Genomic DNA, 115,343 nt, shown 5'->3' on the forward strand with positions numbered 1-115,343 from the left:
ACGTCTCCGACGCTCAGCCGAACAAACGTCTCCGACGCTCAGCCGAACAAACGTCTCCGACGCAGTGCGGCGTGGCCGGCGATGTATCCACTCGCACCGGTCACCCCGCCACCGGGATGTGTCGACGCACCTGCCAGGAGGAGACCGTCGGCACCGGGGACACGGTGGCCCGCCAGGTCCGGGGTCGGACGCCACATGAACATCTGGTCGATCGACATCTCCACGTGCATGATGTTGCCGCCGATCAGGCCCAGTTCGGATTCGAGGTCCTCCGGGGTCTGCACATGACGATGGGCGATCGACTCCGCGAAACCCGGTGCGTGACGGTCCACCTCGGCGCAGACCGCCGCTGCGGCCTGCGCGCCCAGTGTCGACCAGTCGCCCTCGGCGAGCCGATACGGATGCCACTGCGCCCACAGGTTGATCGCGTGCCGACCCTCCGGGGCGAGGGTGGGATCGATCGCCGAGAAGCTCATCGCAACGACGGCGGGCCGCGGCGGCAGTGCGCCGACCGCCGCTGCCGCATGCGCGCCGACCAGGTGCGCGCGATCGGTGACCAGCAGCCCGAGGGCCGAGTGGACGCCGTGCGCGGGCAGGTCGTCGGGGAGGTCGCGATAGGCGGGCAGTGCCGTCGTACCGAGGCGCACCGCCATCCCGATCCCGCTGCCGACCACGATGTCCCGTCGCCAGCGGTCGAGGGTCCCGGCGTCGAAACCGCCCGCGGCCAACATGTCCAGGGTCGTCAGCACGTGGCAGGCGTTGATCACCGTCGGCGCGCACCGACGTTCGCCGGATGCGATCTGCACCCGCCAGTGGTTCCCGCACCGGGTGATCGAGACGGCCGGGTCCCCGCACGCGATCCGCCCACCGTCGGCCTCGATGCGGTGGACGAGCGCGTCGGTCAACGCGCCGCTGCCACCGATCGCCCGGCCGGGCGGGATGCGGTGCATCAGCGCGGCGAACCCGACCATCGGAGCGCTACCGGGTGCATTCATCGGCGGTCCCGACTGGGCGCCGAACCAGGCGAGTCCCGCCTTGAGCTGTTCGGAGTCGAAATAGCGGTCGAGGAGTGAGTCGCCCGAGGCCATGAGCTCGGCGGTCAGGTTCATCATCGCGCCGCTGCGGCGTCCGATGAGGCCGGTGCGTTCGGTGCTGGCGGTCGAACCGAGACCTCTGAACGCCCGGCCGAACTGCCGCATGGTCGCCGGCCGGTAGAACGCGTCCATGACGGCCGCCGACCGCGGCGTCCACGTCTCGACGAACTGTCGGTACGCCGCGGCATCCTTCGCGCCACAGGCCCGTTCGATGGAGGCGCAGGTGGCCTCCAGGTCGGTGCGGAAGACGATCGCCGGTGCGGTCGCGGTCGCCGGGACGAAAGCCCAGGGGTCGCAGTCGACGTAGCGCAGTCCGTGCGCGGCGAGGTCGAGGTCGTCGAGGACGGGGGAGTGCCGGATCATCAGGTGCGCCGAGGAACCGCGATCGATCCGATGACCGGGGAAGCGCTCGACGGTCGACACGGCGCCGCCGGGGATCTCGTCGCGTTCGAGCACCTCGACGTCCCGTCCGGCCTGCGCGAGATACGCCGCGGCGATCAGGCCGTTGTGACCGGCGCCGACGATCACCGCGTCGCGCCGCTCGCCGTGCCCGCTCATGCGGGCCCTGTGCCGTGCGCGATCGTTTCCGGGTGTGCCATGTCCTTTATCCTGCGGGTCGTGCTGGACCAGCCGACGGCGGTTGGAGTTCCAGGGGGAGCGGACGGCCCAGGAATGCGAACGGCCGCGGGTCGCCGGTGAACGTGAAATGCCGGAGCACGTCGGAGAACCCCATCCGCCGGTACAGCGACCACGCGCGGTTCTGCTCGGCCGGGATCTCCGGGGTCGACAGCAGGACGTGGCGTTCGGGCCGGTCGGCGAGTAGGCGTGCGAGCAGCAACTGGCCGATGCCGCGTCCCTGTGCGGTCGGGTGTACGTGCAGTTCGGTCAGCTCGAAGTAGTCGCGGGCGATCATCTCGATCTCCGCGGGCGAGCGCCCGGTCTGCCGCAGCCCGAGCCGGAGTTGCTGATTCCACCACTGGCCGGTCGCCCCCGTGTACCCGTAGGCGATGCCCACGAGAACGTCGTCGGGACCTGAGCCGACGGGCGTTCCGACCCGACGCCGGGCGGTCGACATCGCCTGCGCCTCGTGCGGGGGCAGCGAGGCGATCGCGCCGATCGCGCGCCAGCCCGGCCGGGCGATGTGCTCGCGCCAGAGGGCGGCTCGGTGCACCTCGGTCCCACGGGGATATCCCATCGCGGTCACGTAGACGTCGAGCGCGGGCTCCAGCCACACGCGGGAGTCCTGACCACTGAGGTTCACCAGGCGGACGGTCACCGGCGGGTCGTCTTCCGGCTCGCCGTGCGGGCCCGCACCGACCCGGCCAAGCGTTCTCCGACCATCTGGTGTGACTGTCCTCTCGGTGCGGCGGACTCGGCGGAATCGGGTCGCGGGACGCGGTGTTGTAGAAGGGTGCGGGTCGCGGACCCACGCCTTGAAGAGACGCGTGCCGCTAGCTATATTGAACGTGTCGAACGGGTGTTCGATGAATGTGCCTCCGCAAGCTGTTCGCGTTCATCCCGACGACATGACGGTCCGGTGGCGGACGAGGGAAGCGTCTGCCACCGGCCACCGTCGTCCGCGAGTGAGGAGGATGCCATGCCCGGTCGGCCCACATCCCGCCGGTCCGCCCCCGTCGACCCGGTGATGGTCGGCCGCGCGCGCGACCTCCTCCAGCGCGCACATCTCCTACTCGACAACGCCGACGGGGTCGAGGACAACGCCGAGCGATTTCGTCAGTTCTATCTTGCCGCGCTCCGTGCCGCCGGAGCCGCGCTCGCGATCGGTGAACCGATCGGTCCCGCTCGCCGTAAGACGTCGAACGCCTGGACCCGGATAGGTGTGGTCGCCCCTGAACTCGCGCCGCTGGCGGCGCGCTTCGCCGCGCTGTCGCCCGTGCGGATGAAGATCGAGTCGGGGATCATCCGAACGCTCGACCCCGACAGTGTCGCCGGCATGCGACTCCTCGTCCTCGACTTCCTTCGTCGGGTCGAAACCCTGGTCATCGCTTACGAGCAAGGCAAATTCGGGACAGAGGACCCCCAAATCGGGCGAACAGCGTGAGGCCGGACACACTTTCGGCGTTCCGTTGTCGTACCGGTATGTGCATCCGGCGCTGCAACAGCGAGTAATGGTGGTCGCGGCAGATTTCACCTCGTATCATGGGAGAATAAGGCGCAGACGCCTCACTGGTCGTGGTTGACCGTCGTCGGCGTCGCGGATCAGGGAGAAGGAGGGTCGGTGCCACTTTCGGAGCACGAGCAACGCATGCTCGAACAGATCGAGAGCGCTCTGTACGCGGAAGACCCCAAGTTTGCGTCCAGTGTCAAGCGTCGTCGGCTGGGCAAGTCGAGTGGCCGTCGTCGCCTACAGGCGGTGGCGATCTTCGTCGTCGGCCTCGTGATGCTCGTCGGCGGTCTCATCGTCAAGATCGACATCGGAGGATTTCCGATCGTCAGCCTCCTGGGTTTCCTGGTGATGTTCGGTGCCGGACTCTTCGCCCTCTGGGGTGACGACCTCGGCGACTCCGCGACGTCCTCGCCACGCGGGGGAGGCAAGAAACAGTCCGGGTCATCGGGCTCCAAGCGCAAGCTGTCGGAGCGGATGGAAGAACGATTCAACCGTCGGTTCGAGCAGGAGTAGGTTTCCGCCGGCCTGACGGGAACAACTCGTAGAAGAGCCGCGCACCCCACGGGGTGCGCGGCTCTTTTGTCTGTCCTCCCCTCGGCTCTCCCCGCCGTGACCCACTCCCGGCCCTTCCTCCAACCGGGGTTCCCCACCTTCCCCCACAGGGAGGCCCCACTTTCCCCCACCCGGGCACCCCACCTTGCCCCACCGGCGCGGAGACGCAGGTCGCACGGGTATCTGGCGCCTCATCCAACGCGTCTGTCACACGCCTGACCGACGTCCAGCGGACGGGGATCGCCGTGGACACGCAGGTAGCTCCAAATATTTAGCGTGCCTGAACTGCGAATTTGCTGATCGTGGGCGCTGGTGTGGGCCTCTGGGGTGGAAAGTGGAGGAAAGTGGGGTACTGTGGCATCACTGGGTGAGGCGATCCGGAGCGTGGAACCCAGGGGCAGGAGGTGTCGACATGTCCGTGCGATTTGTCGGCACCTACACGCCGAAATTGGACGACAAGGGGCGACTCACGTTGCCCGCCAAGTTCCGCGACGCACTGGCAGGAGGGGTAGTGGTCACCAAAGGCCAAGACCACAGCTTGTCGGTGTACCGGACCGAAGAGTTCGACGCGATCGCGGCGAGGATCGTCGAGGCGTCACGCAACGACCCTGACCTGCGTGCGTTTCAGCGGACGTTCTTCGCCGGTTCGGAAGAACAGCGACCGGACGGCCAGGGCAGGATCAGCCTGTCCTCCGACCATCGCGTCTACGCGGGACTGTCCAAGGAATGCGTGGTGTTCGGCAGCTTCGATCACCTCGAGATCTGGGATTCGGCCGCATGGGACGAGTACCAGTCGCAGCACGAGGAGAACTTCTCGGCGGCGAACTCGGCCGCGCTGAACGCGGTCTTGTAGCCGAGAGGGGACGAGGCGGAAGCGGTGCACGGGCTTCGGGTGGCACGAGGCCCCGATCCGGTCCGACCCTGGCGTACTTCCCCAACGCCAGGTGCGTGATCGGGTCGGGACCTCGCTCCATCCGGGCGCGGCACGAGGCGAGAGTCCACCGTCCGCGACACGACACTCCTCCGACAAGTCCTTTCGCACCGAAACGCCGACTCTGCCGACCGACATGGCCGACACGCCGATGGGGGCCCTCCGTGGATGACACTGGTGACGACACTCGCCGCTCCGGCGAGTTCGGCCACATCCCGGTCATGGGCCGGCGGATCGTCGAATTGCTCACCCCGGCACTGGAATCCGAAGACCGACGCGTGTTCCTCGATGCGACGCTCGGTGCCGGCGGACACAGCGAACTCATCCTGAACACGTTCCCGAACGTGCACCTCGTCGGCATCGACCGCGACGCCTCGGCCCTGGAGATCGCGCGACGCAGGCTCGAACCACACGCGGACCGGATCTCGCTGCACCAGGCCACCTTCCACGAGATCGCCGATGTCCTAGCCGATGCCGGTGAGGAATCCATCGACGCCGCCCTGTTCGACCTCGGTGTCTCGTCGATGCAACTCGACCAGGCCGGCCGGGGATTCGCCTACTCGGTGGACGCCCCGCTGGACATGCGGATGAACCCCGACGACCCGCTCACCGCAGCGGACGTGCTCAACACTTACAGCCACGGCGAATTGGCCCGGGTCCTCTCCGAATACGGGGAGGAGCGCTTCGCCGGCAAGATCGCCTCGGCGGTGCTGCGCGAGCGGGAGAAGGAACCGTTCACCACCAGCGCACGCCTCGTCGAACTGCTCTACGCCACCATCCCGGCGGCGACGCGGCGCACGGGTGGTCACCCGGCGAAGCGGACCTTCCAGGCGTTGCGCATCGAGGTCAACCACGAGCTCGACGTCCTCCGCGAGGCGTTGCCGACGGCACTCTCCGTGCTCACGGTCGGCGGACGCGTCGCGGTGATGAGCTACCAGTCGCTCGAGGACCGAATCGTCAAGCGGGAGTTCGCCGCTCGCACGACCTCGACCTCGCCGCCTGGTCTGCCCGTCGAGCTGCCGGGAACCGCCGCGGAGTTCCGCCACCTGACCCGCGGCGCCGAGCGTCCCGACGACGAAGAACTGACCACCAATCCGCGATCGGCACCGGTGCGAGTCCGGGCGGTCGAAAGAGTCGAGAAGAAGGGCTGATCATGACGATCCTGCACGAGGCCCCCAATCGTCCCGGCTCCGGACGTTCCGGCGGCAGGCGTTCCGACACCGGACGTTCCGAGGAGGAACGCGACACCCGGCGGTCGCGGAGGGCGCGCATCGAATCCGAGCGGGCGACGCGCTCGCGGGCGGCCCAGCGCGCGCTGGATCGCCGTCACAAGCGTATGGCGGCCGGGACGAGCGCGCCCCGCGCGGTCCGTGGTGGCCTGTCGATGTCCGGCGTCTCGTTCCGGGAACGGTTGCAGCACACACCTTTCGTGGTCCCGGTGATCGCGTTGCTCGTCCTGGGTCTCGGTCTGAGCCTGTGGCTGTCCACCAAGTCGGCCCAGGACTCCTACAAGCTCGGCATCGAGCGGACGGAGAACCAGTCGCTCATCGATCAGCGGGATGCGCTGAAGCGAAGCTACGAATCCGGCAACTCTGCTCCCGAACTGTCCCGGGAGGCAACGCGTCTCGGCATGATCCCGGCGGACAATCCGGCGCGGATGATCGTCGACGATCCGCGACGGCCCCGTATAGTCGGGAAGCCGGCACCGGCATCGGGGAAGCCGATGGCCGATCTCAACCCCGAGCCGAAGCCCGACCCCACCGAGACCATCGATCCGCGCAAGGTGGACGACTCGATCGGGCTCGGCGGTGGTGCCGCCGGCACACCCAACCCGCCTGCGCAGCAGAGCCCGACGCAACCGAGCCCGACGCAACCCGATCCGGCCCAACCGAATCCATCGGCGACACCTGGTCAGGGAGAGGGTCCGTCGACGCCGACCGACCCGGGGACAACACCTCAGCCGTCGCCCTCGACACCGGTCCCGGCACCGAATGTCGTGCCCCGTACGTGAGGTGCTCGCCGGCCGTGGGGGCCGTCACAGTGCTCCCATCGATCTGCAACCCGCCGATGCCAAATCCCTGTCACGACCTTGAAGCGGTGAACAATTGACGACCATGACACGTGCGACCTTCGAGCGACTCGGCCACGGGCCGTCTCGCCCGGGACGTCGTCCGGGCCACGGGCCGTCTGGCCCGGGACCTCGTCCGGGCCATGGGCCGTCTGGCCCGGGACTTCGTCCGGGCCGGGGATCGAGCGCCGCCGGCGGCCCGCGTGGCCGCGGGCCGGGCAAGGGCGGCCCGCGCAAGGGCGGGGGGCTGCACAGCTTCGGTTTCCGGACGCGGGTGGCCGGTGTCGTCGTGCTGCTCGTGGTCCTCGCGGTGGCGGCCAAGATGATCGTCGTCCACACCGTCCAGGCCGGGTCCATCTCGGCCGAGGCCGCCCAGCAACGCGAGTACACCCAGGTCCTCACGGCCAAGCGGGGTTCCATCCTCGATCGCAACGGACGTCCGCTGGCCTACACGGACGAGGCCCGGTCACTGACGTTCCTGCCCAAGGCGGTTCGCAAGTCGATCGAGGAGGAACACCGCAAGAACGCCGAACTGCCCGGTGTCGACGAGCGGCTCAAAGAGATCGCCAAGGGCGTGTCGGTCGCACTCGGCGGTTCGATCAGCGAAGAGGACCTACTCGGGAAGGTGACCGGCGACGAGCCCTTCGTGTACCTGGCGCGGGCGGTCAGCCCGGACGTCGCCAAGCGCATCACCGAGGAGTTCCCGGAGGTCGGCGCCGACCCGGAGAGCATTCGGCTCTACCCCGGAGGCTCCCTGGCGGCCAACGTCATCGGCGATGTCAACTACGACGGCAACGGCCTCATCGGTCTCGAGGCCTCACTCGACGCGATCCTCTCCGGCAGCGACGGTTCCCGTACCTATGACCGCGGATCGGACGGCGCGATCATCCCGGGCAGCACGCGCAACGTGCACCCGGCGATCAACGGTTCCACCGTTCGTCTGACCCTGGACTCCGACACCCAGTGGTTCGTCCAGAGCCAGGTCATCAAGGCCAAACAGGCATCCGGTGCACGCGCCGCCTCGGCGGTGGTGCTCGACGCCGAGACCGGCGAGGTGCTGGCGATGGCCAACGACGGCACGTTCAACGCCTCGCTGCCGCTGTCGGATCAGCCGAAGGCCGAACTCGGCAACCCGTCGGTCACCTCCCCGTTCGAGCCCGGCTCGGTCAACAAGCTCGTCGCGGCCTCGGCCGCAATCGAGTACGGCCTCACCCGGCCGGACACCGTCCACCAGGTGCCCGGCAGCATCCAGATGTCCGGTGTCACCGTCCGGGACGCCTGGCCGCACGGTGTCGAGCCGTACACGACCACCGGCATCTTCGGGAAGTCGTCGAACGTGGGCACGCTGATGCTCGCGAAGCGGATCGGCGAGGAACGTTTCGCCGACATGCTCAAGCGATTCGGACTCGGCCAGCGCACCGGTGTCGGACTCCCGGCGGAGAGTGCCGGAGAGGTTCCCGCCCTGAGTCAGTGGTCGGGCGGTTCGTTCGCGAATCTGCCCATCGGCCAGGGGCTTTCGATGACGCTGCTGCAGATGACCGCGATGTACCAGGCGATCGCCAACGACGGTCTGCGTGTCCCGCCGCGCATCCTCGTCTCCGAGGAGCGCGATGGCAGTACCCGGGAGGGGCGTGCCCGTCCGGAGCCGGTGCGGGTCGTCAGCGAGCAGACCGCGCGGACCGTTCGCGACATGTTCCGTTCGGTGGTGCAGGACGATCCGATGGGCGTGCAGATGGGTACCGGTACCAAGGCCGCCGTCAGCGGTTATCAGGTCTCCGGCAAGACCGGCACCGCCCAGCAGGTCGATCCGTCCTGTGGCTGCTACTCGAACTCGCGGTACAACATCACGTTCGCCGGGATCGCCCCGGCCGACGCCCCCCGCTACGTCATCGGGATCATGCTCGACAACCCGCGGCGCAGCTCCGACGGCTCCGGGGGACAGTCCGCCGGTCCGCTCTTCTCGACCATCGCGTCGTGGATGCTGCAACGCGCCCAGGTCCCGCTCTCCGCGCCGGCGCCGAGGCTGACCCTCACCGCCAACTGATCACGACCGCCATGGTCGGCGCACCGCGTCCCGATCGCCGATCCCCGGTCGGTATCGTGAGTGCAATTCTGCGCCGATCACGACCACCGACCGACAGACTGCACGTACACCGACAGGAAGAACCGAGGAGGCGAACTCATGACGTCTCGTGGTTCCACGGGCAAGGGGTCGGCCGGTAGGCGCAAGGGCAAGAAGCTCCCCGGTCGTCCGCGTGAGGTCGCACCGACATCGACGACCGTCCTGTCGACGGCCACCGGCGCCCGGCTCGACCTCGTCGGCGGCGCCGACCGCGACACCAGCGTGCAGGGCGTGACCCTGCGCGCCCAGGACGTGCAGCCGGGCGACCTGTTCGCGGCACTGCCCGGAGCGGCCACCCACGGTGCGCGTTTCGCCGACCAGGCGGTCGCCGCGGGTGCGACCGCGATCCTCACCGACCCGGCCGGCCGGGTCGAACTCAGCCGCGTCCTGCCGCCCGAGACCGCCGTCGCGGTGCTCATCCACCCGGCCCCGCGGACCGTGCTCGGCACCGTGAGCGCCCGCGTGTACGGCAATCCCTCGCAGCGGCTCAAGCTGATCGGGATCACCGGAACGTCGGGCAAGACCACCACGTCGTATCTCGTCGAGGCGGCCCTGCTCGCCGCCGGTCATTCGGTGGGACTCATCGGGACCGTCGAGACCCGCGTGAACGGCGTCGCCCAGCCCAGCTCGCTGACGACCCCCGAGGCGCCCACCCTGCAGGCCCTGCTGGCGGCGATGCTCGAGGACGGCGTCGACGTCGTCGTCATGGAGGTGTCCAGCCACGCACTGTCGCTCGGACGCGTCGACGGCGCCCACTTCGCGATCGGGGCGTTCACCAATCTCTCGCAGGATCATCTGGACTTCCACGGGACGATGCGCGCCTACTTCGACGCCAAGGCTCAGCTGTTCGTGCCGTCGTCGCCCACCCATGCGGTGCGCGCCGTGGTGTGCGTCGACGACGAGTGGGGTCGGCGGATGGCCGATCTCGCGCGTCGGCCGGGGGAGGCGGCGCACCTGCAGCCGGTGACGGTGTCGACCGGTGCGACGCCCGCACACTGGCATGCCGGCCCGTCGGATCTCGTCGGCGACGGCACCTCGCACACCCCCTTCACCGAACCCGACGGCGACCACGTTCTCGTCATCCCGCTGCCGGGCCGCTACAACGTGGCGAACGGCCTGCTGGCCGTCGCCGTGGCGCATGCCGCGGGGGTGCCGATCTCCACCGCCCTCGACGCGGTCGCGTCGGTGAGTGTCCCGGGACGCCTGCAGCGCGTCGATCGTGGACAGCCGTTCCTCGCGCTGGTCGACTACGCCCACAAACCCGGCGCCGTCGAGGCCGTCCTGGCGACCCTGCGGGGTCAGCTCGGCGAGGGACCCGGTCGCGTGGCCATCGTGATCGGTGCCGGCGGAGACCGCGACGCGGGCAAGCGCCCGCTGATGGGGGAGGCCGCGGCACGCGGTGCCGAACTCGTCATCGTCACCGACGACAATCCGAGGTCGGAGGAGCCGGCCGCCATCCGGTCCGAGGTTCTCGCGGGCGCGCGTGCGGTCGACGCCGCCGAACGTCCGGTGGCTGCCGAACCGATACGCGAGGTCGCCGACCGCGCGGCCGCGATCGCCGAGGCGATCGCCTGGGCGGGTCCCGGCGACATCGTGCTCGTCGCGGGCAAGGGACACGAGGCAGGGCAGGAGATCAACGGCGTGAAGCATCCGTTCGACGACCGCGACGTCGTCGCCCGAGCGCTGGAATCGTCGACCCCGCAGAGCGCACCCGCCGGCTCGGTGGCCGCGGAGGGTGATCGATGACCGGACCGTTCGTCACGGTGATCCGCGGGGATACGCCGGTGACGGTCGACGACGCACGTCTGCTCATCCGTCGGCTCGCCGAGCACGCCGGTGCGATGCGCGGCAGCAGCTCGGTGGAGATCCGCGGCGACGCCGCGGGGGATCGGCCGCGCACCTGGGCGATCATCGCCGAGGTCGCCACCCCCGAGGGGAGCGCGGAGAATCAGCGTGTCGTCGAACACGATCTCCTCGGACGTCTGGCCGTCCGGTTGGCCGTCGACAAGACTCTCTGCGTGGGCGACTCCCGATCGGTGCGCGCCCTGCACCAGGGCGCCGTCATGGAGGGTTCCTGGGGTGACGAGGCGCGCATCGTCGAATCGGTCGAGGACGCCGCGGCGCTCGTCGACACCGACCCGGATTGGCGTCCCGCCGCCGGTGATGTCATCCTCCTCGCGGCCGCGAGCGCCGACCTGGACTCGGTGATCACCGCCTGGGGTACGAGCTGCGGATGGCAGATTCGCGAGGAGACGAGCGGCGGTCCCGCGGACGAAGGGACCGCACCATGAGGGCGCGCGACAGGGCGTGCCGGCCGAGAACATCGAACAGAGTCGGAGAGAAGAGCGTGGCCCGGAACGGACGAGCGAACACGAGGGCAACACGGTGACCCAGATCCTTCTCGCGGGTGCGATCGCGATCGCGGTGTCGATCCTGCTGACCCCCGTGCTCATCAAGGTGTTCTCCCGTCAGGGATTCGGCCAGGAGATCCGGGTCGAGGGTCCCCAGAGCCATCAGACCAAGCGCGGCACACCGTCGATGGGCGGCGTCGCGATCCTGGCCGCGCTGTGGGCGGGTTACTTCGGTTCGCACCTGGTCGGCCTGTTCACCGATGCCGGCAACGGCCCCACGGCGTCGGGTCTGCTCGTGCTGGGACTGGCGACCGCGCTGGGCATCGTCGGCTTCCTCGACGACATCATCAAGATCCGCAAGCACCGCAACCTGGGACTGAACAAGACCGCCAAGTCGATCGGGCAGTTCATCGCCGCGATCCTGTTCGGCATCCTCGTGCTGCAGTTCCGCAACGACTACGGCCTCACCCCGGCCAGCACCCACCTCAGCTATGTGCGCGACATCAACGCCATCGGCCTCGGCTCGGTGGTCTTCGTGATCTTCTGCTGGCTGGTGGTCGCCGCCTGGTCCAACGCGGTGAACTTCACCGACGGACTCGACGGCCTGGCCGCCGGTTCGATGGCGATGGTCCTCGGGTCCTATGTCCTCGTGACGTTCTTCCAGTTCGTCAACGCCTGCGCCGGCGGCGCCAAGCCGCCCAGCGACATCCCGACCGGGTGCTACCAGGTCCGCGACCCACTCGACCTCGCGATCATCGCGGTCGCCGGCGGCGGTGCGTGCCTCGGCTTCCTGTGGTGGAACGCCGCACCGGCCAAGATCTTCATGGGTGACACCGGTTCGCTGGCGCTCGGCGGCATGCTCGCCGGTCTGTCCATCACGACCCGCACCGAACTCCTCGCGGTCGTCATCGGCGCGCTGTTCGTGGCGGAGATCATGTCGGTGGTCATCCAGATCGCCTTCTTCCGCACCACCGGCCGCCGGGTCTTTCGAATGGCGCCCTTCCACCACCACTTCGAACTGGGCGGATGGGCCGAGACCACGGTGATCATCAGGTTCTGGCTGCTCACGGCCATCGCCTGTGCGCTGGGACTGTCCCTGTTCTACGGAGAGTTCCTGACCACCAATGGCTGATCCGCTCACCGCCGAGAACCCCACGCCGGGCAGCGACCCGCTGGGGCTGACCGGCCGGACCGTGGTGATCGGCGGGGCGGGTACCGCCGGCATGTCCGCGGCCCGGTACCTGGTGACCCGCGACGTCCACATCGTGCTCGCCGACGACCGGTTCGCCTCGCGGAACGCCGAGGCCGCCGCCCGGGAAGCGGCCGTGCGTGCGGTGGCGGGGGTCGCGGATCTGCTCTCGCAGGGTGCGGAGGCGGTCGCGATCGCCGATCTGCTCGCGGACCCGTCGTGGACCGCTGACGCCGCGGTCGTGATCGTGTCACCGGGGTTCGCACCCACGCACGACCTCGTCGGTCAGGCCGCGGCGGGCGGCATACCGGTGTGGGGTGAGGTCGAACTGGCCTGGCGTGTCGACGCCGCGGGACTGCTCGGCGAGCCCCGCACCTGGCTGGTCGTCACCGGCACCAACGGAAAGACCACGACCACCTCGATGCTCGCCGACATCGTCGAGCGTTCCGGCCGCGCCGGCGCGGCATGCGGCAACATCGGCCTGCCGGTCCTCGACGCCATGCGGGCGACGCCCCGCGTCGACGTGCTGTGCGCCGAGTTGTCGTCGTTCCAGCTGCACTGGGCGCCGTCGGTCCGCCCGGCCGCGGGGGTGGTGCTCAACGTCGCCGAGGACCACCTCGACTGGCACGGCACCTTCGACGCCTACGCGATCGCCAAGGCCGGCGCGCTGCGCGGCGACATCGCGGTCGTGGGTCTCGACGACCCGGTCGCGTCGGGCCTGCCGGGCGCGGGACGCCGTGTCGGCTTCACTCTCGGCCCGCCGCAGGACGGTCAGCTGGGGGTCGAGGACGGCCATCTCGTCGACCGTGCCTTCGGTGCCGGTCGCCTGCTGCCCGCCGACGCCGTGCATCCGGCCGGTCCATCAGGTGTGTCCGATGCCCTCGCCGCCTCCGCACTCGCCCTCGCGATCGGTGTCGGGCGCGACGCCGTCGAGGCGGCGCTGACCGACTTCCGGCCGGCCGCCCACCGCGGCGAGGTCGTGGCGACCCGCGACGGCGTCCTCTTCGTCGACGACTCGAAGGCCACCAACCCCCATGCCGCCCAGGCGGCGGTCGCCGCCTACGACCGCGTGGTGCTGATCGCCGGCGGCCTGCTCAAGGGTGCGTCGATGGACGGGATGCTCACCGCGGTCGGCGATCGGCTCGCCGGGGTGGTCGCCATCGGGCGGGATCGTGACCTGGTCGTCGAAGCGATCGTGCGACACGCCCCAGAAGTCCCAACAGTCACAGTATTCACAGGGGACGATGGCACGGTGAACGTGCATCGCCAGGGTCAGACCGAACCCGTCCTCTCGTCGACACCATTCTCGTCGTCGGCAGAAGCCTCGGAGTCAGACAGCGCCGTCGCCGTGATGGACCGGGCGGTCGCCGAGGCATGGGAGCTCGCCGCAGCGAGTGACCCGACGCCCGACGCGGTGCTCCTCGCACCCGCCGCGGCCTCGCTGGACATGTTCGCCGGTTACGGCCGGCGCGGTGACGCGTTCGCGCACGCCGCCCGGGACATCGCCGGCACCTCCTCGTCCTCGCGGTGAGTCGCGTGAGCAGCGACAAGACCGCGGTCGACGCCGCGGCGGTGGACGACGGCGACCTCGACGATGCGACGGACGACGTGACCGACGGCGAGAACCCGTCCGGTGCGGCGCGGAACACGGCGTCGGAGCGCGCGTCGGCACGGTCGAGGCCGGGCGCGGACGTCTCGGCGGCGGCCTCGACCGCCGCCTCCGTCACCGCCTCGCTGCCGGCGCTGATCATCGACGCCGTCCGGAGCCTCCTGGCCCGACCGCTGGCCTCATATCAGCTGGTCCTCACGATGGCGTTCATGCTGACGGCCTTCGGTCTGGTGATGGTGCTGTCGGCGTCGTCGGTCGAGGGGTACTCGCAAGAGGGATCGTCCTACGGGCTCTTCACGACGCAGGTCATCTTCGCCGGGCTGGGTCTCATCGTCTTCTATCTGATGCTGCGGGTCCCCGTCCGACTGCTCCGGCGCTTCGCCGCGCCGTCGATGGCCATCGCGATCCTGCTGCTCGGGCTGGTGCTCATTCCCGGTGTCGGCACGCTCAGCCAGGGCGCGCGGCGCTGGTTCGTCATCTCCGGCGTGTCGGTGCAGCCCTCGGAGCTGGTCAAGGTGGCGCTGTGTATCTGGGGTGCGCACCTGCTGGCGTCGCGGCGACGTGACAACGCGTCGATCAAGGAACTCCTGATCCCGCTGGTTCCGGTCGCGATGCTGGTCTGCGTGCTGATCATCCTCGAGCCGAACCTCTCGACGACGATCACCATCGCGATCATCGTCGGCGCGATGCTCTGGTTCGCCGGTCTGCCGATCAAGGTCTTCTCGGCGTTCGCCGTGTCCGGTGTGATCCTCGCGGTGATCCTCGCCCTCGCCGAGGGATACCGGTCGCAGCGCGTGATGAGCTTCCTCGGCGGCATCGACGATCCTCAGGGTGCCGGCTACCAGGCGCGCCAGGCGACCTATGCCCTGGCCAACGGCGGAGTGTTCGGTGTGGGCCTCGGTCAGTCGAGCGCCAAGTGGAACTATCTGCCCAACGCGCACAACGACTTCATCTTCGCCATCATCGGCGAGGAACTCGGCCTCCTCGGCGGGCTGCTGGTGGTGTTCCTCTTCGTCCTGCTGGGTTACATCGGGTTCCGTATCGCGCACCGCTCCACCGATCCGTTCCTGCGCCTGATGACGGCGACCATCACCGTGCTGATCCTCGCGCAGGCGTTCATCAACATCGGCTACGTGATCGGCCTGCTGCCGGTCACCGGTATCCAGCTGCCGCTCATCTCGGCCGGCGGTACCTCGACCCTGACCGTGCTCGCAATGCTCGGTCTCCTGGCCAACGCCGCACGACACGAGCCGGAGGCAGTCGCGGCGCTCACCGCCGGAACACCGGGCCGGCTGGCCCGTGTACTGCGGCTCCCGACACCGGTGGGCTACCGGCAGTCGCGAGCGGAGACCCTGCGCGATCGTCTCGACCAGCGCCGGTCGTCGGGCGGCCGGACGCCCGGACATCCGGGTGCGTCGGGACGGCCTCGGGCGACCGGACGAACCGGGGCGCCGAACCGTCGCGGACGACCGGCCGAGCCGGCTCCGAGCCGGGGTCGTTTCACGATGCCGTGGAACCGGGCGAAGTCCGCCGAACCGGCACCCGCACGCGGTGCGTCGACGCGGCGCCCTGCCACGGGTGGCCGCACCCGACCTGCGCCGTCGACACGAGCGGGCGTCGACTACCGTGGCGGGTATCCCGGCGCCGGCAGTGCACGTCGCTCGGCGTCACCGGGATGGCGGGCGGGCGCGCATCAGCCGCGTACGCCGCGGTCCGCCGATCCCGGGCGCGATCGGCCGACACACGGCCGTGTGGGACGCCGCTGATCCGGTGTTCGCGGTACGGATCTCGCTGCGCGGGACAGACGTGCACAGTGGCTGGAGATGGAGTGACAACGCCGGTGAATTCGGGTGCAGCACAATCTGATACGACGGGAGGCCCGGGTGGCCGGCCGTTGTCGGTGGTCGTTGCCGGCGGCGGGACCGCCGGCCACATCGAACCCGCGCTCGCCGTGGCCGATGCGATCACCCGTATCGACCCCACGGCCCGCGTCACCGCGCTCGGGACCAACCGCGGACTCGAGGTCGACCTGGTGCCCGAGCGGGGATACGACCTCCGGTTGATCCCGCCGGTCCCGTTGCCGCGCAAGCCCGGGATGGATCTCGCCAAGACCCCCGGCCGGCTCGTGTCCTCGGTCGCCGCGACCCGGAGGGTGCTCGCCGACGTGGACGCCGACGTCGTCATCGGCTTCGGCGGGTACGTGTCGGTCCCGGCCTACCTCGCCGCGCAGATGCACCTGCGGCGACGCAACCGCATCCCGATCGTCATCCACGAGGCGAACGCCTCGGCGGGCATCGCCAACAAGTTGGGCGCCCGGTTCGCCGACCGCGTCCTGGCCGCCGTCGACGGCTCGGGACTCGATGCGACCGTCGTCGGCATGCCCGTCCGCGGTGTCCTCACCGAACTCGACCGCCCGGCCCTGCGTGCCAAGGCCCGGCACTACTTCGGCCTCGACGAGGACGCCCCGACCCTGCTCGTCTTCGGTGGATCCCAAGGCGCGCAACGTCTCAACGATGCGGTGTCGGGGGCGGCCGAGGCTCTTGGTGAAGCGGGCGTCGGAGTCCTGCACGCGTACGGACCCAAGAACTCGATCGATCCGGTGATCGTCGACGGCGCGCCGCCGTACCGCGGTGTCGGCTATCTCAAGCGGATGGATCTCGCCTACGCCGCAGCCGATCTGGTGATGTGCCGGTCCGGGGCGATGACCGTCGCGGAGGTCTCGGCGACCGGTCTGCCCGCGATCTACGTGCCGCTGCCGCACGGCAACGGCGAACAGCGGCTCAATGCGCTACCCGGCGTCGAGGCCGGCGGTGGACTCATCATCGAGGACTCGGCGGTGAACCCGGAGTGGGTGGCACGTGAGGTGCCGGCACTGCTGCACGACGCGGAGCGGCTGCGGAAGATGTCGGCGGCCGCCGCGGGTACGGGTCATCGCGATGCCGCCGCGGCCGTGGCCGACGCCGCTCTCGAACTCGCCCGCGGGTTCCGTGCGGCCCGGAGGCCGTCGCGCCGGGCGTTTCGATCCCACCGATCGGCCGTCGAACAGTGACAATCGGACGGGACGGTGCGGGAGGTGACGACATGAGCGAGGGGACGACCGTGGGAACCGGAGGACTGCCGCCGCAGCTGGCCCGCGTGCACATGGTCGGCATCGGCGGCGCCGGGATGTCCGGGCTCGCGCGAATCCTGCTGGCCCGCGGTGGTCAGGTGTCGGGCTCCGATGCCAAGAACAGCCGCGGAATCCTCGAACTCCGCACCCGTGGAGCCCGCGTCCAGGTGGGGCACGATCCGTCCGCACTCGACCAGATCCCGGGCGGGCCGTCGGTGGTGGTGACCACGCATGCCGCGATTCCCAAGACCAACCCCGAGCTGGTGGCCGCCCGGTCGCGGGGCATCCCGATCCTGTTGCGCCCCCGCGTGCTGGCCCAGCTCATGGAGGGCGACCGGACACTGCTGCTCGCCGGGACCCACGGCAAGACCTCGACCACCTCGATGGCTGTCGTCGCGCTCCAGCACGCCGGCAGCGACCCGTCGTTCGCCATCGGCGGGGAGCTCAACGAGTCCGGCACCAACGCCCATCACGGTGGCGACCCCGTCTTCGTGGCCGAGGCCGACGAGAGCGACGGTTCGTTGCTCGAATACACCCCCGACGTCGTCGTCGTCACCAACATCGACGCCGACCATCTCGACTTCTTCGGGTCGATCGAGGCCTATGTGGAGGTGTTCGACAAGTTCACCGAACGTATCCGGACCGGCGGCACCCTCGTGGTGTGCCTCGACGACCCCGGATCGGCCGCACTGGCCGGACGTGTCTCCGACGCCCTGGCCGCGCGCGGGGTCACGACCGTCGGCTACGGCCGCGGGACCCACGCCGGGCTGGCGCCGGTGGTGCCCAACGTGGCGACGCTGCTGTCCTGGGAGCCGCGCGGCACCGGGGGAGCGGCACGGGTCCGGTTCACGACGCCGGTGACCGGCCCCGCCGACGAGGCCGGCACGGTCGTCGACCGTGAACTCGTGCTCCCGCTTCCCGGAGAACACATGGCGCTCAACGCCATCGCCGCGGTGATCGGCGCCGTCCGGATGAACGGTGCCGACACCGGCACCGACTTGGTCGGGGCCCTCGACCGAGTCCTCGCGGGGATCGGCGCATTCGGCGGCGTCCATCGCCGTTTCGAGTTCCGCGGACGCCGGGGCGGCGTCGAGGTCATCGACGACTACGCCCACCATCCGACCGAGGTGCGGTCGGTGCTCTCTGCGGCCCAGGCGATGATGGCCGCACGGGTCGGACCCGACGCGCCGCGCGGCCGTGTCATCGCGGTCTTCCAACCCCACCTGTACTCCCGCACTCTCGAATTCGCCGACGAGTTCGCCGCCGCTCTCGACCTCGCCGACACCGTGGTCGTCGCCGACGTCTACGGCGCCCGCGAGGCGCCGATCCCGGGTGTGAGCGGGCGGACGATCGCGGACCAGCTCACCTCGCCGTCGGTGTTCGCACCGGATCTGTCGCGTCTGGCCGGTCAGGTCGCCGAACTCGCCCGGCCCGGCGACATCGTGCTGACCCTGGGCGCCGGCGACATCACCATGCAGGGACCCGAGATCCTCGCCGCCCTCGGCGGGAACACCGGGAACGACGCCGTGCACGAGAACGGTGAGGGCTCCGGAAACGGGGACCTCACGGGAGTGCCGTGATCCGCTGGCCGACCCGCCGCCGGTCGCGCCTGATCCTCGGCACCCTCATGGTCGTCGCCGCCGGGGTCGGGCTGGTCCTGATCGCCTATCTGACCCCGCTGATGTCGGTGCGCAACACCGACATCCGGGACAACGGTTCGGTCCCGGCCGACGAGATACTCCGCGCCGCCGCCGTCGCACCGGGCACCCCGCTGCTCCAGGTGGACACCCGAGCCGTCGCGCAGCGGGTCGCCACCATCCCGTCGGTCGAATCGGTCCGTGTGCAGCGGTCCTACCCGTCGTCGCTGACGATCACCGTCGTCGAGCGGATGCCGGTGGTGATCGTGACGAGCGGGGACGAGGTCCACGTCCTCGATCGTTCGGGGGTGTCCTTCCTCCACTATGTCCGCGCCCAGGGCGTGCCGCCCGAGGTGCTCAAGCTCCCCGTGCTCGAGACCCCGAATCCCGGCCCGGCCGATCCCACCACCCGGGAGGCGATCACCGCGGTCGCCGGACTCCCGGAATCGCTGGCGCGGCAGGTCATCCGGGTGACGGCGACCTCGCCAGTCGACATCGAGTTCATCCTCACCGAGAGCCGGCGGGTCGTGTGGGGGGACAGCGACCGGGGAGCGGAGAAGGCGCGAACCCTCACGTACCTGTTGAGCCGCGACGCCAAGATGTACAACGTGTCGAGTCCCGAATTCCCGGCGTACAAATGATCCCGGCGGTCTCCGTCGGCCGGAGCGGCGCCAGATTCGTTGACGATCGGCCGGATTCACCGAAATTCGGGTGCGACTTCCCGACACGCCGGGCGCTGTTGTGGATACCGGGGCCCGCGATGCCTAGCGTCATCTCCACAACGAACTACTTGACATAACTCTAAATCTATGGTTCAGGTTTAGGGTTTTGCCAGCACCTGGCGCTGAGAAATCAGCACCCGAAACACAGAGCACGATCCATTACGAGGAAGGCGAGCGCATGACGCCACCGCACAACTACCTGGCCGTCATCAAGGTCGTCGGCATCGGCGGCGGCGGCGTGAATGCCGTCAACCGCATGATCGAGCAGGGGCTCAAGGGAGTCGAGTTCATCGCGATCAACACCGACGCGCAGGCCCTGCTGATGAGCGACGCCGACGTCAAGCTCGACGTCGGTCGCGACTCCACCCGTGGCCTGGGTGCCGGCGCCGACCCGGAGGTCGGCCGACGCGCCGCCGAGGACGCCCGCGACGAGATCGAGGAACTCCTCAAGGGTGCGGACATGGTCTTCGTGACCGCGGGTGAGGGTGGCGGCACCGGTACCGGCGGTGCTCCGGTCGTCGCGCAGATCGCCCGCAAACTCGGCGCGCTCACCGTCGGTGTGGTCACCCGCCCGTTCTCCTTCGAGGGCAAGCGTCGCGGGGGACAGGCCGAGGCGGGCATCACCGCCCTGCGTGAATCCTGCGACACACTCATCGTCATCCCGAACGACCGCCTGCTGCAGCTCGGCGACGCCCAGGTGAGCCTCATGGACGCGTTCCGCAGCGCCGACGAGGTGCTCCTCAACGGTGTCCAGGGCATCACCGATCTCATCACCACCCCGGGTCTGATCAACGTCGACTTCGCCGACGTGAAGGGCGTCATGAGTGACGCCGGCAGCGCGCTGATGGGTATCGGTTCCGCCCGCGGCGAGGACCGCGCCAAGAAGGCGGCGGAGTCGGCCATCAACTCGCCGCTGCTCGAGGCGTCGATGGAAGGCGCCCGGGGCGTGCTGATCTCGATCGCCGGCGGAAGCGACCTCGGACTGTTCGAGATCCACAACGCGGCGACCCAGGTCCAGGAGGCGGCCCACGAGGACGCCAACATCATCTTCGGCACCGTGATCGACGACAACCTCGGCGACGAGGTCCGCGTCACCGTCATCGCCGCCGGATTCGACGGCGGCACCCCGAAGAAGCGTTCCGACGTCCCGGCCGCGTCCGGTCGCACGGCCGTCGGCCAGGGACAGGCCGGTGCGGTCTCGGCGCCGCCGAAGAACGACCCGCTCTTCGGCGACATGCCGAAGGGCTCGGGTGACCCCTTCGGTGGCGAGCGTGAGCCGGAGCCCCCGCGTCGCAACACCGTGCACCTCGACGACGACGACGTCGACGTGCCGTCCTTCATGAAGCGCTGACCCGCATGCGGGTTCGTCGTGTGGTCACCACGCGTGCCGGCGGCGTCTCGGTGGCACCGTATGACTCGTTCAATCTCGGTGACCACGTCGGAGACGACCCGGCGGCGGTGGCCGCCAACCGGAATCGTCTGGCCGAGCAGATCGGGTTGCCCGCATCGTCGGTCGTCTGGATGGAACAGATCCACAGCCGGAATGTGACCGTGGTCGAGGGACCCGTCGACGAGCCGGTCCCCGCGACCGACGCGCTCGTGACCACCACGCCGGGTCTCGCGCTCGCGGTGCTGTCGGCCGACTGCGTGCCGGTGCTCCTCAGCGACGACGAGGCCGGGGTGATCGCCGGCGTCCACGCCGGCCGCATGGGCGCTCGCGTCGGCATCGTGCGCGAGACCCTGAAGGTGATGGTCGAACTCGGTGCGCGCGTCGAGTCGATCGGTGCGTTCCTCGGGCCGGCGGCCTCCGGTGAGCAGTACGAGGTGCCTCCGGCGATGCAGGCCGACGTCGAGAAGCATCTGCCCGGAAGCGCCAGTCGCACCAAGAAGGGCACCGCCGGTCTCGACCTCCGAGCGGGCCTGCGCCGCCAGCTCCTCGAGGCCGGGGTCGCCGGGGTCGCGGTGGACCCGCGCTGCACGATCTCGGACACGAGCCTCTTCAGCCACCGGCGTGGCGCGCCGACCGGCCGCCTGGCATCGGTGATCTGGATGGACGAGAGTGCGCCGGACGGGGAGTAGACCCCCGGTGCTCCACGCGGAGAATGATGGGGGACATGAACGACTCTTTCGATGACGCACGCACCGCCGAGCTGTCCGGGCGTCTCGACGCGGTGCGCGAGCGACTCGACGCAGCCATCGCATCCGCGGGCCGTCCGGCGGGTTCGTGTGCGCTCATGGTCGTCACCAAGTACTTCCCGGCCGACGACGTCCGGCGGTTGCTGAGGCTGGGGGTCCGATTGTTCGGCGAGTCCCGTGAACCCGAGGCCGGACGGAAGGTCGCCGAGGTGCTCGCCGACTGGAGTCCGGCCGATGTGGCCGACGTACCGGTGTTCGACATGATCGGCACGGTCCAGTCGAAAAAGGCCCGTAGTATCGCGCGCTGGGCGCGTGCGGTGCACTCGGTGGACCGTCCGAAGGTGGTCGACGCCCTGGGGCGGGCCGCGCGCGCCGCGCTCGACGAAGGGGAGCGGGCCGAGCCTCTCGGCGTGCTGCTCCAGGTGAGTCTCGACGGAGACCCGCAGCGTGGTGGAGTCGTCGAGGTCGATCTTCCGGCACTCGCCGAACAGGTGTCGAACGACGATGCGCTGACGCTGCGCGGCCTCATGGTCATCGCTCCGCTCAGTGGCGAGCGGAAGCACTGGATGGCCGAATCCGCCCGTATCCACAACGCTTTTCGCGAGCAGTACGCCGACGCCGTCGAACTGTCTGCGGGAATGTCCGGTGACATGGAAGAGGCGGTTGAAGCCGGGTCGACATGCGTGCGTGTCGGAACCGCGATCATGGGCGAGCGGCCGCTACTCTCTCAGTAATCACATTGGTAACACCAGAACCAAGTGACACAGACATCTCAACAAGCTCAGTGACATCAGATGCACCATCCGGCGGGGTTGCACACACCGGCGTCGCACGACAGAGAGGCCGACAATGACCACGATGCAGAAGTTCAAGGCGTATTTCGGCATGGTGCCGCCCAGCGAGTACGAGGACGACTACCTCGAGGAGTCGGGCTCGGCGCTGCGTGTCCCGTCGCGTGAGCGCGCCTACCGTGACGACTACTACGGCGACTCCTCCTACGACCCCGGCTACGAGCCGTCGCTCCGCGATGTCGGTTTCCGCGACGCCGGCTACCGCGACGAGATGGCCTACGACGACCGTCGTTTCGACGGCGGATACGAACTCGCCGGCGACTTCGCCCCCGAATTCGCCTACGCCGGACCGCGGCCCGCCCCCGAGGCGCCGATGCGTTCGGCAGCTCGCCTCGAGCCGCTGCAGCGTTCGTCGAGTGCCGGCCTGCGTGCCGCCTCGTCGCGACCGATGAGTGCCGAGCACCGGGAACTCGAGCGCGTCTTCGCCGACGGCCCGCTGCAGAAGATCACCACCCTGCGCCCCTCGGACTACGGCGAGGCCCGCACGATCGGTGAGCGCTTCCGCGACGGCAACCCGGTCATCATGGACCTCGTCGACATGACCAACGACGACGCCAAGCGTCTCGTCGACTTCGCCGCGGGCCTGGCCTTCGCGCTCCGCGGTTCCTTCGACAAGGTCGCGACCAAGGTCTTCCTGCTGTCGCCGGCCGACGTCGACGTGTCGCCCGAGGATCGGCGCAAGATCGCCGAGACCGGCTTCTACAACCACGCCTGATGCTGGTGGGCACCCTCGGTTCGCATCGTTCGGTGCTCTTCAGGCAATCTTGACGCGTGGCTGCGATTCTGTTGGGCGTCCTGTATTACGTCCTGTTGGTCTTCTGGTTGCTTCTCCTGGGCCGGCTCGTCGTCGAGTTGGTGCGGACGTTCGCCCGTGAGTGGCGACCCACCGGGGTGGCGGTGGTGATCATCGAGACGGTGTTCACCCTGACCGACCCGCCGATCAAGGCGTTGCGCCGCATCCTGCCGCCGATCCCGCTGGGGCCGATCCGCCTGGATCTGTCGCTCATGATCGTCATGCTCGTCGTCATCATCGCCATGAATGTCGTCAACGGTCTCCGCGCCGACGCGGTCGCCGAGTCGCTGGCCACCGCACTGGTTCTCACCCGCTCCTAGTCCGCCCGCGGCTCGGCCCCCGGCGCCCCTCCGACCCGAGTACCTTGAGGTACGGCGATGAACTACCGTTGGTGGTCGTCTTCAGATGTCCCTGCCGAATCGGACAGTTTCGATCCGGCCGAACATCAAGGGTGCAACCTACGGTTCGCATGTGACAGGATTGGACGCCAGTTACTATTTTTGACTGGTATGAATAGTTAGTGACAACCTGTATTGGTCGAACGACTCACGTCGCGCGACCCGGGTTGGACGGCACGCCAACTGAACACAAGCTCCACCACAGACACGAGGGGAACCGACATGCGGCTGACTCCAGCTGATGTGCACAACGTCGCGTTCAGCAAACCGCCTATCGGTAAGCGCGGCTACAACGAGGATGAGGTCGATCAGTTCCTCGATTTCGTCGAGGCCGAGCTCGCCCGGCTGATCGAAGAGAACACCGACCTGAAGCAGCGCGTCGAGGAGCTCGAGGGTGAGCTCGCCGACGCCCGGTCGGGAGCCGGCGCCGCCCCCGCCGAGGAGCGGACCCAGATGTTCGCCAAGCCGCCGGTGCAGGAGCAGCCCGCTCCCGTCCAGCAGCCCGCCGCGCCTGTCGCCAACGACGACGCCAACGTCCGCGCCGCCCGCGTCCTCGCGCTGGCGCAGGACACCGCGGATCGCCTGACCGGCAGCGCACGCGCCGATGCCGACGCGATGCTGGCAGATGCGCAGACCCGCGCCGACACGATGGTTTCGGAGGCGCAGAGCAAGTCCGATGCCATGCTCGCCGACGCGCGTCAGCGTTCGGAGGCAATCCTGGCCGACGCGCAGACCCGTTCCGAGGCGCAGCTGCGGCAGGCGCAGGAGCGTGCGGACGCACTCCAGAGCGATGCCGAGCGCAAGCACAGCGAGATCATGGGCACGATCAACCAGCAGCGTGGTGTGCTCGAGGGTCGGATCGAGCAGCTCAAGACGTTCGAGCGTGAGTATCGCACCCGCCTGAAGACCTACCTCGAATCGCAGCTCGAGGAGCTGCAGCAGCGCGGCAGCGCGGCACCGGTCGAGGGTGGTCGTCCCGATCAGTCGTTCTCGAACGACCCGGGCAGCGGCGGTTTCAGCAGCTACTCGCCGAGCTGACCGCGCGCCGGTCATGCACCCTAGGCTGGTGATGTGCTGAGCTTGGCCCTGGGCGCGACCCTCATCGGGTTCGTGCTGCTCATCCTCGGTCTCATCACCGGGACCGTGTGGCTTGCCGTTGCCTGCATCGTCATCTGTCTCCTCGGCCTGGCCTTCCTGCTCGTCGATGTGTTCTCGGGTCGTAACCGGGACGCCGCGCGATCTCTGGAGGACATGGTCCCGGGAGCCGGACGCGAGGACGAGACCGACGACAACGCCGATCGCGAGACGGCTGCCTACGAGCCTCCGTCCTTCGAACCCGGGATGGCCGAACCGTCGGGACCGTCGGCTCCTCGGCCGTCACCCGAGAGTCGTCCGGCGCCGGAACGTCGAGAGGGCAACCTCGAGGACTACCTGCGGTCGGTCGGCGAGCCCGTCGGCCCCGCAGCCGACTCCGGTCCGCCGCCGTCATCGGGTCCGACGCCGGGTGGACAGCCGGCCGCTGGCCGGGCGCCATCGGGGCCGCCGCCGCGTGCGCCCCATCGGACGGCGGGTCCGCAGCAGTCCGGTGGCCGGCCACCCCAGGCTCCCCGGTCGCCGCAGTCCGGTCCGTCCCAGCCCGGTCCACGCGCTCCGCAGTACGGGGCGCCGCCTTCGGGTCCCCAGCCGCAGTACGGGCAGGGGCCTTCCGGACAATTGCCGGGGTGGGGGCAGGACTCCCCGCGATCCGATCCGGCACAGGCCGGCGAACGGCCGCCGGGGGAACAGACCGAATCCCCTGAACCGAGGCCGGGACGGCGACGCGCGCCGGACTTCGATCCGCTCGACCCGAACTGGCGTCCGCCGATCGATTGATCTTGTTCATACGAGGACCTGGTTCTCACCACGATGCACCGCCCGGACGGCGATAGGCGATTCGCCCGTTCGGGCGGTGCGTCGTTACACTGGTTGACGCGTTGATCCGGCCATCACCGGGGAGCACCCGGAAGAACGGCACCGTGAGGCGCTCAGTAGAACCGGGCGGGCGTGGCCCGTCATAGCCACAGGACCGTACGGGGTGACCCGCGCGATCCGATGAGTGGCGCCGGGGTTCCGGCGCAAGCGGGGTGGTACCGCGCAGACCTGACGGTGTGCGTCCCCGTGCCGAGGAGCGACATCATCAGGCACGAGGAGACGAGCCGTGACCAACGCCAACGAGACGGGCGCGAATGCGACCGGGCGTGTGTACCCCAAAGTTGACATGACGGGTGGGACGGGGCGAAGCGCCCCCGATTTCCCGTCCGTGGAGCAGAACGTCCTGAAATACTGGGACGCCGACTCGACCTTCGCCGCCTCCATCGACAACCGTGCCGACGCCGAGGAGTTCGTCTTCTACGACGGCCCGCCCTTCGCCAACGGCCTGCCGCACTACGGCCATCTCCTGACCGGCTACGTCAAGGATGTGGTACCGCGGTACCAGACCATGCGTGGCAAGAAGGTCGATCGCCGATTCGGTTGGGACACACACGGTCTGCCCGCCGAACTCGAGGCCGAGCGGCAGCTCGGGATCACCGACAAGTCGGAGATCGAGAAGATGGGCATGGCGAAGTTCAACGAGTACTGCCGTGACTCGGTTCTCCGCTACACCGGCGAGTGGCGCGACTATGTCACCCGCCAGGCGCGCTGGGTGGACTTCGACAACGACTACAAGACGCTTGACCTCGACTTCATGGAGTCGGTCATGTGGGCGTTCAAGGCGCTCTACGACAAGGGCCTGATCTACCAGGGCTACCGCGTGCTGCCCTACAGCTGGTACGAGCAGACGCCGTTGTCGAACCAGGAATCCAAGCTCGACGACGCCTACCGGATGCGTCAGGACCCGGCGGTGACCGTTCTGATGCCGCTGTCGGTGCCCGAGGGTCCGCTGGCCTCGCTCGACGGTGTCAACGCACTGATCTGGACCACGACGCCCTGGACGCTGCCCTCGAACCTCGCGATCGCGGTCAACCCCGAGGTCACCTACGTCCACGTCAAGGCCGCCGACGGTCGGCAGTACCTGCTGGCCGAGGCGTTGCTGGGCGCGTACGCCAAGGAGATCGCCGAACCCGAGGTGGTCGGCACCCATCTGGGCAAGGATCTCGAGAACCTCTCCTACACACCGCCCTTCGACTTCTTCGTCGGACACCCGAACGCGCACCGGGTGTTGCTCGGCGACTACGTGACCACCGAGAGCGGCACCGGCGTCGTGCACCTCGCGCCCGCCTTCGGTGAAGAGGACATGGAGCTCGCGACCGCCAACGGCATCGAGGTCGTGCAGCCGCTCGACCCGGGCGGCCGTTTCACCTCGCAGGTTCCGCCGTACGAGGGCCAGATGGTCTTCGACGCCAACCCGGTCATCATCAAGGACCTCAAGGCGGCCGGCCGCATCCTGCGACACGAGACCATCGAGCACTCCTACCCGCACTCGTGGCGGTCGGGACAGCCGCTGATCTACATGGCGGTGCCGTCGTGGTTCGTGGCCGTCACCCAGTTCCGCGACCGCATGGTGGAGCTGAACAAGCAGATCACCTGGGTGCCCGAACACATCCGTGACGGCCAGTTCGGCAAGTGGCTCGAGGGTGCGCGCGACTGGAACATCAGCCGCAACCGCTACTGGGGTGCGCCGCTGCCGGTGTGGATCTCCGACAACCCGGAGTACCCGCGCACCGACGTCTACGGTTCGCTCGACGAACTCGAGCGCGACTTCGGCGTGCGCCCGGACAACCTGCACCGGCCTCACATCGACGAGCTGACCCGGCCGAACCCGGACGATCCGACCGGGCAGTCGACCATGCGCCGTGTGCCCGAGGTGCTCGACTGCTGGTTCGAGTCCGGTTCGATGCCGTATGCCCAGGTGCACTACCCGTTCGAGAACCGCGACTGGTTCGACGGTGGGGACTCGGCAGGCGCCCCGCCGCACAACCCGGGCGACTTCATCGTCGAATACAACGGACAGACGCGCGGCTGGTTCTACACCATGCACGTGCTGGCGACGGCCCTCTTCGACCGCCCGGCATTCAAAACCGTTGCCGCGCACGGCATCGTGCTGGGCGACGACGGCCAGAAGATGTCCAAGTCCAAGCGCAACTACCCGGATGTCAACGAGGTCTTCGACCGCGACGGCTCCGACGCCATGCGCTGGTTCCTGATGGCGTCGCCGATCCTTCGCGGTGGCAACCTGGTGGTGACCGAGCGCGGCATCCGGGAGGGTGTGCGTCAGGCGCTGCTGCCGTTGTGGAACGCCTACAGCTTCCTGCAGCTGTACGCGGAGCGTCCGGCGACGTGGCGGACCGACTCCCGGCACGTCCTCGACCGGTACATCCTGGCGAAGCTCGCGACCACGCGGGACGCGATGACCGAGGCGCTCGACGTCTACGACATCGCGGGTGCATGCGACGCCTTCCGCGAGTTCGTCGAGGCGCTGACCAACTGGTACGTGCGTCGTTCGCGGGCACGGTTCTGGGCCGGTCAGGACGAGGACACCGATGCCTTCGACACCCTGTACACGGTGCTCGAAGTGGCCGCCCGCCTCGCGTCGCCCCTGCTGCCGCTGGCGACCGAGGCCATCTGGCGCGGACTCACCGGCGAACGGTCGGTCCACCTGACGGACTGGCCGACCGCCGACGAGCTGCCCGCTGATGCGGACCTGGTGGCCGCGATGGACGAGGTGCAGGCGGTCTGTTCGGTCGCGTCGAGCGTGCGCAAGGCCAACAAGCTGCGTGTGCGTCTCCCGCTGCCCGGTCTGACCGTCGCGTCGCCGACCGCCGCCGCGCTCGAGCCCTACGTCGACCTGGTCAAGGACGAGATGAACGTCAAGGCGGTCACGCTCGCCACCGACGCCAGCGAGTACGGGCGCTATGAGATCGCGGTCAACGCCCGCGCGGCCGGGCCGCGTCTGGGCAAGGACGTGCAGCGCGCCATCAAGGCGGTCAAGTCGGGCAACTGGTCGGTGCAGGCCGGGGCCGACGGTTCCGAGGTCGTCGTCGCCGACGGCATCGAGCTGCACGACGGCGAGTTCACCAGGAAGCTCGTGGCCGTCGAACCCGATTCCACCGCGGAGCTGCCCGGTGGCCGGGGACTGGTCGTCCTCGACACCGCGGTGACCCCCGAGCTGGAGGCCGAGGGCTGGGCGAAGGACCGTGTGCGCGAGCTGCAGGACGCGCGCCGCAACCTCGACCTCGACGTCTCCGATCGCATCACGGTGCGCCTCGTCGTCCCGGCCGAGCGTCTCGAGTGGGCGCAGACCCACGCCGGCCTCATCGCCGGTGAGGTTCTCGCCGTGGAGTTCGACGTCACCGCGGAGGGCGCGCCGGGGTCCCTCGAGCTCGGTGACGGGGTCACCGCCGATGTCGCGAAGGCCGGCTGACCACCGGTTTCGCGGTAGCTGTCACATTTCTGCCGCCGTCGGTGTCTCGAGGATGACCACCTCGAACACCGACGGAAGGCAGAACCATGAACACCACCGACACCACGCAGGAAATCCAGGTAGTCGCACGGACGCACGTGGTCGTCCTCGGCGCGGGCTATGCCGGCGCGATGGCGGCCAACCGGCTCCGGCGCAACCCCGCCGTCGCCGTCACGGTCGTGAACCCGCAACCGTTCTTCGTGCAGCGCATCCGGTTGCACCAGTTCGTCTCGGGAACCGGTGATCCGCTGGTCGGCTTCGACGATGTGCTGGCCGACGACATCCGCGTCGTCGTCGACACCGCCACGCGTATCGACGCCGGTGCGCGCCGTGTGCATCTCGCGTCGGGCGCGCACCTCGACTACGACCACCTGATCTATGCGATCGGTACCCGGCACCGAACCCCGGAGATCCCCGGGGCGGAGCATGCCCTGTTCATCGCCGATTGGGCGAGCGCACAACGGATTCGCGAACGCGTGGAAGGTCTCGGCGCACACGAGATGATCACCGTCGTCGGTGGGGGACTCACCGGGATCGAGGTCGCCGCCGAACTCGCCGAACGTGGGCACGACGTGCGTCTGGTGGGCGGCCGGGGGATCGCGTCATCGGTGGGGGAGCGGGCCCGGAGCGCCACGGAGAAGCAGTTGATCCGACTCGGCGTCGACGTCGTGGACACGGGCCGCGTGGTCGAGATCGGCGAGCGGACCGTCACCGTCGACATCGACGGCGAACGAAACGTACTGCCGAGCGCGGCAACGATTCTCGCCACCGGCTTCGAGGCCCCGGAACTGGCGGCCGACAGCGGCCTGGCGACCGACGAGATCGGCCGCCTGCGCACGGACGCGACCCTGGCCGGCATCGACGACGATCGGATCGTCGGCGCCGGTGACGCGGTCGCGGTCGAGGGCATGCCCCTGAGGATGAGCTGCCAGGCCGCCGAGCCGCTGGGTGCTCAGGCGGCCGAAGCGGTGCTCGCCCGGATCGCCGGTGAACAGCCGAATCCCGTCGACCAGGGTTTCGTCGCGCAGTGCGCCAGCATCGGCCGCCGCTCGGCCACCCTGCAGTTCACGCGTCGCGACGATTCGCCGGCGCGTGCAGTGGTGACCGGTCGTCTCGCGGCCTGGACCAAGGAGCTGGTGTGCCGCGGTACGGTGTGGAACATCCGTCATGAGGCCACCCACCCCGGTGCATTCCGGTGGTTCCGCGGCGGCGACCTGACCACGACGACCGAACCGGCCCTCCGATGAGGAGCACGATGGTGAACAGCAGCGAATCCGACCGTCGAGCAACACGTTTCGCGGAACTTCGGCCGCTGCTGTTCACGGTCGCCTACGAGATCGTCGGGTCCGCGGCCGACGCGGACGACGTCCTGCAGGAGAGCTACCTGAGGTGGGCCGAGGTCGACGACGCCGATGTCACCGACCCGAAGGCCTACCTCGCGAAGATCGTCACGCGCCAGGCACTCAACGCCCTGCGTTCCCGCTCGCGGCGTCGGGAGGAGTACGTCGGCCCGTGGCTTCCGGAGCCGATCCTGCTCGACGACCGCGATCTCGCCGACGACGTCGTACTGGCCGAGTCGGTGTCCACGGCGATGCTGGTGGTGTTGGAGTCCCTGAGCCCCGACGAGCGTGCGGTGTTCGTCCTGCGCGAGGTGTTCGGTTTCTCCTTCACCGAGATCGGGACGATGGTCTCGAAGTCCTCGGCCGCGGTTCGCCAGATCGCGCATCGGGCACGCTCGCATGTCGAGTCGCGGCGGCCCCGTTTCGAACCGGTCGATGCGCAACGTGCCGGCGCGGTCGTCCAGGAGTTCCTCGCCGCCGCGCAGTCGGGGGAGGTCGAGTCCCTCATGACGCTGCTGTCTCCCGACGTCGTGTTCACGGCCGACAGCGACGGCAAGGCCACCGCGGTCAAACGGCCGGTCCGGGGCGCCCTGCCGGTGGCGCGCCTGCTCACCGGATTCGCGCGACTCGGGGCGACGATCGACGACTACCGGGCCGAGGTCGCCGTGTTCAATCACGAGCCGGGCATGTTGGTGTACTTCGACGGGAAACTACAGGGCGCCTTCACGTTCCACATCGTCGACGGTGTGATCGAGCAGATCTACGCGATGCGCAATCCCGACAAGCTCGCCGGGGTGGAGGAGCCGCGGACGATCGCGCGGTGACTGCTCGGCCGGCGTGATGACGTCAATCCGGGTCGGCGAACAACATCGACAGCGTCAGTTCGATCTGTGACCGGAACAGCTCTGCGGGGTGGGCGAAGGTGTCCTTGCCGTACTGGCCGAAGGTCTCCAGGCTGATGGCGCCGACCAGGACCGCCCACAGGGTGGTCGACGCCGCCAGCACGCGGACCGGGGTGTCGATGCCGAACTCGTCGCGGATGGCGGCCATGTCATCGGTGACTTCGATTGCGGGAGTAGGTAGGTCGTCCCGGATGAGACCCTCGGAGTAGGCGGCCGCGCACTCGCGCAGGAGCAGGGCGGGGATGCGCGTACCCGGCTCGATGGTCTGGTCGCCGGGTGCGGTGTAGCCCGGGACCGGACTGCCGTAGAGCAGTGCCCAGCGGGCGGGGTCGGCGAGTGCCCAGTCCCGGGCGGCCTCGGCCGCGGCGAGCAGTCGCTCCCGGCGGCGGGTGGGGTCGACCGTCTCGACCGCCGCGTCGATCGCATCGCCGACGTCGTTGTAGGCCTCGACGAGCAGCATCGTCAGCAGGTCGTCGCGACTGGGGACGTATCGGTAGACCGCCGACGACACGACACCCATCTCGCGGGCGATCGCCCGCAGTGACAGACCCGCTGCGCCGTGGGTGGCGAGATGCTCGCGTCCGAGTCTGCGGATCTCGTCGGTCATCATCGCGCGGTTCTCCGCGCGGCTTCGTCCGGTCGCCATGCGACGATCCTTCCACAATTCGAGAGCAGTGCTCTTGATTTCTACCGCGTCCGGGTGCACACTTGAAACGAGAGCGGTGCTCTCGAATTCTTCCGGCCACCATGAAAGGCGTCGACACCATGACCTCGACCACCCACTACCGCGCCCCCGAGGGCTTCGACAACGTCGTCAACCGCACCGTCCGCTGGCTCGCCGACCACGGCGTCAACCTGGCCGGTGCCCAGAACCTCACCGTCGTCGGTCGCCGCAGCGGTGATCCGCAGCGCGTCCCGGTGAACGTCCTGCGATTCGACGGCGGCGAGTACCTCGTCTCGCCGCGCGGCAACACCCAGTGGGTTCGCAACGTGCGCGCCGCCGGAACGGCCGAACTCAGCCGGGGCCGCCGGCGGACCGTCGTCGCCCTGACCGAGGTCGACGCGGACCGGCGTCCGCCGATCATCGGCGAGTATCTGCGCAAGTGGGGCTGGGAGGTCGGCCGGTTCCTGCCCGAGGGGCTCGGCACCAAGCCGTCCGACGACGACCTCGCGCGCCATGCAGGTTCGATCCCCGTCTTCGTCATCCGTCCTGCTCACTAGACTCGGACGAGTGGTGCGCCCGGATCCCGACTCGACGATCGCCGACGGTTCATCGGTTCCCGAGCGGTGGATGTCCGGCGGGCAGTCGGGTGCCGCGCCGGCGGGCGACGACTCCGAGCGCGGGGCCCGTTGGGTGATGCATCTCGACATGGATGCGTTCTTCGCCTCGGTCGAACAGCTCACCCGGCCCACTTTGCGTGGCCGCCCGGTCCTCGTGGGCGGTTCCGGTGGCCGGGGAGTGGTGGCCGGGGCGAGCTACGAAGCACGGGTGTTCGGAGCCAGGTCGGCGATGCCGATGCATCAGGCCCGACGCCTCATCGGCCCGACCGGCGTCGTCGTACCCCCGCGCGGCGCGGTCTACGGCAAGGTCAGCAAGCGGGTGTTCCGCATTGTTCGCGAAGCGGTTCCGGTGATCGAAACGCTCTCTTTCGACGAGGCGTTCGCGGAACCGGCCGAACTCGCCGGGGCGACGGTCGCGCATGCGCGGGAGTTCGCGGAGATGTTGCGTACCCGCATCCGCACCGAATGCGGACTCGCCGCCTCGGTCGGGCTCGGCAGCGGAAAGCAACTCGCCAAGATCGCGTCGGGAATGGCGAAACCCGATGGCGTGATGGTGATCCCGCCGTCTGGGGAGATCGATTTCCTGCACGAACTGCCGGTGCGCAAACTGTGGGGGATCGGTCCGGTCTCGGGGGATCGCCTCGCACGTCTGGGAATCGACACCATCGGCGACCTCGCCGCGATGTCGCCGATCGAGGTCGCCTCGGTACTCGGCGCCACGGTCGGACCGGCACTGCACCGTCTCGCCCAGGGGGTCGACGACCGACCGGTGGCCGAGCGTGCCTCGGCCAAACAGATCAGCGCCGAGTCGACCTTCGCCACCGACATCGTCGACCTCGACGAACTGCGCAAGGCGATACGAAAAGCCGCCGCCGACGCGCATCGTCGGCTGCTCAAGGACGGGCGCGGCGCGCGCACGGTGGTGTTGAAGCTCAAACGTTCCGACATGTCGATCCTCACCCGGTCGGCGACCACCGCCGCGGCCACGACCGATCTCGACGACCTCGAGCGCACCGCCCAGCGCCTCGCTCTCGACCCGCGGACGGTCGGGTCGATACGGCTTGTGGGCGTGGGCTTCTCGGGTCTCACGGCGGTGCAGCAGTACGCACTGTTCGACGACCTCGACACCTCGCCCGACGAGACGACGCACCACGACACCGCGTCGGCGGGATCCGCCCCGGGATCGTCACCGGAATCCGGTGACGTCGTCGAGGTGTCGGAGACGGTTCACGATCCCACCGCCGACACCGAATCACCCGAACCCGTGCGATTCGCTCCCGGCGGCAATCCGCTGAGCCGGGCGCCGTTCGCTCCCGGCGCCGATGTGGAACACCCCGAGTTCGGTCACGGGTGGGTGCAGGGGAGTGGGCACGGCGTCGTCACCGTCCGCTTCGAGACACGGACCACCGGGCCCGGACGGACGCGCACCTTCGGCGTCGACGACCCCGACCTACGCCTCGCCGACCCGCTCGACAGCCTCGAATGGGATCTCGCCGGCGACGAGGAGTGATCGCCGCGCCGGCCACTCGTGCGGCGTCACGTCCCGGACGCGGAGAAGAACTCGGCGATGGCCTCGGGGCTCGAGCGTGCCGTCAGCAGCGCGATCAGCGCCATCCGGGCCTGCGGCGCACGCAGCCACGGTGACACGATCGCGCCCGCACGATGCAGGTCGACGGCGCCGCCCCCACCGCCGTAGGTCGCCGACACCTCGCCGTACGGCACCCGACTCGTCACCACGACGGTCACCCCGTGCGCGACCGCGAGCACGACCTCGGCGGTGATGTCCGGATGGGTGTTGCCCGAACCCGTCGCGGCGAGCACGATGCCGGCGGCGTTCTGCGCGACCGCGGCCGCGATCAGCCCGGGCGACACGCCGGGATACAGCGCGAAGGTGTCGACTCGCGCGGTCCGGCCGATGGGGATCTCGTCGGTCAGCACCGGACGCGGCAGGTCGGTGCGCACCGAATCGAAGGCGGCGGTGTCGGTCGTCGACACCTTGAACAGCCCGCGGGCCGGCAGGACGCGGCCGCCGGCGACCACGAGGACGCCGCGACCGCGCGACTCCGGGTCGCGGACCGCCGCCAGGGCCGCGCCGAGGTTCCGGGGACCGTCCGCGTGGGGGTGGTCGGCCGGCAACTGCGCGCCGGTGAAGACGACCGGCCGCTCGTCGAGGCAGTAGAGATCCGCCAGGAAGGCCGTCTCCTCCATCGTGTCGGTGCCGTGGGTCACCACCACGCCGTCGACCTCGGGGTCGGCGAGCGCCTCGGCGATGGACCGCACCACCGCGAACTGGTCGGCGACGGTCATCGCCGAACTGTCCACCGACATCAGGTCGACGCTGCGAACGGTGCCCGCGCCGGTGTCCCCGGTCGCCGACAACAGGTCGTCGGCACCGAGCGCGGGCACGGCACCGTCGGCGGTGGTCTGGGCGGCGATGGTGCCACCGGTGGTGAGCAGCACGGTCGACCGGGCGGGCGGCGGATTAGCGGTCATGGACGTCAAGCCTCACGGCACGTCGCCGGGCCGTCAAGCACCGTGACCGCGTCGAGCCCGCTGGCATCTCCAGGAGCCGTCGAGCGTCGTCGCCCACGGCGTGGAACCCGGATGTCGCGGCTGCGTTTGGCATAGTGGTGTGGGCTGTCGCCGGGCTCGCCCGGCAGACCCCATCGGCGAACCACGGGAAAGCGCCCCGGCGCGCCCACGTCCACAGACATAGTGAGGGAGATCGTTGAAGTATCGGAAGTTTCTTGGCGCGACCATGATCGCGGCCGCATTGATGACCGGCGTCGCCGCCTGCGGTGGTGACGACAGCGACGCACCGCCCGCCCCGACCCTGACCAGCACCGCCGACGCCGCCGCCGGCGGTGACACCGGCTCCGCGATCACCAACGGCAGCAAGCCGCCGTCGATCGCCGCCCTCAACGAGCTCGTCGCCACCGCCGTGGACCCGAAGGTCCCCCGTGACGAGAAGATCGTCCTCGTCCAGGGTTCGGAGAAGGATCCGGCCATCTTCGACGAGCTGGTCAAGGCCCGTGCGGAGAACTCGGACGTGGACTGGGTCCTGGTGAACCCGGTCATCAGCTCCGGCCCGAAGAAGGCCCGCGTCAAGGTCCGCATCGAGACCGCAGGCAACCCGCCGACCAACGCCGAGTCGACCATCGTCTACGACGACGGCCGCTGGAAGCTGTCCAACGAGACCGTGTGCAACCTGCTCGGCCTGTACCAGGTCCAGAGCGCCATGTGCAAGCCTGCGAGCTAGGCAGGCGGCCTCTCGGCTGACCCCGGGGAAACCGGGTTGTCCCTCACCGCCAGGTGACGGTCAACCCGGTTTTCTGTACCAGGGGACGCGACGGGTCCGCCCCGACGAGTTCGCGCGCACCGGTGTAGGTCAGCTCGCCGCCGACCGGGAGCCCGCGCGTGAGGTCGACTTCCACGGTTCCACCGCCTTCGGAACTGAACCGGCTGATCGTGAGCGTGTCGTTGCCGCCCGGGATGGCGAACACCGAGTTGACCGGGGTCTCCTCCGCGGAGAACTGGATGGTGAGACGGTTGCCGTCCCAGGCCGAGAGTCGTGCGTCGATCGTCTGCGTGACCGTCGCGGCCGCCGAGATGACGCGTTCGGTGCGCCACCTGGCGCCCACCGCGATCGGTTCGGTCGGCAGTGCGATCGAGGTGTTCAGCGCCGTCACCAGGGACTGTTCGACCGCCAGGCGCGCTTCCTCGCCCGCCTGCTCCGGCGGGGCGAGACGCAACGCGACGGGTGCGAGCCCGGGACCCGTCGTCAGTCCGGCCTTCGTCCCGGCCATCGCCGGCAGTTGTCCGTTGAGGGACGCATCCGGCGAGGTCACGGTGCCCAGCTCGAGTTCCACCTCCGACCTGTCGGTGCAGGAGAACCGCGCGGTCAGCGGTGTCTCGACGGTCTCGGCGTCCGCCGACCCCGGCGAGGCGACCTCGGAGGTCGTCACCAAGGTCACCGACTGTGTGGAGGAGGTGTCAGGAGCGGGGGAGGCGACCCGGCGCTCGCCTTCACCTGCGTCGACCAGCGTGACCGTGGCCGGCGAGATCGGCACCGGCGCCGCTCCGGCTGCCCGGGAGGGTGATTCGTTCACACAGCCGGCCGAGGTCGCCGAACCTGTGCCGGTGTCGTCGTCGGAGTCCGACGAGCACCCCGCGACCAGCACGGACACCGCCGTGACGACTGCGCACGCGGAGACAACGGACCGGAACAAACGACGATGCGAGGACACGGGTAGCCAGCGTATTCGACCGGTCGTGGACAATGAGGCTGTGGATGACCAACCCCTGACGGATTCCGGCAACGCGGATCCGCGCGGCGCCCGCTCTCCGGACGCCGACCGCGATCAGGTCCGATCGGACGACGCGACCCCCGGACGACGCTTCTCCAAGGTGACCGCAGCGCTCCTCGGCGTCGCGCTCGTCGTCATCGGGCTCGATCTGCTGACCAAGACCATCGCCGTCGCCACCCTCGATCCGCAGCGCCCGATCGAGATCATCGGCGACGTCGTCACGCTGCGACTCGTGCGCAACAGCGGCGCCGCCTTCTCGCTGGCCTCGGGATACACCTGGGTCCTGACCGTCATCGCACTGATCGTCGTGGCCGTCATCATCCGCTACAGCAGTCGACTGAACTCGTGGGGATGGGCGATCGGTCTCGCGCTCGTGCTCGGCGGCGCGATCGGCAACCTCATCGACCGCATCTTCCGCGCACCGGAGCCGCTTCAGGGCCACGTCGTCGACTTCGTCTCGGTGGGCTGGTGGCCGGTCTTCAACGTGGCCGACTCCGCCGTGGTCTGCGGGGCGATCCTGCTGGTGGCCCTGTCGGCCCTGGGCTTCGACTACGACGGCAGCCGCACCGGGTGGGCGGCCCGGCGTGACCGGCATCCCGACGACACCGGCAGCACCGACAAGACCGACGGCAACGAGGACGGGGGCAGTACCCATGCGTGAATCACGCGTCGTACCGGTACCCGACGGACTCGACGGCATGCGCGTCGACGCGGGCGTCTCCCGCATGCTGGGACTGTCGCGCAACGTCGTGGCCACCCTGGCCGAGGACGGCGACGTCCTCGTCGACGGGATCGTCGTCGGCAAGTCACACAAGCTCGCCGCGGGCACCCTGCTGCACGTCACGCTGCCCGAACCCGAGGAACCGCTGCGGGTCGAGCCGACGCCGGTGGAGGACCTCGAGGTGATCTACCACGATTCCGACATCGTGGTCGTCGACAAGCCGGTCGGAGTGGCCGCGCATCCATCGCTCGGCTGGAGTGGTCCCACCGTGATCGGCGCGCTGGCCGCCGCCGGGTTCCGGATCTCGACCTCCGGCGCGCACGAGCGGCAGGGGATCGTCCACCGCCTCGACGTCGGAACCTCCGGCGTCATGGTGGTCGCCGTCTCCGAACGCGCCTACACGCTGCTCAAGCGGGCGTTCAAGCAGCGGACCGTTTACAAGGGCTACCACGCCCTCGTCCAAGGACATCTCGACCCGCCGTCGGGCACCATCGACGCGCCGATCGGCCGGCATCGGGGCAACGACTGGAAGTTCGCCGTGACCGCGAACGGCAAGCCGAGCATCACCCACTACGACACCCTCGAGATGTTCGCGGCGGCGTCGTTGCTCGACGTCCACCTCGAAACCGGCCGTACGCATCAGATCCGCGTCCACTTCGCGGCGCTGCACCATCCGTGCTGCGGCGACCCGACCTACGGTGCGGACCCGGTCCTGGCCCGCAGGCTCGGTCTCGAACGACAGTGGCTGCATGCGCGGACGCTGCGTTTCGCGCATCCCGCGGACGGTCGCACGGTCGAGTTCACCTCGGACTATCCAGAGGACCTCCAGCACGCACTCGACGTCCTGCGCGCCACCTGAGCATCGGGTCGGGCCTCGCCGGAGGCGTTGCATTCGTTCGGCCGTCAACCGGCGACATCGTCGGTGAACTCGCCTAGATTGAGAGAGTGTTCGAGCCTGGAACGGTGATCGCCGGGTACCGCGTCGAGCGACTCCTCGGCAGCGGCGGCATGGGCGCTGTCTTCCTCGCCCGGCACCCGGAGCTCCCCAGGTATGACGCACTGAAGGTGCTGAAGGACTCGGCAGGCTTGACCGACAACAACTTCCGGCGCCGATTCCTCCGCGAGGCCGAGGTCGCGGCCACCCTGGACCACCCGAACATCGTGACCGTCTTCAATCGCGGCCGGGCGACGGTCCCCACCGCGTCCGAGACCGGTCGGTCGGATGTGCTGTGGATCGCGATGCAGTACGTGCCGGGCACCGACTGTGCCCGTGAGCTCGCCGACATCGGGAGATTCACACCGTCGCGGGTCGCGCACATCGCGTCGCAGGTCGCCCGCGGCATCGACCACGCCAACCGCCGGGGTCTCACCCACCGCGACGTCAAACCCGGGAACATCCTGCTCGCCGAGGTCGACGAGGACTCGACGGTCGAGGAACAGCGGGTGTTGCTCACCGACTTCGGCGTCGCCAAGATCTCCGACGAGACCGAGGCCCTCACCTCGGTCGGCACCGTGCTGGCCACCCTGTCCTACGCCTCACCGGAACAGCTGATGGGACGGACGCTGGACGGTCGTAGCGATCAGTACTCGCTGGCGGCCTCGACCTTCCACCTGCTCACCGGCCGGGTGCCGTTCGACGACCGCGACACCGGCGCGGTCATCGGCGCACACCTCAAGGACCCGGTGCCGCGGGCATCCGAACTCGTCGCCGGGTTGCCCACCGGGGTCGACGCGGTGATCACCAGGGCGATGGCGAAGACACCCGAGGAGCGGTTCGCGAACTGCCGCGAGTTCGCCGACGCACTGACGGCGAGTCTCCGGCACGTGCCTCGACCGTCGGTTCCCGACGCCGAGGCCGTCACCGTGCGCGGACTCTCGCCGCGCCCGGCCGGCGGGAACCATCAGGCCTCGCGAAACCAACCCGGGCCGATGCCGGCCACACGTCGCGCGGTTCCGCCGCCGGCGCCGGGACGTCCGTACCGCGGCGGACCTCCGCCCGCCCCGCCCGGCGGGGAGGCGACGCGGCGGGCCGCACCCCGGCCGAACCCGGATCGGCGTGCCGGTGAACGCCCGTCCGGGGACAGGCAGCCGCGAGACCGGCCGGCACCACCGCGTCCGGCCACCGGAGCCGATCCCGCCGTGTGGCAGCACCCACCGTCCGGTCCGCACCGCCAGACCAACGACCATCTCCGCGCCGCGGGGTCGGGACCGATGGGACGGCCGCCGGGTGGTGCACCGTTCCCAGGCGGGCCGATGTCGTCCGGCGGTCCGCGTCCGTCGTCGAGCCCGAACCGCCTGCCCCTGGTGCTGGCAGGGGTGGCGGCCGTGCTGCTGATCCTGATCGTCGTCGTGTTTCTCGTTGCGCTGTAGCCCGACGTGGATCGGGGTGTGCGCGAGGCGGCCATGCTGTCACAGCTGTCCCATTCGTCACCGCCCGGAGTGCCTCCCAGGAGGTGTCGGTGGGCGCGCCTAGAGTAGACCCGGACTCGGCGACCGGCGGCACGAGATCAGCGTGCGCATGATCCCCGCGAGACAGCAACCAGCGAGCACAGAAGAGGCACAGTGACGGACTCGTTTGTTCACCTGCACAACCACACCGAGTACTCGATGCTCGACGGTGCGGCCAAGGTGTCACCGTTGTTCGCCGAGGCCAAGCGGCTGGGCATGACCGCCATCGGCATGACCGACCACGGAAACATGTTCGGCGCCAGCGAGTTCTACAACACCGCGATCAAGAACGACATCAAGCCGATCATCGGCATCGAGGCCTACATCGCGCCGGGTTCGAGGTTCGACACCAAACGCGTCCAGTGGGGCACGCGTGAGCAGAAGAGCGACGACGTCTCCGGTTCGGGCGCGTACACGCACATGACGATGGTCGCGGAGAACGCGACCGGCCTGCGCAACCTGTTCAAGCTGTCCTCGCTCGCCTCCATCGAGGGTCAGCTCGGCAAGTGGGCGCGTATGGACGCCGACGTGATCGCCCAGTACGCCGAGGGCATCATCGCGACCACCGGCTGCCCGTCCGGTGAGGTGCAGACCCGTCTGCGTCTGGGGCATGACCGTGAAGCCCTCGAAGCCGCGGCGAAGTGGCAGGAGATCTTCGGCAAGGAGAACTTCTATCTCGAGCTGATGGAGCACGGACTCGAGATCGAGCGCCGCGTGCGCGACGGTCTCCTCGACATCGGCCGCAAGCTCGGCATCAAGCCGATCGTCACCAACGACTGCCACTACGTCACCAAGGAACACGCCGCCGCCCACGAGGCGCTGCTGTGCGTGCAGACCGGCAAGACGCTGTCCGACCCGACCCGCTTCAAGTTCGACGGCGACGGCTACTACCTGAAGTCGGCCGCGGAGATGCGCGAGCAGTGGGACTCGGTGGTCCCGGGCGCCTGCGACAACACGCTCGAGATCGGTGAGCGCGTCGAGTCCTACAAAGATGTCTTCACCCACCGCGACCGCATGCCGGTCTTCCCGGTGCCCGACGGCGAGACCCAGCAGACCTTCTTGCGCAAGGAGGTCGCGAAGGGACTCCAGGAGCGTCGTTTCGCCGGTACCGAGGTGCCGCAGGAATACCTCGACCGGGCCAACTACGAGCTCGACGTCATCATCCAGATGGGCTTCCCCGCCTACTTCCTCGTGGTCGGCGACCTGATCCGCCACGCCCTCGAGGTCGGCATCCGAGTCGGCCCGGGCCGCGGTTCGGCGGCCGGCTCGCTGGTCGCCTGGGCGCTGGGTATCACCAACATCGACCCGATCCCGCACGGACTGCTGTTCGAGCGATTCCTCAACCCCGAACGCGTGTCGATGCCCGATATCGACATCGACTTCGACGACCGTCGTCGAGGCGAGATGGTGCGCTACGCGACGGAGCGATGGGGAAGCGACAAGGTCGCCCAGGTCATCACCTTCGGAACGATCAAGACGAAGGCCGCGATCAAGGACTCCGCGCGAGTCCAGTTCGGCCAGCCGGGGTTCGCGATCGCCGACCGCATCACCAAGGCGCTGCCGCCGCCCATCATGGCCAAGGACATCCCGGTCTGGGGCATCACCAACCCCGAACACGAGCGCTACGGCGAGGCCGCCGAGGTCCGCACGCTCATCGAGACCGACCCGGACGTCAAGAAGATCTACGACACCGCGCTCGGCCTCGAGGGCCTGATCCGCAATGCGGGCGTGCACGCCTGTGCGGTGATCATGTCCTCGGAGCCGCTGACCGACGCGATCCCGGTGTGGAAGCGCGCCCAGGACGGCGCGATCATCACCGGCTGGGACTACCCGTCGTGTGAGGCCATCGGACTGCTGAAGATGGACTTCCTGGGTCTGCGCAACCTCACCGTCATCGGTGACGCCCTGGAGAACATCAAACTCAACCGCGGGATCGACCTCGACCTCGACTCGTTGCCGCTCGAGGACGAGAAGACCTACGAACTGCTCGCCCGCGGTGACACGCTCGGCGTGTTCCAGCTCGACGGCGCGGCCATGCGCGAACTCCTGAAGATGATGCAGCCGACCGGGTTCGAGGACATCGTGGCCGTCCTCGCGCTGTACCGGCCCGGTCCGATGGGTGTGAACGCACACACCGACTACGCCAAGCGCAAGAACGGTCTCCAGGAGATCCGGCCGATCCACCCGGAGCTCGAGGAACCGCTCAAGGAGATCCTCTCCGAGACCTACGGTCTGATCGTCTACCAAGAGCAGATCATGCAGATCGCGCAGAAGGTCGCCGGCTACTCGCTCGGACAGGCAGACCTGCTCCGTCGCGCGATGGGCAAGAAGAAGAAGGAGATCCTCGACGAGGCCTACGACGGCTTCGCGGAGGGCATGCGCAACAACGGATTCTCGCAGGCGGCGATCACCGCGCTGTGGGACACGGTGTTGCCGTTCGCCGGTTACGCGTTCAACAAGTCGCACGCCGCCGGCTACGGCCTCGTCTCGTTCTGGACCGCCTACCTCAAGGCGAACTATCCCGCCGAGTACATGGCCGGTCTGCTCACCTCCGTCGGCGACGACAAGGACAAGGCGGCCATCTACCTCGCCGACTGCCGCAAGCTGGGCATCACGGTTCTGCCGCCGGACGTCAACGAGTCGCAGCGCAACTTCGCGGCCGTCGGCGCCGACATCCGCTTCGGTCTCGCCGCGATCCGCAACGTCGGTTCGGGCGTGGTCGGCTCGATCATCAACGCCCGTGAGGAGAAGGGGAAGTTCACCAGCTTCTCCGACTACCTCGGCAAGATCGACGTCACCGCCTGCAACAAGAAGGTGACGGAATCGCTGATCAAGGCCGGCGCGTTCGACTCGCTCGGCCACCCGCGCAAGGGGCTGTTCCTCGTGCACGCCGAGGCCGTCGAATCGGTCATCGGCACCAAGAAGGCCGAGGCGATCGGTCAGTTCGACCTGTTCGGCGGAGGGGACGACGCCGCGGATCCCGGACTGGCCGAGGTCTTCGCGGTCAAGGTGCCCGAGGAGGAGTGGGACACCAAGCACAAGCTCGCGATCGAGCGGGAGATGCTGGGTCTCTACGTCTCCGGGCACCCGCTGGCCGGCGTCGAACACGCCATCGCCGCGCACACCGACACCTCGATCACGTCGCTGCTGGAAGGCAATATCTCCGACGGTGCCCAGATCACCATCGGCGGCATCATCTCGTCGGTGACGCGCCGGGTGAACAAGAAGGGGGAGCCGTGGGCCGCGGTCACCCTCGAGGACATGGTCGGTGGCGTCGAGGTCTACTTCTTCCCCCGCGCGTACGTGGCGTACGGGATGGACATCGTGGCCGACAACATCGTGCTGATCAAGGCCCGGGTCAACCTGCGCGAGGACAGCATGATGATCAGCGCCAACGACCTGGCCGTTCCCGATCTGGAGACCGCGGGAGCCACCAAACCGGTCGCACTGACACTGTCCGCCCGACTCTGCACCCCTGATCGGGTTCAGGCGCTCAAGCAGGTACTCACGCGCCATCCGGGGATGGCGGACGTGCATGTGACGCTCGTCAGCGACAAACGCCAGACGCAGCTCAAGCTGACCGAGTCCCTACGTGTGGCGCCGAGTTCGGCCTTGATGGGCGACCTGAAAGCGCTGCTGGGACCGAGCTGCCTGGGCTGACTTCCTGCTGGTGGTGGGTTTCGACGCGACGCCTCGCTTCGCTCGGTGTCGGCTCAACCGGCGTGGGCTGACTTCCTGCTGGTTGAGCCGGTAGCGAGCGAAGCGAGCCACCGCGTCGAAACCTCGTGTGTTGGCTGGTTGAGTCGGTGGGGTGGCGCGTTGGGTGGGTTTCGACGCGACGCCTCGCTTCGCTCGGTGTCGGCTCAACCGGCGTGGGGTGTTCCTGCTGGTTGAGCCGGTAGCGAGCGTCGAAACCCCGGTGTTCCTGCTGGTTGAGTCGGTGGGGTGGCGCGTTGGGTGGGTTTCGACGCGACGCCTCGCTTCACTCGGTGTCGGCTCAACCTGCGTGGGGTGTTCCTGCTGGTTGAGCCGGTAGCGAGCGGAGCGAGCCACCGCGTCGAAACCGCCCGATCAGAACACCGACAGGGTCCCCGTCACCAGGTTTTCGGTCCACCGAACATTTCTCTTCGCTATGGCGCTATACTCGACGCCACGTCCAGTAGCGCCCGGCCGCAGAGGGGAGTGTTCGCAGATGACCACGATGATCGGCATCAACGTGCACCGTCCGCACCGGCGCGCGCCGCGCACGATCGACGTCTTCGGCGTCGAGTGGCCCGCCCACAAGGCTCACGCCGTACTCGCCGGCATCGCCACCGCCGTCGTGGCCCTGCTGATCCTCGGATCGTTACAGGCCACTGCGTGGGTGACGGCGGTGGCCGTCCTCGCGGTGTGGTGGGGCGAGCGCTACCTGGCGGGGAATGCGGCGGTCGCGCCCCGATCGAATCCGCCCGGGATCTCGTAGATCCGTCCGTCGAATCCGGCCCGGTACAGGCGCCCGGCGGAGAACCCGCGGTCGCCGCGACCGTACGAGAGAACGCTCGAGGTCGACAGGCCGGTCGCCAGCACGCAGTAACGACCGGGAGAGGTGATCCGGACGATCTCGCCGGTCGCGTTGAACGGCACGACCGGCCGGTCCCGGGAATCGAGGGTCAGCCCATCGGGAGTCGACAGTGTACCGACGCCGAGCAGACTCTGCACGTTCCGCGGATCGGCGGTGGAGATCCGGCTGACGCCCGGGTTCACGAATGTCCGCGAAACGTAGAGCCAACGGTCGTCGCGGCTCAGGACCGCGCCGTTGGCGCTCGGCAGGGCACCCCACGCGGCGTTCACGGCACCGCCGGGTGAGACGCGTCCGATGAGGTTGCCGAAATCATTGGTGGCGTAGACGTTTCCACGCGCGGACACATCCATCCCGTTCGCCGCGGACAGGCCGGTCACCCACGGACGGAATGCGCGGGTGTTGACGTCCAGACGGCCGATGGACGCGTGCCGAAGCGCATCGCCGACGAACACGCGGGGATCGGAGCCGTACCCGACGAGCAGGGTTCCGTCGGGTGTCCAGGCGAGTGCACCCGCCCCGCTCCCACCGGGCACCCGGGCGATCGGCACCGCCGGTGCACCCGGCCCGGACAGCCGATACACGCGCCCCGAGACGAGATCGGTGGTGTAGAGGCGTCCACCGGCGTCGACCGTCAGGCCTTCGAGCGCGGCACCCGGCACGACGCCGACGAGCCGTGCGGGAGCGGCTCCCGGACAGAGCGGCGCGGCCGAGGCGGGGGCGGGGCCGACGGCGGTGGCGAGACCGAGCGCCACGGCGGCCGCCGACGCGCCGGCGGCGATCCGGGTGAGGCGAGACGTGCGCCGGCGACGGCGCCGGGATGGGTGGCGAGATGTCATGATTGCTCCCTGGTCAGGTGGCGGGTCGTGCTGCTGCCGTGATCTCGCCCGGTCTTGCGCAGAGGTGCGGGGCGACGAGTGGCTTCGCGGGTATACCCACCCGTCCGTCAGGGCAACCCCGGCACACACTCGCCGTGTCGGAATCGGTGCACCCGGACGGTCCGAACGATCCCGCGCAGTGAGAACATGGCAGTCGTGAGTACGCACCACGTCCCCGTTCACCAGCACGGTCCGGCACTGACCCTCGACGCCATCGAGTCGGCGTCGACGCGAATCGCCGACGCGGTGGCGCGTACCCCGCTCGAGGCCTGCCCGCGACTGTCGACGTCGGGCGCGCAGATCTACCTCAAGCGCGAGGACCTTCAGACCGTCCGTTCCTACAAGATCCGCGGCGCCTACAACGTGATGGCGCAGCTCTCGGCCGACGAACTGTCCCGAGGTGTGGTCGCGGCCAGTGCCGGAAACCACGCGCAGGGAGTCGCATTCGCGTGCCGGAGTATGAAGGTGCCGGGACGGATCTACGTCCCGACCACCACCCCGAAACAGAAGCGCGACCGGATCGCCTGGCACGGCGGGGAATTCGTCGAGCTGAAAGCGATCGGGGACACCTATGATGCGGCCGCTGCCGCTGCACAGGCCGATGTGATGCGCACCGGGTCCGCGTGGATCCATGCCTTCGACGACCCGCGGACCGCGGCCGGTCAGGGAACCATCGCACGCGAGATCGTCGAGCAGCTGGGCCGGATGCCCGACGTCGTCGTCGCACCGGTCGGCGGCGGCGGCTGCCTGGCCGGCATGGCGACCTACCTGCGTGGGCTCTCCGACGAGGTGGCGATCGTCGGCGTCGAACCGACCGGCGCCGTGTCACTGAGCGCGGCGCTGGTCAACGGCGGGCCGGTCACCCTCGACGACATCGACCCCTTCGTCGACGGCGCGGCGGTGAAGCGGATCGGCACCATCGGACACCGGGTGATGTCCGAGCTCGGCGCGAGCGTCAGCGATCACCCGATCCTGGCGAGCATCTCGGCGAACCCGGCCGCCCGGGTCATCCCCGACGGCCCGGTGTCGCCGACCCCGGGCTCCGCCCACATCACACATGTGGACGAGGGTGCCATCTGCTCGGCGATGCTGGAGCTGTACCAGAACGAGGGCATCATCGCCGAGCCCGCGGGAGCGCTGGCGGTCGCTGCACTCGACAAGCTGCGGCTTCCCGCCGACGCGGTCGTCGTATGTCTGGTGTCCGGCGGCAACAACGACGTGTCCCGCTACGGCGAGATCATCGAACGCTCGCTGGTGCACCGGGGCCTCAAGCACTACTTCCTGGTCGACTTCCCGCAGGAGCCGGGTGCACTGCGCCGTTTCCTCGACGAGGTCCTGGGACCGGATGACGACATCACGCTGTTCGAGTACGTCAAGCGCAACAACCGCGAGACCGGTGCCGCACTGGTCGGTGTCGAACTCGGCACCCCGGATGACCTGGGCGATCTGATGGACCGGATGTCGCGCTCCCGCCTGCATTGCGAGCGCCTCGAGCCGGGGTCGCCGGCCTATGAGTACCTGACCTGATCGTTTTATGTCCCGCACCTGCGCCCGGCGCGGCTTCGGGCTATGAATCGCGTCGTACGCCGACGATCACGTTGTGTCCGGGTGACACTCCGTCGTCCGGTTGCTCCCAGGCCAGCCGGACGTCGAGCGGCCAGGGGAGTGTCACGGGCGCGTCGCCGGGGACGCACACCACCGACCAGTCGCCGCGATGCATCGCGAACCACCCTGCCGCCTCGTCGAATTCGGCGTCGACCGAGGCGAATGCCGGATCATGGAGGGCCGGTTCGGCTTTCCGCAGTGCGATCAGTGACCGGTAGAAGTCGAGCACCCGCACGTGGTCGGTACGGGTGAGCTCCGACCAGTCCAATTTCGACCGTTCGAAGGTCTCCGGGTCCTGCGGGTCGGGCACGTCCTCACTGTCCCACCCGTGTTCGGCGAACTCCGCCTTCCGGCCCTGCGCGGTCGCCCGGCCCAGCTCCGGTTCGGGGTGCGAGGTGAAGAACTGGAAAGGCGTTGCCGCGCCCCATTCCTCGCCCATGAACAGCATCGGGGTGTAGGGGGACAACAGGACCAGGGCGGCCTTGATGGCGAGTTGCCCGCCGTCCAGGTAGGCACTCGGCCGGTCACCGATCGCCCGGTTGCCCACCTGGTCGTGGGTGCACGTGTAGGCCAGCAACGACGACGCGGGCACGAGGTCGGTCGGGATCGGCCGGCCGTGGCAGCGGCGCCGGAACGACGAGTAGGTGCCGTCGTGGAAGAACCCACCGGTCAGGACCTTCGCGAGGCAGCCGAAGCTGCCGAAATCGGCGTAGTAGCCCTGTCGCTCGCCGGAGACGAGCGTGTGGACGGCGTGGTGGATGTCGTCGTCCCACTGGGCCGCCAGCCCGAGACCGCCGCGAGATCGCGGCATGATCATCCGGGGGTCGTTGAGATCGCTCTCCGCGATGAGTGACAGCGGGCGCCCGAGCTCGGCCGAGAGGGCGTCGGTCGCCGCGGCGAGTTCTTCGAGGATGTGGACCGCACGATGGTCGGCGAGGGCGTGGACGGCGTCGAGACGCAGTCCGTCGATGTGGAATTCGGTGAACCAGCGTAGGGCGGTGCCGGCGATGAAAGCGCGCACCTCGTCGGAATCGGGTCCCGACAGGTTCACCGACGACCCCCACGACGTCGTGCCCTCACTGAGATACGGTCCGAAGTCCGGCAGATAGTTGCCGGACGGTCCCAGGTGGTTGTAGACGACGTCGAGGACGACGCCGAGTCCCTTGGCGTGACAGGCGTCGACGAAGCGGGCGAGTGCGGCCGGGCCGCCGTAGGTCTCGTGCACCGCGTACCAGCCGACGCCGTCGTACCCCCAGTTGTGGGTGCCGTTGAATGCGTTCACCGGCATCAGCTCGACCAGATCGACGCCGAGGGTGACGAGGTGGTCGAGCCGTTCGATCGCGGAGTCGAGAGTGCCTGCGGGGGTGAAGTTCCCGAGGTGCAGTTCGTAGATCACGGCCCCGTGCGCGTCGCGGCCGGCCCAGTCGTCGTCGGTCCACCGGCTCTCGTCGACGCCGAAGAGTGCGGACAATTCGTGGACCCCGTCGGGCTGGCGGACGGAACGCGGGTCGGGCCGGGCCGGGCCGTCATCCAGCGAGAACCCGTAGCGCAGGTCCGGGCCGGTCTCGATCGCGTTGTCCGACGGGACCTGCCACCACCCGCCGGCGCCGGCGGACATCGGCACCGACCGGGTGGGGGAGCCGGGACCGCCGGATCGTACGACGAGGTCCACCTTCCCGGCCTCGGGCGCCCACACCCGGATCTCGTTCACCGAGCGTGGCGGGTGGTAAGGGCCCACATTGGAACGAAGTGGTAGGTATTGTTCCCGTTGGTCGACTGACCAAGTTTTGGTGCTCTGGTCATCAGTCGCGGACGTCGTCGGGGAATTCCTCACATCATGCAAGGTATGTCGGGGCTCTCGAAGGCGCATCGCGCGATACTGTGAGGCCGATCACAATCGCCGGACGAAAGCGGGGTATATTACGGCGACGCTCATGTCCAAGGGGGCACCTCGAGCAGATCAGCCGAGCCGATGCGCACGAGTTGGCGCATCACGTGCTCGGCGACCTGACGGCCGGTGAACGGGTGAGCCGAGACGCAAGGGTAGGGATTGAGCACAGACGCAGTCACCTCGGACGACGAGGAGGTCGGTCGGAAGAGACCGAATGCGGTTCGGGCGTGGTTCGACAAGCATGTCGTCGCGTCCTTCGACACCTTCGGACGCCAGCTGGGCATGTTCGTCGAGGTGTTCCGCACGCTCTTCGTCGACCTCGCCAAGCGGCGGTTCCCGTTCGGTGAGTTCATCCGCCAGTGCGCTTTCATGGCGACCACGTCGGTGTTCCCGACCCTCCTCGTCGCCATCCCGATCGGCGTCATCGTCTCGATCCAGGTGTCCAACATCGCCGGCCAGGTCGGCGCCACGTCGTTCTCCGGTGCCGCCACCGGTCTCGGCGTGATCCGGCAGGGCGCACCCCTGGTCACCTCGTTGCTCCTCGCGGGCGCGGTCGGCTCGGCCATCGCCGCCGATCTGGGTTCGCGCACCATCCGCGACGAGATCGACGCCATGAAGGTGATGGGCGTCAACCCCATCGAGCGGCTGATCTCGCCGCGACTCCTCGCCACCATGGTGGTCAGCTTCCTGCTCTGCGGCTTCGTGTGCTTCGTCGGTTTCATCACCGGCTACGTCTTCAACGTGTACTTCCAGGGCGGTACGCCAGGCAGTTACACGGGCACTTTCGCATCGTTCGCGACGACCGCGGACCTGATGTTCGCGTTGGCGAAAGCGGTCATATTCGGCGCGATCGTGGCGATCGTCGCCTGCGATCGCGGCCTCTCGACGAAGGGCGGTCCCGCCGGTGTCGCGAACTCGGTGAATGCTGCGGTGGTCAACTCGGTTCTGCTCCTGTTCACCGTGAACGTGATCCTCACGCAGTTGTTCGCGATCCTCTTCCCGTCGAAGGTGGTGTGAGATGACCGCGTCACGGTATGTGCCACCCGCGCTCAGGCCCGTGGAGGCCGCCAAAGCCGTCTATCGGGGGCCGCGCGACGCGCTCGCGGCGATGGGTCACCTCATCACCTTCCTGGTCCGGTCCATCGGTGCCATCCCGCTGGCCTTCCGGCACTACAGCAAAGAGGTCTGGCGGCTGCTCGCCGACGTCGCGTGGGGCAACGGCGCGATCGTCGTGGGCGGCGGCACGGTCGGTGTCATGGTGATCCTCGGGATCATGGGCGGTGCGACCGTGGGGATCGAGGGCTACACCGCGCTGAACCTGCTCGGCATGTCGCCGGTGACCGGCGGACTGTCGGCGTTCGCGACGACGCGTGAGATCGCCCCGCTCCTCGCGGCCACGGCGTTCACCGCGCAGTCGGGCTGCCGCTTCACCGCACAGCTCGGTTCGATGCGCATCGCCGAGGAGATCGACGCCCTCGAGGCGATCGCGATCCGGCCGCTGCCGTACCTGGTCACCACCCGCATGCTGGCCGCGGTGCTCGCGATCATCCCGCTGTACTCGGTGTCGCTGGCCGCCAACTACCTTGCGTGCCAGTTCATGTTCATGGTCCAGAGCGGCCAGGGCGAGGGCACCTACCTGTACTACTTCAACCAGTTCATCGTGTCGTGGGACATGGTGTTCTCGTTCATCAAGGTGATCGTCTTCGTGCTGCTGACGACGTTCATCCAGTGCTACTACGGATACTTCGCCTCTGGGGGGCCCGAAGGTGTGGGAGTTGCTGCCGGACATGCCATCCGACTCGCGATCATCGTCATCGTGTTCGCGAATCTGATCATGACCCTCGTGTTCTGGGGCACCTCGCCCGGAATCAAGATCTCGGGCTGAGGGGGAGCCGGTGAACATCGCGACCGATGGGCGCAACCCATCGCTGCTGCAGTACGTGCTGCGGGGCGTCGCCTTCCTGCTGGTCCTGCTGGTGATCTTCGTGCTGCTGTTCATGCGGTACCAGGGCACATTCAGCAAGACGGTGGCCGTGACCGCCGACCTCGTCGATGTCGGTGACGGTCTGACGTCGGGTGCCGACGTCCGGTACAACGGGCTCATCGTCGGCTCGGTGAAGTCGATCTCGGTCGCCGACACCGGCGAGACCGACGCGACGAAGGTGATCAAGAAGGTCGAGATCGACATCGTGCCCGCGCAGGCCGAGGGCATCCCGGCATCGGTGACCGCGCGGACCGTGCCGTCGAACCTGTTCGGCGTCAACTCGGTCGAACTGGTGCGGCCCGCCGAACCGGGCACCGAGCGGCTGTCGTCGGGCGATTCCGTCCCCGCCGACAAGTCTCTCGAGACGATCAAACTGCAGGACGCGCAGAACGAGTTGAGTGCCATCCTCGACGCGGTGCCGCCGGAGGAACTCGCCCAGGTGCTCGGTGTCATCGCCGACGCCCTCAAGGGCGGCGGTTCGGTGTTCGGTTCGTTCGTCGGCGTGCTGCGCAACTACTTCGACTCGATCAACGCGCAGTTCCCGCCGGGTGCACCCCCGGGGTTCGACAACTTCGACGCCGCGATCAGCGGCCTCGCGGAGTCCGCGCCGGAACTGCTCGACACCCTGGGGCGCAGCGTGATACCGGCGGTGACGCTCGCCGAGAAGCAGCGCGACCTCGCAGCACTGCTCTCCGGCAGCCAGGGACTGCTCGACCAGACGCAGCTGATGTTCGCCCGCAACGGAAACGGCGGTCAGCGACTCGTCACCGACCTCAACCGCATGCTCGGTGCCACCGTCCTCGAACCGAACTCGCTGCCGCAGGCGGTCATCGCGCTCAACAACCTGGCCGCCCGGGTGCTCACGGTCTTCACCGGGACCAACGGACACGTCAAGCTCAACCTCGGTGTGAGCTTCGGTGCGTTCGTGCGCTACACCCGGCAGAACTGCCCGGTCTACAACGGCGGCCCGTACGGGACCTTGCGCGGCCCGGGATGTGTCGGGCCGGGAACCGGTACCGGACCGACGATGTCGGGTCCGCTGCAGATCTACCCGTCCGACGGCATGCGCAAGAACCGGCCGGTGGGCATGGTGACCACCGACTCCGACAACAAGACCCTCGGTGCGGTGCTGCGCCGGGAGCCGTCGGCCGCCGACACGGTCATGCTCGGACCGCTGGTCCAGTCGATCGACGCGCGTGATGCTGCCACCGACCACGGAGGGGGACGATGAGCGCGGCCTCGGATTCGATCCGAAAACCGTTGATCGGCTTCCCGATCTTCGCCATCGCCGCGTTGCTCGTGTCGTATGTGATCTTCTCGACCCTGGAACGATCGGTGTCGGGATCGACGAACAAGTACACGACGTTCTTCACCGACGCCTCGGGTCTCTCCAGCGGCGACGACGTCCGGATGGCCGGTGTCCGCGTCGGCCGCGTCGACAAGATCGAACTCGACAACGGCCGCGCCCGAGTCGAATTCGAGGTGCAGAACGACCAGCAGGTCTACACCAACACCCGTGCCGCGATCCGCTACCAGAACCTCATCGGTCAGCGGTACCTCAACCTGACGCTGGTGGAGGGCCGGGACAGCAAGCCGTTGTCGCCCGGGTCGACACTGGAGTTGCCGTCCGAGGACTCCTTCGACGTCACCAAGCTGCTCGCCGGGTTCCAGCCGGTGTTCGAGACACTCGACGCCGAGCAGGTCAACGCACTCTCGCAGGGTCTTCTCGAGGCCTTCCAGGGCAATTCGGTCTCGCTGAGCTACACGGTCGCCGAGGTGGGCAGGCTCGCCGAGGACACCGCCAACCGCGACATCGTGATCGGCGCGATCATCAACAACCTGAGCACCGTGATGCGTGACCTGTCCCGCCAGGGCGGTCAGCTCGGCACGGTCATCGGGTCGATGTCCGATCTGATCGCGAACCTCAACTCGAACTCGGCGGCGTTCGGCAGTGCGGTCTCCGACATCGGACGCACCGCAAGCGGTTTCGCCGACGTCCTGAGCCGCAGCCGGGACAGCCTCGCCGCCGCCGCGACCGACGGACGGATCGCCACCAAGACGCTCATCCAGAACGGCTCCAAGCTCGACCGGATGGCCGTCGACGCGCCGGTCTTCCTCGGTCACTTCCCGCTGGTACTCGGAGAGGGTGCGTACCTGAACATCTATGCCTGTGACCTCGACGTCGCGATCGGTGACGTCCTGCTGCCGCCGGGGATCTTCAACAAGATCGGTGGCACGAATCATTCGGTGGTGTGCCGATGAACTGGTTCCGTAAGAACTTCCGCAGCAACACCCGGATCTGGTACGGCGTGATCGGCGCGGTCGTCATCGTCGCCCTCCTGCTGGGCGTGACGGCACTGGCGGGCGCGCATCTCGGCAAGAAGACGCTCACCGCGGACTTCGCCCAGGCCGGCGGAATCCGGCCCGGGGACAAAGTGCGGGTGGCCGGCATCGACGTCGGTGAGGTCACCGAGACCGAACTCGCCGGGAACCACGTCGCGCTGACGATGAAGGTCGACACCGACGTGCGGGTGACGTCGAACGGTATGGCCGAGATCAAGATGTCGACGCTGCTGGGTCAGCGCTACGTCGATGTGTCGCTGGGCGATTCGCCCGAGGAGGCACCCGACGGTCACATCGAGCGGACCGCGGTGCCCTACGACCTCAACCGCACCATCGAGGAGGGGGCGCCGATCCTGACCGGCGTCGACGACAAGACCCTCTCGCAGAGCATCCGCACCCTCAACCGTCAGCTCGCCGGTGTTCCCGCGATCACCGAACCGACATTCGAGGCCCTGACGCAGATGTCCGAGGTGATCACCAACCGCAAGGACCAGATCAACCAGCTGATCGCCGACACCAAGACGATCACCATCATCGTCAACGACAATCAGGCGCAGCTCGCGGTGATCGTCGGCCAGGGTCGCGACCTGACCCAGAAGATCGTGGCCCGTGAGGAATTGATCACCCGCCTGCTCGACGGCATCGCCGAACTGACCGAACAGGCCAGTGCGGTGGCGGGTGAGAACGCCAACCAGTTCGCCCCGATCATGGCGAACCTCAACACGATCACGCAGGGTCTCGAGAAGAACCGCAACAACCTGCGCAAGCTGCTGGAGATCCTGCCCGTGACGGCTCGACTGACCAACAACGTCATCGGCGACGGGCCGTACGTGAACGGCTACCTGCCCTGGGGCATCTTCCCCGACAACTGGTTGTGCCTGGCCCGGGTGGTGGACGGATGCTGAACCCGCAGAGACTGCGTCGTTCGACGCTCCTCGTGTGCGTCTCCCTGCTCGGCATCCTGGGGCTGTCGGGATGTTCGATGATCCCGGGAAGCTGGAAGGCCGCATTCGGGCAGGCGATCGAGGTCACCGCGTACTTCGACAACGTCGCCGGCCTCTACGTCAGCAACGACGTCGCGGTGCTCGGCATGCCGGTCGGTCAGGTGACCGCGGTGGAGCCGCAGGGTGACCGGGTCAAGGTCACCATGACCATCGACAACGACGTGCCGGTGCCCGCCGACGCCACGGCCGCCATCGTCAACACCTCCATCGTGACCACGCGCCACGTCGAGCTCACCCCCGCCTACGAGGGCGGACCCAGGCTGGAGGACGGTTCGGTGCTGAAGGAGACCAAGGCCCCGGTGTCCGTCGGGGAACTGTTCGACGCCATCGACGGTCTCGTCGTGTCCCTGAAGGGCGAGGGCCCGGGCTCCGGCCCGCTCGCGGACATGATCGACATCACCTCGGGGATCGCCACCGGCAACGGCGAGGAGATCCGCGCCGCCCTCGACCAGCTGGGCCAGGCGTCGAACGTGGTGTCGGGCAACAGCGATGCACTCGTCGACATCATCGAGACCATCGAGGGACTCACCACCACGCTGGTGAAGAACTACCCGAAGATGACCGCCTTCTCGAAGTCGGTCAACGAGGTGTCCGAGCTGCTCGGCAGCCAGTCACCCGGTCTCGTCGCCACGCTGCGCAACCTCAACCAGACCCTGCAGAACACCACGGCCTTCCTGCAGAACAACACCAACACGATCTCGGTCTCCTTCGACCGGCTCGCCGCGCTGACCGCGAACCTGAGCGACTACTCACGGCAGGTGGTGGAGACCATCGACGTCGGTCCGCTGCTCTTCCAGAACCTTGGCAACTCGATCTCCGCCGAGCAGGGCACCTGGCGCGCCCAGGTCCTGCTGGACAAGTCGCTCGTCGACAACGAGCTGCTCGCCGAGTTCTGTGAGGCGATCAACCTGCAGAAAGACGGCTGCCGCACCGGCAAGCTGAAGGACTTCGGTCCGGACATGGGCATCTACTCCGCGATGCTGGAGCTGACGAAATGAGAGCGGTGACAAGCGCTTCCCTGGGTCGCACGGTCGCTGAACCGGCACGACGCCGCTCCCGCATGCGACGCGGCGCGGTGACGGCGTTGCTCCTCAGCGCGCTGATGGGGCTCACCGGTTGTGGGGTGCTGCCCGGGCTGACCGTCGAGCAGATCCCGCTGCCGGCCCCCGGTGGCATCGGCGACTCCATCAGGCTGACGGCGAATTTCGACAACGCCCTGAACCTGCCGACGCGCGCGAAGGTGAAGCTCAACGGCACCGACGTGGGGCAGGTCGACACCATCGTCGCCAAGGACTACTCCGCGATCGTCACGATGGACGTCAGCAAGAAGACCAAGCTGCCCGTGGGCACGGGCGCCGAACTCCGACAGGCGACGCCGCTCGGAGACGTGTTCGTGGCCCTGCTGCCGCCGCCCAACGCGCCGAAGGGTTTCATGGTCGACGGGGACACCCTGACCGGACCCACCTCCGCGGCGGCGACGGTCGAGGACCTGCTCATCAGCATGAGCGGTGTGGTGGACAGCGGCTCGCTGAACTCGCTCACGGTCATCCTGACCGAACTGAGTGCCGCGGTCGCGACCAACCCGTCGGACCTCAACGGCGCGATCCGCGGACTGACGACCGGTATTCGCAAGCTCAACCAGAGTTCGGCGCAGGTCGACCGGTCACTGGCGAACACCCGGATCCTGACCGGACAACTGGCCGACGGTCGTGCCCAGATCATGGCGTCGATCAACAAGCTCGGCCCCGCCCTCGAGTCGCTGAACGGTCAGATCGGCTCGATCCTGACCGCGCTGGACAAGACCCAGCAGGTGACCTCGGCGACCAATGACTTCCTGCGTACCGACCAGGACAATTTCGTCGAGATGCTCGGTCATCTGTCGACCGTCCTGGCCGGTCTGCGACAGGCGGCGGGTCCGCTCGGTTCGCTGGCCGACAATCTGCACACGTTGACCCCCAAGTGGATCAAGTCCACACCGGGTAGCGCGGCCGCGGTGTCGTCGAAGGTCTACTGGCTCAACCCGGGCGTCGGGTTCGATTCGGCGAGCAGGCTTCCCGAGCTCGAGGACATCGACTCGGGCTCGGCAGCGCTCCAGCAGACCCTCACCCGGTTGCTGGCCCGACTCACCGGAACCAAGGGGTGCTGCGGATGAGCGGCGTATTCGGTTTCCTGCGTAGAAATTCGGTGCTCGTCGGGAACATCGGGCTCGTGCTGGTCATGGTCGTCGGACTCGGTTACCTGGCGCTCGGCACGTTGCGGTGGGAACCGTTCGCGGACAAGTACAAGCTGACCGTCGAGTTCCCGATCTCCGGTGGTCTGCAGGAGACCTCGGGTGTGACGCTGCGCGGTGCGCGTATCGGCGAGGTCGACACCATCCGCGTGGAACCGGATTCGGTGACGGTGAAGGTGACGGTCGACGACCGGTACAAGATCAACCGCGACAGCACCGTTGCGGCGCTGGGGTTGTCGGCGGCGGGCGAGCAGTACGTCGACTTCCAGCCGACCACCTCCGAGGGGCCGTACCTGAAGGACGGCGACGTGATCAAGGCCGGCCAGACCAAGGTCACCGTGCCGTTCTCCGACCTTCTCGAGTCCTCCCTGGATCTCATCCAGCAGATCGATCCGGCCGAACTCCGCTCGGCGGTGGACAATCTGAAGGTCGCGCTGTATTCCGAGGACGGCTCCAACGATCTGGAAGTGCTGTTCGACTCGGGCGGCACGATCTTCGCGCGGCTGTACACCGCATTGCCCGAGACCACGAGGCTGATCCAGAACGCGGGCACCATCTTCAAGACGACCGCCGACATCCAGCCCGACTTCGGGAACACGGTGTCGTCGCTGAGCGACCTGATCAACAACGCCGCCGCCTCCGACAGGGAACTGCGCACCCTGCTCGATCGCGACCCGTCGCAGATGACCAGCCTCGCCGGTTCGATCAATCAGCTCACCGATCCGGTGACCGACGTGATGAAGCAGTTCCTCGACATCGCCGAGCAGGGCGCGCTGCGAGCACCGGCTCTGGCGACGCTGATGCCGTCGATCCGGGACGCGAGCATCAAGAGCCTCACCATGTTCCACGACGGCGCGTGGTGGACTTTCGGTTCGGTGTATCCGCGGCCGAGCTGCAGCTACCCGGTCACCCCGCGTCGGCCGACCAAGGTCCTCGAGCTGACCATCCCGACCAATCTGTACTGTGTGACCGAGGATCCGAACCAGCAGATCCGTGGCTCGGCCAACGCACCACGACCGCCGGGCGACGACACTGCCGGGCCGCCACCGCGTTACGACCCGAATGCCCGCACAGTGCCGCTCGACAAATGACGCCCAGACAAGTTGCGTGACCTGTAGATGACAGACCGTGAGAAGCCAGATCTCGACAAGAACACCGACGTGACCGCGGACAGCGCCACCGGCGAGGAGAGCGGCACAGACGAACTCGGCGCCGGAGGATCGGGAGCCGAGGAGAAGACGACCGCAGCGCGGCAGGCCACGGACGCTGCCACGACCCCGCGCGGAAAGTCGGCTCGTCGCACCGGTTCCGGAGCGGCGGTCAGCGAGCCCGATCCCGAGCCCGGCCCCGCGGCCGCCGGCAAGAAGGAGTTCTCGCTGACGGTCACCGCGAGCGGGATCAAGCGCGCATTCGGTGCGTTGGCGATCGTCGCGCTGATCGTGGCCGGCGTGTTCCTCGGCTGGCGGACCTACACGCTGCAGAGCGAGGCGAATGCCTTCGCCGACGCAAAGACCGCGTCGGCGGATTTCGTCACCAAGCTGGTGACGACCCTCAACGCAGACAATGCGGGCAACTCCAAGGAACTACTCGGTCCGCTGTCGACCGGTGAGCTGCGTCAGCGTCTCGAGCAGGAGCGCGCGGACACCGAGCAGAACGTCGAGTCGCTCAAGATCGAGGTCTCGTCGAAGATCAGTGTCGTCGCGGTCGAGACCGTGGACACCGACACCGCCAAGACGGTCGTGATGGCGGAGGTGACCGGACGCAGCGTCAAACTGCCCTCCGGGGGAACCAGTCTCATGGTGTTCCGGCTCGATCTGAGCAAGGAGGACGGCACGTGGCTGGTCTCGAAGGTCGACGGTCCGCCCGGTAGCCCGAGCGGTCAGATCGACCCCTCGCAGTCGTTGCCGGGGGCCGGTGGGGCACCCGCACCTGCGCCGAGTCCCGCGCCGGCGCCCGCCCCCGCCGGCTGACCGACCGCGGATTCCGCTCCAGCCGCGCGGGAACTCAGTCCCGGACGAGGATCGCGACCGAATGGTCGGCCCTGGCCATGGCCAGGTCGACGGTCTCGTCGTAGACCTTCCCGGTGCGGACATCGCGCCAGCGCACCCCCGAGGGCAGTCCGATGACGGTGTCGATCGCCGCCTCGGGGTCGAGGCTGTGCGTGAACCGTGCGGTGATCACGACGACCTCGGCGACCTCGCGGGAACCGCGGGTGAATGCGACGGTGCGGTCGGAGGCCGGACCGTCGGCGGGAAGGCGGTCATAGGTGCTCGTGGCGCCGAACGCGTCCTGGTATCGGGCACGGACACCGAGCGCGGTCCGTACCAGCTCGGCCTTCGGGTGATCCAGGGATCGACCGAAGTCCACGGGCCGCCGGTTGTCGGGGTCGACAAGCGAGTCCTCCCACCACTCGGTGCCCTGATAGATGTCCGGGACGCCGGGACCGAGTAGAGCTATCGCCTTGCGCGCGAGGCTTTCCTGCCGCCAGGCGGATTCGGTCCGGGCGACGAGTTCACTGACCGCGCTCGCGATCGGTTCGGTGGTGACCTGGGTGATCCACCGTTCGATCGCGGCTTCGAAGTCCTCGTCGACCTCGGTCCAGGTGGTACGAAGACCGGCTTCACGGGCAGCCTTGCGGGCGTAATCGACGATGCGGGTACGCAACTCGTCGGTGACCACCCCGTCGGCGGGTTCTGCGCCGGGCCGGGACCCGGCGGCCGGCCACACCCCGAAGATGTTCTGCAGCAGGAAATAGCACGTCAGGTTGTCCGGGACGTCCGTGCCCAGCCAGACGCGTTCGATGAGCAGGGACCACCGCTCGGGCACCTGGGCGAGGAGGGCGATACGAGCGCGGACGTCCTCACCGCGTTTGGTGTCGTGGGTCGACGTCGCGGTCATCGCGAGCGGCCAGCGGCGGGACCGATCGATGTTGTGGTCGTGGAAAGCGTTGAGCGACACCGACGGGTTCGCCGGATCGCCGCCGACCTCCTGCGCCGACACCAGGCGCGCGGTGCGGTAGAAAAGGCTGTCCTCGACGCTCTTCGCGGTCACCGCACCGCAGGTCTGCGCCAGGCGTGAGGTGGCCGCGCCCGGACTGCGTGTCGCCCGCACGATCGTGTCGAGCGCTCGTGTCAGCGAGGGCTTCTCGGTCGCGATCCGTACGGCTGTGATCTCCAGTCGCGGCCGTAGCGACGGATAGTCCGCCCGGTAGACGCCGAGGGAGGCGATCAGCTCGGCGCACGCCTCGGCGATGGCGTCGGCGTCGGCGGCGGGGTCGGAGTGGGTGATCGCGCGGACGAGTCGACGGAGTTCGGTGGGGAAGGATTCGCGCAGAGTCGTCAGCTTGCGCTGGTGTTCCACCGATGCCATCCACTGCGCATCGCCGGTGTCACCGGTGAGGTGCTCGTTGAGTTCGGTGAGCTGGACGACGCCCGACGGGGCGACGAACAGGGCGTCGATGACGCGCATCTGGTCGTAGCCGGTGGTGCCCTCGACGGGGAGCGTCGGTTCGAGGGGTTCGTCCGGAGCGAGGATCTTCTCGATGTAGAGCAGTCGGTCGTCGCCGACATCGGAGCGGAGTCGGTGGAGGTACTGCTGGGGGTCCCAGAGTCCGTCCGGATGGTCGACGCGGACACCGTCGATGAGGTCCTCGGCGAGGAGTTCGCGCAGCCACTCGTGCGTGGCGTCGTAGACCGCGGGGTCCTCCTGCCGAAGGCCCGCGAGCTCGTTGACGGTGAAGAAGCGGCGGTACCCGATCAGGCCGCTGTTCCACGGCACGAGCTTGTAGTGTTGTCGCGCATGGATTTCCGCGGGCGTGCCGTTCTCGGTGCCGGGTGCCACAGGGAAGGCGTGGTCGTAGTAGCGCAGGTTGCCCTGCTCGTCGATCTCGAGCGGACTCAGGTCACCGTCGGCGGCGACGACCGGGAGTGCGATCTTGCCGCCGGCGCCGTTGTCGTCGCTGAGGTCGATGTCGAAGAACGAGGCGTAGGGCGAACGGACGCCGTGACGCAACAGGTCAGCGAACCAGGGGTTGGCGAGCGCATCCGCCACGCCGGTGTGGTTGGGGACGATGTCGATGATGAGGCCGAGGCCGCGGTCGGTTGCGGCCCTGCGGAGCGCACGCAGACCGTCGACACCGCCGAGGAGGTCGGACACGGCCGGCGGCGGGAGCCAGTCGTAGCCGTGGGTCGACCCGGCCGAGGCGGTTCCGATGGGGGAGAGGTAGACGTGACTGACCCCGAGCTCGACGAGATGGTCGAGCGTCTTCGCGACGTCGGCGAACCCGAAGTCGGCGTTGAGTTGGAAGCGGTAGGTGGCCCGAGGCGTCGGACGTGTGCTCATCGTGTCAGGACGTCTTCCGCAGGACGAGCACGGACCGGCCGCCGACCGTCACCGAATCACCGGACGCCGCAGTCAGATCCGAGTCGCCGGCCGGGTGAGTGGTGTCGAGTTCGCCGGACCATTCCAGCCCGTACTGCTCCGGCGGGAGGTGGAAGTCGATGGGCTCGTAGTGGGCGTTGAAGCAGATGAAGAACGAGTCGTCGACGACCCACTCGCCCCGTTCGTCCTTCTCGCCGAGTCCCTTGCCGTTGAGGAACACCGCGAGACTCTTCCCGAATCCGCTGTCCCAGTCCGCACTGGTCATCTCCACGCCGGCGGGGGTGAGCCATGCGATGTCGAGGGCCTGGTCGCCCCACCGGATCGGCTTGCCGCCGAAGAATCGGCGTCGACGGAACACCGGATGTGCGGTGCGCAGGGCGATGGCCTTGCGGGTGAACTCCAGCAGGTCGGCGTTCTCCTCGGCGAGTGACCAGTCCACCCAGGACAATTCGGAGTCCTGGCAGTACACGTTGTTGTTGCCCTGCTGGGTGCGGCCGATCTCGTCGCCGTGGGCCAGCATCGGTGTGCCCTGCGACAAGAACAGGGTCGCCAGGATGTTGCGCTGCTGCCGGGCGCGCAGCGCGTTGATCTCGGGGTCGTCGGTCGGACCCTCGACGCCGCAGTTCCAGGACCGGTTGTGGCTTTCGCCGTCGCGGTTGTCCTCGCCGTTGGCCATGTTGTGTTTCTCGTTGTACGACACCAGGTCGCGCAGCGTGAAGCCGTCGTGGGCGATCACGAAGTTGATGCTCGCCAGCGGTCGTCGGCCGGTCGCCTCGTAGAGATCCGACGACCCGGTGAGCCGGGACGCGAACTCGCCCAGCGTGGACGGCTCCCCGCGCCAGTAGTCGCGGACGGTGTCGCGGTACTTCCCGTTCCATTCGGTCCACAACGGCGGGAAGTTGCCGACCTGATAGCCGCCTTCGCCGATGTCCCACGGTTCGGCGATCAGCTTGACCTGGCTCACCACCGGATCCTGTTGCACCAGATCGAAGAACGCCGACAGACGGTCGACGTCGTGGAGTTCGCGGGCCAGCGTGGAGGCGAGGTCGAAGCGGAAACCGTCGACGTGCATCTCCAGGATCCAGTAGCGCAGGGAGTCCATGATGAGCTGCAGCGTGTGCGGATGCCGTCCGTTGAGGCTGTTCCCGGTCCCCGTGTAGTCCATGTACATCTCGGGGTCGTCGTCGACGAGTCGGTAGTAGGCCGCGTTGTCGATGCCGCGGAAGCTGATCGTCGGGCCGAGGTGGTTGCCCTCGGCGGTGTGGTTGTAGACCACATCGAGGATGACCTCAATGTCCGCGTTGTGGAACTCCCGTACCATAGCCTTGAACTCGGTCACCGCACTGGCGGGCTGGTCCGGAGTCGAGGAGTACTCGATGTGTGGTGCCAGGAACCCGAAGGTGTTATACCCCCAGTAGTTTCGCAGCCCCTTGTCGCGGAGGACGAAGTCCTGCATGAACTGGTGGACCGGCATCAGTTCGATCGCGGTGACACCCAACGACTTCAGGTGGTCGATGATCACCGGGTGGCAGAGGCCGGCGTAGGTGCCGCGGAGATGCTCGGGCACCCCGGGATGGGTGGCGGTCATACCCTTGACGTGGGCCTCGTAGATGACCGTCTGGTGATAGGGCCGGTTGGGCGACCGGTCGTTCTGCCAGTCGAAGTACGGGTTGATGACCACCGAGACCATCGTGTGTCCCAGCGAGTCGAGCGCGGGCATCGGGTTCTCGGGCGCGGGCTGGTTCTCCGGAAGTGGTTCAAGCACAGTCGCTTCCGGGTCCGGTGTGCCGTCGGCGCCGGAATCCTCGGCGCCGGAATCCTCCGTTCCCGCATTCTCGGCCCCCGAATCCTCTGCTCCGGTGTCCCCGGTGTCGGTGTCATCGGCTCCGGTGGCGTCCGCGTCCGGCGCCTGGTCATCGAACTCCGAATCGGCCTCCTCGACGGCCGCCTCGGGCGATTCCTCCGTGTCGTCGGGCGTCGGCAGGGGATAGGAGAAGAGCGAGGCGTCGCCGTCGAAGTCGCCGTGAAAAGCCTTGCCGTACGGGTCGAGAAGGAGTTTGCTCGGGTCACACCGCAGGCCGCGGGCGGGATCGTAGGGGCCGTAGACGCGGAAACCGTAGAACTGTCCGGGCACCACATTCGGCAGATAGCAGTGCCAACAATAGCCGTCGACCTCTTCGAGGCGGATGCGCCGTTCCTTGCCCTCGCGGTCGATGAGGCACAGCTCGACGGCTTCGGCGACCTCGGAGAACAACGAGAAGTTCGTCCCCGCACCGTCGTAGGTTGCGCCGAGCGGGTACGGGGTGCCCGGCCAGACGGGGATCGGCGCGGGTTCGGGTTCGACGAGCGCGTCGGCCTGAACCGGATCCTCCGGCATGGGGACCGGCGGGGTGTCGGTCGTGCTCGGGTCCGGGTGTTCACCCGTGGTTGGCGAAGCAGTAGTGCCCACCTTCGGAGACGACGTCATGGGTCGACACTAGTCGTGTTGCGTCAGGCGGTCATCTCGGACAGGGCATCATCCGGCAAAGCGGTCACGTCCGTCGTCCGCGTGGCCGCGGGTGGGCCGCGATGCGGAAGACGCAGGTCATGGAACCAGTGGGCCGGTCCACGGCAGTTGGGCCTCCATCTGCCGGCCGAGCTCGTCGGTGAGACTCCGGACATACGTCGCCGAGAGGTGATGGGGATCCTTGTACACGGTGATGTTGCCGACGATCGCCGGGCAGAAGTCGTCGGTGCAGATGCCGTTCGACATGTCCAGCGGGTGGAAGTCTCGGCGGGTGGCGGCGAGTTCGCGCGCCGGGTCCTCGGGAGCGAGGACGGCAGCGCGCCGCGAACCACAGCTCTCCGCGTCGCCGCCGTCGGCGAGGCAGATCGGGGTGTCGATGGTGCCCTTGCCGTTCTTCGGCCACGGGGTGTCCCGCATGCCGAGCACCGGGATGCCGGCGTCGAGAAAGCGATCGAAGATCGGGGGGTAGTCCGGCGGCACCCAGTCGCCGGGCTGGTAGTCGCGCGGACGCGTCGAATTGGTGAAGACGGCGTCTGGTTTCTCGGAGATCACCCGGTCGATGACCCGCTGGCCCCAGTCGTAGCACTCGGGATAGGGGACGCCGCGTTGCTTGGGGATCTTGTTGGTCGACAGCGGGCAACCCATCTTCAGGTAGGTCTTGACCTTGAACCCGTTGCGCTTGCCGAGGGTGTCGAGCGCGGAGATCCACATCTCCGCGTGGGAACCGCCGGCCAGAGCGATCGTGCGGGTCGCGTTCGGGTCGCCGTAGACGCCGACGTGGATCTCGTTGTCGGTGAAGTCGCTCATGTACCCGTCGGTCGAGGTCTCCGGGAAGTCCTGGATCACCTCCAGGGCCGACGGCTGCGGGTCGAGCGCGGGGACGGGCCACCCGTCGAGGAGTGCGCGCGCACCCGGGTACGACCGCGGGTCGAGATTCTTGGTGTCGACGACGATGTTGTCGACGTGGTTCTCCCACAGCTTGATACCGACGCCGGCCACCACGGTGCCGAGCAGCAGGATCGAGGTCACCACCGACGTGTAGGAGAGCCGGCGCGACCGGCCGTCGCGGGTGCCTCGAGTGAGGGCCGACCGGTCACCGCCGCGGAGCGGGTCCTCGATGTAGCGTTTCGTGAGCCAGGCCACACCGATCGAGAACCCGAGAATCCCGACGCCCTCGAGGAAGTTCGCGTGGTTCTTGTCACGCCAGGTGAGATAGAAGATCAGCAACGGCCAGTGCCACAGGTACAGCGCGTACGCGATGGTTCCCAGCCACACCGGCCACGTGCTCGCCAGCATCCGGTTGACCGCGGGCATCGTGTCCGGCGCCGCGTGACCGCCTCGCGCCGGCTTCTGCAGCGCGGTCGCGCCGGCCCAGATGATGAGCAGCGTCGCGCCGACCGGGACCAGCGCCATCGGACCCGGGTACTCGTTGACGCCGTCGATCCAGAAGCCGCAGCTGATGATCAGTGCCAGGGCCACGACGGTCGCGGCGTTGCGCACCCAGTTCGGCACCCGCAGACTCGGCAGCCAGATCGCCAGCAGGCCGCCGGCGAGCGGCTCCCAGAGCCGCGAGATCGTGGAGTAGTAGTTGTACGGCTGGTTGATGGCCATCCCACGATGTGCCCAGTAGAACGACCCCAGCGCGACCACGAACACCGCGGCGCCGACGAGGAACTTGATGACGCGAGGGTCGGCGAACGGACGCGCGAGCCGGGCGGCGACTTTCAGGAACCCGGCGAAGGCCAGCGCGACGAGCAGGGTCAGGACGAAGAACTGTCCCTGCATCGACATGGACCAGATGTGCTGCAGCGGGCTGTTCGCCGAACTCGCGGCCAGGTAGTCCTGCGAATTCAACGCGAGATACCAGTTCTGGTAGTACAGCGCGCTCGCGACGACCTCCTGCCCGATGTTGGCCCAGCGCGTCTGCGGCAGGATCACGACGGTGAGGACCGTGACGGCCAGGAGCACGGTGACCAGCGCGGGCAGTAGTCGCTTCAGCAGTCGCTTCAGCCGCGGCCACGGGTTCAGGGTGTCGCGGAAGGTGACGTTCGGCTTCTGGGCGTAGATCGCATGCCGCAGGAGCGAACCGAGAAAGAAGTACCCCGACAGGGTGAGGAAGACGTCGACGCCGCCGGAGACCTTGCCGAACCACACGTGAAAACAGGCCACGAGGGTGATCGCGATACCGCGCAGACCGTCGAGGTCGGTGCGGTAGGCAGGGGTCGTCGGCGTCGAGGGGGCCGACTCCGGCGCCACTACTCGAGTCGTCGATGCCACAGGGAAGTCTTTCGGGTCGGGGACGGGCGGTTCGGCCGCGTAGCAATCTACCCGTCGAACCTGTGATTTCTCGATTCGCACCGCCCACGACGGCTGGTGGAGTCGGTCACGAGTCGGGGGATCTCACCGACGCGCACGGGTGCGTGCCCCGTCGAGGATGATCGTCAACCCGTCCACGAATTCGCCGTCGAAGTCCCGGCCCGACGGTCCGGTGACGCCGAGGCGTTCCATCTGCGCGCGGGTCTGTTCCTCGATGGTCAGACCGATGACGAGCTGACAGACCGCAGTGCTGACGGCCTCCGCGTCACGCAGCGACAACCCGCCGGCATGCCCGGCCGAGACGATGTCGGCGGTGATCGCCTTCGTGGACAGGCCGCTCGCCCAACTCGACGACACGACCTCGGCACTGTCGGGCACATCGAGCAGGGCGGCACGCATCCCGGTGGCGAGCAGACGTAGCCGCTCGTCCCACGCCAGGTCGGTGGCCGGAATCGAGACGGCACCCAGGATGTCGTCGGCAAGTGCGGCCAACAGGGTCTGTTTGTTGGGGAAATGCCAGTACAGGGCGTTGGGACGCACCCCGAGCTCGGTGGCGAGCCGGCGCATCGACAGATCGGCCAGGCTGTGCTCGCGCAGGATGTCGCGGGCCGCGCGGAGGACGTCGGTCCGGCTGTTGCTCACGCGGTCAGCGTAGTCACCGGTCCGACGCCGGCCCGCGCGAGCCGCCTGTACACCGTCCAGGCGTCCCTGTACGGTGTTCAGGAATCCTGGACGGTGTCCAGGTGATCCCCGGGGTAGAAGAAGGAGGAGCGCGCCGTGGACCAGGGCGAGATCAGCCGTGTCGACGCGGAGCACATCTGGCATCCCTACGGGGCGTTGCCCGCGACGACCGAACCCCTGGTGGTGTCGTCGGCGTCGGGAGTTCACCTCGAACTCGCCGACGGGCGCTCGGTCGTCGACGGCATGAGTTCCTGGTGGGCGGCGATCCACGGCTACCGGCACCCGCGCCTCGATGCCGCGGCCGCGGTTCAGATGGGACGGATGTCGCACGTGATGTTCGGCGGTCTCACCCACGAACCCGCCGCCCGGCTCGCACAACTCCTCGTCGAGCTCACCCCCGAACCGCTGCAGAAGGTGTTCTTCTGCGACTCGGGCTCGGTCTCGGTGGAGGTCGCGGTGAAGATGGCGCTGCAGTACTGGCGCAGCCGCGGACAGTCGCAGCGCACGCGCCTGCTGACCTGGCGTGGTGGTTACCACGGCGACACCTTCACGCCGATGAGCGTCTGCGACCCCGAGGGCGGCATGCACTCGATGTGGTCGGCGGTCCTCACGCGACAGGTTTTCGTCGACGCTCCGCCCGCCGAGTATCGACCCGAGTACGTCGCCACCCTGGAGGCCTCGATCCGCGAGCACCGCGACGAGCTCGCCGCCGTCATCGTCGAACCGGTCGTCCAGGGCGCCGGCGGCATGCGCTTCCACGACCCGGCATATCTGTCCGCCCTGCGCGACATCTGCGACCGCCACGGCGTCCTGCTGATCTTCGACGAGATCGCCACCGGTTTCGGTCGGACCGGGATGCTCTTCGCCGCCGACGCCGCGGACGTCGCCCCCGACATCATGTGCGTCGGCAAGGCGCTGACGGGCGGGTACATGACGCTTGCCGCCACACTCTGTACCGCACACCTCGCCGAGGTCATCAGTGCGGGCGAGGCCGGCGGACTCGCCCACGGCCCGACCTTCATGGCCAACCCGCTCGCGTGCGCGGTGGCGGTCGCCGCCATCGAGTTGTTGCTGGAGACGCCCTGGGCCGAACGCGTGGCGGCGATCGAGAGAGGTCTCTCCGACGGCCTGGCGCCACTGCGGGAGCTCGACGGCGTCGTCGACGTCCGGGTCCACGGCGCGATCGGGGTCGTCGAACTCGACCGTCCCGTCGACATGTCCGCGGCCACCGCGGCCGCCGTCGACGCCGGTGCGTGGCTGCGGCCCTTCCGCAACCTCGTCTACACGATGCCGCCGTTCATCTCCACGCCCGACGACATCTCGACGATCGTTGGCGGTATCACGGCCGCGGTGCGGGCGACCCTCGGCGACCAGAACTCGACGACCGCCGAACTCGTGGGAGCACGGTCATGACCATCACCTCGGGACAGCCCGCGGCCGGCCAGGCCGACGACATCGCCTCGGGTGGGGTGGCTTCGGGCGAGGTCGGACTCGCCTGGCTTGCCGGGGCCGCACGCGACCGCGCCGCCGCCGGGCTGCATCGCGAGCCGCACGTCCGTCGAGTCGGTGCCGACGCGATCAATCTGGGCTCCAACGACTACCTCGGTCTGTCGACGCACCCCGACGTCGTCGCCGGCGCGCGGGCCGCGGCCGCCCAGTGGGGTGGCGGATCGACGGCGTCGAGGCTGGTCGTCGGCACCACGCAGGCGCACGTCGACCTCGAGACGGAACTCGCCGACTTCCTCGGTTTCCCTGCCGCACTTGTCTTTTCCTCCGGCTATCTGGCCAATGTCGGCGCGGTCACCGCACTCGCTGGGCGCGGCGCCGGGAGCAGAGCGAGCGGGCCGGATGACTCCGGCGATCTCATCGTGAGTGACACCGGTTCGCACGCGTCGCTGATCGACGGGTGCCGGCTGTCACGGGCACGGGTCGTCGTGGTGGATCGTGGGGATCATGAGGCCGTGCGGGCCGCCCTCGCCGAGCGCACCGAGGAACGCGCACTCGTCGTCACCGACTCGGTGTACAGCATCGACGGCGAACCGGCCCCCGTCGCCGATCTGTATGCGGCTGCTCGCGCGCACGGTGCGGTGCTGCTCGTCGACGAGGCCCACGCCGTCGGTGTCCGTGGTCCCGGCGGGCGTGGACTCGTTGCCGAACAAGGACTTTCCGGCGCGCCGGACCTCGTGGTCACCACCGTGCTGTCCAAGTCGTTCGGATCGCAGGGCGGAGTGGTCCTCGGGCCGGAGATCCTACGGTCACACCTGATCGACTGTGCGCGTCCGTTCATCTTCGACACCGGACTGAATCCGGCGGCGGTCGGCGCGGCGCGGGCCGCACTGCGGGTCCTGCGTTCCGATCCCGCGCTACCGGACCGATTGCGCGGCAACGCCCGTCGCCTGGCCCGCGCATGCGGCGTCGACGAACCCGCGGCAGCGGTGATCTCGATCATCGTCGGCGACCCGCAACGCGCCGTCGACGCGGCTGCGGCCTGCCGTGACCGCGGAGTGCTCGTCGGGTGTTTTCGCCCGCCATCGGTCCCGCCGGGCACCTCCCGGCTGCGCATCACGGTGCGCGCCGACCTCGATGCCGCGACCCTCGACCACGTCGCCGAGGTCGTCGACGCCGCACTGCATGAGGTGGGTGCACGATGAGCGCGCCGACACCATCACCGGCACGCGGACGCGTTCTCGCCGTCACCGGCACCTCGACCGACGTCGGCAAGACGGTCGCGACGGCGGCCCTCGCCGCCGCCTTCCTGCTCCCTGAGGTGCGAGGAGCGCTAGCGCCGAGCCTCGAAGGGCCGGTGACCCGAGTCGCCGTCTGCAAACCCGTCCAAACCGGCGTCGCACCAGGCGAACCCGGCGACCTCGCCGAGGTCACGCGCCTCGCCGGGAAAGTGACCACGGTCGAGTCCTACCGCTATCCCGAACCGCTCGCCCCGGACACCGCGGCGCGACGCGCGGAGATGCCGCTCGCCGATCCTGACGTCATCGTGCGGGCGGTCGACGACCTCGCGGCCAACCATGACCTGACCCTCGTCGAAGGCGCCGGCGGTGTGCTGGTGCGACTGGGGGAGTCCGCCACGATCCTCGACGTCGCCGCAGCGACACTGGCACCCGGGACGTACGACGGCGTCGTCATCGTCGTCGCACCGGGCCTCGGTGCGCTCAACCATGCCGAGCTGACCGTGAACGCCGTTCGCGCTCGAGGCCTCCGGCCCGCCGGACTCGTCATCGGGTGGTGGCCGCCGGACCCCGACCTCGCCATGCGCTGCAACCGATCAGACCTGCCGCGGATCACCCGCGTCCCGGTGATCGGCGTGCTGCCCGCGGGTGCCGCCGCCCTCGATCCCGCCCGGTTCCGCCGGACCGCGCCGACCTGGTTCGACCCCGACTGGCTCGCCGGCTCCCTCGCCGACCATCCGGCATCGCTCGCCGGGACCTCATAGACCGTCTTTTTTCCAGCCCGCGTAATCAGTTCCAGTACAAGGAGTTCAGCCCGTGACACAGGCAACCGTCGACACCGCCCGCGACGCACAGACGTCCGACGACATCCTCGCCATCGCCCGCGAGCAGGTGCTCGAGCGCGGTGAACCGCTCGACCGCGACCAGGTCCTGGCGGTGCTGCGCCTGGACGACGACCGGTTGACCGAGTTGCTGCAGCTCGCCCACGACGTGCGCATGAAGTGGTGCGGCCCGGAGGTCGAGGTCGAGGGCATCATCTCGCTGAAGACCGGTGGCTGCCCCGAGGACTGCCATTTCTGTTCGCAGTCGGGTCTGTTCGCCTCGCCGGTGCGCAGTGCCTGGATCGACATCCCGTCGCTGGTGGAGGCCGCCAAGCAGACCGCCAAGACCGGTGCCACCGAGTTCTGCATCGTCGCCGCCGTCCGCGGACCCGACAAGCGTCTGCTGAGCCAGGTCGCCGCCGGCATCGAGGCCATCCGCAACGAGGTCGACATCCAGATCGCCTGCAGCCTCGGCATGCTCACGCAGGAACAGGTCGACCAGCTCCGCGACATGGGCGTGCACCGCTACAACCACAACCTCGAGACGGCGCGCAGCCACTTCCCGAACGTCGTCACCACCCACACGTGGGAGGAGCGCTGGGACACGCTGCGCATGGTCCGCGAGGCCGGCATGGAGGTGTGCTGCGGCGGCATCCTCGGCATGGGTGAGAGCCTCGAGCAGCGCGCCGAATTCGCCGCCGACCTGGCCGCACTCGAGCCCGACGAGGTCCCGCTGAACTTCCTCAACCCGCGTCCGGGTACGCCCTTCGGTGACCTCGACGTGCTGCCCGCGTCCGAGGCGCTGAAGTCGGTGGCCGCCTTCCGCCTCGCGCTGCCGCGCACGATCCTGCGTTTCGCCGGCGGCCGCGAGATCACCCTGGGCGACCTCGGCGCCAAGCAGGGCATCCTCGGCGGCATCAACGCGGTCATCGTCGGCAACTACCTGACGACGCTCGGCCGGCCCGCGGAGGACGACCTCGACCTGCTCAGCGACCTGTCGATGCCGATCAAGTCACTCAACGACACCATCTGAGGGACACGATCGACGCTCGTCCTCTCCTACATCCTCGCGACGATCGGTAGCGTGTTCTCTCATGATCGACACCGTCCCGGGGCCGCTCGCCGAACCGTGCAGGTACGGCGTGTACACGGGCCTCGAACTGGAACTGCAGGCACCCGACGCCATCCCGCCGGCCGCGCGTCTGGGGCTTGAACCTCCGCGCTTCTGCGGACAGTGCGGGCGCCGCATGGTCGTGCAGGTCCGACCCGACGGCTGGAGCGCCAGGTGCTCCCGCCACGGGACGGTCGACTCGGCCGAACTGGGGCGTCGGTGAGCGGTCCGGTGTCCGGGCGGCGTGCCGCCCGGTCGGTGGCGACCCTGCTCACCGCGACCGCGGCGGTGATCGTGCTCGGCGCGGTCGCCGGCGCGATCTGGGCGCTGGTGACACCGCCCACGACCGGCGTCGTCGTCAAGGGCCTGACCCGTGAGGACATCCCGACCGGATTCGACGGTGTCGGCGCCTTCGCGCTGATCATGTTCGCCTACGGCGGCATCGCCGCACTCGTCGCATGGGCGGCGGCACGGCCGTGGCGCGGCGTCACCGGATTCCTGGTCCCTGCGCTCGGTACGGTGGCCGGGTCCGCGATCGGTGCGCAGGTCGGAATGTGGTTGGCCGGCCTGCGATTCGACGACGACATCGCCGGGCTCCCGCTCGATTCGGTGTACCGCGTGGTGCCCGAACTCTGGCTCGATGGCGGTACGCGCGCCGGACACAGTGCACCCTGGACCCTGCTCATCTGCGCGCCGTTCGCCTTCGCGATGGTCTACCTGGTCTGTGCGTTGTCCTCACGCACGGCGGACCTCGGCGTCGGCGATCTCGATGTCGATCACCGTGCCGGTGACGATCCGTCAGGGTCCGAGGTCACATCGGTGGACGCAGTGTCGCGAACTCATCCGTGACGCGTAACTCGTTGTCGGCGAAGGCATAGAGCGCCGGCGGCCGCCCGCCGGATCGCCCGGTCTTGCCGACGGTGCCGGTCGACACCACCACGGCGCGTCGACTCAGGATGCGTAGCAGGTTCGTCGTGTCCACCGCGTAGCCGAGTGCGGCGCAATAGATCTCCGACAGCTCCGACATCGGGAACTGCTTCGGTGCCAGCGCGAAGGCGATGTTGGTGTAGGAGAGCTTGGCGGCCAGCCGGTGCCGGGCGGTGTCGATGATCTCGGCGTGGTCGAAGGCCACCGGGGGCAGTGCGTCCACGTCGAACCAGGCCGCGCCGTCGGGAAGGGTCACCGGGCTGTCCGAGCGGACGAGGCCCATGTACGTCGAGGCGATCGTGCGGATGCCGGGAACGCGTCCGGGATCGGAGAAGACCGACAGCTGTTCGAGGTGGGCGATGTCGCGGACGTCCATCTTGTCGGCGACGAGGCGTCGAGCGACGACCGACAACTTCTCGTCACCGGCGACGTCGCCGCCCGGAAGAGACCACCGGCCGGGCTCGGCGTCGGTACCGGCTCGAGAGAGCAGGACGCAGAGCGCGGGGCGGACGTCGGAGCCGTCGGCAGCGGGCGGAGTGCGGACCTGGAAGACGACGCTGAGGACCTCGACCCGCAGAACGCCGGAGCCGTTGATCGCTTTGGGGCCGTTGATCGCTTTGGGGCCGTTGAACGCTTCGGGGCCGTCGGAGCTGGAGGGGTCGGACCCGGCGGCTGGCATGGCGTCGATTGTATGGGTCAGACGCCCGGCGACCGCCCATTCGGAGACGTCAACACGCGCGCCGCGCCGTCGGTGATCGCGATGGTGTGTTCGCTGTGCGCGCCGCGAGAGCCGTCGAACGATCGGATCGTCCAGCCGTCGGCGTCGAACTTGACCCGCTCGGAGCCGAGCGTGAACCAGGGCTCGAGCGCCAGCGTCAACCCGGGCTGCAGTTTCATTCCGCGACCGGCCTTGCCGATGTTCGCGACATGCGGGTCCTCGTGCATCGTGCGGCCGAGTCCGTGGCCGCCGAACTCGGTGTTGACGCGGTATCCGTACGACTTGGCGACGGCCCCGATCGCCGCGGAGATGTCGCCGAGCCGGGCGTCGGGCCGGGCGGCGTCGATGGCTGCTTCCAACGCTTCCTCGGTTGCCTGTACGAGTCGCCGGTCCTCGGGGCGGGGCGTGCCGACGATGACGCTGCGGGCCGAGTCGGCCACCCAACCGTCGATCGAGACCGCGATGTCCATGGACAGCAGATCGCCGTCGGCCAGGACGTAGTCGTGGGGCAGCCCGTGCAGCACGGCGTCGTTCACGGAGAGGCAGATGACGTTGCGGAAGGGGCCGCGGCCGAAGGACGGGGAATAGTCCCAGTAGCAGGACTGCGCGCCGCGTTCGGCGATGAGGTCACGGGCGCGATGCTCGAGCTCGAGCAGGTTGACGCCGACATCGGCTCGTTCGGCGAGGTCGGCGAGCAGGTCCGCGATGAACGCACCGGTCACCCCCATGGCGCTTATCTCGGATGGCGACTTCAGCTCGACCATTCTCGTTCCCTTCGCGATCGGATGAGTGGACTGGTATAGAAATACCAGCAATCGGTATATGTATACCGGATCCGCTAGGCTCTGTGCATGGTCCGCAACCCGTTGACCCCGGAACAGATCGCCGCCGGCCGCCGTCTGGGCGCACGACTGCGCGAACTCCGCGCCGACCGGTCCCTCGGTGAGGTCGCCGTCAGCGCCGGAATCTCTCCGGAGACGTTGCGCAAGATCGAGACGGGCCGGATGCCGACTCCCGCGTTCGCCACGATCGCTGCACTCGCGCGGTCGCTGAACACCTCCCTCGACGACCTGGCCCTGGTGTTCACCGACACCGTCCTCGGCGACGCCGGCCTCGACTCCGCGGTGGTGCGCGCCGGGTGACCCCGCACCCGTCGGACCTCACCTACGAGGAGGTCGGTGCGACCGCCGGAGAGCTACCGGCGGGCTATCACCATCTGCGCCGCTCGCGTGTGATCGGTGCCGGCGAGGGATGTTTCGACCTGGCCGCGCGACGAATCCTGAACTGGGACATGCATCGTCGTGCCGGAGTGGGCGTCGATGCCTCGACCCCGCGTGCCGCGGTCGGCTCGGTGGTGACGATGCGTCTGGGGCTGGGTCCGGTGGGCATCTCCGCCGCGTGCCGGGTCATCGAGGTGATCGACTCGGTCTCGAACGATTCGGGGGCCGAACGCGGCTTCGCGTACGGCACCTTGTCGGGGCATCCCGAGATCGGGGAGGAGCGGTTCTGGGTTGAGCGACTTCCGGACGATTTCGTGATCGCGCACGTCGTCGCCTTCTCCCGGCCGGGTCGTTGGTTCACGCGGATCGGCGGCCCGATCGGGCGAGTGGTGCAGTCGCGGATCGCCGAACGCTACCTCGATGCCCTGATGTGCGCCTGAGGGTGCGTGATCTGCCGCGAGGATGACGGGAATGAACCCGGTGTGGTGAATGTTACGATGCATAGTGTTTTCGACCATGAGTCGAAAACCATGCCTCGGACACACGGCCCGTGCTCCGGGGACCCGATGACCCGGGGTCGTAGACGCCCCCGGGACAGCCAGAGGAGTGGCAATGAGCATCACCAGTGATCGCCCGGCGGCCGTGACCGCGCCAGCAGTTTCGGGCTCAGGGCTCCTCGATGCCGAATGGTTCGACGCACCAGGTGGCTACACCGGCGTCGAACCGACTCAGGAGTGGGCGGACGAGGTCCGACGCCTCGCGCGCGCCCGCAACGCGACCCTGCTCGCGCACAACTATCAGCTTCCCGCCATCCAGGATGTCGCTGACCACGTCGGTGACTCTCTCGCCCTGTCGCGTATCGCGGCCGAGGTCGACTCCGACGAGATCATCTTCTGCGGCGTCCACTTCATGGCGGAGACCGCCAAGATCCTCAGCCCCGAGAAACGCGTCCTCATCCCGGACGAGCGCGCCGGTTGCTCGCTGGCCGACTCGATCACCGCCGACGAACTGCGCGCCTGGAAGGCCGAGTTCCCCGATGCGGTCGTGGTGTCCTACGTGAACACCACCGCCGAGGTGAAGGGTCTGACCGACATCTGCTGCACCTCGTCGAACGCCGTCGACGTCGTCGCGTCGATCGACCCCGATCGCGACGTCCTGTTCCTTCCGGACCAGTTCCTCGGTGCGCACGTCAAGCGTGAGACCGGCCGCGACAACATCCACATCTGGGCGGGTGAGTGCCACGTGCACGCCGGCATCAACGGCGACGAGCTGGCCGACCAGGCCGCGTCGCACCCCGATGCCGACCTTTTCATCCACCCCGAATGCGGTTGTGCGACCTCGGCTCTCTACCTGGCGGGTGAGGGTGCCGTGCCCGAGGATCGAGTCAAGATCCTCTCGACCGGCGGCATGCTCGACGCTGCTCGCGAGACCGGCGCCAAGCAGGTCCTCGTCGCCACCGAGGTCGGCATGCTGCACCAGCTGCGCAAGGCCGCGCCCGGGGTCGACTTCCAGGCGGTGAACGACCGCGCGTCGTGCCCCTACATGAAGATGATCACGCCGGCCGCGCTGCTGCGGTGCCTGCGTGAGGGCCGCGACGAGGTGTTCGTCGACACCGACGTCGCGGAGAAGGCCCGCAAGAGCGTCGAGCGGATGATCGCGATCGGTAACCCGGGTTCGGGCGAGTGACCGGAAGCTCTGCGGTGAGTGACGGTTTCATCGGTCAGGCGTCGGCCGGCGACGCGCTGGAACTGGCTGTCGACGACGAGATCCGTGCGCTGATCAGGACCGCTCTCGACGAGGACCTGCGGTACGGACCGGACATCACGACCGCGTCGACCGTCCCGGCCGGCTCCGTCGTCGACGCCGCGATCGTCAGTCGTGCACCTGGCGTCATCGCCGGTGTTCCGGTGGTGATCGCGGTGTTCGACGAGGTCATCGGCGAGGGCAATTTCGAGGTGACGGACGTTGTCGCCGACGGCAGCGTCGTCGAACCCGGCGACACCGTCCTGCGCGTCCACGCTCCGACGGCCGCCCTGCTGACGGCCGAACGCACTGCGCTGAACCTCATCTGCCACCTGTCGGGGATCGCGACCGCAACCCGGGCGTGGGTCGATGCGGTCTCCGGTACGTCCGCTCAGATCCGTGACTCGCGTAAGACGCTGCCCGGTCTGCGTCTGCTGCAGAAGTACGCGGTGCGCGCCGGTGGCGGAGTCAACCACCGGATGGGTCTCGGCGATGCCGCCCTCATCAAGGACAACCACGTCGTCGCCGCCGGTTCGGTCGCGGCTGCGTTGGAAGCCGTTCGTGCGGCCGCTCCGGGTCTGCCCGTAGAGGTCGAGGTCGACTCGCTCGCCCAGCTCGACGAGGTCCTTCCCCTCGAACCGCAGCTGGTGCTTCTCGACAACTTCGAGCCGTGGGAAACCCAGATGGCCGTGCAGCGACGCAACACTCGTTCGCCGCAGACCAAGCTGGAGAGCTCCGGCGGCCTGACCCTCGACGTCGCCGAGGACTATGCCCGTACCGGCGTCGACTACCTCGCCGTCGGTGCACTGACGCATTCGGTCACGGTGCTCGACCTCGGGCTGGACGTCCCCGCGCCGCAGGTCTGATCGGCGGTCAGCCCGCGGCGTCGTAGGCCTCGCCGAGCCACCCGGCGGACCTCCGCGTCCACGTCCGCCGTGGCACGCATCTCCAGATGGTGCATCCACACGTGCGGTGACGGGTGCGCGACCTCCTTGAATCGAGCAGAGTCGACGCGGTGCCGAAGGGCGATCGACAACACCGCCGGCACATCGGATCGCACATACATGCCGGGGCGCCACACGTAGGCGAAGCCGGTCCGGCGTTGGAAAGCTATCTGGCTCTTGGTGACTCGGACAGCGATGTCGTCTCCCAGATCACGGATGGCTTCCTCGACCGCGCCATGGATCGACAGGCCCTCCGGCGAGCCTGCGAAGAAGTCCTCGACGTCGTGCGGGGTGTCCGTGGTCATGCTTGCTCCAGCATCGCACGTGATCTTCGAAGGCGGTCCACCATTTCTTCTCGAGTGTGATTCTCAGGCGCGCGGGTATGCGGCGGCGAGCATTATCGAGGCGAGGGTGGCTTCGGCGTCGGAGGCGTTGCGTAGGTCGCGATGATTTGGCGCAGGTGCAGGCGTGGTTGATCGCCGGACGCCGTGGTGGGTCCGTGGATGTCGGTGCGTACGTGTTGGAGGTGTTCGGCGAATCGGCGGGGGATGTCGGGTTGCCGGTTGATGCGTTCGGGGTTGGGGGGTGCGCCTGGTTGGGTGTTGAGCCGCCAGGCGCAACGCCCTTCGTCGGGTCCCTCGCGGACCATGTGGGTGGTGTATTGGCCGGGTTGATCGCCGACCATGCGGTTGTGTTTCGGGCACGCCGGGGTGAGGTCGGTGAGTCCGCCGAGGCCCCAATCGAGTTGGGCGTGATGCATTTCCACGTGGGTGGCGGCCAGGTCGCAGTCGGGTGTGGAGCACACGTGACCGTCGGGTCGGGCGAAGGAGACGAGGCGTTGTTCGCGGGTGGCCAGTCGTTTGCCGCGTCCGAAGTAGAGCGGGACGGCGGTGGCGTCTTTGAACACGGCCAGCCAGGGTTGGGCGTCGGCCGCGAGGTCGATCAGGTCGGGGATGGGGATCAGGGTGCCGGTGGCGGTGGTGGCGAACCCGGCTTCGCGGATGAGGTCGTTGAGGTCGGCTTTGGCGATCATCTGCACGGGGAGTCCGCGGTGGCTCTTACCCAGGAGTCCGTCCTCGAACACCGCTTTCAGCAGGGCGTTGAGGGCGTCGTGATTCAACTGGGCCGGGCTGCGGTCATCGCGTTCGGCGGCGGCAGCCACCGCGTCGGGGTCGGCGTCCTCGATCGACCCGTGTGGGGAGTCGGGATCGTCGGGGTTGTTCATGCCGGGTTTTGCCCACACGGCCAGGAGCATGGTGATGCGTGCGAGTAGTTCGGGGGTGAGGGTGGCGGTCATCTTCGCGGTGCCGTCGGCGCGTTGCCGGTTGACCGAGAGGTTGCGGCGTCGTTTGCGGTCGGTGTCGTCGGTGAGGGTGCCGTCGGGGTCGAGGTGGGCCAGCAGTCGGGCGCCGAGGTTGGTGATGTCGGTGGGGGTGTGGTCGATGGCGATCTCGGTCATCTGTCGTTCGGCGGCGACCTTCATGTCGTGGTTGACGGCGTGCGGGATCTGGTCGAGGACGTCGATGACCGCGCGCACATGGGCGGGGCCGACATGCCCGTCGGCGAAGGCGTCGGCCAGGGTGGGGTGCTGGGGTGGGAGTGGTTCGCCGGTGGGGCTGGGAAAGGTTGCGGTGGCAGACATCTGGTCGCGGCGTCGCATGGGTTCGGCGATCCGGAGGCGGTGGGTCATGAACTGGATGACGCTGCGGTGCCCGGTCTTTCGGGGTAGGTCACGTTCGGTGGCTTCGGCGACCTGACGGTCCCCGGCAAAACTCAGTCGCGCGATGGCACGTTCGGTCTCGGCGGCGACATCGACCAGTTCGGCATCCGAGCATTGCGTCAGATCGACGGTCTGTAGTTCGGCGGTGATCCGATGGAGTTCACTCACCAGTTCCTTTGCGCGCGAGGGCGGGCCGTCGGCGACACCGGACTCGGAGATTTCGGTCAAGACGGTCACCCCCCGGAAGCCGTTGATACGAATGTATGTTCGACTGTACGCGCAATCACGCTGCCGTGCAACGGCTATCGCCGCCATTCCGGCCATCCCGCATTGTCGGTGGGGTCTGGTATGGGCTCCCCGTCCGGGTCGGAGGTGTCCGACCGGTGGCTCGAGAAATTGGCCCTTACGGTATACCGGTAGGGGGTATATTGTCGACGGCATGAGTGCAACGATGACCCATTCCGGGCGTGAAGCGAAGATGCACGAAGGTCACCAGCATGCTGGTGGCGAACACGGCGGTCACGCCGACCATGTCGGGCAGTTCCGCCGACTGTTCTGGATCATGCTGGTCCTCGCGGTACCGACGGTGGCATTCAACGAGATGTTCGCCCATCTGATCGGCTACTCGTTACCGCATCACGGGTGGGTCATGTGGATCTCACCGGTGCTGGGCTCAGTCATCTATCTCTGGGGCGGTCGCCCGTTCCTCATGGGCGCGGTCGGGGAGATGCGTTCCCGCGCCCCGGGGATGATGCTGCTGATCGGGCTGGCCATCACCGTCGCGTTCGTGGCGTCGTGGGGTGCGAGTCTGGACCTGCTGTCCGCCGAGCTGAACTTCTGGTGGGAGTTGGCGCTCCTCGTCGTGATCATGCTGCTGGGGCATTGGGTCGAGATGCGTGCGCTGGCACAGACGACATCGGCTCTTGACTCGCTGGCCGCGTTGCTACCCGACGAGGCAGAGAAGGTCGACGGCGCCGGAACGGTCGCCGTCGCCGTCGGCGAGCTGGTGGTGGGCGATGTGGTGCTGGTCCGGCCGGGCGCTTCCATCCCGGCCGATGGTGAGATCCTCGACGGTGCCGCCGACATCGACGAGTCGATGATCACCGGTGAGTCGCGCCCGGTGCGACGATCGGTCGGGGAGCACGTGGTCGCCGGCACGGTAGCCACCGATTCGGCGGTTCGGGTGCAGGTCACCGCAATCGGTGACGACACGGCGCTGGCCGGGATCGAACGGCTCGTCGCTCTGGCCCAGGCCTCGTCGTCGCGTGCCCAACGACTTGCCGATCGCGCCGCCGGGTGGCTTTTCTGGTTCGCCGGCGCCGCGGCTGCTGCCACCGCCGTGGTCTGGACCGCGGTCGGAATGCCGGACTCGGCGGTCGTGCGTGTCATCACGGTGCTCGTCATCGCCTGTCCACACGCGCTGGGTCTTGCCATCCCCCTGGTGGTGTCGATCGCGACAGAGCGTGCCGCGCGTGGGGGAGTGCTGATCTCCGACCGGCTCGCCCTCGAGAGCATGCGGTCGGTCGACGCCGTCCTGTTCGACAAGACCGGGACCTTGACCCGCGGAACCCCGACGGTCCGTGGCGTCGAACCCGCCGACGGCCGCACGGCCGACGAGGTCCTGGCGCTGGCCGCGTCGGCGGAGGCCGACAGTGAGCATCCGCTCGCTGTCGCGATCGTCAAGGCCGCACGAGATCGGGGACTGAACGTCTCGCCGGCACAGGATTTCGCTTCGTCACCGGCCGTGGGTGTCTCGGCACGAGTGAACGGAGTCGTCGTGGCGGTCGGCGGGCCGAGGCTGCTCGACAGTTACGCGGCCGTGGAACTCCCGGTCGCCGGGACCTGGCGGAACGACGGGGCGATCATCCTGCACGTCGTCGCCGACGGTGAGGTTGTCGGCGCCCTCGCGCTGACCGACGAGGTGCGTCCGGAATCGCGTGACGCCGTCGACGGCCTGCGTCGGCGTGGGATCGAGGCGGTGATGGTCACCGGGGACGCCCGTGCCGTGGCCGACGACGTGGCTCGCCAGCTGGGGATCGAGCGCGTCTACGCGGGTGTCCGGCCCGAGGACAAGGCCGAGAAGGTGGCCGAATTGCAGCGCGAGGGCAAGCGGGTCGCGATGGTCGGGGACGGGGTGAACGACGCTCCGGCGCTCGCGCAGGCTGACGTGGGTATCACCATCGGCGCGGGTACCGACGTCGCCATCGCCTCCGCGGGTGTGATCCTGGCGTCCTCGGACCCGCGGTCGGTGCTGTCGGTGATCGAACTGTCGTGGGCGAGCTACCGGAAGATGGTGCAGAACCTGTGGTGGGCGGCCGGGTACAACCTGATCTCGGTTCCGCTCGCCGCAGGCGTGCTCGCGCCGGTCGGATTCGTGCTGCCGATGGGCGTCGGCGCGATCCTGATGTCGTTGTCGACGGTCGTCGTCGCGCTCAACGCTCAATTGCTACGCCGACTCGATCTGTCCCCAGGTGGGCAACCGTCCCGGTGAACTGCGACTGAATGAACTGACCGAGCGCTTCCTCTGAGCCCGGACCTGCTGTCCACCGGCGGGATCCGGGCCCTTCGTCGTCGGCCGGGATGGCTCCGACCGCCGGTTTGCCATCCGAAATGGCGAGATTACTCGAGTGATGCCACTCACATGGGGACATTTGTCCAAGGTGCGCACCCGTTTGTTCGGTGATGAGACCCGTTGTGTGGCAGTGGGTTTCGATTTCGTATATGACAGCGGCCGTTTCGGATGCCGAAACTGCAGTTGTCGATTCCTGGAATCGTGCCGCAAGACGCGCAAATTGATATTTGCTGGCCGGTGACACGACGAGAAATAGGAGGTTGAAAATGTCTCGTCTTCGGGCACCCGCCCCGTTCCTGCTCATCGATGCGAAGATTTGTGACATCCACTCATGAATTGCAGCGTCCCTACCCACGCCACACCTCAATCATGTGGCACATCGGCAAATGTGTCGCGGCGTCGTCGAGGCGGCACCATCAAACAATTGTCGTCGGCCTTGATCGGGGTGACCATGACCGCGAGCGTCGTGGTGACCGGATTCGGCGGCGTCGGCGTCGGCGCTGCGATCGCGTCGCCGACCGTTCCCACTTTCAATCTGTTCATTCCCGGGACATGGGAAACGGATGCTGCTGCTGATCCGACCCGCGCCACCGGCGCGCTGGCGGCGGTCGCCGACTCGATCTCGCGCCGGCACGGCGACTCGGCCACCATCTACTTCCTGCCGTACATGGCGCGCGCCTTCGACAACGGGCGGACATACGGTGACAGCAAGGCCACGGCGATCGCGAATGCATCGCGGGTGCTCGCCGACCGTGCGGAGGCCGACCCGGATCTGAAGTTCACGATCAGCGGCTACAGCCAGGGTGCCGACGCCGCCGGCGACCTGGCCGAGGCCATCGGCAATGGCGAAGGACCGATCCCTGCCGACCGGGTTCTTGCAGTCGGTCTCCTGGCCGACCCGGGTAACGGAACCGCCGGTCAGGAGACGGTCGGCCCGACGGCTCGCGGCACGGGGATCGCCGACCCGCGCCCGAGAGGGATGGGGGACCTGTCCGGCAGGGTGACGAGTATCTGTGCCCCGGCCGACCTGTACTGCTCGATAGACAAGCGACGGCATCCCGTCCTGGGGAAGATCGGCACGGTTCTCAGTGAGGGGGCGGAGGAGGTTGCGGACGCGGTCGAGACCGCCATCGACGTCATCGGCACGATCACGAGGATCGACTACGCCGCACTCGGGGCCGAGATCGGCCGATTGCCGCAGCTCATCGGGATGGGAGACCTCCGTCGGGCCCACCGGGTGGCGGGCCGTCTGAATACTCGGATGCGTCCGTTCGTCAAGCTCGCGGACATGGTTGACTACGCGCGAACGGCACGGGTCCTCGACCTCATCCCGGACCAGACCGGTCTCGCGAAGGTCGGCGCCTCGATCTGCCGGGTGCTCGATCGCGTCGACTTCGTGCGTGCCGCGGACCTCGTCGGCGAGGTTCAGGAGCTCACCTGGACTGCGGCAGGGGCGGTGGGGGCACGAGTCGGTGCCGCGTCGCTGCCCACATCCGAGGTCTCGGTCGAGCAGGTCCTGGGCCTGGGGAAGGAGTTGGTGTCGCTGGTCTCGGACTCGTCGGTCGAGGTATCCGGCAACGGGGTGAACGACGGCGCGTCGGACACCGGGGTGTTGTCCGAGCTGATCTCGCCCGAGTTCAAGAAACTGGGTAAGGAGCTGGCCGCGATCATCACGAGGCAAGCTCTTACCGACCCGGCGTCGTTGATCCGTGACGCCGTCACGGCGAAGGACTTCTACTCGGGCAACGTGCACACGAACTACGCGAAGTTGGTCGTGGACGAGGTCGGTCGCAGCGCGATCGGTTGGCTCGGGGTATGGCTCGCGGAGGCCATCGACAAGGCCGGCTCGAAGTCGCGAGCCGGTTCCGGCTAGGGATCGGCACGGGCCGGAGGCGCCCGCGTGGGCCCTTCGGCCCGATCTTTCGGGGCCTTTGTCTCGATTTCACCCATGGTCACGGAGATGGATCACAACGTTTTATTGCCTCTTCTTCATTGTGCGTTGTCATCATTGCAATGGGTGTTGTCGCAAATTTTGGGCCACTGACGAACTGGGTCGAATGTCCATTGGGTGATTAGTTCGAACGATCTACAAAAAGGGCGACAGATGTATCCGAAATAGTGGAACGAATGACCTAGATGCGGTGATCGACTTCACGTGGCTATTGTCGAGAAACCGGCAATAACAATCGCCAGACGATCTAAATTTCTCCTCGGCAGCAATGGGCTGCCTTCCTGCAGAACGATGGACGGAAGATGACTGACAACCAGACCCCCACCAGTGCCCCTCTGGCCGACGAGCGCAACCGAAAGAACCGGAAGCGCAAGGCCATCCTCGCCTCGGGCGCGGTCCTCGGCATCGGCGCCGTGGTCACCCTCGCCGCGTGGAACGACACCGTGTTCAGCAACGGGACGTTCGGTATCGGCGACACCGCCTGGAACGTGCAGGGCAGCGTCAACGGGACGGACTTCCTGGAGTACGAGACCAGCCCCGGTGGCACCGTCGCGTTCCCGGTGGAGCTCGGGGTCGACCCGGCAAACCTGATGCCCGGTCAAACCACCAAGGGCAGCTTCTGGCTGAAGGAGACCAAGGGCAACCTGGCTGCCGACATCACCATCCATCCGTCCAACGCCACCAACACGCTCGGGCAGGCGTTGCGGGTGACCGTCAAGGACGGGACCACGAACTTGATCAGCGATCAGCCGCTGAGCAGCACCACGGCCGCGACCACCTTCCAGGTCGCGGCGGGCGCCACCAAGAAGATCGACTTCGAGGTGACCCTCCCGGCGAATGCCAACCCGAACGCCATCGCTGACACCAGCGTGAATGCGATCTGGGAGATGAGGGCACAGAGCGTCGGGGGCTGATGAACCGGCCCCGAGCCGGCGGAGCGCTCCCCCTCGGCCTCCGCCGGCCGGGGCCGACTCGCCCGCAACCGATCTCGGGTCGGCGCGACCCGCAAACACTTCAGAGAGACAGTCCGATGACGACGACCGCGACCCCACGACCCGACCAGTCCCCGGAGACCGGAATACGCGAGTCGTGGAACGTGACCGACCCGAGGCGGATCGGGACACCCGATTCGAACGCGGCCTGGCCGTCGACTCCTCGGATGTTCATCCCCGCGTCGGACGCGGTCACCCAGCCGCTTTCTCCCGTCACATCCCCGCCGACAGCGGTCCCGGGGGAGACTGCCGAAACGCCGGTCGCCGCTACCGTTCCCCGGTCCGGCGCGCACTCGGCGATCGCCAAGCTCGGAGATTGGGTGCTGAACATCCTCGCGGTGTTCGGCGTCCTGTGTATTGCGCTGACCGTGCTCGCCTTCGCCGGCAACTACACGATCATCCTGTTCAAGACCGGCTCGATGGATCCGACGATCCCGCAGGGGTCGGTCGCTGTCGTCCACGAGATTCCGGCCACCGAGGTGAAGGTCGGCGACATCATCACCGTCGATCGTGAACCCGGCCTGAAGCCGATCACCCACCGCGTGATCGCGGTCGAGCAACTGGGCGGCGGCGAGGCGCTCATCTCGATGCAGGGCGACGCCAATCCCAATCCCGATCCGGAGCCGTACCGCGAGAGCACGGTGCGCAAAGTCGTCTGGCACATACCGGGTCTCGCGAAGCAGGTCGTCTGGTTGTCGCACCCCTACGTTCTGGGCGGCATCACCCTGGGCGCCGCGCTCCTCGTGCTCTGGGCCTTCTGGCCGAGAGCCGAAACCGCTCGACGCAAACACTGACCGGCGCCTCACCGGCACACCACAAACACAGAAACACAACGGCGTATGAGCATGCATCTCACCAAGCGCAGCAAGATCCTTGTCGCCATAGTCGGCGTCGTCGCGATCCTCGGCGTCGTCGCGCAGGCCACCGGCGTCCTGGCCGCGTGGAACGACAAGGTCTGGGGCAACTCGAGTTTCACGCGGGCCGCCAATCTCGAGGGTTATGCACGGTCGACGACCGCACACGCGTACACCGATCGTGCGATCACCAGTGGCGAGTTCACGGCGACAAACGCTACCCACACCCACGTGAATCCCGGCTCCAGCCTGGTTCCCAGCGCGACCGGCTGGACCCACGCCTCGAGTACCGGAATCCTGCTGTTGGGAACGGTGGCGGCGGACGGCCGGTCGTCGGCGACGTACACGATGAACGGCAGTGTCGTGACGGCTACCTCTGCGTCCAACGCCAAGAACATCGAGCTCTTCCCGACCGGCTTCGCCTCTGTGCTGAACACCGACAACAGCCAGTATGCGGCCTCGGTGAGCTGCTCGTCCAACAACTGGGGCGGGACCGTCTCCACCAATGCAGTGGCCCCGGCCGGGGGCAACTTCCGGGTCGGGCTCACCAACTCCTACGCTGTTCCGTCCGCGAACCAGACCACCACCATCGATTCGCTCGCCGTCGGATTTCGGGTGCAGGGAACCCTCAAGAGCGTGGTGACTACAACCGCGAAGCATGCACTGTCCACCCTGATCCTCGACGTGGACATCAAGACCGCGATCACGCTGACCACCGTGTGGACGGTCACTGTCCAGTTCGTCCGCGCCGAATGCGGCATCGGTGAACCGCTTCCGAGCGCCGGCGTCCAGAGTGCGGCGGCACGGATGGCCCGCCTCGCCCCGAGTTCGTCGAGCACAGAAACCTCGGAATCGGCGGCGAGTTCCAGTGTGGAGAGTTCGGAACCGGCGAGTCCCGACAGTGAATTTGCGTCCTCAGGGTCGGAGAGTTCCTCGGCAGCCGACTCGGAGTCCAAGGGGTCTTCGTCGGCGACACCCTCCACCGGCGAGAGTGCAGATGCCCCGGTTCTGAAGGAGGGGACGACAACACCGACCGTCGTCGAGGTAGGGAGTCGTTTCCCGGTGATCGCCACCGACGGCGCCGATCTCGGTACGGCGACCCTCCAGAAGATAGAGTCCACCGCACCATCGGACGGGGCTCAGGCGACGATCGCGGTCGAGATGACGGTCACCACATCCGACGCCGAGGGCGACGGACGGTTGTCGTCGATCGCCTGGGACGACTTCGCCCCGCTGGTCGGGGGAGTGCAACAGGCGGCCGGACAAGCCACTGCCGAGGGGCCGCCGCTACCGGCGCACCTCGAGCCGGGCGGGACCTACACCGGATGGGTCGCGTTCACGGCGCCGAGCGCTGCGGGTAGCGCCATCTGGACGCCCTCGGGCACATCGGGATTCACGTTCGTTCTACCGGAGCCCACGGTTCCGGTGACGTCGACGACCTCGCAGCCCGCACCCGTTGCCGAGGCACCAGAGACGAGCGCACCGGAAACGAGTGAGCCGACCGCCGACGCCCCGGAGGCCGACGCGTCCGAGCCCGAGGACTCCGACCCGGTACCCACCGCGGAGAAGGCCGGCTCACGGTCGGGTTCCGAGGACTCGGCGGACGCCGAGTAGCCGGTTCCGTCCCGTCGCGCCTTGACTCGCGAACCTGGCCGACACGCAACGGGATCCGCTATCACAGCGAGTCGTCTCCAGGATGGTCCGTCTGCGCCAACCCGGCGAGAGCGCTTGCCAGGTAGTCGTCTTCGGCCTCGTCGCCGGGCAGGTCGAGTGCGCGTCGGTAGGCGTCGGCCGCACCGTCATGGTCGTCCAGCTCTTCGAGCGTGAGCGCGCGTGCGAGTGGAACGGGCGATACCGGTCGAGCGCGGGGTTCGACGCCGGGCGGTCGAGCATCGCCAGTCCGCGCGTCGGACCGAACGCCCGGCCGACGGCGACGGCTCGTCCCACCCGCACAACCGGTCCCGGATCGTGGGTTTCCTCCACCGCTCGAAGGGTCACGACTTCATCGTTCCCCCAGTCATCTGCCGCCGGACCGGAGTGGCCCGACACCATGGTGACGTACGGATGACTCGGATATCGACAGCCGCAGACAACTGGTTTTACCGATGGACCGGCTCCCGACGCAGCGACCTGTGAAACGAGAAGTGGGAGGTCCGAAAACGGACCTCCCACTCGTCGGGGTGGATGACGGGACTCGAACCCGCGACAGCCAGGATCACAACCTGGTGCTCTACCAACTGAACTACATCCACCATCGGCGCCGGAAACCTGGGCTTTCGCCCGGGCCTCAGAGCCAAGAACACTCTAGCGGGTCGATGCCTCAGAACTCCAATCGGTTTTCTGACCTGCGCTTTCAGGCGGGCCCGAGATCCTTGACGATGTTCGCCAACGCGTCGACGTCGGGGCCGGGCGTCGGCACGAACGCCGCCGCGCGGTAGTAACGGAGCTCGCGGATCGACTCGCGGATGTCGGCGAGTGCGCGGTGGGCGAGGCCCTTCTCGGGCTGGCCGAAGTACACGCGCGGGTACCAGCGGCGGCACAGTTCCTTGATGGAACTGACGTCGACCATCCGATAGTGCAGGTAGGCGTCGAGTTCGGGCATGTCGCGGGCGATGAAACCGCGGTCGGTGGCGATCGAGTTGCCGGCCAGCGGGACGGCTCCGGGCGTCGTCACGTGTTTGCGGATGTAGTCGAGGACCATCTTCTCGGCCTCGGCGAGCGTGACGGTGGACTTGCGTACCTCGTCGGTTAGGCCGGAGTCCGCATGCATCTTGGTCACGACGTCGGGCATCGACGCGAGAGCCTCGTCGTCGGCGTGGATGACGACGTCGACGCCGTCACCCAGGATGTTGAGGTCACCGTCGGTGACCAGGGCCGCGATCTCGATCAGCTTGTCCGATTCGAGTCGGAGGCCGGTCATCTCGCAATCTATCCACACCAGTTTGTCCTGCACCCGACAACCTTAGCCAACCGTCACGACAAGCCCGCGTGAGACGCGGAACAGCGAACCGACCCGGGCTATCGTGTCCCTCGTGACCGAAGCCCTCAGCCCTGCTCAGACGATCGCCGCCGGCTACGCCTTCACCTCGACCGCGCTCGAACTGGGGACGGTGTCGGTGGACGGTCAGGTCGACGCCACCGCCTCGGTGCGCATCCCGCTCGCGATGATGAACCGGCACGGCCTGGTCGCCGGGGCCACGGGTACCGGCAAGACGAAAACGCTGCAGTTGCTGGCCGAACAGCTCTCCGCCAACGGGGTGCCCGTGGTGATGGCCGACATCAAGGGTGACCTGTCAGGACTGAGTCGCGAGGGCGTCGGCAGCGACAAGATCGTCGAACGCGCACAGCAGACCGGCGATGCCTGGCGGCCGGCCTCCCATCCGGTGGAGTTCGTCTCGCTCGGGTCCACCGGCATCGGTGTGCCCATCCGGGCGACGATCACGTCGTTCGGTCCGATCCTGCTCTCGAAGGTGTTGGGACTCAACGACACCCAGGAGTCCACTCTCGGGCTCATCTTCCATTGGGCGGACAAGAAGGGCCTGCCGCTGCTCGACCTGAAGGATCTGCGGTCGGTCATCGCCTTCCTCACCGGCGACGAGGGCAAGGCGGAGTTGAAGAACATCGGCGGGGTGTCCCGCCAGACCGCGGGCGTGATCCTGCGTGCGCTCACCAATCTCGAGGCCGGCGGCGGCGACACCTTCTTCGGTGAGCCCGAGGTGGAACCCGCCGATCTGATCCGGCTCGCGGCCGACGGGCGCGGCATCATCACGCTGTTCGAACTCGGTGCGCAGGCCACCCGTCCGGCCCTGTTCTCGACGTTTCTCATGTGGATTCTGGCCGACCTCTTCGAGTTCCTGCCGGAGGTCGGCGACCTCGACAAGCCGAAGCTGGTCTTCATCTTCGACGAGTCGCATCTGCTGTTCGACGACGCGTCCAAGGCGTTCGTCGATCAGGTCGTGCAGACGGTGAAGCTGATCCGCTCGAAGGGCGTGGGCGTGTTCTTCTGCTCTCAGCTGCCCACCGACATCCCCAACGAGGTGCTCTCACAGCTCGGCGCCCGCATCCAGCATGCGTTGCGCGCCTTCACCCCTGACGATCAGAAGGCGCTGAAGAAGACGGTCAAGACCTATCCGGTCTCGGAGATCTACCAGCTCGAGCAGGTCCTCACGTCGCTGGGTACGGGCGAGGCCGTGGTGACGGTGCTGTCGGAGAAGGGTGCGCCGACACCGGTCGCGTGGACGGTGGTGCGCCCGCCGCGTTCGTCGATGGATGCCATCGGGGCGGAGGCGATCACGGCTGCGGCCACGACGAGTCCGTTGTACGCCAAGTACGGGCAGTCGATAGATCGCGAGTCGGCCTACGAGGTGCTCGCCGCGAACACCCTGTCACCCGGGGAGTCCGCCGACGCACCGGCCCCCGTGCCGGTACCGTCACCCGCCCCTGCACCGAAGCGGGCTCCGGCACCGACGCAGGCACCGAAGCCGGCACCCGAGGAGACGGACATCATCACCGAGGTGCTGACCAGCAAGCCGGTCCAGAGCTTCCTGCGTTCGGCAGCCAGTGCCGCGGGACGCGAGTTCAGTCGCGCGATCTTCGGTACGGGTCGACGTCGCCGGCGGTGAGGAGTCTCGCTACTCGGCGCTGAACTTCCGGTAGAAACCGCCGACGATGGGTGCGACGACGGCGCGCGGGGTGTACCCACCGGCGACCGACATCGCCTTGGACAGCGTTCCCGGCACGATACGCATCTTGTTGTGCGCCAATGCGTCCAGGCTCATCTCCGCAACCTTCGCCGACGAATGCCAGAGGAAGTCGGGGACGACCTTGTCCACGATCGACTCCTCTTCAGGTGCCGGCGTGTGGGTGCGGACGGGCCCGGGCGCGAGCAGCGTGACGTGGACGCCCCGGGACGAGACCTCACCGCGCAGGGATTCGCTGAAGGTGTTGACGAAGGCCTTCGACGCGGCGTAGGTGGCGTTGTTCGGGATCGGCATGTTGCCGGCCGCCGACCCCACCATGAGGATGCCGCCGGAGCCGCGCTTAACCATCTGGGGGAGCACCGCGAGGGTGAGGTCGTGAACGGCGTTGACGTTCAGGAGGACCTGGGACTTCTCGTAGGCGGCGTCGAGTTCGGCGACGGGGCCGAAGGTGGCGATGCCGGCGTTGTTGCAGAGGATCGAGATCTCGCGGCCGGCGAACTCGGCGGCGAGGACTTCGACCTTGGTCGGGTCGGACAGGTCGACGGCGCGGACCTCGACGGCGACATTGTGCGCCGTGCGCAGTTCACCGGCGAGCTCTTCGAGGAGAGCACCACGACGGGCGACGAGGATGACCGAATGGCCACGGGCGGCCAGCGCCCGGGCGAGCTCGCGGCCGATACCGGAGGAGGCCCCGGTGACGACGGCGCGGGCATTTTCTGAAGGCGGCGGGACCGGCATGGGAGCAATCGTAACCGTCGCTGCGCCCCGGCTCGTCGAGGAGAGCGGAGGCGCAGCGGCGGTCGGCGTGTGAGAGCTCAGTCGATACCGGCGGCGACCTCGGTGCCCTGCCGGATCGCCCGCTTGGCGTCGAGTTCGCCCGCGTGGTCGGCACCGCCGATCACGTGGGTGGTGACGCCGGCGAGGGTCAGCGGATCGATGAGTTCGCGCACCGATTCCTGTCCCGCGCAGATGACCACGTTGTCGACCTCGAGGAGGCGGGTCTCGGTCACGTTGCCCTCGTCGTCGCGGAAGCTGAGGTGCAGACCCTGGTCGTCGATCTTGTCGTAGGTCGCGCCGCTGATCTGCTCGACGCCCTTCATCTTCATCGTGGCGCGGTGCACCCAGCCGGTCGTCTTGCCGAGCGACTTGCCCTGCTTACCGGACTTGCGCTGCACCATGTAGACCTGACGCACCGGCGGCAGGGGGCGGGGTTTGGTGACGAAACCGGGCTTCTCCGGATCGTCGGTGACACCCCATTCCTGTTCCCATTCCTTCAGATTCAGTGTCGGCGACTCGTCGGTGGTGAGGAACTCGCTGACGTCGAAGCCGATGCCGCCGGCACCGATGACAGCGACCCGCTTGCCGATCTCGCGGTGACCGAGGACGGCGTCGGCGTACGACATCGCCATCGGGTGGTCGACGCCGGGGAAACTCGGGATGCGCGGCACGACGCCGGTGGCGACGATGACGTCGTCGAACTTCTCCGCGATGAGGGTGTCGGCGTCGACCCGCGTGTTGAGCCGGACGTCGACGCCGAGGACCTCGAGCTTGCGGGTGAAGTAGCGGATCGTCTCGCTGAATTCCTCCTTGCCGGGGATGCGGGCGGCGATGGAGAACTGGCCGCCGATCGAGTCGCCGCCCTCGAACAGCGTCACCTTGTGGCCGCGTTCGGCGCTCGACACCGCAGCCGACAGGCCGGCCGGTCCGGCGCCGACGACCGCCACCCGCTTGGCCTTGCGGGTCGGGCTGAGGACCAGCGTGGTCTCGCGTCCGGCGCGGGGATTCACCAGGCACGACACCTTCTTGCCGACGAAGGCGTGGTCGAGGCAGGCCTGGTTGCAGCCGATGCAGGTGTTGATCTCGTCGGCGCGTCCCTCGCGGGCCTTGTTGGCCAGGTGGGGGTCGGCGAGGAACGGACGGGCCATCTGGATGGCGTCGACGCGGCCGTTGGTGAGGATCTCCTCGGCGAACTCCGCGGTGTTGATGCGGTTGGCGGCGATCAGCGGGATCGACACCTCGTCGCGGAGACGCTCGGTGAACTTGACGAAGGCGCCGCGGGGCACGGAGGTCACGATCGTGGGGACCTGGGCCTCGTGCCAGCCGATGTCGGTGTTGATCGCATCGACGCCGTGCTCCTCGGCCTTGCGTGCCATGAGGGCGATCTCGTCCCAGGTCTGACCCTTCCGGATCAGATCGGCGACCGACTGACGCAGGATGACCGGGAAGTCGCGGGGAACCTGACGGCGGATCTCCTTGATGACCTCGACGAGGAAGCGCTGCCGGTTCTCGGTGCTGCCGCCCCACTTGTCGGTGCGGTCATTGGTGTGCGGGCACAGGAACTGGTTGATCAGATACCCCTCGCCGCCCATGATCTCGACGGCGTCGTACCCGGCCTTGCGAGCCAGCTTCGCCGACTGGCCGAAGGTCTTGATGACGTGCCGGATGATCGGCTCGGTCATCTGCAGGTGCTTGAACGGATGGATCGGCGACGGCTCCTTGCCCGGCGCGACCTTGAACGGGGTGTATCCGTAACGGCCGGCGTGGATGAGCTGCATGGCGATCTTGCCGCCCTCGTCGTGCACGGCCTTGGTGACGCGCTGATGACGCTTCCAGTCGAGGGCGTTGGTCATCTTGCCGCCCGCGAACATGAGCAGGCCGGTGCGGCTGGTACCGAAACCTCCCGTGATGATCAGTCCCGCACCGCCTTTCGCGCGTTCGGCGAAGTAGGCGGCGAGCTTGTCGGTGTCCCAGAGGCGATCCTCGAGACCCGTGTGCATCGACCCCATCACCAGACGGTTCTCGAGGGTCATGCCGCCGATCTGCAGCGGCGTGAACAGGTGTGGGTAATGCGGGTTGGGTTGTGCCGTGTGGGCTGACATGGCGCGACCTTTCATCTCGGTGTCGTCGTGACGTCTCGTGCGTGTATTGCTCAGTCCGGGTCGGATGTTCGGTGTGGATACCGGCGTCGGTGGTTCACCTACCGGCGAGTTCGCGTTCGAGTGCGGGGATGACCTCGTCGCACCACTCGATGTAGCCCTCCTCCTGCCGAATGCCGCCACGCAGCACGAGGTACTGGTGGAGCTTGCGGCCGGTCAGGGTGTCGGGTTCGGGGTAGTAGTCCTCCTGGAACCCCTTGAACAGCTTCAGTTGTGCGACATGCTCATCGCGGTGGGCCTTGAGTTCGCCGATGATGGCGGCGAGATCGCCGAACTCGGCGGCGCGCAGTTTGACACCGATGTCGCTGCGGAGCGACTGCCGCGGGGTCGGACTCATCGCCCACTGCGCCAACGCATCTCGACCGGATTCGGAGATCGTGTAGACCTTCTTGTCCGGGCGACCGTCCTGGCTGATCGACTCGACGCTGACCAGTCCGTCGTCGAGAAGCTTCTTGAGCGTCCGGTAGATCTGCTGGTGGGTGGCCGACCAGAAGTAACCGATGGACCGGTCGAACTGCTGACCGATCTCATAACCCGTGCCGGGTCGCTCTGCCAGCGACACCAGAATCGCATGTTCGAGCGCCATGTGGGCACGCTAACACTGCAACAATGCACTATGCAACAAGGTGCCTATGAGTCTTGTTGCATATGCAGGTGGGCGAGCATGGGGTAAGGGGAGCGGGCAGGCCGTGAGTGCCGCAAACTGTTGCGCATGACTGAACCGGGGACGAGATCCCAGAACCTGCTGTCGTGGAAGCTCACGACGAACACCGTGGTGGCACCGGAGGAACGGCTGACCTGGCCGAAGACCGTGAGCATCGGTCTCCAGCACGTGGTCGCGATGTTCGGCGCGACCTTCCTGGTGCCGGTGCTCACCGGGTTCCCGCCGTCGACGACCCTGCTCTTCTCGGGTATCGGCACCATCCTGTTCCTGCTGATCACCCGTAACCGTCTGCCCAGCTACCTCGGCTCGAGTTTCGCGATCATCGCGCCGGTCACTGCGGCGGTGGCCTCCGACGGTGCGTCGTCGGCGCTCGGTGGCCTGGTCGCGGTCGGTGCGCTGCTCGTCATCATCGGCCTGATCAGCCATTTCGCCGGGGTGCGGTGGATCGAGACGCTCATGCCGCCGGTGGTGACCGGCGCGATCGTGGCACTGATCGGCCTGAACCTGGCTCCGGCCGCGAAGAACAACTTCGTCGCCGACCCCGTTCTCGCGACCATCGTGCTGGTCCTCCTCGTCGCCTCGGCGGTGCTGTTCCGCGGACTTCTCGGGCGCTTGGCGATCTTCCTCAGCGTCGCGTTCGGTTATGTGCTGGCGCTCGTCCTCGACTGGATCGACTCCGACAACGACTACATCGACACCTCCGGCATCGCCGACGCCGCGTGGGTCGGCCTGCCCGACTTTCAGACCCCGACCTTCGATCTCGGTGTGCTGCCACTCTTCCTCCCCGTCGTCCTCGTGCTCGTGGTGGAGAACATCGGTCACGTGAAGTCGGTGGCGATGATGACCGGCAAGGACTACGACGACACCATGGGCCGCGCGCTCGCCGCCGACGGTCTCGCGACGATGCTCGCGGGCAGCGGCGGCGGTTCGGCGACGACGACCTACGCCGAGAACATCGGCGTGATGTCGGCGACCAAGGTCTACTCGACCGCGGCCTACTGGGTCGCCGGTGCGGCAGCGATCCTGCTCGGCCTGTCGCCCAAGGTCGGTGCGGTGATCGCCGCGATCCCGCCGGGCGTCCTCGGTGGCGTCACCACTGCCCTCTACGGCCTCGTCGGCATCATCGGCGTGCAGATCTGGGTCAGCAACAAGGTCGACTTCTCGAAGCCGATCAACCAGTTCACCGCGGCGATCCCGCTCATCATCGGCATCGCCGATTACACCTGGCAGGTCGGCGATCTCGTGTTCGCCGGCATCTCGCTCGGTTCGGTCGCCGCTCTGGTCATCTACCACTCGATGCGGGTCATCGGCGGCTGGCGCGGGACGGTGGTTCCCGACAGGTCCTGAACAGGTCGGTCGTCACCACGGGAGCCTCAGCGGGATGTCGGGGATCGGTCCCGGTAGGTCGATGTCCCCGTCTGCGCGGTCGTTGAACAAATACAGCCCCCACAGGGGTGCCGGCGCGCCGAGCGGCGGTGGCGGGAGTTCGGGGACGTCGGGTTTGCGCGCGACGTACAGGTCGGGTTGCTGACCGGTGATGACCTTCACCATGTTCCGGAAGGCCGTCGAGTGCGGGTCGTTCCAGTAGCCGCCGTGGGTCTTGATCCCGCTGTCGTAGGTGCGGCCGTCGATCTCGACCGTGCCCGTGTCGAGGCGTGTCACGCCGGGCGCGGAATCGGGGTCGGAGCCATGCGGATTGCCGGGTAGCGATTGCGCGTAGTGGATCGGGTCGCCGGGAAATGTCAGTGAATAGCGTTCGACGCCGCTCGGGTGCGGCAGATCGTGCACGCCGGTGCCGGCCGACGAGGCGTAGATGACTCGGTCGGGTGTCAGGCCGAGCTGTTCGGCGGTACCGACCACCGATCCGCCGTACGAGTGGCCGATGTAGGTGGTGCGCGCTCCCGGTGCGTGGCGGGCGATCTCGGCGTCGAGTTCGGTCCCGAACAACTCGAGTCGATATGCCATCGCGGCAGCGAAGGCCGGACTCGTGGCCGCACGGAGGTCCGGGGGCAGGTCGCCGTCGAGGTAGAGGAACACCGGGCCGTCGGTCTGGTCGGCGAGTTCGGCTGCGGCGCGCCGGTTGTCGCCGCCAGCGGTGTCGATGGTGGTACCGGTGCCGGGGACATAGGTGGTCGCATTCCGGGTATCGGGACGCAGCGATCCGATCATCTCGACGACGCGTCCCTGCGGCGTGTTCACGAAGGTCACGAACCGCCGCTCGCGCCCGTCGCCGGGCGTCAGCATCTCCCGCAGCGTCCGGGCACGGCGACCCTCGCCCCGGCCGGCCTGGATCTCGTCGACCAGGGCGTTGCGGATGTTGATCTCGTTGGCCTGGATGCGAAGGTCGAAGGGAACGCCCGGAAGGTTGCCCATCACATGCGGATTCGCCTGCAGGAGGCGTCGGACGTCGTCGGGGTCCATCTGTTCGACGATCGTCCGGATCTGGGGTGGACCGAGGCTCTCGAGCGTGTGAACCGCGTCGTCGGCGTCCATCGTCCGGCCGCCGGGCAGGGTGACGTCCGGTTGCCCGTCGACCATGGTCGTCAGATCGGCGGCGTACCCGTCGAGTCGGGAGCCGTAGCGTTCGTCCAGGGCGTCGATCGCGGTGAGGCCCGAGTCGATGGACTCGGAGACCTCGGCGGCGGTCGACGCTCGACGTGGATCGGGATGGGTGACGGTCCCGTCGTCGGCGACGTCGAATCCGGAGGACGTCGCCGCGTCGACGATCCGGAGCACGTGATCGCAAGCATGCGACAGGTCCGTGCCCGCGTCGGAGGCCTCGTCGGCGATCGTCTGCAGCACATTGCGGACCTCACCGCCGTGATCGTGCTCCTGCCAGATCTTCTGATGCGCGGCCGCGTGGGTGCGGCCGCGCCAGGACCGTACGGAATCGAAAGTCCGCACAGCGCGGTCGATTCCGGTGTCGACGGCTTCGGCGGCGAGGGCGGCCGCCGATCCGGCGTCGGCGAAGGTCTGCGGATTCCAGGTACGCAGGGCCGAGATCGTCGGGCGCATCAGCGGGTCCGTAGCGAGTCGAGCTTCGACGCGACCCGAGCATCCGATGCGACGGTCGTCGTCACGAAGGTGTCGAGGAGTTCGCTCATCGTCAGCAACCGGTGGCCGATCGTTCCGACCGCGCGACGGGCGGGTTCAGCGGTGTTGCGGAGTGCACGTGCGACCCGGCTCGACGAACCCTGGATCTCGCCGAGGGCCGCGGTGTCGATCGCGGAGATGGCGATGCCGTTGCCGCACCACGACCTGACAACGGCCTCGATCTCGTCCGGCGATACCCCGAAAGTGCCGTTGTCAGAATCGCTTCTGCGTTCGGGCCGGGGAAACCACCGGGGGACAAGCGGGAAGGGCGAGGGAATGGGAAACGGTGAGAGCATGATCCTCCGCGACTCGTCGAGGACTGCACCACCGGGAGCGGTGGTGCAATTCTTGGACGCGCCGGGCGCCTCGGCGGTTCCGGATAATCGTTTCGCCCGGCCATGCGCGGTCGCTACGTTGGGGGGCACTCGACACAGACAGGGGAGTCACCGATGCCGCTACCGGCCTGGCGCACGAGAACGGAACGGGCCGACGACGTCACGCGCGTCCACGAGATCAACGCCGACGCCTTCCCGACGTCGGAGGAGGCCGAACTGGTCGACGCGCTGCGCACCGACCCGGCCTGGATCGACGGGCTGTCCCTGGTCTCGGTCGATGCCGACGATCATCCGGTCGGCTTCGCACTGCTGACGCGCTGTCACATCGACGACGCTCCGGCCCTGTGCCTCGCGCCGTGCGCGGTGGCCACCGAACACCAGCGCACCGGGGCGGGCTCGGCCGCGATCATCGCCGCGCTCGACGCGGCGCGCGAGATGGGCGAGAGCACCGTCGTCGTGCTGGGCCACCCCGACTACTACCCGCGCTTCGGTTTCCGACGAGCTGTCGGCCACGGCATCAGGCTCAGTGTCGAGGTGCCGGAGGAGGCGTTGATGGTGCTCAGCCTCGACGGGACCGAGATCCCGGCCGGGACGGTGCGCTACGCGGCGCCGTTCGGCATCTGATGCCGTATCCACGGTGCCCCCGGCAGGACTCGAACCTGCGACCTAGGGATTAGAAGGCCCTTGCTCTATCCACCTGAGCTACGGAGGCTGGCCGACGCTCGTGACATCAGACACGCGGCGTCGGGCACATGGAGTTTACGACATGCCCCCGCTTCCGCCGCAGGTGTGCCGCACACCACGGCCTGACCAGGTCGGAGGGTGTGTCGTCGACGCGCCGACCTACAGTTGAGGAATGACCCGCTCGTCGACGTCCGCCTCGCCGGATCAGAATCGCGACGCGATGAACGAACCGCGCGGCGTCGTCACCGCGGTCCTCTGGGCGTCGGGATGGCTCGCCGCGATCGTCGCCATCGCAGTCACCGCCATCTCCGCGTCCACCGCGCTCAAGCTGACCGGCGTCCCCGACCCCGGTCCGCTCACCACCTACGGCCTGCCGACCCTGACCGCGATCGGTGAGTTCGCGGCCGCGATCGCGCTCGGTTGCGCGGTGTTCGCCGCTTTCTTCGTCCCGCCGCAGTCCGACAACGTGCTCGACGTCGGCGGCTATCGCGCCATCCGGATCGCGGCGTCGTCGGCGCTGGTCTGGTCGGTGTGTGCGCTGCTGCTGATGCCGCTGTCCGCGTCGGAGGTCAGCGGGTCACCGCTGTCGGAGGCGATCAAACCGGCCAACCTGATCAACGCCTACGGCCAGGTCGCCGAGGTGCGCACCTGGTTCTGGACGGCGGTGTTCGCGCTGGTCGCGGCGATCATCGCGCGGACCATCCTCAAATGGGGGCCGACGGTCGCGGTCATCGCGTTCACGATCTTCAGCCTGATGCCGTCGGCGCTGGCCGGACACTCCTCGTCCGGCGGCAACCACGACATCGCCACCAACAGCCTCATCCTGCACCTGATCGGCGCGACGCTGTGGCTCGGCGGTCTCGCCGCGGTGGTCGTCTACGCGCTGGCGTCCGGGCGGTGGCGGGGACTGGCGGTCCGGCGCTTCTCGCGCGTCGCCTTCTGGTGCATCATCGTCGTCGGCCTCAGCGGGGTGGTGAACGCCGCCGTCCGCGTGCCTTTCGATCAGCTCTTCTCCGACACCTACGGGCAGCTCGTCATCGCCAAGGTCGCGGCGCTCATCGTCCTCGGCGCGCTCGGCGCGTGGCACCGCCGTGTGACCATCGCCCAGCTCGATTCGGCTGAGCGGCCGTCGCTGTTCGTGCGCTTCGGACTCGTGGAGCTGGCCGTCTTCGCGGCCACCTTCGGTCTCGCGGTCGGCCTGAGCCGGACCCCGCCGCCGGCCCTCGACACTGCGAACGTCTCCTCGGTCGAGAACGCCATCGGCTACGACATCGACGGCCCGCCGACCTTCGTCCGGTTCTTCACCGACTGGCGTTTCGACCTCATCTTCGGTCTCGCCGCGATCGTCCTGGCGGTCGTGTACATCCGTGGCGTCGTGCGACTGAAACGACGCGGCGACGACTGGCCGATCGGCCGCACCTTCGCGTGGCTTCTCGGATGTCTGTTGCTGCTCCTGGCGACGTCGTCGGGCCTCGGGCGGTACGCCCCCGCGATGTTCAGCGTCCACATGATCGCCCACATGCTGATGTCGATGATGATCCCGGTCCTGCTGGTGCTGGGCGGTCCGGTGACGCTGGCTCTGCGCGCACTCCCGCCTGCCGGCCGTGGCAACCCACCCGGACCCCGCGAGTGGATTCAGGCCGGCGTGCACTCGGGGCCGTCGCGCTTCCTGACGCACCCGCTGATCGCGGCGATCATGTTCGTCGGCAGCTTCTACATCCTCTACCTCGGCGGGCTGTACGAGTCGGTGGTCGAGTACCACGCCGCTCACCTGCTGATGAACCTGCACTTCCTGCTCAGCGGTTACCTGTTCTACTGGCTCGTCATCGGCATCGACCCCGCACCACGACAGGTCAAACCGGTCGCCAAGCTCGGCATCGTCCTCGGCTCGCTGCCGTTCCACGCCTTCTTCGGTGTGGCGCTGATGATGACCACGGCCGTCATCGCCGAGAACTACTACCGCGGACTCAATCTGCCGTGGACCTACAACCTGTTCGACGACCAGCGCGCCGGCGGCGGAATCGCCTGGGCGGCCGGCGAGATCCCGCTCGTCGTCATCATGCTGGCCCTGCTGGTCCAATGGCAGCGCAGCGACACCCGGCAGGCGAAACGCTACGACCGCAACGCGGTCCGCGACCACGACGCCGAACTCGAGAACTACAACGACATGCTCAAGGAACTCAACAAACGCGGCTGAGCTGCAACAGGATTCAACTCGATCCCGTCGAAACCGCGCAGACGGATGCACCGGCCTGGACCAGGGCGGCGACGTGCAGCGGGTCGAAACGGGCAGCTGTAGCGGACTGAGAACTCGCCACGGCCAGCTCCGGCGGGCAGCTCAAAGTCGTCACGACGTCGCGGGAGTCCGCGAGTTCGTCGACGATCGCCACGTTGAACTCGTTGATCGCTGCGCGGACCGGGCCGAGATCCGGTGTCGCGGGCGGAGCGGTCTGCCCGGGCAACCCCCACCGCGCGAACAGCCCACGCTGCACCGTCTTGCTCGCCTCGATCTGATCGCGGAACACGTTGCGTACGTAGGCGGGGTCGAGGTTTCGGGCGAGAGCCAGCTGCGACACGGTGTCGAGAACGACCTGTTCACGCGCGGGATCGTCGATGGGTGCACCGGATGCCCACTTCGACGCGGCCACCGTGTCGGCCAGTGCGAGGCGACCGGCGATCGCGTCGGTCAGGCCCGTCAAGGCAGGGGCCGGGGCCGCCGTGGACAGGGGTGGCGCGACCAGCATCGCGGTCGCCGCGATCAGACCCACCAGGAACACTCGCATTCGCATGCCGCGATCCTATGGGCGTTACGCCAGAGGTACCGGCGATCTGTGGGTAAACGCCGGAGAGTTCTCCACAACCCGATCGGGTCCCCGTCTCGGACGCAGGCCGGGGGAGATGCTGATGCGGCCACACTTCCCGTGGCCGACACCAGTAGGAGACGACCATGTTTGAGACGTACACAACCGTCATCGGAACCGTTGTGTCCGAGCCCCGCCGGCGCCAGACCACCACCGGCGAGGACGTGATCTCGTTCCGCGTGGCCTGCACCTCGCGCCGCATCGACAAGCGCAGCGGGGAGTGGGTGGACGGCCCGACGCTGTATCTGACGGTGAGCTGCTGGCGCCGACTCCTCGCCGGCGTCGGCCTCGCCATCGCGAAGGGGCGGCCCGTCATGGCGCACGGTCAGATCAAGACCAACGAGTATCCGACGGCCGACGGCTCGCGCCGCTCCGACCTCGAGATGACCGCCGTCGCCGTGGGACTCGACCTGAGTCGCTGCATCGTCACCTACCGGGGCACGCCGTCGTCGGAGCGAGACATCGCGGCCGCCTTGCCGGTCGCCGCCGCGGAGAAGGCGGAAACCCAGACGGCGGCGTGACTTTCACGCCGTCCGGTTGCGGACCAGTCGCCAGTGGTTGTGTCGGTCGGAGCGACGGTAGGACAACTCGTCGAGGACCTTGACGGCGATGGCGAGTCCGCGTCCCCGTTCGGCGACATCTTCGGGCAGGCTCACGGCGTCGAGGTCGACGCGAGCCGGGTGGCCGTCATCGCGGTAGCGTGCCTCGATCCGGTCCGCTGTCACCTCGACCTCGAGGCGGAGGTGCACGGTGCTCCCGTCCCGGGCGTGCTCGATGATGTTCGCGCCGATCTCGGCCAGGGCGAGCTCGAACTGCATGGCGTCCATGTCGTCGACGGGACAGGCACGCAACAGATCCGCGAGCAGCGCGTGGACGTGCTCGAGGGTGTCGTCGGACGTGATCTCCTCGAGAGCGCGTGTCCCCGTGTGCTCGGTCATGACGGTGATCCGGCGGATCTCATTCGACGGTCTCCGAGGCGGGGCCGAACGCGGAGTCCGCGGACTCGTGCACGCGCAGAACCCGATTGAGATTGGTCAGCTCCAGAACGGTGACGACCTGCTCGGTGGGAGCGGCGATCCGTAGATCCCCACCCGCCTGCCGTGCGACCTTCAGCCCGGAGACGAGCGCGCCGAGACCGGACGAGTCGATGAAGTCGGTGCCGGACAGGTCGACGACGATCCGGGACGACCCGGCGCCGACGAGCTCGTGCAGCTGATCGCGCAGTTTGGGGGCCGCCACCATGTTGAGCCGGCCCGCGGGGGTGATCGCCACGGCGTCGCCGTTCACGGCGCGGGTCGCGAAGGTCGTCATCATTGCCTTTCGTCTGTGGAGCTGCCGGCGGAGGAGTCGTTCGCGGTGGTGCCGTCAGTGGTGGTTTCGACCGCGGTGGTCTCGTCGTGACCGCGGTAGCGGACCGCCATGATGACGACGCTGAGGATCACCAGATCGAACAGTACCCAGAACAGGTTGACCCCCACGCCCAGAACGGAGATAGCGCCCCGCCACAACTGCACGATGCCGATCAGCGACGCCACGACGAGGAGGACCATCGCCGCGAGCTGAGGCCGGACGAGATGCCACGGCAACGCGTCCTGGGACTGTTTCGTCTTCGGCGTGACCGCGAATCCCAGAGGTCGGTTCAGGTAGACGTTGCGGAACGCCGTGGTGCAGGCCCGGATCCAGACCGGGAACAGCGCGAGACTGTACTGCTGCCCGCGCCAGGTCGGGGTGCCTCTGGCCACCACGAGGAACAGCACCTGGTTGATCACCAGGAACGGGATGAGGCGGAGGAAGAAGTCCCAGCTGTAGGCCTGGACGGGGAGAACTCCCAGTACGAGGTACACCACCGGGGCGGCGATGTAGGCGATCGCCGCGAATCCGGCCAGGTAGCTCCACATCGTCGCCCAGTACATGAGTCGCTGGGCGACGGTCAGCCCCTTCTGGACCAGCGGGTTCTCTCGCAGCATCACCTGGATGGTGCCCTGAGCCCACCGAAGGCGTTGGGTGAGCATCGTTTTCAGGTCCTCGGGAGCCAGTCCGTAGGCGAGGTTCTCATGATGGTAGGCGGAGTTCCATCCCAGGGCATGCAGCCGCATACAGGTGGCCATGTCCTCGGTGACCGAGATCGTCGCGAGGGGCAACATCGGTTGCGCCTCATCGGATCTGCCGACGTCGACCGCGGCGACCAGGGCACGGATCGATTCGATGGCGCCGAGCGGGGACCATTCGCGCTCGGCCAGAACCGCCAGAGCGTCGAAGTCGAGCGATCCGGCACCGGTTTCCTGTTCGCCGAACTCGGTGAGGGCCTCGATCGCCTCGAGGTCGGCACGCATCGCCTCGACGTCGGCGTCGACGAGTCCGCGGGCGGCCTCGTCGACCCGAGCCTGGAATCGGTAGGTGATGTCGGCCAGCGGTTCCCGGTTCTTCAGCTGTGCCCGCGCCTCCTTGACCGCGGCAGCCACCCGGTCGAGCGCGGCGAGTGCCGGAGCGTTGTCGCGGACGCGGCGTCTGGTCTTGCGGAGCACGGTCCGTGCGGTGCGCAGGGCACGGTCGACGCCGTCCTCGACGGCGGTGACGTATTGCGTGATCCCGAGCTGCATCAACGCTTCCCGCCGCAGCACGGCGTTGGAGCCGCAGAAGAAGGCCGCGTTCCAACCGTCTTTTCCCTGCTGGATCGGTCCGTAGAAGAGCGGTGCCTGCGATCCCAGCGGGTCCGACGGCGGTACGTTGACGAAGTACTGTGGCGTCTGGACCAGGGCCATCTTCTCGTCGTGGAAGTAGCCGAGCGTGCGGTCGAGGATCTGCGGTTCGGGGACCTGATCGGCGTCGAGGATGAGGATGAACTCACCCTCGGTCTGCATGAGCGCGTTGTTCAGATTGCCCGCCTTCGCATGTCGTGGTTTGTCCAGCCAGTTCGACGACCGGGTGAGGTAACCGATGCCGACCTCGTGCGCGGCCTCGGCGAGTTCGGCGCGGTCACCGTCGTCGAGAATCCAGGTGGTGTGCGGGTAGGTGATGGCCTTGGCGGCGAGAGCGGTCTTCATCACGAGGTCGACCGGCTCGTTGTAGGTGGTGATGAAGACGTCGACCGTCGCGCCCGCGGGCGGCGGCGGAGGGTCGGGGCGGTGCTGCAGCTTCCACATGGTGAGCCCGAACAGCAGCGAGTCGATGAGGCTGTAGGTCTCGGCGACGACCAGCGGGACGGCGATCCACCACGCCTCCCAGTTCACCGATGCCAGCCAGCGCCACACGATGTAGTTGAGGCCGAGCACGGCGGCCGTGACGATGAGCAGCCGCAACCACGGCGACGGGGCGGTCCTTGCGAGGGCGGCCTCCTCGATGCTCTCGCTCATCCGGCCTCGTCCCGTCGGATCGCGACGAGGGTGACGTCGTCGACAGGAGGGGTACTGGCCACCATTTCCTCGACCTTCGTTCGGACCGCAGCAGGAGTGCTTGTGCCGGAGAGCATTCGGAGTAGTTCGAACGCGTCCCCGCCGGCGACGAGGTCGAGGAGACCGTCCGAGGCGATCACGAGCATGTCGCCGGGGCCGAGATCGACTGCGGCCGAACGCCAGGTGTCCTCCGGCAGGATGCCGATCGGGAGTCCGCTACCGCGCAGGACGGTGCAGTGGCCGTCGGCACGACGGACGGTGGCCAGGCCGTGGCCACCGTCGACGTAGTCGACGTGACCGTCTCGGGTCCGCAGCCGGGCGTGGAACAGCGTCGCGAAGGTCTCGGTGCCCGCGAAGTCCTCGGCGAGCTGCCCGGCGACGGTGCCCACGACCTCGCCGAGGTCGTGGTCCGCGCTCTCACCGCACGTGGCGTCGAAAGCCCGTGTGGCGGCCCGCATCGCCGACCGCACGGTCGCGGTGAGGATCGCCGCTCCCAGACCTTTGCCCATGACGTCGGCGACGGTGAACACGAGTCCGTCGTTGCAGGGGTAGTGGTCGTAGAAGTCGCCGCCCACGGCGAACGCGGGGAGGCACATCGTCTCGATGGAGTAGCCGGGCACGATACCGAGCGGTGGGGGGAGCAACTGACGTTGCACCTTCGCGGCGCGTTCGAGATCGTCGGAGTTCTCGATCTCGCGTTGCGCCCAGGCCGCCAGCTCGCGGAACGCGGCCAACTGGTCGGCGGTCAGCTGCCGGGGCCGGGTGTCGTAGACGCAGAAGGTGCCCACCGGGTGACCGCCCGGACCGTACAACGGATACCCGGCGTAGAAACGGATTCCGCCCTCCCCGCTGATCTGGGGTATCTCGGCGAAGAACGGGATCGTCGAGACGTCCTCGATGACGAGCGCCGGGTCGGCAGGGCGCGTGTAGGCCCGCGCGACCGTCACCTGGCACACGGTCTGCTCGCGTGGCTGGTTCTGCAGTTCGATGCCGTCGACCGCCTTGAACCATTGCCGATCCCGATCGAGGAGAGACACCGTCGACATCGGTACACCGAACACCGCCTTGGCCATGCGGGTGATCTGCGCAAACCGGTCCTCGGGCTCGGAGTCGAGCAGGTTGAGCTGCTGCACCGACCGCAGACGCGCTTCTTCGACGTCGGGATCGATCCGCGCGTGTGTCTCGTCCACCGCGACCTGACCCGGACTGTCCGCCTCGACCCCCGTCACCGCTCGATTCCCTTCACCGCAATCCCACTTCCTCCAGTGCGCGTGCCATTGCCTGGCCCGCCTCCGGCGAGCTGGTCAGACCCCAGTCCGCTTCCTTGTCGTGGTCGAACCAGACGAAACCCGTGACCCCGTCGGCTTCGTCGAGGTAGTCGACGAGATCTGCGATCCAGTCGGCCTTCGAACCGCCGGCCTCGGCGCAACCGATCTCGGTGACGAGGATCGGTTTGTCGGGCGCGAGTTCGCGCAGCTGGTCGAGAGAGGGCCCGAAGAGGTCGTTCGGCGACGTCCATCGGTGGCCGGGTACCGAGCCCCAGTTGTAGCCGTCGACGCCGAGGACATCGACGTAGTCGGCGCCGGGGTACCAGCGGGACAGGGGAGCGTCGGAGATGGGCACATTCGGCGCCCACACCCACTTCACGTTCACCGCGTTCTTCGACGCGAAAAGGTCGTGGACGTGGCGCCACGCCGCGACGTACAGCTCGGGCGGCGTCCCACCCGCGGGACTCCACGGGTACCAGTCGCCGTTGGGTTCGTGGGCGAACCTCAGATAGACGGTCGAACCCCAGGCGACGAGCTCGTCGGCCCAGCGGTACAGGTAGTCGTCGTGCGTTCCGGCAACGATCGAGGACATCGAGAACGCGGCACGATCGTAGGTGCCGTCGCCGACATGCCGCCAGGGCTCCCAGGTGACGATCGGCTCGGCCCCTGCGCCGATCACCGCGTTCAGCGCCGCGATCGGCGGGATGGCGGTGAAGTCCTCGAAGAACATGTTGATGGTCGGAGAGACCCCGGTCAGCGCGGTGACGCCGGCGACCTCCGCGGGCTCGAGCGGGCCGCTCGGCGTCGTGATGCCGAACCGCAGACATGAGCCTGCCGGACCGTACAGCGGCGAGATGGTCGGAGGACACTGCCGGGGCTCGGCCGCACAGGCGCCGACGGCACCCATCGACGTGACGATCACGCCCACGACCACCGTCAGCACCGTCCACCTACCAACCGAGCGCATGACACTCCCATCGCTCACCCCGGCGCCGCACTTGTGCTCGCCCGGCGCCACAACTCACACACCCGTCGTCGGCCCACGCCGACGCGAACCATTCTCGCGACAAACCGTGCGTCGCGCCCGGCATCCGGCCAAATGCGCGGCCCGGTCCGGGCGGAGCGGGTCACCGGGCGACGGGCCCGCCGGGGCCGACCACTAGGCTGGGGCCTATGTATGCGCACCGACCGTGCGTGCGCCAGAGCATCTCAAATTGCTGACATCTACCCGCATCGAGCAGGTCCGAAGGAGTTTTCACGTGGCTGAGTTCATCTACACCATGAAGAAGGTGCGCAAGGCGCACGGCGACAAGGTCATCCTCGACGACGTCACCATGTCCTTCTACCCGGGCGCCAAGATCGGCGTCGTCGGTCCCAACGGTGCAGGTAAGTCGTCGATCCTGAAGATCATGGCGGGCCTCGATCAGCCGTCGAACGGTGAGGCCTTTCTCGACCCGGACGCCACCGTCGGCATCCTGCTCCAGGAGCCCCCGCTCAATGAGGAGAAGACGGTCAAGGAGAACGTCGAAGAGGGCATGGGCGAGATCAAGGTGAAGCTCGACCGCTTCAACGAGATCGCCGAACAGCTCGCGACCGACTACTCCGACGAGCTGATGGAGGAGATGGGCAAGCTCCAGGAAGACCTGGACAACAACGACGCCTGGGACCTCGACTCGCAGCTCGAGCAGGCCATGGACGCCCTGCGCTGTCCGCCCGCCGACTCGCCGGTCACCCACCTCTCCGGTGGTGAGCGCCGCCGCGTCGCGCTGTGCAAGCTGCTGCTGCAGAAGCCCGACCTGCTGCTCCTCGACGAGCCCACCAACCACCTCGACGCCGAGTCGGTGCTGTGGCTCGAGCAGTTCCTCGCCTCCTACCCGGGCGCCGTCCTGGCCGTGACACACGACCGGTACTTCCTCGATCACGTCGCGCAGTGGATCTGTGAGGTCGACCGCGGCAAGCTGCACCCCTACGAGGGCAATTACTCCACGTACCTGGAGAAGAAGGCCGAGCGTCTCGAGGTCCAGGGCAAGAAGGACCAGAAGCTGCAGAAGCGCCTCAAGGAAGAGCTCGCCTGGGTCCGTTCGGGTTCGAAGGCCCGCCAGACCAAGAACAAGGCCCGACTCGCCCGCTACGAGGAGATGGCCGCCGAGGCCGAGAAGACGAGGAAGCTCGACTTCGAAGAGATCCAGATCCCGACGCCGCCGCGCCTCGGCGACGTGGTGGTCGAGGTCTCCCACCTCGACAAGGGCTTCGAGGGCCGTGTCCTCATCAAGGACCTGTCCTTCACGCTGCCGCGCAACGGCATCGTCGGCGTGATCGGCCCCAACGGTGTCGGTAAGACCACGCTGTTCAAGACCATCGTCGGTCTCGAGGAGCCCGACTCGGGCACCGTCAAGGTCGGCGAGACGGTCAAGCTGAGCTACGTCGACCAGACGCGCGCCAACATCGACCCCAAGAAGAACGTGTGGGAGGTCGTCTCCGACGGACTCGACTTCATCGAGGTCGGCCAGAACGAGATGCCGTCGCGCGCCTACGTCAGTGCCTTCGGCTTCAAGGGCCCGGATCAGCAGAAGAAGGCCGAGGTGCTCTCCGGTGGTGAGCGCAACCGCCTGAACCTCGCGCTCACCCTGAAAGAGGGCGGCAACCTGATCCTGCTCGACGAGCCGACCAACGACCTCGACGTCGAGACCCTGGGATCGCTGGAGAACGCGCTCGAGAACTTCCCCGGCTGTGCCGTGGTCATCAGCCACGACCGCTGGTTCCTGGACCGCACCTGTACCCACATCCTGGCGTGGGAGGGCAACGTCGAAGAAGGAAAGTGGTTCTGGTTCGAGGGCAACTTCGAGGCATATGAAGCGAACAAGATCGAGCGACTCGGCGCCGACGCGGCACGCCCGCACCGGGTGACCCACCGCAAACTCACCCGCGATTAATACCGGCCCGTCCGGCACGGGTGACTAGCATCGGCGATGTGACCTCACTCGTGCCGGACGCGGTGAACCACTACTTCAAGTCCCGGGCCGAAGGCTCCGGGGCGGACGGCGCCGCCGAGCAGGTGGTGCGTCACCTTGACGTCGCGACCCGGCGCGATCCCGGCCAGGCACTGGTCGACGTCGCCGTCGACGAGGGCGGCGCGGTCGAGATCGTCGTCGTCAACGACGACATGCCGATGCTCGTGGAGGCGGTGCTGGCGACCGTCGAGGCACACGACCTCTCCATCGACCGCATGGACCATCCGGTCATGCCGGTGCAACGCGACACCGACGGCCGGCTCGAGGCGATCGATGACGGGCCCGGCGCCGTCTGGGAGTCCTGGATCTTCGTCGGCGGGCTCGCCGGACATCCCGGCGTCGACCCGGATGTGCTCCGATCGGACCTCCTCGAGGTCGTGTTCCGGGTGGGCGACGTCGACCACGACGCCGCCCGGATGCGGTCGCGGATGACATCCTGTGCCGCCGACCTGTCGGTGGCACCGGTGCGCGAGTCCACCGGCATCCGCAACACCGACCGCTACGAGTACGCCAAACTCCTCGAATGGTTCGCCGGGAACCATTTCCACCCCCTCGGCTACACCCGGGTGGGCACCGACGGCGCCGGGGACGGCGACGAGCGGCTCGGTGTCTGGCGCACCGACTCCATCAACCGGGACTTCCCGTCGGTGACCACGCGGCCACTGCTCCCACGAGCGAGTCGGATCTTCGTCGCCACCGGCATCCAACGGTCGAATTTCCCTGTGCTGCTGCAGGTCCCGGCCTTCGATTCGCACGGCAACTACGACGGTGAGCACCGGTTCCTCGGCACGCTGACCTCCTCCGGTCTGCACCAGACCGTGCTCGACGTCCCGGTCCTGCGTACCAAGGTGCACGATGTGCTCGCGCGAGCCGGTGTCGACGAGGACTCCTTCGCTGGGCAGTCCATGATCGAGCTGTTGCAGAACTATCCGGTGGTGGAGATGTTCGCCTCCACCACCGACGAGCTCGCCCGTCGCGTCACCGAGATGCTCGACGCGGTCGCGACCCGCTCGCTGCGGCTGTTCGTGCGGACCAACGTCGACGGCAAAACCGCGGTCGCCCTCATCTACCTACCGCGGGATCGCTACAACACCCAGAGTCGACTCGCCCTCGAACGTGCCCTCATGGACGAATTGCACGGCAGCGCACTCGAATACACGGCTCGTGTGAGCGAGATGCCGCTCGCCCTCCTCCAGGTGCTGGTCTGTATCGAACCGGGCGCCGCATCCGAACTGGGATCGGTGGACACCGGGTCGCCCGCGCATGCCCGGATGCAGGCGGCTCTCGCGGCGGCGATCCGTGGCTGGGACGAACGTGTCCGGGAACTCGCCGCGACCCTCGGCGACCGGTTCGGGTCGTCTTCGGGCGGTCCGGAGCTCCTTCTGCGACAACTACCCTCGCTCTCCGACGACTACAAGGAGATCCGCGAACCCCAGGACGCCCTCGAGGACCTGATCCACGTCGTCTCCCTCGAACCGGGCGCGCTCGCGGTGACACTCGACGCCACCGAGGACCGCGGGCCGGGCGACCGCCACCGCTGGCGGTTCACCCTCTACCTGTGCGGGGAATCGGCGACCCTCACCGACGTCCTACCGGTGCTGCACAGTCTCGGCCTCGACGTTCTCGAAGAGCATCCGTACGAGATCCGGCGGTCCGACGACACCGTCTGCTGGGCCTACGAGTTCATCGTGCAACTGGCCGCCGGGATGTCGGTGGACCTCGACCATGCCGACGACCTCGAGGAGCGCTTCACCGAGGCGTTCCGTCGGATCTGGCTCGCTGCAGCAGAAGTCGACGACTACAACGAGCTGATCATCCGCTGCGGCCTGGACTGGCGGTCGGCGGCCATGCTGCGTGCCTACGGGCAGTACCTGAGGCAGTGCGGATTCTCCTACAGCACAGCCCATGTCGCGAATGTGCTCGGTCGTCATCCGCAGATCACACGCGGGCTGGTCGATCTGTTCGTGGCGTCTTTCGACCCGGTCGCCGCCGACCTCGACCGGCGCGAGCGGGTGAGCGAACAACTCCGGGCCGACATCGGCACGGTGCTGAGCCTCGACGCCGATCGCATCGTGTCGGCCTTCGCGGCCGTCATGACCGCGACGTCACGGACCAACTACTTCGTGACGGACACAACCGGTGAAGGGGATCGCGAGCATCGCCCGGTGATCTCGTTCAAGCTCCGGCCCCGCGAGATCCCGCAGACCCCCGAACCCCGTCCGCTCCACGAGATCTTCGTGTACTCGCCTCGGGTCGAGGGCGTCCACCTGCGGTTCGGTGCGGTGGCGCGCGGTGGGCTGCGCTGGTCGGATCGCAAGGAGGATTTCCGTACCGAGATCCTCGGCCTGGTGAAGGCTCAGGCCGTCAAGAACGCCGTCATCGTCCCCCTCGGCGCGAAGGGCGGGTTCGTCGTCAAACGCCCGCCGGCGCCGACCGGGGACGCCGCCGCCGACCGGGATGCGCAGCGCGCGGAGGGGATCGCCTGTTACCGACAGTTCATCTCCGGTCTGCTCGACATCACCGACAACATCGATCGCTCGACCGGCGAGGTCATCCCGGCACGCGGGGTGGTCCGGCTCGACGAGGACGACACCTACCTGGTGGTCGCGGCCGACAAGGGCACCGCGGCGTTCTCCGACATCGCCAACGAGGTGTCACAGTCATACGGCTTCTGGCTCGGTGACGCGTTCGCCTCGGGCGGCTCGGCCGGTTACGACCACAAGGCCATGGGCATCACCGCGCGCGGCGCCTGGGAATCGGTCAAACGGCATTTCCGGGAGATGGGCGTCGACACCCAGACGCAGGACTTCACGGTCGTCGGAATCGGCGACATGAGCGGGGACGTGTTCGGCAACGGCATGCTGCTCAGCGAGCACATCCGGCTCGTCGCCGCCTTCGATCACCGGCACATCTTCGTCGACCCGGAACCCGTCGCGGACCGGTCCCACCGCGAACGCCGCCGCCTGTTCGAGCTGCCGCGATCGTCGTGGGCCGACTACGACACCGATCTGATCGGCGTGGGCGGCGGGGTGTGGTCCCGCGACCGCAAGTCGATCCCCGTCAGTGCGGAGATGGCGGCCGCGCTCGGTATCGAGGAGGGCGTCGACGAACTCTCGCCGCCCGAACTGATCCGGGCGATCCTCCTCGCGCCGGTCGACCTGCTCTGGAACGGCGGGATCGGCACGTACATCAAGGCGTCGACGGAGACCCACGGGGACGTCGGCGACAAGTCGAACGACGCGATCCGCGTCGACGGTGATCAGGTGCGGGCCAAGGTGATCGGAGAGGGCGGCAACCTCGGGGTCACCGAGCGCGGCCGGATCGAGTTCGATCTCGCGGGCGGCCGGATCAACACCGACGCGCTCGACAACTCGGCAGGCGTCGACTGCTCGGACCACGAGGTCAACATCAAGATCCTGCTCGACTCGGCGGTGTCGGGCGGTGCGCTCGATCCCGGCGACCGGAACCCGCTGCTCGAATCGATGACCGACGACGTCGCCGACCTCGTTCTCGCCGACAACATCTCGCAGAACTCGGAGTTGGGGTTCTGCCGCACCTTCGAGCTGACCCGCGTCGAGGTGCACGCACGGATGCTCGACCAGCTCTCCCGCGAACGCGGCGTCGACCTTCGGCTCGAAGCCCTCCCGCAAGCGCGGGAGCTCCGCAAGCGGTTCGAGGGGGAGCTACACCGCGGACTCACCTCACCCGAGTTCGCAACCCTGATGGCGCACGTCAAACTCGAGGCGAAGTCGGACCTGCTGGCCAGCGACCTCCCCGACAACGACGTTTTCGCCCCACGCGTCGCCCGCTACTTCCCGCAAGCCCTGCGCGAGACGTACGGCGAGCAGATCAACTCCCACCGGCTGCGACGGCAGATCGTCACGACGACCCTCGTCAACGACGTCATCGATCACGCCGGGATGACGCACCTGTTCCGGTTGAGCGAGGGCGCGGGGTGCACAACCGAAGAAGGTGTCCGCGCCTACGTCGTGTCCAACAGGATCTTCGGCATGGGCGAGGTCTTCGAGAGCATCCGGCACGCACCGGCACCGGCCGAGGTCGTCGACGGGATGATGCTCTATGCCCGCCGGCTGCTGTTCCGGGCGTCGCGGTGGCTGCTCGCGTTCCGTCCGCAGCCGCTCGCCCTGGCCGCCGAGATCACCCGCTACTCCGATCGAATCACCCGGTTGTCCGCGTCCGTCGACGGGTGGCTGGGGGAGAGCTCCGCGAAGGACATCGCCGACCGGGTGCGCGTGTATGTCGACGAGGGGGTCCCCGACGACCTCGCCCGGACGGTGGCCGTCAGCCTGCACCGGTTCTGCCTGCTCGACATCATCGACGCCGCGGAGATCTCCGACCGCGATCCCGAAGAGGTCGGCGACCTCTACTTCGCGGTGATGGAACACTTCGGACTCGAGGAACTGCTCACCGCGGTGTCGAACCTGGACTACGGCGACCGCTGGCACGCGCTCGCCCGGCTGGCGGTTCGCGACGACATGCACGGCGCGCTACGGGCGCTCACCCTCAAGATCCTCGAGGTCAGCGAACCCGAGGAGTCGAGCGACGAGAAGATCGCCGAATGGGAGTCCTCCCAGTCGAACCGGCTCAGTCGCCTGCGCACCGTTCTCGATGAGATCGAGGAGACCGGGACCCTCGACCTCGCGACACTGTCGGTCGCTGCACGGCAACTCCGGAGTGTGATTCGCTGACGCGTTTCCCCCCCTGGTCCGTTTCGGCCCCACCACCCGATGCCCGGGCCTAGCCTGGGCTCATGACGCGCACGGCCCCGCGGATCTGCCCGCTCTGCGAAGCGACCTGCGGGTTGTCCCTCGTTGTCGACGTCCACGGCGGCCCGATCGAGGAATACGCCGGAGGGGACGGACACCCGCGTGAGCACGTGACCGGTGCCCGCGGCGACGCCGACGACGTGTTCAGCCACGGCTACATCTGTCCCAAGGGGGCGAGCTTCGCACAACTCGACAACGACCCGGATCGTCTCGAACGCCCACTGGTCAAACGGGGCGGACGGTTCGTCGAGGTCGATTGGGACGAGGCGCTCGACGAAGCGGTCACCCGCCTGCGCACGGTCATCGACGCTCACGGTGGATCGTCGGTCGGGTTCTACCTCGGCAACCCGTCGGCGCACACCATCGCGGGCACCATGTACGCGCCGCTGCTCGCGCGGGCGATCGGCACCCGCAACGTGTTCAGCGCCGGCACCCTCGACCAGATGCCCAAGCAGGCGGCGTCGGGATACCTGTTCGGTCACGCCGGGACCTTCGCCGTCCCCGATCTCGACCGCACCGATCACCTGGTGATCATCGGCGCGAATCCCGTTGTCTCCAACGGCAGTATGGCCACCGCCGCGAACTTCCCCGGCAAGCTGAACGCCCTCCGGCATCGCGGCGGACGACTCACGGTCATCGACCCGGCGCGCACCCGCACCGCTCGTCTGGCAGATACCCACCTCGCACCACGCCCGGGAACCGACGCCGCATTGCTGGCCGCCGTCGTCACCTGCCTGTTCGACGAGGGACTGGTCGCCGACGAGCTCGGTGGAATCGCGCCCCACGTGCAAGGTGTCGACGAATTACGCAGGGAGATCGTCGATCTCACGCCCGAGCGGGTGGCCTCGTACTGCGATGTGCCGGCCGAGGCCATCCGCGCGCTCGCCCGTGCGATCGCGGCGGCACCGACGGCGGCGGTCTACGGCCGACTGGGCACCACCGTCGTCGAGTTCGGCACCCTCGGCAGCTGGCTCATCGACGTGGTCAACGTCCTCACCGGCAACCTGGATCGGCCCGGCGGGGTCATGTTCCCGACGGCGCCGACCGCCCCCGCGCCCCGTCCGGCCCGACCGGGGCGCGGATTCCGGACCGGCCGCTGGCGCAGCCGGGTGTCGGGACATCCCGAGGTCGCGGGGGAGTTGCCCGCCGTCGCGATGGCAGAGGAGTTCGAGACACCCGGAGAGGCGCAACTGCGGGCACTGGTCACGGTCGCCGGCAACCCCGTGCTGTCGGCGCCCAACGGCCGCCGGCTGGCCACCGCGCTCGATGCCGCCGACGTCGTCGTGTGCGTCGACCCCTATCTCAACGAGACCACCCGGCATGCCGATGTCATCCTGCCGCCGCCGCGCCCCTCCCAGAGCCCGCACTTCGACGCGATCCTCAACAACCTCGCCGTACGCGCGAACGCCCGCTACTCGCCGCGGGTACTGCCGCTACCCGACGGCCGGCCCGACGAGATCGACATCGTGTGTCGCCTGATCCTCGGGATTTCCGGGGCGGGCGTCGACGCCGATCCGGGCCTCGTCGACGAGCAGGTCATCGCCGCGACCCTGGCCAAGGAGGTGACCGACCCGCATTCGCCGGTCGCCGGACGCGACGTCGAGACCCTCGTGGCGATGCTGCCCGAAGCGCCGGGCCACCAGCGCCGCCTGGACATGATGCTGCGGCTTGGTGCCTACGGCGACGGTTTCGGTGCACGGGAGGGCCTCACGTTCGCCGATGTCCTGGCCGCCCCGCACGGCATCGACCTCGGTCCGATGCGCCCGCGTCTGCCCGGGGTGCTCCGCACCGCGTCGGGAAAGGTCGAGCTGGCACCGGAGCCGCTGATCGGGGACCTCGCCCGGTTGCGTGCCGCAGTCGACGCCGAACACGAGTCGGGCGATCCGTCGCTCTTCCTCGTCGGGCGCCGTCACCTGCGGTCCAACAACAGCTGGATGCACAACCTGCCCGCACTCACCGGCGGGACCAATCGCTGCACCCTGCAGATGCACCCGGACGATGCGGCGCGCCTGGGCATCGACGGCGTCGCGACGGTCCGCGGCGCGGGCGGGTCGCTGACCGTCCCGGTCGAGCTCACAACCGACATCAAGCCCGGCGTCGCCTCGATGCCGCACGGCTGGGGTCACGACGACGCACAGTCCCGTCTGTCCGTGGCGGCCGCCGAACCGGGCGTCAACGTGAACCTCCTCAACGACGGGGCACGGCTCGACCCGCTCTCGGGGACCGTCGTCCTCAACGGCGTGCGGGTCGAGGTCGGTCCCGCCTGAGCCGATCGAGGTCGCTCGTCGCCCGTCCGGGGTCTCGGTGCCCGTCGTGCGTAGGGTTGATCTCGCGGCGCCCGGCGTCGTACCAGCAGATCCGGATCGACAGGGGATGGAACGCACGTGCTCAACGAGGACTCGGGGACCGCAACAGCTGCCGGCTACGTAGTGAAGGTCCCGGTGCGATGGTCGGACATGGACGTCTACCAGCACATCAACCACGCCCGGATGGTCACGCTGCTCGAGGAGGCGCGCATCCCGTGGCTGTTCCTCGACGGTCGGCCCACCGCGCCGCTGCGGGACGGCTGCCTCGTGGCCGACCTCCACGTGAAGTACCAGGCACAGCTGCGGCACTCCGAGGGGCCGATCGAGGTCACCATGTACGTCCAGCGCCTGCGCGCGGTGGACTTCACCGTCGGTTATGAGGTCCGTCCCGCCGGTGCCGACCCCGAATCGAAACCGGCAGTCGTCGCCAGTACCCAACTCGTCGCGTTCGACGTCGGCGCGCAGCGCGTCGCCCGGCTCACCCCGGAGCAGAAGGACTACCTGAACCGCTTCCGGCGCCCCGACGACACGTCAGCGACGCCGC

At 68.1% G+C, this 115,343-nt stretch carries 93 protein-coding genes, 2 tRNA genes and 2 pseudogenes (1 of these 97 running past the window's edge); 66 read left to right on the forward strand and 31 right to left on the reverse strand.

Annotation, left to right across the window (positions count from 1 at the left end):
• Positions 1-38: 38 nt before the first annotated feature.
• Both BPODLACK_RS03690 and BPODLACK_RS03695 read right to left on the reverse strand, forming a co-directional pair.
• A complete protein-coding gene (locus tag BPODLACK_RS03690) occupies positions 39-1,652 on the reverse strand; it encodes a phytoene desaturase family protein (RefSeq protein ID WP_159404746.1) in 1,614 nt (537 codons plus the stop codon).
• A 46-nt stretch (positions 1,653-1,698) separates the two neighbouring features.
• On the reverse strand, positions 1,699-2,370 hold the full coding sequence (locus tag BPODLACK_RS03695; RefSeq protein WP_159404747.1) for a GNAT family N-acetyltransferase: 672 nt from the start codon (positions 2,368-2,370) through the stop codon (positions 1,699-1,701).
• Positions 2,371-2,691: 321 nt separating this feature from the next.
• On the opposite strand from BPODLACK_RS03695, the gene BPODLACK_RS03700 reads away from it, so the two are divergent.
• From BPODLACK_RS03700 to BPODLACK_RS03815, 24 genes are all read left to right on the forward strand, one after another.
• The gene (locus tag BPODLACK_RS03700; RefSeq protein WP_159404748.1) at positions 2,692-3,156 is read left to right on the forward strand and encodes an SAV_6107 family HEPN domain-containing protein; all 465 of its coding nucleotides are present in this window, start codon (positions 2,692-2,694) and stop codon (positions 3,154-3,156) included.
• A gap of 177 nt (positions 3,157-3,333) precedes the next feature.
• Entirely contained in the window at positions 3,334-3,735 is a 402-nt protein-coding gene (locus BPODLACK_RS03705; protein WP_006434989.1) for a DUF3040 domain-containing protein, read from the forward strand.
• A gap of 451 nt (positions 3,736-4,186) precedes the next feature.
• Entirely contained in the window at positions 4,187-4,627 is a 441-nt protein-coding gene (mraZ, locus tag BPODLACK_RS03710) for a division/cell wall cluster transcriptional repressor MraZ (RefSeq protein WP_006434990.1), read from the forward strand.
• 242 nt (positions 4,628-4,869) lie between these two features.
• Positions 4,870-5,856, forward strand: a complete 987-nt coding sequence (gene rsmH, locus BPODLACK_RS03715; protein ID WP_159404749.1) for a 16S rRNA (cytosine(1402)-N(4))-methyltransferase RsmH — start codon at positions 4,870-4,872, stop codon at positions 5,854-5,856.
• 2 nt (positions 5,857-5,858) lie between these two features.
• On the forward strand, positions 5,859-6,716 hold the full coding sequence (locus BPODLACK_RS03720) for a hypothetical protein (RefSeq protein WP_159404750.1): 858 nt from the start codon (positions 5,859-5,861) through the stop codon (positions 6,714-6,716).
• A gap of 103 nt (positions 6,717-6,819) precedes the next feature.
• Entirely contained in the window at positions 6,820-8,817 is a 1,998-nt protein-coding gene (locus BPODLACK_RS03725; protein WP_159404751.1) for a peptidoglycan D,D-transpeptidase FtsI family protein, read from the forward strand.
• A 138-nt stretch (positions 8,818-8,955) separates the two neighbouring features.
• Entirely contained in the window at positions 8,956-10,641 is a 1,686-nt protein-coding gene (locus BPODLACK_RS03730) for a UDP-N-acetylmuramoyl-L-alanyl-D-glutamate--2,6-diaminopimelate ligase (protein ID WP_159404752.1), read from the forward strand.
• Positions 10,638-11,186, forward strand: coding sequence for a UDP-N-acetylmuramoyl-tripeptide--D-alanyl-D-alanine ligase (locus tag BPODLACK_RS03735; protein WP_159404753.1), 549 nt, complete (start codon positions 10,638-10,640; stop codon positions 11,184-11,186). Before BPODLACK_RS03730 ends, BPODLACK_RS03735 begins: the two co-directional genes overlap by 4 nt.
• Before the next feature lie 94 nt (positions 11,187-11,280).
• Positions 11,281-12,378 (forward strand): phospho-N-acetylmuramoyl-pentapeptide-transferase, encoded by a 1,098-nt coding sequence (gene mraY / locus BPODLACK_RS03740; RefSeq protein ID WP_024500378.1) that lies wholly within the window; start codon positions 11,281-11,283, stop codon positions 12,376-12,378.
• The gene (gene murD, locus BPODLACK_RS03745; RefSeq protein ID WP_159404754.1) at positions 12,371-13,966 is read left to right on the forward strand and encodes a UDP-N-acetylmuramoyl-L-alanine--D-glutamate ligase; all 1,596 of its coding nucleotides are present in this window, start codon (positions 12,371-12,373) and stop codon (positions 13,964-13,966) included. The genes mraY and murD overlap by 8 nt, the downstream gene beginning before the upstream one ends.
• Positions 13,963-15,810, forward strand: coding sequence for a putative lipid II flippase FtsW (gene ftsW / locus BPODLACK_RS03750; protein ID WP_159404755.1), 1,848 nt, complete (start codon positions 13,963-13,965; stop codon positions 15,808-15,810). Before murD ends, ftsW begins: the two co-directional genes overlap by 4 nt.
• Before the next feature lie 74 nt (positions 15,811-15,884).
• Positions 15,885-17,093 (forward strand): undecaprenyldiphospho-muramoylpentapeptide beta-N-acetylglucosaminyltransferase, encoded by a 1,209-nt coding sequence (gene murG, locus BPODLACK_RS03755; RefSeq protein WP_159404756.1) that lies wholly within the window; start codon positions 15,885-15,887, stop codon positions 17,091-17,093.
• Between the two features lie 32 nt (positions 17,094-17,125).
• Positions 17,126-18,733, forward strand: coding sequence for a UDP-N-acetylmuramate--L-alanine ligase (murC, locus tag BPODLACK_RS03760; protein ID WP_159404757.1), 1,608 nt, complete (start codon positions 17,126-17,128; stop codon positions 18,731-18,733).
• The gene (locus BPODLACK_RS03765; protein ID WP_159404758.1) at positions 18,730-19,431 is read left to right on the forward strand and encodes a cell division protein FtsQ/DivIB; all 702 of its coding nucleotides are present in this window, start codon (positions 18,730-18,732) and stop codon (positions 19,429-19,431) included. The genes murC and BPODLACK_RS03765 overlap by 4 nt, the downstream gene beginning before the upstream one ends.
• 259 nt (positions 19,432-19,690) lie before the next feature.
• Positions 19,691-20,863, forward strand: coding sequence for a cell division protein FtsZ (gene ftsZ / locus BPODLACK_RS03770; RefSeq protein WP_024500372.1), 1,173 nt, complete (start codon positions 19,691-19,693; stop codon positions 20,861-20,863).
• 5 nt (positions 20,864-20,868) lie between these two features.
• Positions 20,869-21,591: a peptidoglycan editing factor PgeF gene (pgeF, locus tag BPODLACK_RS03775; RefSeq protein ID WP_159404759.1), complete on the forward strand. Its 723-nt coding sequence runs from the start codon at positions 20,869-20,871 to the stop codon at positions 21,589-21,591.
• A 26-nt stretch (positions 21,592-21,617) separates the two neighbouring features.
• A complete protein-coding gene (locus BPODLACK_RS03780) occupies positions 21,618-22,382 on the forward strand; it encodes a YggS family pyridoxal phosphate-dependent enzyme (RefSeq protein ID WP_159404859.1) in 765 nt (254 codons plus the stop codon).
• Between the two features lie 115 nt (positions 22,383-22,497).
• A complete protein-coding gene (locus tag BPODLACK_RS03785; RefSeq protein ID WP_024500369.1) occupies positions 22,498-23,214 on the forward strand; it encodes a cell division protein SepF in 717 nt (238 codons plus the stop codon).
• 56 nt (positions 23,215-23,270) lie between these two features.
• The gene (locus tag BPODLACK_RS03790; RefSeq protein ID WP_024500368.1) at positions 23,271-23,612 is read left to right on the forward strand and encodes a YggT family protein; all 342 of its coding nucleotides are present in this window, start codon (positions 23,271-23,273) and stop codon (positions 23,610-23,612) included.
• A gap of 300 nt (positions 23,613-23,912) precedes the next feature.
• Complete coding sequence (gene wag31, locus BPODLACK_RS03795) at positions 23,913-24,728, forward strand: DivIVA-like cell division protein Wag31 (protein ID WP_159404760.1); 816 nt, start codon at positions 23,913-23,915, stop codon at positions 24,726-24,728.
• Between the two features lie 33 nt (positions 24,729-24,761).
• Positions 24,762-25,562 carry a hypothetical protein gene (locus BPODLACK_RS03800; RefSeq protein ID WP_159404761.1) on the forward strand — a complete coding sequence of 267 codons (801 nt, stop codon included), beginning with the start codon at positions 24,762-24,764 and terminating at the stop codon, positions 25,560-25,562.
• Positions 25,563-25,887: 325 nt separating this feature from the next.
• On the forward strand, positions 25,888-29,091 hold the full coding sequence (ileS, locus tag BPODLACK_RS03805; protein ID WP_159404762.1) for an isoleucine--tRNA ligase: 3,204 nt from the start codon (positions 25,888-25,890) through the stop codon (positions 29,089-29,091).
• An 86-nt stretch (positions 29,092-29,177) separates the two neighbouring features.
• Positions 29,178-30,377 (forward strand): NAD(P)/FAD-dependent oxidoreductase, encoded by a 1,200-nt coding sequence (locus BPODLACK_RS03810; protein WP_159404763.1) that lies wholly within the window; start codon positions 29,178-29,180, stop codon positions 30,375-30,377.
• Between the two features lie 8 nt (positions 30,378-30,385).
• A complete protein-coding gene (locus tag BPODLACK_RS03815; RefSeq protein ID WP_159404764.1) occupies positions 30,386-31,294 on the forward strand; it encodes an RNA polymerase sigma-70 factor in 909 nt (302 codons plus the stop codon).
• A gap of 22 nt (positions 31,295-31,316) precedes the next feature.
• On the opposite strand, the gene BPODLACK_RS03820 is transcribed toward BPODLACK_RS03815, so the two are convergent.
• Entirely contained in the window at positions 31,317-32,018 is a 702-nt protein-coding gene (locus BPODLACK_RS03820) for a TetR/AcrR family transcriptional regulator (protein ID WP_159404765.1), read from the reverse strand.
• A gap of 119 nt (positions 32,019-32,137) precedes the next feature.
• On the opposite strand from BPODLACK_RS03820, the gene BPODLACK_RS03825 reads away from it, so the two are divergent.
• Together BPODLACK_RS03825 and BPODLACK_RS03830 are read left to right on the forward strand one after the other, a co-directional pair.
• Positions 32,138-32,593, forward strand: a complete 456-nt coding sequence (locus BPODLACK_RS03825) for a nitroreductase family deazaflavin-dependent oxidoreductase (protein ID WP_006438684.1) — start codon at positions 32,138-32,140, stop codon at positions 32,591-32,593.
• 70 nt (positions 32,594-32,663) lie between these two features.
• Positions 32,664-34,163, forward strand: coding sequence for a DNA polymerase IV (locus BPODLACK_RS03830; RefSeq protein WP_051995454.1), 1,500 nt, complete (start codon positions 32,664-32,666; stop codon positions 34,161-34,163).
• Between the two features lie 26 nt (positions 34,164-34,189).
• Here the strand turns inward: BPODLACK_RS03830 and BPODLACK_RS03835 are convergent, their stop codons facing one another.
• A complete protein-coding gene (locus BPODLACK_RS03835) occupies positions 34,190-35,146 on the reverse strand; it encodes an asparaginase (RefSeq protein WP_096274092.1) in 957 nt (318 codons plus the stop codon).
• Positions 35,147-35,429: 283 nt separating this feature from the next.
• Here BPODLACK_RS03835 and BPODLACK_RS03840 point away from each other — a divergent pair, with 283 nt between their 5' ends.
• On the forward strand, positions 35,430-35,912 hold the full coding sequence (locus BPODLACK_RS03840) for a hypothetical protein (RefSeq protein WP_006438687.1): 483 nt from the start codon (positions 35,430-35,432) through the stop codon (positions 35,910-35,912).
• A 43-nt stretch (positions 35,913-35,955) separates the two neighbouring features.
• Here BPODLACK_RS03840 and BPODLACK_RS03845 read toward each other — a convergent pair whose 3' ends face one another.
• Complete coding sequence (locus BPODLACK_RS03845) at positions 35,956-36,900, reverse strand: hypothetical protein (RefSeq protein ID WP_006438688.1); 945 nt, start codon at positions 36,898-36,900, stop codon at positions 35,956-35,958.
• A gap of 40 nt (positions 36,901-36,940) precedes the next feature.
• Between BPODLACK_RS03845 and lspA the strand changes: the two genes are divergently transcribed.
• From lspA to BPODLACK_RS03870, 5 genes are all read left to right on the forward strand, one after another.
• Complete coding sequence (lspA, locus tag BPODLACK_RS03850; protein ID WP_051995453.1) at positions 36,941-37,621, forward strand: signal peptidase II; 681 nt, start codon at positions 36,941-36,943, stop codon at positions 37,619-37,621.
• A complete protein-coding gene (locus BPODLACK_RS03855; protein WP_006438690.1) occupies positions 37,614-38,540 on the forward strand; it encodes an RluA family pseudouridine synthase in 927 nt (308 codons plus the stop codon). The genes lspA and BPODLACK_RS03855 overlap by 8 nt, the downstream gene beginning before the upstream one ends.
• Positions 38,541-38,626: 86 nt before the next feature.
• Positions 38,627-40,051 carry a serine/threonine-protein kinase gene (locus BPODLACK_RS03860; protein WP_096274088.1) on the forward strand — a complete coding sequence of 475 codons (1,425 nt, stop codon included), beginning with the start codon at positions 38,627-38,629 and terminating at the stop codon, positions 40,049-40,051.
• 192 nt (positions 40,052-40,243) lie between these two features.
• Positions 40,244-43,789 (forward strand): DNA polymerase III subunit alpha, encoded by a 3,546-nt coding sequence (dnaE, locus tag BPODLACK_RS03865; RefSeq protein WP_096274086.1) that lies wholly within the window; start codon positions 40,244-40,246, stop codon positions 43,787-43,789.
• Between the two features lie 532 nt (positions 43,790-44,321).
• Entirely contained in the window at positions 44,322-44,591 is a 270-nt protein-coding gene (locus tag BPODLACK_RS03870) for a hypothetical protein (RefSeq protein WP_024500353.1), read from the forward strand.
• Here the strand turns inward: BPODLACK_RS03870 and BPODLACK_RS03875 are convergent.
• On the reverse strand, positions 44,534-45,526 hold the full coding sequence (locus tag BPODLACK_RS03875) for an SMP-30/gluconolactonase/LRE family protein (RefSeq protein ID WP_024500352.1): 993 nt from the start codon (positions 45,524-45,526) through the stop codon (positions 44,534-44,536). The genes BPODLACK_RS03870 and BPODLACK_RS03875 overlap by 58 nt on opposite strands.
• Before the next feature lie 186 nt (positions 45,527-45,712).
• Between BPODLACK_RS03875 and ilvA the strand changes: the two genes are divergently transcribed.
• Entirely contained in the window at positions 45,713-47,092 is a 1,380-nt protein-coding gene (gene ilvA, locus BPODLACK_RS03880; protein ID WP_024500351.1) for a threonine ammonia-lyase IlvA, read from the forward strand.
• A 40-nt stretch (positions 47,093-47,132) separates the two neighbouring features.
• Here the strand turns inward: ilvA and treZ are convergent, their stop codons facing one another.
• Positions 47,133-48,866: a malto-oligosyltrehalose trehalohydrolase gene (gene treZ, locus BPODLACK_RS03885; RefSeq protein ID WP_159404860.1), complete on the reverse strand. Its 1,734-nt coding sequence runs from the start codon at positions 48,864-48,866 to the stop codon at positions 47,133-47,135.
• A 354-nt stretch (positions 48,867-49,220) separates the two neighbouring features.
• On the opposite strand from treZ, the gene BPODLACK_RS03890 reads away from it, so the two are divergent.
• Genes BPODLACK_RS03890 through BPODLACK_RS03930 form a run of 9 tightly spaced genes read left to right on the forward strand, consistent with a single transcriptional unit; the run spans position 49,221 to position 58,592 of the window.
• Positions 49,221-50,078 (forward strand): MlaE family ABC transporter permease, encoded by an 858-nt coding sequence (locus BPODLACK_RS03890; RefSeq protein ID WP_006438540.1) that lies wholly within the window; start codon positions 49,221-49,223, stop codon positions 50,076-50,078.
• A 1-nt stretch (position 50,079) separates the two neighbouring features.
• Positions 50,080-50,946 carry an MlaE family ABC transporter permease gene (locus BPODLACK_RS03895; protein WP_006438541.1) on the forward strand — a complete coding sequence of 289 codons (867 nt, stop codon included), beginning with the start codon at positions 50,080-50,082 and terminating at the stop codon, positions 50,944-50,946.
• Between the two features lie 10 nt (positions 50,947-50,956).
• The gene (locus BPODLACK_RS03900; RefSeq protein ID WP_006438542.1) at positions 50,957-52,276 is read left to right on the forward strand and encodes an MlaD family protein; all 1,320 of its coding nucleotides are present in this window, start codon (positions 50,957-50,959) and stop codon (positions 52,274-52,276) included.
• A complete protein-coding gene (locus BPODLACK_RS03905; RefSeq protein WP_006438543.1) occupies positions 52,273-53,307 on the forward strand; it encodes an MCE family protein in 1,035 nt (344 codons plus the stop codon). The genes BPODLACK_RS03900 and BPODLACK_RS03905 overlap by 4 nt, the downstream gene beginning before the upstream one ends.
• Positions 53,304-54,293 (forward strand): MCE family protein, encoded by a 990-nt coding sequence (locus BPODLACK_RS03910; protein WP_159404766.1) that lies wholly within the window; start codon positions 53,304-53,306, stop codon positions 54,291-54,293. Before BPODLACK_RS03905 ends, BPODLACK_RS03910 begins: the two co-directional genes overlap by 4 nt.
• Positions 54,287-55,390, forward strand: coding sequence for an MCE family protein (locus BPODLACK_RS03915; protein ID WP_006438545.1), 1,104 nt, complete (start codon positions 54,287-54,289; stop codon positions 55,388-55,390). The genes BPODLACK_RS03910 and BPODLACK_RS03915 overlap by 7 nt, the downstream gene beginning before the upstream one ends.
• Positions 55,387-56,544: an MlaD family protein gene (locus BPODLACK_RS03920; RefSeq protein ID WP_210737803.1), complete on the forward strand. Its 1,158-nt coding sequence runs from the start codon at positions 55,387-55,389 to the stop codon at positions 56,542-56,544. The genes BPODLACK_RS03915 and BPODLACK_RS03920 overlap by 4 nt, the downstream gene beginning before the upstream one ends.
• Entirely contained in the window at positions 56,541-57,713 is a 1,173-nt protein-coding gene (locus BPODLACK_RS03925) for an MlaD family protein (protein WP_159404767.1), read from the forward strand. The genes BPODLACK_RS03920 and BPODLACK_RS03925 overlap by 4 nt, the downstream gene beginning before the upstream one ends.
• Positions 57,714-57,740: 27 nt before the next feature.
• Positions 57,741-58,592, forward strand: coding sequence for a hypothetical protein (locus BPODLACK_RS03930; RefSeq protein WP_006438548.1), 852 nt, complete (start codon positions 57,741-57,743; stop codon positions 58,590-58,592).
• Between the two features lie 34 nt (positions 58,593-58,626).
• Here the strand turns inward: BPODLACK_RS03930 and treY are convergent, their stop codons facing one another.
• The 4 genes from treY to BPODLACK_RS03950 all read right to left on the reverse strand — a co-directional run bounded on the left by treY (position 58,627) and on the right by BPODLACK_RS03950 (position 66,466).
• Positions 58,627-60,963, reverse strand: a complete 2,337-nt coding sequence (treY, locus tag BPODLACK_RS03935; RefSeq protein ID WP_006438549.1) for a malto-oligosyltrehalose synthase — start codon at positions 60,961-60,963, stop codon at positions 58,627-58,629.
• Positions 60,964-60,967: 4 nt separating this feature from the next.
• Positions 60,968-63,469 carry a glycogen debranching protein GlgX gene (glgX, locus tag BPODLACK_RS03940; RefSeq protein ID WP_006438550.1) on the reverse strand — a complete coding sequence of 834 codons (2,502 nt, stop codon included), beginning with the start codon at positions 63,467-63,469 and terminating at the stop codon, positions 60,968-60,970.
• A 117-nt stretch (positions 63,470-63,586) separates the two neighbouring features.
• A complete protein-coding gene (locus tag BPODLACK_RS03945) occupies positions 63,587-65,764 on the reverse strand; it encodes an acyltransferase family protein (RefSeq protein ID WP_006438551.1) in 2,178 nt (725 codons plus the stop codon).
• A gap of 144 nt (positions 65,765-65,908) precedes the next feature.
• The gene (locus BPODLACK_RS03950) at positions 65,909-66,466 is read right to left on the reverse strand and encodes a TetR family transcriptional regulator (RefSeq protein ID WP_006438552.1); all 558 of its coding nucleotides are present in this window, start codon (positions 66,464-66,466) and stop codon (positions 65,909-65,911) included.
• Positions 66,467-66,601: 135 nt separating this feature from the next.
• On the opposite strand from BPODLACK_RS03950, the gene BPODLACK_RS03955 reads away from it, so the two are divergent.
• The 6 genes from BPODLACK_RS03955 to BPODLACK_RS03980 all read left to right on the forward strand — a co-directional run bounded on the left by BPODLACK_RS03955 (position 66,602) and on the right by BPODLACK_RS03980 (position 71,970).
• Complete coding sequence (locus tag BPODLACK_RS03955; RefSeq protein ID WP_006438553.1) at positions 66,602-67,918, forward strand: adenosylmethionine--8-amino-7-oxononanoate transaminase; 1,317 nt, start codon at positions 66,602-66,604, stop codon at positions 67,916-67,918.
• On the forward strand, positions 67,915-69,156 hold the full coding sequence (locus tag BPODLACK_RS03960) for an 8-amino-7-oxononanoate synthase (RefSeq protein WP_159404768.1): 1,242 nt from the start codon (positions 67,915-67,917) through the stop codon (positions 69,154-69,156). Before BPODLACK_RS03955 ends, BPODLACK_RS03960 begins: the two co-directional genes overlap by 4 nt.
• Positions 69,153-69,953 (forward strand): dethiobiotin synthase, encoded by an 801-nt coding sequence (gene bioD / locus BPODLACK_RS03965; RefSeq protein WP_006438555.1) that lies wholly within the window; start codon positions 69,153-69,155, stop codon positions 69,951-69,953. The genes BPODLACK_RS03960 and bioD overlap by 4 nt, the downstream gene beginning before the upstream one ends.
• Positions 69,954-70,005: 52 nt before the next feature.
• Positions 70,006-71,043: a biotin synthase BioB gene (bioB, locus tag BPODLACK_RS03970; protein WP_006438556.1), complete on the forward strand. Its 1,038-nt coding sequence runs from the start codon at positions 70,006-70,008 to the stop codon at positions 71,041-71,043.
• A gap of 61 nt (positions 71,044-71,104) precedes the next feature.
• Entirely contained in the window at positions 71,105-71,344 is a 240-nt protein-coding gene (bsaP, locus tag BPODLACK_RS03975) for a biotin synthase auxiliary protein BsaP (protein WP_006438557.1), read from the forward strand.
• Complete coding sequence (locus BPODLACK_RS03980) at positions 71,341-71,970, forward strand: DUF2567 domain-containing protein (RefSeq protein WP_006438558.1); 630 nt, start codon at positions 71,341-71,343, stop codon at positions 71,968-71,970. Before bsaP ends, BPODLACK_RS03980 begins: the two co-directional genes overlap by 4 nt.
• On the opposite strand, the gene BPODLACK_RS03985 is transcribed toward BPODLACK_RS03980, so the two are convergent.
• Positions 71,933-72,727, reverse strand: a complete 795-nt coding sequence (locus BPODLACK_RS03985; protein ID WP_006438559.1) for an NUDIX hydrolase — start codon at positions 72,725-72,727, stop codon at positions 71,933-71,935. The genes BPODLACK_RS03980 and BPODLACK_RS03985 overlap by 38 nt on opposite strands.
• A 17-nt stretch (positions 72,728-72,744) precedes the next feature.
• Positions 72,745-73,530, reverse strand: a complete 786-nt coding sequence (gene map, locus BPODLACK_RS03990; protein WP_006438560.1) for a type I methionyl aminopeptidase — start codon at positions 73,528-73,530, stop codon at positions 72,745-72,747.
• An 87-nt stretch (positions 73,531-73,617) separates the two neighbouring features.
• Between map and BPODLACK_RS03995 the strand changes: the two genes are divergently transcribed.
• The 4 genes from BPODLACK_RS03995 (at position 73,618) to nadC (ending at position 76,595) form a co-directional block, all read left to right on the forward strand.
• Entirely contained in the window at positions 73,618-73,908 is a 291-nt protein-coding gene (locus BPODLACK_RS03995) for a helix-turn-helix domain-containing protein (protein WP_006438561.1), read from the forward strand.
• Positions 73,905-74,426, forward strand: coding sequence for a DUF1990 family protein (locus BPODLACK_RS04000; RefSeq protein WP_006438562.1), 522 nt, complete (start codon positions 73,905-73,907; stop codon positions 74,424-74,426). The genes BPODLACK_RS03995 and BPODLACK_RS04000 overlap by 4 nt, the downstream gene beginning before the upstream one ends.
• A gap of 172 nt (positions 74,427-74,598) precedes the next feature.
• The gene (gene nadA, locus BPODLACK_RS04005; protein WP_006438563.1) at positions 74,599-75,672 is read left to right on the forward strand and encodes a quinolinate synthase NadA; all 1,074 of its coding nucleotides are present in this window, start codon (positions 74,599-74,601) and stop codon (positions 75,670-75,672) included.
• 14 nt (positions 75,673-75,686) lie between these two features.
• The gene (gene nadC / locus BPODLACK_RS04010; RefSeq protein ID WP_006438564.1) at positions 75,687-76,595 is read left to right on the forward strand and encodes a carboxylating nicotinate-nucleotide diphosphorylase; all 909 of its coding nucleotides are present in this window, start codon (positions 75,687-75,689) and stop codon (positions 76,593-76,595) included.
• Here the strand turns inward: nadC and BPODLACK_RS04015 are convergent.
• Both BPODLACK_RS04015 and BPODLACK_RS04020 read right to left on the reverse strand, forming a co-directional pair.
• Positions 76,517-76,978 carry a DUF5655 domain-containing protein gene (locus BPODLACK_RS04015; RefSeq protein WP_006438565.1) on the reverse strand — a complete coding sequence of 154 codons (462 nt, stop codon included), beginning with the start codon at positions 76,976-76,978 and terminating at the stop codon, positions 76,517-76,519. The genes nadC and BPODLACK_RS04015 overlap by 79 nt on opposite strands.
• 63 nt (positions 76,979-77,041) lie before the next feature.
• Positions 77,042-78,621: pseudogene (locus BPODLACK_RS04020) on the reverse strand (DUF222 domain-containing protein).
• Positions 78,622-78,955: 334 nt separating this feature from the next.
• Between BPODLACK_RS04020 and BPODLACK_RS04025 the strand changes: the two are divergent.
• From BPODLACK_RS04025 to BPODLACK_RS04035, 3 genes are all read left to right on the forward strand, one after another.
• A complete protein-coding gene (locus tag BPODLACK_RS04025) occupies positions 78,956-80,884 on the forward strand; it encodes a heavy metal translocating P-type ATPase (protein WP_159404861.1) in 1,929 nt (642 codons plus the stop codon).
• A gap of 532 nt (positions 80,885-81,416) precedes the next feature.
• Complete coding sequence (locus tag BPODLACK_RS04030) at positions 81,417-82,838, forward strand: cutinase family protein (protein ID WP_236577596.1); 1,422 nt, start codon at positions 81,417-81,419, stop codon at positions 82,836-82,838.
• A gap of 380 nt (positions 82,839-83,218) precedes the next feature.
• Positions 83,219-83,830 carry a SipW-dependent-type signal peptide-containing protein gene (locus tag BPODLACK_RS04035; protein WP_024498579.1) on the forward strand — a complete coding sequence of 204 codons (612 nt, stop codon included), beginning with the start codon at positions 83,219-83,221 and terminating at the stop codon, positions 83,828-83,830.
• Positions 83,831-83,930: 100 nt separating this feature from the next.
• Here BPODLACK_RS04035 and BPODLACK_RS04040 read toward each other — a convergent pair whose 3' ends face one another.
• Positions 83,931-84,104 carry a hypothetical protein gene (locus BPODLACK_RS04040; RefSeq protein WP_191835044.1) on the reverse strand — a complete coding sequence of 58 codons (174 nt, stop codon included), beginning with the start codon at positions 84,102-84,104 and terminating at the stop codon, positions 83,931-83,933.
• Between the two features lie 124 nt (positions 84,105-84,228).
• On the opposite strand from BPODLACK_RS04040, the gene BPODLACK_RS04045 reads away from it, so the two are divergent.
• Together BPODLACK_RS04045 and BPODLACK_RS04050 are read left to right on the forward strand one after the other, a co-directional pair.
• Positions 84,229-84,702 carry a signal peptidase I gene (locus BPODLACK_RS04045; RefSeq protein WP_236577597.1) on the forward strand — a complete coding sequence of 158 codons (474 nt, stop codon included), beginning with the start codon at positions 84,229-84,231 and terminating at the stop codon, positions 84,700-84,702.
• A gap of 45 nt (positions 84,703-84,747) precedes the next feature.
• On the forward strand, positions 84,748-86,376 hold the full coding sequence (locus BPODLACK_RS04050) for a hypothetical protein (protein ID WP_159404772.1): 1,629 nt from the start codon (positions 84,748-84,750) through the stop codon (positions 86,374-86,376).
• Between the two features lie 61 nt (positions 86,377-86,437).
• Here BPODLACK_RS04050 and BPODLACK_RS23420 read toward each other — a convergent pair.
• The 3 genes and pseudogenes from BPODLACK_RS23420 to orn all read right to left on the reverse strand — a co-directional run.
• A pseudogene (locus BPODLACK_RS23420) lies at positions 86,438-86,739 on the reverse strand (RNA polymerase sigma factor); the annotation flags it as partial.
• A gap of 202 nt (positions 86,740-86,941) precedes the next feature.
• Positions 86,942-87,014 (reverse strand) — tRNA-His (locus tag BPODLACK_RS04055).
• Between the two features lie 101 nt (positions 87,015-87,115).
• The gene (orn, locus tag BPODLACK_RS04060) at positions 87,116-87,715 is read right to left on the reverse strand and encodes an oligoribonuclease (RefSeq protein ID WP_159404773.1); all 600 of its coding nucleotides are present in this window, start codon (positions 87,713-87,715) and stop codon (positions 87,116-87,118) included.
• Between the two features lie 70 nt (positions 87,716-87,785).
• Between orn and BPODLACK_RS04065 the strand changes: the two genes are divergently transcribed.
• Positions 87,786-89,384, forward strand: coding sequence for a helicase HerA-like domain-containing protein (locus BPODLACK_RS04065; protein WP_201450587.1), 1,599 nt, complete (start codon positions 87,786-87,788; stop codon positions 89,382-89,384).
• A gap of 9 nt (positions 89,385-89,393) precedes the next feature.
• On the opposite strand, the gene cmrA is transcribed toward BPODLACK_RS04065, so the two are convergent.
• The 3 genes from cmrA to BPODLACK_RS04080 all read right to left on the reverse strand — a co-directional run bounded on the left by cmrA (position 89,394) and on the right by BPODLACK_RS04080 (position 92,984).
• Positions 89,394-90,200 (reverse strand): mycolate reductase, encoded by an 807-nt coding sequence (gene cmrA / locus BPODLACK_RS04070; protein ID WP_159404775.1) that lies wholly within the window; start codon positions 90,198-90,200, stop codon positions 89,394-89,396.
• Between the two features lie 77 nt (positions 90,201-90,277).
• Entirely contained in the window at positions 90,278-92,341 is a 2,064-nt protein-coding gene (locus BPODLACK_RS04075) for an NADPH-dependent 2,4-dienoyl-CoA reductase (RefSeq protein WP_143931922.1), read from the reverse strand.
• Between the two features lie 94 nt (positions 92,342-92,435).
• Entirely contained in the window at positions 92,436-92,984 is a 549-nt protein-coding gene (locus BPODLACK_RS04080) for a PadR family transcriptional regulator (protein ID WP_159404776.1), read from the reverse strand.
• Between the two features lie 126 nt (positions 92,985-93,110).
• On the opposite strand from BPODLACK_RS04080, the gene BPODLACK_RS04085 reads away from it, so the two are divergent.
• Positions 93,111-94,409, forward strand: coding sequence for a uracil-xanthine permease family protein (locus BPODLACK_RS04085; RefSeq protein ID WP_159404777.1), 1,299 nt, complete (start codon positions 93,111-93,113; stop codon positions 94,407-94,409).
• 12 nt (positions 94,410-94,421) lie between these two features.
• Here the strand turns inward: BPODLACK_RS04085 and BPODLACK_RS04090 are convergent, their stop codons facing one another.
• Both BPODLACK_RS04090 and BPODLACK_RS04095 read right to left on the reverse strand, forming a co-directional pair.
• Positions 94,422-96,077 carry a hypothetical protein gene (locus tag BPODLACK_RS04090; RefSeq protein ID WP_159404778.1) on the reverse strand — a complete coding sequence of 552 codons (1,656 nt, stop codon included), beginning with the start codon at positions 96,075-96,077 and terminating at the stop codon, positions 94,422-94,424.
• The gene (locus tag BPODLACK_RS04095) at positions 96,077-96,580 is read right to left on the reverse strand and encodes a hypothetical protein (RefSeq protein WP_236577598.1); all 504 of its coding nucleotides are present in this window, start codon (positions 96,578-96,580) and stop codon (positions 96,077-96,079) included. Before BPODLACK_RS04095 ends, BPODLACK_RS04090 begins: the two co-directional genes overlap by 1 nt.
• A 24-nt stretch (positions 96,581-96,604) precedes the next feature.
• Here BPODLACK_RS04095 and BPODLACK_RS04100 point away from each other — a divergent pair, with 24 nt between their 5' ends.
• A complete protein-coding gene (locus BPODLACK_RS04100; RefSeq protein WP_143931925.1) occupies positions 96,605-97,114 on the forward strand; it encodes a GNAT family N-acetyltransferase in 510 nt (169 codons plus the stop codon).
• A 14-nt stretch (positions 97,115-97,128) separates the two neighbouring features.
• Here the strand turns inward: BPODLACK_RS04100 and BPODLACK_RS04105 are convergent.
• Positions 97,129-97,202, reverse strand: a tRNA-Arg gene (locus tag BPODLACK_RS04105).
• Between the two features lie 144 nt (positions 97,203-97,346).
• On the opposite strand from BPODLACK_RS04105, the gene BPODLACK_RS04110 reads away from it, so the two are divergent.
• Entirely contained in the window at positions 97,347-99,371 is a 2,025-nt protein-coding gene (locus tag BPODLACK_RS04110; RefSeq protein WP_143931926.1) for a cytochrome c oxidase assembly protein, read from the forward strand.
• 13 nt (positions 99,372-99,384) lie between these two features.
• On the opposite strand, the gene BPODLACK_RS04115 is transcribed toward BPODLACK_RS04110, so the two are convergent.
• Positions 99,385-99,963, reverse strand: a complete 579-nt coding sequence (locus BPODLACK_RS04115) for a chorismate mutase (protein WP_119032599.1) — start codon at positions 99,961-99,963, stop codon at positions 99,385-99,387.
• Between the two features lie 158 nt (positions 99,964-100,121).
• Here BPODLACK_RS04115 and BPODLACK_RS04120 point away from each other — a divergent pair, with 158 nt between their 5' ends.
• Positions 100,122-100,556 carry a single-stranded DNA-binding protein gene (locus tag BPODLACK_RS04120; protein ID WP_005198896.1) on the forward strand — a complete coding sequence of 145 codons (435 nt, stop codon included), beginning with the start codon at positions 100,122-100,124 and terminating at the stop codon, positions 100,554-100,556.
• A gap of 3 nt (positions 100,557-100,559) precedes the next feature.
• Here the strand turns inward: BPODLACK_RS04120 and BPODLACK_RS04125 are convergent, their stop codons facing one another.
• The 5 genes from BPODLACK_RS04125 to BPODLACK_RS04145 are packed head-to-tail and all read right to left on the reverse strand — an operon-like array spanning position 100,560 to position 105,662.
• Positions 100,560-100,973 carry an ATP-binding protein gene (locus BPODLACK_RS04125; RefSeq protein ID WP_119032598.1) on the reverse strand — a complete coding sequence of 138 codons (414 nt, stop codon included), beginning with the start codon at positions 100,971-100,973 and terminating at the stop codon, positions 100,560-100,562.
• A 19-nt stretch (positions 100,974-100,992) separates the two neighbouring features.
• Positions 100,993-101,346 (reverse strand): STAS domain-containing protein, encoded by a 354-nt coding sequence (locus tag BPODLACK_RS04130; protein WP_005198898.1) that lies wholly within the window; start codon positions 101,344-101,346, stop codon positions 100,993-100,995.
• Positions 101,346-103,388: a glycosyltransferase family 2 protein gene (locus BPODLACK_RS04135; RefSeq protein WP_005198899.1), complete on the reverse strand. Its 2,043-nt coding sequence runs from the start codon at positions 103,386-103,388 to the stop codon at positions 101,346-101,348. The genes BPODLACK_RS04130 and BPODLACK_RS04135 overlap by 1 nt, the downstream gene beginning before the upstream one ends.
• Complete coding sequence (locus BPODLACK_RS04140) at positions 103,385-104,656, reverse strand: PP2C family protein-serine/threonine phosphatase (protein ID WP_024498337.1); 1,272 nt, start codon at positions 104,654-104,656, stop codon at positions 103,385-103,387. Before BPODLACK_RS04140 ends, BPODLACK_RS04135 begins: the two co-directional genes overlap by 4 nt.
• A gap of 13 nt (positions 104,657-104,669) precedes the next feature.
• Positions 104,670-105,662, reverse strand: a complete 993-nt coding sequence (locus BPODLACK_RS04145) for a glycoside hydrolase family 26 protein (RefSeq protein ID WP_024498338.1) — start codon at positions 105,660-105,662, stop codon at positions 104,670-104,672.
• Between the two features lie 292 nt (positions 105,663-105,954).
• On the opposite strand from BPODLACK_RS04145, the gene ettA reads away from it, so the two are divergent.
• From ettA to BPODLACK_RS04165, 4 genes are all read left to right on the forward strand, one after another.
• A complete protein-coding gene (gene ettA / locus BPODLACK_RS04150) occupies positions 105,955-107,628 on the forward strand; it encodes an energy-dependent translational throttle protein EttA (RefSeq protein ID WP_005198902.1) in 1,674 nt (557 codons plus the stop codon).
• Between the two features lie 38 nt (positions 107,629-107,666).
• The gene (locus BPODLACK_RS04155; protein ID WP_201450588.1) at positions 107,667-112,415 is read left to right on the forward strand and encodes an NAD-glutamate dehydrogenase; all 4,749 of its coding nucleotides are present in this window, start codon (positions 107,667-107,669) and stop codon (positions 112,413-112,415) included.
• Positions 112,416-112,477: 62 nt separating this feature from the next.
• Complete coding sequence (locus BPODLACK_RS04160) at positions 112,478-114,760, forward strand: molybdopterin-dependent oxidoreductase (RefSeq protein WP_159404779.1); 2,283 nt, start codon at positions 112,478-112,480, stop codon at positions 114,758-114,760.
• Positions 114,761-114,877: 117 nt separating this feature from the next.
• Positions 114,878-115,343 carry the 5' portion of an acyl-CoA thioesterase gene (locus tag BPODLACK_RS04165; RefSeq protein WP_159404780.1) on the forward strand. 5 nt of this gene lie beyond the right edge of the window, so the window shows 466 of its 471 coding nt (coding positions 1-466); it begins with the start codon at positions 114,878-114,880; the stop codon falls past the right edge of the window.

It is taken from the genome of Gordonia sp. YY1, from assembly GCF_009872315.1.
In the GTDB taxonomy this organism is placed as follows: domain Bacteria; phylum Actinomycetota; class Actinomycetes; order Mycobacteriales; family Mycobacteriaceae; genus Gordonia; species Gordonia amicalis.

Coding starts and splice junctions, on each gene's coding strand:
- BPODLACK_RS03690 (WP_159404746.1), bottom strand. CDS start 1,652: ATGAGCGGGCACGGCGAGCGGCGCGACGCGGTGATCGTCGGCGCCGGT.
- BPODLACK_RS03700 (WP_159404748.1), top strand. CDS start 2,692: ATGCCCGGTCGGCCCACATCCCGCCGGTCCGCCCCCGTCGACCCGGTG.
- mraZ (WP_006434990.1), top strand. CDS start 4,187: ATGTCCGTGCGATTTGTCGGCACCTACACGCCGAAATTGGACGACAAG.
- BPODLACK_RS03720 (WP_159404750.1), top strand. CDS start 5,859: ATGACGATCCTGCACGAGGCCCCCAATCGTCCCGGCTCCGGACGTTCC.
- BPODLACK_RS03725 (WP_159404751.1), top strand. CDS start 6,820: ATGACACGTGCGACCTTCGAGCGACTCGGCCACGGGCCGTCTCGCCCG.
- BPODLACK_RS03730 (WP_159404752.1), top strand. CDS start 8,956: ATGACGTCTCGTGGTTCCACGGGCAAGGGGTCGGCCGGTAGGCGCAAG.
- BPODLACK_RS03735 (WP_159404753.1), top strand. CDS start 10,638: ATGACCGGACCGTTCGTCACGGTGATCCGCGGGGATACGCCGGTGACG.
- murD (WP_159404754.1), top strand. CDS start 12,371: ATGGCTGATCCGCTCACCGCCGAGAACCCCACGCCGGGCAGCGACCCG.
- murC (WP_159404757.1), top strand. CDS start 17,126: ATGAGCGAGGGGACGACCGTGGGAACCGGAGGACTGCCGCCGCAGCTG.
- ftsZ (WP_024500372.1), top strand. CDS start 19,691: ATGACGCCACCGCACAACTACCTGGCCGTCATCAAGGTCGTCGGCATC.
- pgeF (WP_159404759.1), top strand. CDS start 20,869: ATGCGGGTTCGTCGTGTGGTCACCACGCGTGCCGGCGGCGTCTCGGTG.
- BPODLACK_RS03780 (WP_159404859.1), top strand. CDS start 21,618: ATGGGGGACATGAACGACTCTTTCGATGACGCACGCACCGCCGAGCTG.
- BPODLACK_RS03785 (WP_024500369.1), top strand. CDS start 22,498: ATGACCACGATGCAGAAGTTCAAGGCGTATTTCGGCATGGTGCCGCCC.
- wag31 (WP_159404760.1), top strand. CDS start 23,913: ATGCGGCTGACTCCAGCTGATGTGCACAACGTCGCGTTCAGCAAACCG.
- BPODLACK_RS03810 (WP_159404763.1), top strand. CDS start 29,178: ATGAACACCACCGACACCACGCAGGAAATCCAGGTAGTCGCACGGACG.
- BPODLACK_RS03815 (WP_159404764.1), top strand. CDS start 30,386: ATGGTGAACAGCAGCGAATCCGACCGTCGAGCAACACGTTTCGCGGAA.
- BPODLACK_RS03820 (WP_159404765.1), bottom strand. CDS start 32,018: ATGGCGACCGGACGAAGCCGCGCGGAGAACCGCGCGATGATGACCGAC.
- BPODLACK_RS03825 (WP_006438684.1), top strand. CDS start 32,138: ATGACCTCGACCACCCACTACCGCGCCCCCGAGGGCTTCGACAACGTC.
- BPODLACK_RS03830 (WP_051995454.1), top strand. CDS start 32,664: ATGTCCGGCGGGCAGTCGGGTGCCGCGCCGGCGGGCGACGACTCCGAG.
- BPODLACK_RS03835 (WP_096274092.1), bottom strand. CDS start 35,146: ATGACCGCTAATCCGCCGCCCGCCCGGTCGACCGTGCTGCTCACCACC.
- BPODLACK_RS03840 (WP_006438687.1), top strand. CDS start 35,430: ATGACCGGCGTCGCCGCCTGCGGTGGTGACGACAGCGACGCACCGCCC.
- BPODLACK_RS03855 (WP_006438690.1), top strand. CDS start 37,614: ATGCGTGAATCACGCGTCGTACCGGTACCCGACGGACTCGACGGCATG.
- BPODLACK_RS03870 (WP_024500353.1), top strand. CDS start 44,322: ATGACCACGATGATCGGCATCAACGTGCACCGTCCGCACCGGCGCGCG.
- BPODLACK_RS03875 (WP_024500352.1), bottom strand. CDS start 45,526: ATGACATCTCGCCACCCATCCCGGCGCCGTCGCCGGCGCACGTCTCGC.
- ilvA (WP_024500351.1), top strand. CDS start 45,713: ATGGCAGTCGTGAGTACGCACCACGTCCCCGTTCACCAGCACGGTCCG.
- BPODLACK_RS03895 (WP_006438541.1), top strand. CDS start 50,080: ATGACCGCGTCACGGTATGTGCCACCCGCGCTCAGGCCCGTGGAGGCC.
- BPODLACK_RS03905 (WP_006438543.1), top strand. CDS start 52,273: ATGAGCGCGGCCTCGGATTCGATCCGAAAACCGTTGATCGGCTTCCCG.
- BPODLACK_RS03910 (WP_159404766.1), top strand. CDS start 53,304: ATGAACTGGTTCCGTAAGAACTTCCGCAGCAACACCCGGATCTGGTAC.
- BPODLACK_RS03915 (WP_006438545.1), top strand. CDS start 54,287: ATGCTGAACCCGCAGAGACTGCGTCGTTCGACGCTCCTCGTGTGCGTC.
- BPODLACK_RS03920 (WP_210737803.1), top strand. CDS start 55,387: ATGAGAGCGGTGACAAGCGCTTCCCTGGGTCGCACGGTCGCTGAACCG.
- BPODLACK_RS03925 (WP_159404767.1), top strand. CDS start 56,541: ATGAGCGGCGTATTCGGTTTCCTGCGTAGAAATTCGGTGCTCGTCGGG.
- BPODLACK_RS03930 (WP_006438548.1), top strand. CDS start 57,741: ATGACAGACCGTGAGAAGCCAGATCTCGACAAGAACACCGACGTGACC.
- treY (WP_006438549.1), bottom strand. CDS start 60,963: ATGAGCACACGTCCGACGCCTCGGGCCACCTACCGCTTCCAACTCAAC.
- glgX (WP_006438550.1), bottom strand. CDS start 63,469: ATGACGTCGTCTCCGAAGGTGGGCACTACTGCTTCGCCAACCACGGGT.
- BPODLACK_RS03960 (WP_159404768.1), top strand. CDS start 67,915: ATGACCATCACCTCGGGACAGCCCGCGGCCGGCCAGGCCGACGACATC.
- bioD (WP_006438555.1), top strand. CDS start 69,153: ATGAGCGCGCCGACACCATCACCGGCACGCGGACGCGTTCTCGCCGTC.
- bsaP (WP_006438557.1), top strand. CDS start 71,105: ATGATCGACACCGTCCCGGGGCCGCTCGCCGAACCGTGCAGGTACGGC.
- BPODLACK_RS03985 (WP_006438559.1), bottom strand. CDS start 72,727: ATGCCAGCCGCCGGGTCCGACCCCTCCAGCTCCGACGGCCCCGAAGCG.
- map (WP_006438560.1), bottom strand. CDS start 73,530: ATGGTCGAGCTGAAGTCGCCATCCGAGATAAGCGCCATGGGGGTGACC.
- BPODLACK_RS03995 (WP_006438561.1), top strand. CDS start 73,618: ATGGTCCGCAACCCGTTGACCCCGGAACAGATCGCCGCCGGCCGCCGT.
- nadA (WP_006438563.1), top strand. CDS start 74,599: ATGAGCATCACCAGTGATCGCCCGGCGGCCGTGACCGCGCCAGCAGTT.
- BPODLACK_RS04015 (WP_006438565.1), bottom strand. CDS start 76,978: ATGACCACGGACACCCCGCACGACGTCGAGGACTTCTTCGCAGGCTCG.
- BPODLACK_RS04025 (WP_159404861.1), top strand. CDS start 78,956: ATGCTGGTCCTCGCGGTACCGACGGTGGCATTCAACGAGATGTTCGCC.
- BPODLACK_RS04030 (WP_236577596.1), top strand. CDS start 81,417: ATGACCGCGAGCGTCGTGGTGACCGGATTCGGCGGCGTCGGCGTCGGC.
- BPODLACK_RS04035 (WP_024498579.1), top strand. CDS start 83,219: ATGACTGACAACCAGACCCCCACCAGTGCCCCTCTGGCCGACGAGCGC.
- BPODLACK_RS04050 (WP_159404772.1), top strand. CDS start 84,748: ATGAGCATGCATCTCACCAAGCGCAGCAAGATCCTTGTCGCCATAGTC.
- cmrA (WP_159404775.1), bottom strand. CDS start 90,200: ATGCCGGTCCCGCCGCCTTCAGAAAATGCCCGCGCCGTCGTCACCGGG.
- BPODLACK_RS04075 (WP_143931922.1), bottom strand. CDS start 92,341: ATGTCAGCCCACACGGCACAACCCAACCCGCATTACCCACACCTGTTC.
- BPODLACK_RS04080 (WP_159404776.1), bottom strand. CDS start 92,984: ATGGCGCTCGAACATGCGATTCTGGTGTCGCTGGCAGAGCGACCCGGC.
- BPODLACK_RS04085 (WP_159404777.1), top strand. CDS start 93,111: ATGACTGAACCGGGGACGAGATCCCAGAACCTGCTGTCGTGGAAGCTC.
- BPODLACK_RS04090 (WP_159404778.1), bottom strand. CDS start 96,077: ATGCGCCCGACGATCTCGGCCCTGCGTACCTGGAATCCGCAGACCTTC.
- BPODLACK_RS04100 (WP_143931925.1), top strand. CDS start 96,605: ATGCCGCTACCGGCCTGGCGCACGAGAACGGAACGGGCCGACGACGTC.
- BPODLACK_RS04110 (WP_143931926.1), top strand. CDS start 97,347: ATGACCCGCTCGTCGACGTCCGCCTCGCCGGATCAGAATCGCGACGCG.
- BPODLACK_RS04115 (WP_119032599.1), bottom strand. CDS start 99,963: ATGCGAATGCGAGTGTTCCTGGTGGGTCTGATCGCGGCGACCGCGATG.
- BPODLACK_RS04120 (WP_005198896.1), top strand. CDS start 100,122: ATGTTTGAGACGTACACAACCGTCATCGGAACCGTTGTGTCCGAGCCC.
- BPODLACK_RS04125 (WP_119032598.1), bottom strand. CDS start 100,973: ATGACCGAGCACACGGGGACACGCGCTCTCGAGGAGATCACGTCCGAC.
- BPODLACK_RS04130 (WP_005198898.1), bottom strand. CDS start 101,346: ATGACGACCTTCGCGACCCGCGCCGTGAACGGCGACGCCGTGGCGATC.
- BPODLACK_RS04135 (WP_005198899.1), bottom strand. CDS start 103,388: ATGAGCGAGAGCATCGAGGAGGCCGCCCTCGCAAGGACCGCCCCGTCG.
- BPODLACK_RS04145 (WP_024498338.1), bottom strand. CDS start 105,662: ATGCGCTCGGTTGGTAGGTGGACGGTGCTGACGGTGGTCGTGGGCGTG.
- BPODLACK_RS04160 (WP_159404779.1), top strand. CDS start 112,478: ATGACGCGCACGGCCCCGCGGATCTGCCCGCTCTGCGAAGCGACCTGC.